Origin of the sequence: Hungatella hathewayi WAL-18680 (assembly GCF_000235505.1) — a bacterium.
GTDB classification, from domain to species: Bacteria; Bacillota; Clostridia; order Lachnospirales; family Lachnospiraceae; genus Hungatella_A; species Hungatella_A hathewayi_A.
Map to the genome: position 1 here is coordinate 1,154,912 of NZ_JH379027.1, position 99,158 is coordinate 1,254,069.

Annotated in this window: 98 protein-coding genes and 1 riboswitch (1 of these 99 cut by a window edge); of the genes, 85 read left to right on the forward strand and 13 right to left on the reverse strand. The window is 49.4% G+C overall.

What is annotated here, in order from left to right:
* Positions 1–438, reverse strand: the beginning of a protein-coding gene (locus HMPREF9473_RS05270; protein ID WP_006779029.1) for an argininosuccinate synthase. Its footprint begins 792 nt before the window's first position; the window shows 438 of its 1,230 coding nt (coding positions 1–438); its start codon is at positions 436–438; its stop codon lies beyond the left edge, outside the window.
* A 250-nt stretch (positions 439–688) separates the two neighbouring features.
* Between HMPREF9473_RS05270 and argC the strand changes: the two genes are divergently transcribed.
* The 13 genes from argC (at position 689) to HMPREF9473_RS05335 (ending at position 14,529) form a co-directional block, all read left to right on the forward strand.
* Positions 689–1,729 carry an N-acetyl-gamma-glutamyl-phosphate reductase gene (argC, locus tag HMPREF9473_RS05275; protein ID WP_006779030.1) on the forward strand — a complete coding sequence of 347 codons (1,041 nt, stop codon included), beginning with the start codon at positions 689–691 and terminating at the stop codon, positions 1,727–1,729.
* Between the two features lie 68 nt (positions 1,730–1,797).
* Complete coding sequence (locus HMPREF9473_RS05280) at positions 1,798–2,262, forward strand: GNAT family N-acetyltransferase (protein ID WP_006779031.1); 465 nt, start codon at positions 1,798–1,800, stop codon at positions 2,260–2,262.
* Between the two features lie 12 nt (positions 2,263–2,274).
* On the forward strand, positions 2,275–3,498 hold the full coding sequence (gene argJ, locus HMPREF9473_RS05285) for a bifunctional glutamate N-acetyltransferase/amino-acid acetyltransferase ArgJ (protein ID WP_006779032.1): 1,224 nt from the start codon (positions 2,275–2,277) through the stop codon (positions 3,496–3,498).
* A 27-nt stretch (positions 3,499–3,525) separates the two neighbouring features.
* Positions 3,526–4,422 carry an acetylglutamate kinase gene (argB, locus tag HMPREF9473_RS05290; protein WP_006779033.1) on the forward strand — a complete coding sequence of 299 codons (897 nt, stop codon included), beginning with the start codon at positions 3,526–3,528 and terminating at the stop codon, positions 4,420–4,422.
* Complete coding sequence (locus HMPREF9473_RS05295; protein WP_006779034.1) at positions 4,412–5,593, forward strand: aspartate aminotransferase family protein; 1,182 nt, start codon at positions 4,412–4,414, stop codon at positions 5,591–5,593. The genes argB and HMPREF9473_RS05295 overlap by 11 nt, the downstream gene beginning before the upstream one ends.
* Before the next feature lie 142 nt (positions 5,594–5,735).
* Complete coding sequence (locus HMPREF9473_RS05300; RefSeq protein ID WP_006779035.1) at positions 5,736–7,259, forward strand: flotillin family protein; 1,524 nt, start codon at positions 5,736–5,738, stop codon at positions 7,257–7,259.
* Positions 7,260–7,408: 149 nt separating this feature from the next.
* Positions 7,409–8,419, forward strand: a complete 1,011-nt coding sequence (locus HMPREF9473_RS05305) for a tRNA dihydrouridine synthase (RefSeq protein ID WP_006779036.1) — start codon at positions 7,409–7,411, stop codon at positions 8,417–8,419.
* Between the two features lie 12 nt (positions 8,420–8,431).
* Positions 8,432–8,764 (forward strand): MmcQ/YjbR family DNA-binding protein, encoded by a 333-nt coding sequence (locus HMPREF9473_RS05310; protein ID WP_006779037.1) that lies wholly within the window; start codon positions 8,432–8,434, stop codon positions 8,762–8,764.
* A 31-nt stretch (positions 8,765–8,795) separates the two neighbouring features.
* Positions 8,796–9,569: a mechanosensitive ion channel family protein gene (locus HMPREF9473_RS05315; protein WP_006779038.1), complete on the forward strand. Its 774-nt coding sequence runs from the start codon at positions 8,796–8,798 to the stop codon at positions 9,567–9,569.
* A gap of 11 nt (positions 9,570–9,580) precedes the next feature.
* On the forward strand, positions 9,581–11,332 hold the full coding sequence (locus tag HMPREF9473_RS05320; RefSeq protein WP_006779039.1) for a hypothetical protein: 1,752 nt from the start codon (positions 9,581–9,583) through the stop codon (positions 11,330–11,332).
* A 181-nt stretch (positions 11,333–11,513) separates the two neighbouring features.
* Positions 11,514–12,836, forward strand: coding sequence for an MATE family efflux transporter (locus tag HMPREF9473_RS05325; RefSeq protein ID WP_006779040.1), 1,323 nt, complete (start codon positions 11,514–11,516; stop codon positions 12,834–12,836).
* A 162-nt stretch (positions 12,837–12,998) separates the two neighbouring features.
* Positions 12,999–13,559: a DUF6323 family protein gene (locus tag HMPREF9473_RS05330; protein ID WP_006779041.1), complete on the forward strand. Its 561-nt coding sequence runs from the start codon at positions 12,999–13,001 to the stop codon at positions 13,557–13,559.
* 103 nt (positions 13,560–13,662) lie between these two features.
* Complete coding sequence (locus tag HMPREF9473_RS05335; RefSeq protein ID WP_006779042.1) at positions 13,663–14,529, forward strand: DUF6179 domain-containing protein; 867 nt, start codon at positions 13,663–13,665, stop codon at positions 14,527–14,529.
* Here the strand turns inward: HMPREF9473_RS05335 and asnB are convergent.
* From asnB to HMPREF9473_RS05350, 3 genes are all read right to left on the reverse strand, one after another.
* On the reverse strand, positions 14,526–16,379 hold the full coding sequence (gene asnB / locus HMPREF9473_RS05340; RefSeq protein ID WP_006779043.1) for an asparagine synthase (glutamine-hydrolyzing): 1,854 nt from the start codon (positions 16,377–16,379) through the stop codon (positions 14,526–14,528). The genes HMPREF9473_RS05335 and asnB overlap by 4 nt on opposite strands.
* A 146-nt stretch (positions 16,380–16,525) precedes the next feature.
* On the reverse strand, positions 16,526–17,899 hold the full coding sequence (locus HMPREF9473_RS05345) for a hypothetical protein (protein WP_006779044.1): 1,374 nt from the start codon (positions 17,897–17,899) through the stop codon (positions 16,526–16,528).
* A gap of 128 nt (positions 17,900–18,027) precedes the next feature.
* The gene (locus HMPREF9473_RS05350; protein WP_006779045.1) at positions 18,028–18,993 is read right to left on the reverse strand and encodes an AraC family transcriptional regulator; all 966 of its coding nucleotides are present in this window, start codon (positions 18,991–18,993) and stop codon (positions 18,028–18,030) included.
* A gap of 202 nt (positions 18,994–19,195) precedes the next feature.
* On the opposite strand from HMPREF9473_RS05350, the gene HMPREF9473_RS05355 reads away from it, so the two are divergent.
* From HMPREF9473_RS05355 to HMPREF9473_RS05445, 19 genes are all read left to right on the forward strand, one after another.
* On the forward strand, positions 19,196–20,128 hold the full coding sequence (locus HMPREF9473_RS05355) for an ABC transporter permease (RefSeq protein WP_034857997.1): 933 nt from the start codon (positions 19,196–19,198) through the stop codon (positions 20,126–20,128).
* Position 20,129: 1 nt separating this feature from the next.
* Entirely contained in the window at positions 20,130–21,623 is a 1,494-nt protein-coding gene (locus HMPREF9473_RS05360; protein WP_034858000.1) for a sugar ABC transporter ATP-binding protein, read from the forward strand.
* 35 nt (positions 21,624–21,658) lie between these two features.
* Positions 21,659–22,669 (forward strand): sugar ABC transporter substrate-binding protein, encoded by a 1,011-nt coding sequence (locus HMPREF9473_RS05365; protein WP_006779048.1) that lies wholly within the window; start codon positions 21,659–21,661, stop codon positions 22,667–22,669.
* Between the two features lie 14 nt (positions 22,670–22,683).
* The gene (locus HMPREF9473_RS05370) at positions 22,684–23,472 is read left to right on the forward strand and encodes an alpha/beta hydrolase (protein ID WP_006779049.1); all 789 of its coding nucleotides are present in this window, start codon (positions 22,684–22,686) and stop codon (positions 23,470–23,472) included.
* A gap of 151 nt (positions 23,473–23,623) precedes the next feature.
* The gene (locus HMPREF9473_RS05375) at positions 23,624–24,343 is read left to right on the forward strand and encodes a cyclodeaminase/cyclohydrolase family protein (RefSeq protein WP_006779050.1); all 720 of its coding nucleotides are present in this window, start codon (positions 23,624–23,626) and stop codon (positions 24,341–24,343) included.
* The gene (locus tag HMPREF9473_RS05380) at positions 24,340–25,170 is read left to right on the forward strand and encodes a bifunctional 5,10-methylenetetrahydrofolate dehydrogenase/5,10-methenyltetrahydrofolate cyclohydrolase (RefSeq protein ID WP_006779051.1); all 831 of its coding nucleotides are present in this window, start codon (positions 24,340–24,342) and stop codon (positions 25,168–25,170) included. Before HMPREF9473_RS05375 ends, HMPREF9473_RS05380 begins: the two co-directional genes overlap by 4 nt.
* 311 nt (positions 25,171–25,481) lie before the next feature.
* Positions 25,482–26,198: a FadR/GntR family transcriptional regulator gene (locus tag HMPREF9473_RS05385; protein ID WP_006779052.1), complete on the forward strand. Its 717-nt coding sequence runs from the start codon at positions 25,482–25,484 to the stop codon at positions 26,196–26,198.
* Between the two features lie 86 nt (positions 26,199–26,284).
* Positions 26,285–27,721 (forward strand): ABC transporter substrate-binding protein, encoded by a 1,437-nt coding sequence (locus tag HMPREF9473_RS05390; RefSeq protein ID WP_006779053.1) that lies wholly within the window; start codon positions 26,285–26,287, stop codon positions 27,719–27,721.
* Between the two features lie 141 nt (positions 27,722–27,862).
* The gene (locus tag HMPREF9473_RS05395; protein WP_242830778.1) at positions 27,863–28,753 is read left to right on the forward strand and encodes a carbohydrate ABC transporter permease; all 891 of its coding nucleotides are present in this window, start codon (positions 27,863–27,865) and stop codon (positions 28,751–28,753) included.
* A 30-nt stretch (positions 28,754–28,783) separates the two neighbouring features.
* The gene (locus HMPREF9473_RS05400; protein WP_006779055.1) at positions 28,784–29,611 is read left to right on the forward strand and encodes a carbohydrate ABC transporter permease; all 828 of its coding nucleotides are present in this window, start codon (positions 28,784–28,786) and stop codon (positions 29,609–29,611) included.
* A 23-nt stretch (positions 29,612–29,634) separates the two neighbouring features.
* Positions 29,635–32,202, forward strand: a complete 2,568-nt coding sequence (locus HMPREF9473_RS05405; RefSeq protein WP_006779056.1) for a glycoside hydrolase family 2 protein — start codon at positions 29,635–29,637, stop codon at positions 32,200–32,202.
* Between the two features lie 124 nt (positions 32,203–32,326).
* Positions 32,327–33,682 carry a GH1 family beta-glucosidase gene (locus HMPREF9473_RS05410; RefSeq protein WP_006779057.1) on the forward strand — a complete coding sequence of 452 codons (1,356 nt, stop codon included), beginning with the start codon at positions 32,327–32,329 and terminating at the stop codon, positions 33,680–33,682.
* Between the two features lie 20 nt (positions 33,683–33,702).
* The gene (gene garR, locus HMPREF9473_RS05415; protein ID WP_006779058.1) at positions 33,703–34,593 is read left to right on the forward strand and encodes a 2-hydroxy-3-oxopropionate reductase; all 891 of its coding nucleotides are present in this window, start codon (positions 33,703–33,705) and stop codon (positions 34,591–34,593) included.
* A gap of 272 nt (positions 34,594–34,865) precedes the next feature.
* A complete protein-coding gene (locus HMPREF9473_RS05420) occupies positions 34,866–36,251 on the forward strand; it encodes an MATE family efflux transporter (RefSeq protein WP_006779059.1) in 1,386 nt (461 codons plus the stop codon).
* 280 nt (positions 36,252–36,531) lie between these two features.
* Entirely contained in the window at positions 36,532–37,527 is a 996-nt protein-coding gene (locus HMPREF9473_RS05425; protein WP_006779060.1) for a LacI family DNA-binding transcriptional regulator, read from the forward strand.
* A gap of 300 nt (positions 37,528–37,827) precedes the next feature.
* A complete protein-coding gene (locus HMPREF9473_RS05430; protein WP_006779061.1) occupies positions 37,828–39,267 on the forward strand; it encodes an ADP-ribosylglycohydrolase family protein in 1,440 nt (479 codons plus the stop codon).
* A gap of 59 nt (positions 39,268–39,326) precedes the next feature.
* Positions 39,327–40,661 carry an APC family permease gene (locus HMPREF9473_RS05435; RefSeq protein WP_006779062.1) on the forward strand — a complete coding sequence of 445 codons (1,335 nt, stop codon included), beginning with the start codon at positions 39,327–39,329 and terminating at the stop codon, positions 40,659–40,661.
* Positions 40,662–41,636, forward strand: coding sequence for an alpha/beta hydrolase (locus tag HMPREF9473_RS05440; protein WP_006779063.1), 975 nt, complete (start codon positions 40,662–40,664; stop codon positions 41,634–41,636).
* Positions 41,637–41,652: 16 nt separating this feature from the next.
* Positions 41,653–42,528 (forward strand): ribokinase, encoded by an 876-nt coding sequence (locus HMPREF9473_RS05445; protein WP_006779064.1) that lies wholly within the window; start codon positions 41,653–41,655, stop codon positions 42,526–42,528.
* A 60-nt stretch (positions 42,529–42,588) separates the two neighbouring features.
* Here HMPREF9473_RS05445 and HMPREF9473_RS05450 read toward each other — a convergent pair whose 3' ends face one another.
* Positions 42,589–43,245, reverse strand: a complete 657-nt coding sequence (locus HMPREF9473_RS05450) for an energy-coupled thiamine transporter ThiT (RefSeq protein WP_006779065.1) — start codon at positions 43,243–43,245, stop codon at positions 42,589–42,591.
* A gap of 43 nt (positions 43,246–43,288) precedes the next feature.
* A riboswitch (TPP riboswitch) is annotated at positions 43,289–43,390 on the reverse strand.
* A gap of 132 nt (positions 43,391–43,522) precedes the next feature.
* Between HMPREF9473_RS05450 and HMPREF9473_RS05455 the strand changes: the two genes are divergently transcribed.
* On the forward strand, positions 43,523–43,954 hold the full coding sequence (locus tag HMPREF9473_RS05455; RefSeq protein WP_006779066.1) for a DMT family transporter: 432 nt from the start codon (positions 43,523–43,525) through the stop codon (positions 43,952–43,954).
* 67 nt (positions 43,955–44,021) lie between these two features.
* Here the strand turns inward: HMPREF9473_RS05455 and deoD are convergent, their stop codons facing one another.
* From deoD to HMPREF9473_RS05480, 5 genes are all read right to left on the reverse strand, one after another.
* Complete coding sequence (gene deoD, locus HMPREF9473_RS05460; RefSeq protein ID WP_006779067.1) at positions 44,022–44,744, reverse strand: purine-nucleoside phosphorylase; 723 nt, start codon at positions 44,742–44,744, stop codon at positions 44,022–44,024.
* Positions 44,745–44,778: 34 nt separating this feature from the next.
* Positions 44,779–45,624 carry a prolyl oligopeptidase family serine peptidase gene (locus HMPREF9473_RS05465; RefSeq protein ID WP_006779068.1) on the reverse strand — a complete coding sequence of 282 codons (846 nt, stop codon included), beginning with the start codon at positions 45,622–45,624 and terminating at the stop codon, positions 44,779–44,781.
* 21 nt (positions 45,625–45,645) lie between these two features.
* Positions 45,646–47,013 carry an MFS transporter gene (locus HMPREF9473_RS05470; RefSeq protein ID WP_006779069.1) on the reverse strand — a complete coding sequence of 456 codons (1,368 nt, stop codon included), beginning with the start codon at positions 47,011–47,013 and terminating at the stop codon, positions 45,646–45,648.
* A 23-nt stretch (positions 47,014–47,036) separates the two neighbouring features.
* Positions 47,037–47,762 carry a Crp/Fnr family transcriptional regulator gene (locus HMPREF9473_RS05475; protein ID WP_006779070.1) on the reverse strand — a complete coding sequence of 242 codons (726 nt, stop codon included), beginning with the start codon at positions 47,760–47,762 and terminating at the stop codon, positions 47,037–47,039.
* A gap of 63 nt (positions 47,763–47,825) precedes the next feature.
* Positions 47,826–49,310 (reverse strand): sulfatase, encoded by a 1,485-nt coding sequence (locus HMPREF9473_RS05480; protein ID WP_006779071.1) that lies wholly within the window; start codon positions 49,308–49,310, stop codon positions 47,826–47,828.
* Positions 49,311–49,521: 211 nt separating this feature from the next.
* Here HMPREF9473_RS05480 and HMPREF9473_RS05485 point away from each other — a divergent pair, with 211 nt between their 5' ends.
* From HMPREF9473_RS05485 to tnpA, 11 genes are all read left to right on the forward strand, one after another.
* On the forward strand, positions 49,522–50,226 hold the full coding sequence (locus HMPREF9473_RS05485; protein ID WP_006779072.1) for a helix-hairpin-helix domain-containing protein: 705 nt from the start codon (positions 49,522–49,524) through the stop codon (positions 50,224–50,226).
* A 47-nt stretch (positions 50,227–50,273) separates the two neighbouring features.
* The gene (locus HMPREF9473_RS05490; protein WP_006779073.1) at positions 50,274–50,972 is read left to right on the forward strand and encodes a response regulator transcription factor; all 699 of its coding nucleotides are present in this window, start codon (positions 50,274–50,276) and stop codon (positions 50,970–50,972) included.
* Between the two features lie 23 nt (positions 50,973–50,995).
* Positions 50,996–51,484, forward strand: a complete 489-nt coding sequence (locus HMPREF9473_RS05495; RefSeq protein WP_006779074.1) for a GNAT family N-acetyltransferase — start codon at positions 50,996–50,998, stop codon at positions 51,482–51,484.
* A gap of 45 nt (positions 51,485–51,529) precedes the next feature.
* Positions 51,530–53,380, forward strand: coding sequence for a DUF6320 domain-containing protein (locus HMPREF9473_RS05500; RefSeq protein WP_006779075.1), 1,851 nt, complete (start codon positions 51,530–51,532; stop codon positions 53,378–53,380).
* A 57-nt stretch (positions 53,381–53,437) separates the two neighbouring features.
* Positions 53,438–54,493, forward strand: a complete 1,056-nt coding sequence (locus HMPREF9473_RS05505) for an alpha/beta hydrolase (protein ID WP_006779076.1) — start codon at positions 53,438–53,440, stop codon at positions 54,491–54,493.
* Positions 54,494–54,512: 19 nt separating this feature from the next.
* Positions 54,513–54,992 (forward strand): 23S rRNA (pseudouridine(1915)-N(3))-methyltransferase RlmH, encoded by a 480-nt coding sequence (gene rlmH / locus HMPREF9473_RS05510; RefSeq protein WP_006779077.1) that lies wholly within the window; start codon positions 54,513–54,515, stop codon positions 54,990–54,992.
* Between the two features lie 267 nt (positions 54,993–55,259).
* Entirely contained in the window at positions 55,260–55,946 is a 687-nt protein-coding gene (locus tag HMPREF9473_RS05515; protein ID WP_006779079.1) for a helix-turn-helix domain-containing protein, read from the forward strand.
* Between the two features lie 106 nt (positions 55,947–56,052).
* The gene (locus tag HMPREF9473_RS05520; RefSeq protein ID WP_006779080.1) at positions 56,053–56,322 is read left to right on the forward strand and encodes a hypothetical protein; all 270 of its coding nucleotides are present in this window, start codon (positions 56,053–56,055) and stop codon (positions 56,320–56,322) included.
* A complete protein-coding gene (locus tag HMPREF9473_RS26720) occupies positions 56,300–56,476 on the forward strand; it encodes a DUF4160 domain-containing protein (protein ID WP_198138516.1) in 177 nt (58 codons plus the stop codon). The genes HMPREF9473_RS05520 and HMPREF9473_RS26720 overlap by 23 nt, the downstream gene beginning before the upstream one ends.
* A 79-nt stretch (positions 56,477–56,555) precedes the next feature.
* Positions 56,556–56,918 (forward strand): DnaJ domain-containing protein, encoded by a 363-nt coding sequence (locus HMPREF9473_RS05525; protein ID WP_006779081.1) that lies wholly within the window; start codon positions 56,556–56,558, stop codon positions 56,916–56,918.
* 225 nt (positions 56,919–57,143) lie between these two features.
* Entirely contained in the window at positions 57,144–57,617 is a 474-nt protein-coding gene (gene tnpA / locus HMPREF9473_RS05530) for an IS200/IS605 family transposase (RefSeq protein WP_006779082.1), read from the forward strand.
* A 204-nt stretch (positions 57,618–57,821) separates the two neighbouring features.
* On the opposite strand, the gene HMPREF9473_RS05535 is transcribed toward tnpA, so the two are convergent.
* On the reverse strand, positions 57,822–58,127 hold the full coding sequence (locus HMPREF9473_RS05535) for a helix-turn-helix domain-containing protein (RefSeq protein WP_242830828.1): 306 nt from the start codon (positions 58,125–58,127) through the stop codon (positions 57,822–57,824).
* A 216-nt stretch (positions 58,128–58,343) separates the two neighbouring features.
* On the opposite strand from HMPREF9473_RS05535, the gene HMPREF9473_RS28060 reads away from it, so the two are divergent.
* Positions 58,344–60,221: an N-acetylmuramoyl-L-alanine amidase family protein gene (locus HMPREF9473_RS28060; RefSeq protein ID WP_006779083.1), complete on the forward strand. Its 1,878-nt coding sequence runs from the start codon at positions 58,344–58,346 to the stop codon at positions 60,219–60,221.
* Between the two features lie 73 nt (positions 60,222–60,294).
* On the opposite strand, the gene HMPREF9473_RS05545 is transcribed toward HMPREF9473_RS28060, so the two are convergent.
* The gene (locus tag HMPREF9473_RS05545) at positions 60,295–61,173 is read right to left on the reverse strand and encodes a LysR family transcriptional regulator (protein WP_006779084.1); all 879 of its coding nucleotides are present in this window, start codon (positions 61,171–61,173) and stop codon (positions 60,295–60,297) included.
* A gap of 131 nt (positions 61,174–61,304) precedes the next feature.
* Here HMPREF9473_RS05545 and asrA point away from each other — a divergent pair, with 131 nt between their 5' ends.
* The 21 genes from asrA to HMPREF9473_RS05650 all read left to right on the forward strand — a co-directional run bounded on the left by asrA (position 61,305) and on the right by HMPREF9473_RS05650 (position 78,336).
* Positions 61,305–62,363 (forward strand): anaerobic sulfite reductase subunit AsrA, encoded by a 1,059-nt coding sequence (gene asrA, locus HMPREF9473_RS05550; protein WP_006779085.1) that lies wholly within the window; start codon positions 61,305–61,307, stop codon positions 62,361–62,363.
* Positions 62,353–63,153, forward strand: a complete 801-nt coding sequence (gene asrB / locus HMPREF9473_RS05555) for an anaerobic sulfite reductase subunit AsrB (RefSeq protein ID WP_006779086.1) — start codon at positions 62,353–62,355, stop codon at positions 63,151–63,153. The genes asrA and asrB overlap by 11 nt, the downstream gene beginning before the upstream one ends.
* Before the next feature lie 12 nt (positions 63,154–63,165).
* Positions 63,166–64,188 (forward strand): sulfite reductase subunit C, encoded by a 1,023-nt coding sequence (gene asrC / locus HMPREF9473_RS05560; RefSeq protein ID WP_006779087.1) that lies wholly within the window; start codon positions 63,166–63,168, stop codon positions 64,186–64,188.
* Positions 64,189–64,395: 207 nt separating this feature from the next.
* Positions 64,396–65,349: a hypothetical protein gene (locus HMPREF9473_RS05565; RefSeq protein WP_006779088.1), complete on the forward strand. Its 954-nt coding sequence runs from the start codon at positions 64,396–64,398 to the stop codon at positions 65,347–65,349.
* Between the two features lie 234 nt (positions 65,350–65,583).
* Positions 65,584–65,880, forward strand: coding sequence for a CD3324 family protein (locus HMPREF9473_RS05570; protein WP_006779089.1), 297 nt, complete (start codon positions 65,584–65,586; stop codon positions 65,878–65,880).
* Positions 65,881–66,029: 149 nt separating this feature from the next.
* The gene (locus HMPREF9473_RS05575) at positions 66,030–66,623 is read left to right on the forward strand and encodes a DUF1062 domain-containing protein (protein ID WP_006779090.1); all 594 of its coding nucleotides are present in this window, start codon (positions 66,030–66,032) and stop codon (positions 66,621–66,623) included.
* Positions 66,624–66,694: 71 nt separating this feature from the next.
* Entirely contained in the window at positions 66,695–68,020 is a 1,326-nt protein-coding gene (locus HMPREF9473_RS05580) for an esterase/lipase family protein (protein ID WP_006779091.1), read from the forward strand.
* Between the two features lie 120 nt (positions 68,021–68,140).
* Positions 68,141–68,656 carry an RNA polymerase sigma factor gene (locus HMPREF9473_RS05585; RefSeq protein WP_242830779.1) on the forward strand — a complete coding sequence of 172 codons (516 nt, stop codon included), beginning with the start codon at positions 68,141–68,143 and terminating at the stop codon, positions 68,654–68,656.
* Positions 68,646–69,602, forward strand: a complete 957-nt coding sequence (locus HMPREF9473_RS05590) for a DUF4179 domain-containing protein (protein ID WP_006779093.1) — start codon at positions 68,646–68,648, stop codon at positions 69,600–69,602. Before HMPREF9473_RS05585 ends, HMPREF9473_RS05590 begins: the two co-directional genes overlap by 11 nt.
* Positions 69,603–69,682: 80 nt before the next feature.
* Complete coding sequence (locus tag HMPREF9473_RS05595; protein ID WP_006779094.1) at positions 69,683–70,342, forward strand: pentapeptide repeat-containing protein; 660 nt, start codon at positions 69,683–69,685, stop codon at positions 70,340–70,342.
* Positions 70,343–70,502: 160 nt separating this feature from the next.
* Complete coding sequence (gene spoIIIAA / locus HMPREF9473_RS05600; protein WP_006779095.1) at positions 70,503–71,465, forward strand: stage III sporulation protein AA; 963 nt, start codon at positions 70,503–70,505, stop codon at positions 71,463–71,465.
* The gene (locus HMPREF9473_RS05605) at positions 71,462–71,983 is read left to right on the forward strand and encodes a stage III sporulation protein AB (RefSeq protein ID WP_006779096.1); all 522 of its coding nucleotides are present in this window, start codon (positions 71,462–71,464) and stop codon (positions 71,981–71,983) included. Before spoIIIAA ends, HMPREF9473_RS05605 begins: the two co-directional genes overlap by 4 nt.
* Before the next feature lie 12 nt (positions 71,984–71,995).
* On the forward strand, positions 71,996–72,190 hold the full coding sequence (spoIIIAC, locus tag HMPREF9473_RS05610; RefSeq protein WP_006779097.1) for a stage III sporulation protein AC: 195 nt from the start codon (positions 71,996–71,998) through the stop codon (positions 72,188–72,190).
* 11 nt (positions 72,191–72,201) lie between these two features.
* A complete protein-coding gene (gene spoIIIAD / locus HMPREF9473_RS05615) occupies positions 72,202–72,588 on the forward strand; it encodes a stage III sporulation protein AD (protein WP_006779098.1) in 387 nt (128 codons plus the stop codon).
* Positions 72,585–73,853 carry a stage III sporulation protein AE gene (locus HMPREF9473_RS05620; RefSeq protein ID WP_006779099.1) on the forward strand — a complete coding sequence of 423 codons (1,269 nt, stop codon included), beginning with the start codon at positions 72,585–72,587 and terminating at the stop codon, positions 73,851–73,853. Before spoIIIAD ends, HMPREF9473_RS05620 begins: the two co-directional genes overlap by 4 nt.
* Positions 73,854–73,883: 30 nt before the next feature.
* A complete protein-coding gene (locus tag HMPREF9473_RS05625; protein ID WP_006779100.1) occupies positions 73,884–74,558 on the forward strand; it encodes a stage III sporulation protein AF in 675 nt (224 codons plus the stop codon).
* A complete protein-coding gene (locus HMPREF9473_RS05630) occupies positions 74,512–75,144 on the forward strand; it encodes a stage III sporulation protein AF (protein ID WP_006779101.1) in 633 nt (210 codons plus the stop codon). Before HMPREF9473_RS05625 ends, HMPREF9473_RS05630 begins: the two co-directional genes overlap by 47 nt.
* Before the next feature lie 13 nt (positions 75,145–75,157).
* The gene (locus tag HMPREF9473_RS05635) at positions 75,158–75,955 is read left to right on the forward strand and encodes a SpoIIIAH-like family protein (protein WP_006779102.1); all 798 of its coding nucleotides are present in this window, start codon (positions 75,158–75,160) and stop codon (positions 75,953–75,955) included.
* Between the two features lie 119 nt (positions 75,956–76,074).
* Complete coding sequence (locus HMPREF9473_RS05640; RefSeq protein WP_034858821.1) at positions 76,075–76,452, forward strand: Asp23/Gls24 family envelope stress response protein; 378 nt, start codon at positions 76,075–76,077, stop codon at positions 76,450–76,452.
* 131 nt (positions 76,453–76,583) lie between these two features.
* Entirely contained in the window at positions 76,584–77,369 is a 786-nt protein-coding gene (locus HMPREF9473_RS05645; RefSeq protein WP_006779104.1) for an aspartate dehydrogenase domain-containing protein, read from the forward strand.
* A gap of 70 nt (positions 77,370–77,439) precedes the next feature.
* Entirely contained in the window at positions 77,440–78,336 is an 897-nt protein-coding gene (locus HMPREF9473_RS05650) for a D-isomer specific 2-hydroxyacid dehydrogenase family protein (RefSeq protein ID WP_006779105.1), read from the forward strand.
* Positions 78,337–78,409: 73 nt separating this feature from the next.
* On the opposite strand, the gene HMPREF9473_RS28065 is transcribed toward HMPREF9473_RS05650, so the two are convergent.
* Positions 78,410–79,276, reverse strand: a complete 867-nt coding sequence (locus tag HMPREF9473_RS28065) for a hypothetical protein (protein ID WP_006779106.1) — start codon at positions 79,274–79,276, stop codon at positions 78,410–78,412.
* A 525-nt stretch (positions 79,277–79,801) separates the two neighbouring features.
* On the opposite strand from HMPREF9473_RS28065, the gene nusB reads away from it, so the two are divergent.
* The 19 genes from nusB to HMPREF9473_RS05745 all read left to right on the forward strand — a co-directional run bounded on the left by nusB (position 79,802) and on the right by HMPREF9473_RS05745 (position 99,040).
* Positions 79,802–80,251, forward strand: a complete 450-nt coding sequence (nusB, locus tag HMPREF9473_RS05660) for a transcription antitermination factor NusB (protein ID WP_006779107.1) — start codon at positions 79,802–79,804, stop codon at positions 80,249–80,251.
* A 3-nt stretch (positions 80,252–80,254) separates the two neighbouring features.
* Positions 80,255–81,505, forward strand: coding sequence for an exodeoxyribonuclease VII large subunit (gene xseA / locus HMPREF9473_RS05665; RefSeq protein WP_006779108.1), 1,251 nt, complete (start codon positions 80,255–80,257; stop codon positions 81,503–81,505).
* Positions 81,506–81,579: 74 nt separating this feature from the next.
* Positions 81,580–81,825 (forward strand): exodeoxyribonuclease VII small subunit, encoded by a 246-nt coding sequence (gene xseB, locus HMPREF9473_RS05670; protein ID WP_006779109.1) that lies wholly within the window; start codon positions 81,580–81,582, stop codon positions 81,823–81,825.
* Positions 81,800–82,699 carry a polyprenyl synthetase family protein gene (locus tag HMPREF9473_RS05675; RefSeq protein WP_434059270.1) on the forward strand — a complete coding sequence of 300 codons (900 nt, stop codon included), beginning with the start codon at positions 81,800–81,802 and terminating at the stop codon, positions 82,697–82,699. The genes xseB and HMPREF9473_RS05675 overlap by 26 nt, the downstream gene beginning before the upstream one ends.
* Before the next feature lie 15 nt (positions 82,700–82,714).
* The gene (gene dxs, locus HMPREF9473_RS05680; RefSeq protein ID WP_006779111.1) at positions 82,715–84,610 is read left to right on the forward strand and encodes a 1-deoxy-D-xylulose-5-phosphate synthase; all 1,896 of its coding nucleotides are present in this window, start codon (positions 82,715–82,717) and stop codon (positions 84,608–84,610) included.
* Between the two features lie 63 nt (positions 84,611–84,673).
* Complete coding sequence (locus HMPREF9473_RS05685; RefSeq protein WP_006779112.1) at positions 84,674–85,477, forward strand: TlyA family RNA methyltransferase; 804 nt, start codon at positions 84,674–84,676, stop codon at positions 85,475–85,477.
* A gap of 80 nt (positions 85,478–85,557) precedes the next feature.
* A complete protein-coding gene (locus HMPREF9473_RS05690) occupies positions 85,558–86,415 on the forward strand; it encodes an NAD(+)/NADH kinase (protein WP_006779113.1) in 858 nt (285 codons plus the stop codon).
* Positions 86,416–86,432: 17 nt separating this feature from the next.
* Positions 86,433–86,882, forward strand: a complete 450-nt coding sequence (gene argR, locus HMPREF9473_RS05695; RefSeq protein ID WP_034858823.1) for an arginine repressor — start codon at positions 86,433–86,435, stop codon at positions 86,880–86,882.
* Positions 86,883–86,893: 11 nt separating this feature from the next.
* Positions 86,894–88,546 (forward strand): DNA repair protein RecN, encoded by a 1,653-nt coding sequence (recN, locus tag HMPREF9473_RS05700; protein ID WP_006779115.1) that lies wholly within the window; start codon positions 86,894–86,896, stop codon positions 88,544–88,546.
* Positions 88,547–88,562: 16 nt separating this feature from the next.
* Positions 88,563–89,330 carry a LytR/AlgR family response regulator transcription factor gene (locus tag HMPREF9473_RS05705; RefSeq protein ID WP_006779116.1) on the forward strand — a complete coding sequence of 256 codons (768 nt, stop codon included), beginning with the start codon at positions 88,563–88,565 and terminating at the stop codon, positions 89,328–89,330.
* Positions 89,266–90,615 (forward strand): sensor histidine kinase, encoded by a 1,350-nt coding sequence (locus tag HMPREF9473_RS05710; RefSeq protein WP_080568787.1) that lies wholly within the window; start codon positions 89,266–89,268, stop codon positions 90,613–90,615. Before HMPREF9473_RS05705 ends, HMPREF9473_RS05710 begins: the two co-directional genes overlap by 65 nt.
* A 119-nt stretch (positions 90,616–90,734) precedes the next feature.
* Complete coding sequence (locus HMPREF9473_RS26725) at positions 90,735–90,890, forward strand: cyclic lactone autoinducer peptide (RefSeq protein WP_006779118.1); 156 nt, start codon at positions 90,735–90,737, stop codon at positions 90,888–90,890.
* Positions 90,890–91,459, forward strand: coding sequence for an accessory gene regulator B family protein (locus HMPREF9473_RS05715; protein WP_006779119.1), 570 nt, complete (start codon positions 90,890–90,892; stop codon positions 91,457–91,459). Before HMPREF9473_RS26725 ends, HMPREF9473_RS05715 begins: the two co-directional genes overlap by 1 nt.
* A gap of 182 nt (positions 91,460–91,641) precedes the next feature.
* Positions 91,642–92,514 (forward strand): carbohydrate ABC transporter permease, encoded by an 873-nt coding sequence (locus HMPREF9473_RS05720; protein ID WP_006779120.1) that lies wholly within the window; start codon positions 91,642–91,644, stop codon positions 92,512–92,514.
* A complete protein-coding gene (locus HMPREF9473_RS05725) occupies positions 92,514–93,347 on the forward strand; it encodes a carbohydrate ABC transporter permease (protein ID WP_006779121.1) in 834 nt (277 codons plus the stop codon). The genes HMPREF9473_RS05720 and HMPREF9473_RS05725 overlap by 1 nt, the downstream gene beginning before the upstream one ends.
* A gap of 44 nt (positions 93,348–93,391) precedes the next feature.
* Positions 93,392–94,738, forward strand: coding sequence for an ABC transporter substrate-binding protein (locus HMPREF9473_RS05730; RefSeq protein WP_006779122.1), 1,347 nt, complete (start codon positions 93,392–93,394; stop codon positions 94,736–94,738).
* Between the two features lie 110 nt (positions 94,739–94,848).
* Positions 94,849–96,378 (forward strand): response regulator transcription factor, encoded by a 1,530-nt coding sequence (locus tag HMPREF9473_RS05735; RefSeq protein WP_006779123.1) that lies wholly within the window; start codon positions 94,849–94,851, stop codon positions 96,376–96,378.
* Positions 96,375–98,105 (forward strand): sensor histidine kinase, encoded by a 1,731-nt coding sequence (locus HMPREF9473_RS05740; protein WP_006779124.1) that lies wholly within the window; start codon positions 96,375–96,377, stop codon positions 98,103–98,105. Before HMPREF9473_RS05735 ends, HMPREF9473_RS05740 begins: the two co-directional genes overlap by 4 nt.
* Before the next feature lie 2 nt (positions 98,106–98,107).
* A complete protein-coding gene (locus tag HMPREF9473_RS05745) occupies positions 98,108–99,040 on the forward strand; it encodes a sulfatase family protein (RefSeq protein ID WP_006779125.1) in 933 nt (310 codons plus the stop codon).
* Positions 99,041–99,158: the final 118 nt, after the last annotated feature.

Consider the following 99,158-nt stretch of genomic DNA (forward strand, 5'->3'; position numbering starts at 1 on the left):
CATACGCCATGGAGCGATAATCTTGATATCCGGGGCCAGTGCCTTGATGCCCAGCTCGAAACGAATCTGGTCGTTGCCCTTGCCTGTCGCGCCGTGGCAGATGGCGGATGCGCCCTCCTTGCGGGCAATCTCAACGAGACGTTTGGCGATGGCGGGACGTGCCATGGAGGTTCCAAGTAAATACTTGTTCTCATACACGGCGCCTGCCTGTACGCATGGTACGATGTAGTTGTCGCAGAAATCGTCAACCAGGTTCTCTATGTATAATTTGGAAGCGCCGGATAATTTGGCTCTCTCATCCAGTCCATCCAGCTCATTGCCCTGACCACAGTCGATGCAGCAGCAGATAACCTCATAATCAAAATTCTCTTTCAACCACGGAATGATGGCGGTGGTGTCCAGTCCGCCGGAATACGCTAAAATCACTTTCTCTTTCATATGAATATCCTCCTGAAACGTGTTTATATTTTGTATGTTCCATTAATTGGCTTTCATAAATATACACCCATTTCCCGGAGAATGCAAGCAAAAAATGAATTTTTATAAAAAAATATTGCATATTATACAATTTGGATGTATAATTATGAATCATTAAAATAAAAACATATCCGGAAACGCTTTTCAAGTGATAAGAAAGTATCTATAATGAGGATATTCAGATGATTAAATATAAGGAGTGTGTAGGAATATGATAAAAGTTGGGATTATCGGTTCGACAGGTTATGCAGGCGGGGAACTGGCCAGACTGCTGCTTCAGAGAGAGGATATTGAGATAAAATGGTACGGCTCCAAAAGCTATGTGGACCAGAAATACGCTTCGATTTATCAAAATATGTTTCAGATCGTGGACGATGCCTGCATGGATGATAATATGAAGGAACTGGCAAACCAGGTGGACGTGATCTTCACGGCAACGCCTCAGGGCCTCTGCGCTTCCTTAATTGATGAGGAGATACTGTCCAAGGCGAAGGTGATAGATTTGAGCGCGGATTTCCGGATTAAGGATGTGAATGTCTATGAGGAATGGTATAAGATCAAACATCCCACCCCGGAGTACATAGAGGAGGCGGTCTACGGACTGCCGGAGATTAACCGGGAGAAGATTAAGACGGCGAGACTGATTGCCAACCCTGGCTGTTATCCCACCTGCTCCACACTGGCGATTTATCCGCTGGTGAAGGAGGGGCTGATTGACACCAACACCATCATCATCGACGCCAAGTCCGGCGTGTCCGGCGCCGGAAGAGGGGCGAAGGTGGATAATCTGTACTGCGAGGTCAACGAAAGCTGTAAGGCTTACGGTGTGGCGAGCCACAGACATACGCCGGAGATTGAGGAGCAGCTGTCCTACGCGGCCGGGAAGCCGGTGACACTCAGCTTCACCCCCCACCTGATTCCCATGAACCGGGGAATCCTGATAACCGCTTATGCCACTCTGGCAAAGACAGTGAGCTACGATGAGGTGAAAGCCATTTACGACAAGTATTACGCGGGAGAGCAGTTTGTCCGGGTGCTGGAAAAGGATGTGACCCCGCAGACCCGCTGGGTGGAGGGAAGCAACTTTGTGGACGTGAACTTCAAGATTGATACCAGAACAAACCGGATCGTGATGATGGGCGCCATGGACAATGTGGTAAAGGGCGCCGCCGGGCAGGCGGTTCAGAACATGAATCTGCGGTTCGGACTGCCGGAAAATACGGGACTGAAGCAGATTCCGCTGTTTCCGTAAGTGAAAAGCTTCACAATGAACCCGCAGATAGTACAGGCAGATACAGCGGGCAGGAAAGGGATGTAACGATGGCTGGAACCATGGGTGTGAACATCAGGAATATGACCCTGGATGATTATGATAAGGTATATGCCCTCTGGACGAGTATCCGGGGGTTTGGGATTCGGACTCTGGATGATTCCAGGGAAGGCGTGGAGCGCTTTTTAAAACGCAATCCCACCACCAGCGTGGTGGCGGAGCAGAACGGGCGGATTGTGGGAGTCATCCTGTGCGGCCACGACGGCCGGCGGGGCTGCTTCTACCATGTCTGTGTGGCGGCGGATTACCGGAAACACGGGATAGGACACCGGATGGCCCAGTATGCCATGATGGCGCTGAAGGATGAGGGCATCAACAAGGTCAGCCTGATCGCCTTCAAGGAGAATCAGGTGGGAAATGCGTTCTGGCAGGGCGTCGGCTGGACGGAGCGGGACGATTTGAATTACTATGACTATACGTTGAATGAAGAGAATATTACACAATTTATCGAGTAGGAGGAATGAGGTATGAAGGTAATCGAAGGCGGAGTCACAGCGGCGGCGGGATTTTTGTCCGCATCCACGGCGGCGGAGATTAAATATAAGAACAGACAGGATATGGCCATGATTTACAGCGAGACGCCATGCAAAGCGGCGGGAACATTTACCACCAATATCGTGAAGGCGGCCCCGGTTAAATGGGACCAGAATGTGGTGAAGAACAGCCCGTTTGCCCAGGCGGTGGTCATCAATGCGGGAATTGCCAATGCCTGTACCGGGGCGGAAGGGTATGGATACTGTAAGGACACGGCGGATGTGGCGGCGGAGGTTTTGAAGATTCCGGCCGACGCGGTGCTGGTGGCGTCCACAGGAGTCATCGGAATGCAGCTTCCCATGGACAGGATTACGGCGGGCGTGAAGGCCATGGCTCCGAAGCTGGATGGAAGTACGGAGAGCGGAACCGGCGCCGCCCAGGCGATTATGACCACGGACACGAAGAAGAAAGAGGTGGCCGTGCAGGTGGAGCTTGGCGGGAAGACCGTCACCATCGGCGGCATGTGCAAGGGCTCCGGCATGATTCACCCCAATATGTGTACCATGCTGGCGTTCGTGACGACGGACGCGGCCATCTCCAAAGAGCTGCTTCAGGAAGCTCTCAGCGAGGACATTCAGGATACCTACAATATGATATCGGTGGACGGCGACACCTCCACCAACGACACGGTGCTTCTGCTTGCCAACGGGATGTCGGGGAATCCGGAGATTACCGAGAAGAATGAAGATTACGAGACATTCAAGAAAGCGCTCAACTATGTAAATGAGACCCTGGCGAAGAAGATGGCCGGGGACGGCGAAGGCTGCACGGCCCTGTTTGAGGTGACGATTGTGGGGGCGGAGAGTAAGGAGCAGGCCAAAATCCTGGCCAAATCAGTTATCACCTCCAGCCTTACCAAGGCCGCTATCTTCGGCCACGATGCCAACTGGGGAAGAATCCTGTGCGCCATGGGATATTCCGGCGCCATCTTCGACCCGGAAAAGGTAGACTTATTCTTCCAGAGCGCCGCCGGGAAGATGCAGATTATTGAAAACGGCGTGGCGGTGGATTACAGCGAGGAGCAGGCCACCAAAATCCTGTCAGAGCCGGAGGTGACCGCCATCGCGGATGTGAAGATGGGCGATGCAACGGCGTCGGCCTGGGGCTGTGATTTGACCTTTGACTATGTGAAGATAAATGCGGATTACCGCTCATAGAATAGAAACCAGGGAGGAAAGAGTGTCATGGAGTTAGAGCAGAACATTATGGAAAAGGCGGAGGTGCTGATTGAGGCCCTGCCCTATATCCAGCGTTTTAACCGGAAGATTATCGTGGTAAAATACGGCGGCAGCGCTATGGTGGATGAGGAACTGAAAAAGCATGTGATTCAGGACGTGGTTCTGTTAAAGCTGGTTGGTTTCAAACCCATCATCGTGCACGGCGGCGGCAAGGAAATCAGCAAGTGGGTCAATAAAGTCGGCATGGAGCCAAACTTTGTGAACGGTCTCCGGGTGACGGATGAGCCGACCATGGAGATTGCCGAGATGGTGCTGAACAAAGTAAACAAGAGCCTGGTCCAGATGGTCAACGAGCTGGGAATCCCGGCGGTGGGCATCAGCGGCAAGGACGGCATGATGCTGAAATGTGATAAAAAATATTCCAGGGGGGAGGACATCGGCTTCGTCGGCGACATCAAAGAGGTGAACCCGAAAATCATCTACGATTTGCTGGAGAAGGACTTCCTGCCAATCATCTGCCCCATCGGCTATGACGACAATTATCTGAGCTACAATGTCAATGCCGACGACGCGGCCTGCGCCATCGCCACGGCGGTCCAGGCGGAGAAGCTGGCGTTTCTGACGGACGTGGAGGGCGTCTACCGCGATTTCGAGGATAAGGATTCCCTGATTTCGGAGATGACGGTGGAGGAAGCCCAGGAGTTCGTGTCCGGCGGCTCGTTAGGCGGCGGCATGCTGCCGAAACTGCAAAACTGCATCGACGCCATCAAGGAGGGCGTATCCAGGGTACATATTCTGGACGGCCGGATTCCCCACTGTCTGCTTCTGGAGATATTCACCAACAAAGGTATCGGGACGGCGATTATCAATGCGAGAGAGGAGAAATTCTACCATGGAAAATAAGATGATTGATAAGGCGGAAGGACTGTTTTACAAGACCTATAACCGGTTCCCGGTTGTGTTTGACCATGGGGAAGGCGTGAAGCTGTATGATACGGAAGGGACGGAGTATCTGGATTTCGGAGCGGGAATTGCAGTGATGGCCCTGGGCTATCATGACGCGGAGTACACGGGGGCGGTGCAGGAGCAGGTGGAGAAACTGCTTCACACCTCCAACTTGTTTTATAACCAACCGTCAGTGGACGCGGCGGAGAAACTGCTGGCGGTGTCCGGCATGGACCGGGTATTTTTTACCAACAGCGGTACGGAGGCCATCGAGGGAGCGCTGAAGATTGCCAAACGGTATGCCTATAACCGTGACGGCCACGGCGGCCATGAGATTATCGCCATGGAGCATTCCTTCCACGGCAGAAGTATCGGCGCCCTGTCCGTGACGGGCAATGACCATTATCAGGAGCCGTTCCGCCCACTGCTTCCGGGCGTGAAGTTTGCGGTGTTTAACGATTTGGACAGCGTGAAAGCGCTGGTCAATGAGAATACCTGTGCCATTATCATGGAGACGATACAGGGAGAGGGCGGCATTTACCCGGCTACGGAGGAGTTTCTGCGGGGAGTACGGGCGTTATGTGACGAGCATGATATGCTGCTCATTCTGGATGAGATTCAGTGCGGCATGGGCCGGAGCGGTTCCATGTTTGCCTGGCAGGAATACGGCGTGAAGCCGGACGTGATGACCGTGGCGAAAGCTCTTGGAAACGGCGTCCCCATAGGCGCTTTCCTGGCCTCCGGCAAAGCCGCCGCCGCCATGCAGCCCGGCGACCACGGCACCACCTACGGCGGCAATCCGCTGGTGTGCGCCGCCGCCAGCAAGGTGTTGGACATCTTTGAGGAGCGGGGCATTGTGGAGCATGTGCAGGAGGTGGGCGCTTATCTGTGGGAAAAGCTGGAGGAATTTGTGGATAAACACGACTGCGCCGTGGCCCATCGTGGAAAAGGTCTGATGCAGGGCCTGGAATTCAACTGTCCGGCAGCTCCTATTGTGAAGAAAGCGCTGCTGGAGCAGCACTTAGTACTAATCAGCGCCGGCAGTAATGTGATCCGGTTTGTGCCGCCGCTGATTATTGGGAAGCATGATGTGGATTTAATGATTGAAAAGTTAGAACAATCCGTATAGAATTCTGAAATTTAAACCATATTAAGAAAAAAGAAAGAATAAGGATAAAATCTGTTCAAAATGTCATGATACAATTCTCCCATATATTTAAATATATAAAAAATACAACGAGTGTGATGGCAAGTGAAAAGGAGGAAGTGACATGTTAGAATTTTTGGGTTCGTACTTGGGAGTGATTATTGGAATCATTGTGGTGATTCTGCTGCTGGTGATTCTGGCCAGTGGGTATGTAAAATCACCGCCGGATACGGCATTTATTATTTCCGGTCTCCGGAAGAAGACAATTATTGGAAAGGCCAGTATCAAGATTCCGTTTTTGGAGAGACTGGATAAGCTGAGCCTGAAGCTGATTCCCATTGATGTGAAGACCTCCACGGCGGTGCCGACGGCGGACTACATCAATATCCAGGTGGACGCGGCTGTCAATGTAAAAATCAGCAGCGACCCGGGAAGACTGGCTATGGCGGCGGAGAACTTCTTAAACCAGAATACGGAGTACATAGGCCGTGTGGCGAGGGAAGTGCTGGAAGGTAACATGCGTGAGATTGTGGGACGCATGAAGCTGGAGGAGATGGTCAGCGACCGCCAGAAGTTTGCGGAGCTGGTGAAAGAGAATGCCATGCCGGATTTGGCGGCCATGGGACTTGACATTATCAGTTTCAATGTGCAGAATTTCTCGGATAACAACGGAGTCATTGATGATTTGGGTATCGACAACATTTCCCAGATTAAGAAGAAAGCGGCCATTGCCAAGGCGGAGGCTGATAAGGAGATTGCGGTAGCCAAGGCGGAGGCGGACAGACAGGCCAACGATGCCAAGATTAACTCGGACCGTGAGATTGCTATCAAGAACAACGAGCTGGATATCCAGAAAGCGGAGTTGAAGAAGAACGCGGACGTGAAGCAGGCGGAAGCGGATGCGGCTTATCAGATTCAGGAAGAGCAGCAGAGAAAGACCATCGAGATCACCACGGCGGAAGCCAATATTGCGAAGCAGGAAAAAGAGATTATCATCAAACAGAGAATGGCCGAGGTGGCTGAGAAGGCATTGGATGCCGAGGTTCGAAAGAAAGCGGAGGCAGATAAATATGCCCGTCAGCAGAAGGCAGAGGCAGAGCTCTACGAGCGCCAGAAAAATGCCGAGGCGAAGAAGTTTGAGGTGCAGCAGGAAGCAGAAGCCCAGAAGTCCAGGGCTGAAGCGGAGCGGTTCACCAGAGAGCAGGAGGCCCAGGGTATCCGCATGGTAGGTGACGCGGAGGCGGAGGCCATCCGGGCGAAGGGTGTTGCGGAAGCGGAAGCCATGGAGAAGAAGGCGGAGGCGTACCAGAAGTACACCGGCGCGGCTGTGGCGGAGATGATGATTAAGGTATTGCCGGAAGTGGCTGGCAAGATTGCGGAGCCGCTGGCACAGATTGACAAGATTACTATTATCGGCGGCGGTTCCGACAACAGCGGCGTGGACAATGTGGCCGGCAATGTGACCACGGTGATGGCGAAGCTGTTTGAGTCCATGAAGGAGACCACCGGAATTGATCTTGGTGAGATTGTGAAGGCCAATACCTATGACGCGAAGGTGAACCGGAATATTCACGTGACAGGGGTATCGGAAGGTGATGTGATCGGTGGAGAGATTGTGAAAAATATCATTGAGGACAGCGCGCAGTAAGAATTTAACATGGAGGGAGCGGGGTAAAAACCGCTCCCATCTTTTGCTTTTTTGTGGGTGGTGTGATTGACCGGGGACGGGGAAGCGGATATAATGGTAGGAGCGGTTTAGAGACCGGATATTGGGATAGAAACGGACGGAAGAGAGTTATGAGATATTATGCTGCGCCGATGGAGGGGATTACGGGATTTGTGTTCCGGAATGCCCATCACCGGTATTTTTCGGGAGTGGATAAATACTACTCCCCATTTATTGCACCGAATCAGAACCGGAGCTTCAGCCTCAGAGAGCGGCGGGATATTCTACCGGAGAACAACGAGGGGGTGCGGCTGGTTCCGCAGATATTGACGAACCGGTCGGAGGATTTTGTGAAGGCGGCGCTGGATATGAAAGCGCTGGGATATGAGGAAGTGAATCTGAATCTGGGGTGTCCCTCCAAAACGGTGGTGACGAAAGGGCGCGGGTCCGGATTTCTGGCGGAGAGGGAGAAACTTTGCCAATTCCTGGATGAGATTTATACCAGGCTGGATATGAAAATATCGGTGAAAACCAGAATTGGCAGGGACAGCGAGGAGGAGTGGCCGGAGCTGTTGGAGCTTTATAACCGGTTTCCGATGGAGGAGCTGATTGTGCATCCGAGAATTCAGCAGGATTATTATAAGAACGTGCCCAGGTGGGAGGCCTTTGGGGGTGCGCTGGAGGGCAGCAGGAGTCCGGTGTGCTATAATGGGGATATTTTTACGGTGGGTGATTTTGAGAAGCTGACGGCGGCATTTCCGAAGGTGGAAGCGGTGATGCTGGGGCGCGGGCTGATTGCCAATCCGTGGCTGGCGGGGATGCTTGCCGGGGCGGGTGGAGAAGAAGGCAGAATGAATGAGAAGGCGGATGTAGCAGAAAGCCGGGCGGAAGCGGCTTGCAAGGAGCGCCTGCGGGCCTTTCACGATGAGATTTATGCCGGGTATGAAGGGTATCTGTCGGGGGACAGGGATGTGTTGTTTCGGATGAAGGAATTGTGGTTTTACCTGTCCTGCCTGTTTGAACATTCGGAACCTTACTTAAAGAAAATCCGCAAGTCCAGCCACGGCAGCGAGTACCGGGCTGTGGTGGACAGTCTGTTTTTGGAGCAGCCGCTGACAGTGCGGGCCGGATTTAAACCATAGGGGAGGAGCGGTATGGAGACAAGAAAAGAAGCGATTGCGTTCTGCAAAAAGCTGGCAGGGGTCTATGAGGATTATCCGTTTCACGATGACAACTGGACGGTGATGCGCCACCGGGATACGAAGAAGACGTTTGCCTACATTTTCGAGAAGGACGGCCACATCTGGATAAATGTGAAATGCGATACGGAGTGGCGGGACTTCTGGCGGGCGGCATTTCCGTCGGTGGTGCCGGGATTTCATCTGAATAAAACGTACTGGAATTCCATTATCCTGGACGGGAGCGTTCCGGAGAAGGACATCCGGCGGATGATTACGGAGAGTTATGATTTGACAAAGAAAAAATAAAATACAGGAGATAAAAGGGAGGAACAGGAGTATGAGAGGATTTACAGAAAGTGCGGCGGTTAACGTATTAATTATTTTGGTGATTATGATGGCTGTCACCGTGATATGCAAGAGTCTGCTGAATAGAATCAAGGTGAAAAACGGACGTATTCAGACGGTGATAACGATTCTGGAAAGTACGGTGCAGTATGTGACGGCCATTGTGGGGCTGATCTGGATTCTGCGGATTCTGGGTGTCAATGTGACCACGATTTTCGCCAGCGTCGGGATTGTGGCATTGATTGTAGGTTTCAGCGCGGAGAGCCTGATTGCGGACGTGATTACCGGCATTTTCATGATATTTGAAAATCAGTTTAATGTGGGAGACGTGGTGGAAATCGACGGGTACCGCGGAATGGTGGACCAGATTGGTATCCGCACGGTCAGTATCCGTGACGGCGGCGGCAATGTGAAGATTGTCAACAATTCCAATGTGAAGGATATCATCAACCTGTCTGCCGCTTATTCCAGTGCGGTCTGTGATTTCCGTATCTCCTATGAGGAGGAGCTGGAGAAGGTGGAAGCTGTTCTGAAGAAAATTCTGAAGGGTGCCTATGAGGCCCACAAGGATATCTTTGTAGAGGAGCCGGTGTATGCAGGGGTGCAGGAACTGGAGGAGGAAGCGGTGGTTCTCCGGGCGACGGTGGAAGTGGATGAGAAGAATATTTTCTCCGGCCGCCGGATACTGAACCGGGAGATACTGCTGGGGATGAAAAAGAATGGAATTCGTCTGGAAGTGAACAGGCAGGCCGCTAACATGCGCTGATGGAGGCTGCCATGAGAGAAAAGAGAGACAGGAATGAGGCGGGAGTCCGGGACCGTGAGGTTCATCAGAGCCGGGAATACAGTCAGGACACCGGCCGGGAGTATGGCCATTCGAGACAGAGATATGAGTACCGTTTTGAGGAGGATGAGAAGCGGAAGAAAAAGCGGAACAAGATGGCCCGCTATCTGCTGGGAACGGTATCAAGCGCGGCCCTCATCATCGGAGCGGCAGGGTATGAGAAGGCGCCGGCTGTTGTATTGACCGAGGAAGAGAAAGTGTTTCTGCGGGAAGTGCAGCAGGAATTTGACGAAAATGATCTGGATGGCGTGCTGGTGTCCCTGATTGGAAAAGAGATTACCTATGCGCCAAACGGGTGGATAGAGGTGGAGCTTGAGCATCATCTGGTTGATATTTACCAGGAAATTAGTGAAAAGGCCGCCTGGGAGCAGGAGGAGAGACTGGCAATTCTGATGGGAGACGACGTCAAGGTTGTGCCTGCAGGAAGTGGAACCGGATTCTGTCTGGACGGCGATACACTGTATTATGGGGAACTGCAAGAAGGACTGCCGGATGGGATGGGAATCTGCTACGATGTAGTTCACAGTTATTACGGCTATTCTCAGGGAGAATGGGCAGAGGGATATGCAAACGGCAGGATTGTATCCGGGGTGCCCTATTTCTATGGTGATGATGAAAAAGATTATGTTGGGGAATGGGAGACCCAGGTTGGAAATTACAAAGCCGGGCGCGCAGATGGGATGCTGGAACTTACCTTCGATTCTCTGGGGAATGATGAGGACATAAGTGGCGTTACGGAGACAAGAAATGCGGTCTGCGAGCTGAAGGATGGTCAGGTTGTCATGGATGACCGCTGGAAGAAAAACGATAGAGGGAGATATAATCTGCTGAACGAGGACGGAGTAAAGTATGCCGTCGATTATGAAGCTGAAGAATTAAGATGGTTTGGAGGTGTTACTTACGAGTGGCTTCCTGTAGAGATTGAGCTGCCTGAGGAAGTACGGGGGGAAGGCGATGCAGTGGAAGAGGAAGCAGAGAAGGATGAACCACAGTTTTCTTTCAATAAGAATGAAATTGCAGTGCTGGAACTGTTGGAGAGTGCGATGGAATTGGAAAATTCGAGAACAGCAGCCTCCATTGTGAGAAAGGAGGAGTTCATTCATTTAATGGAACGAATTGTGGCCGGGTACCGCCCAGGCAGATTCTTAAATGTGATGCCGGATGATGATGGTTATCATCTGGAATATGGGGCGGACGGAGAGGGCTTTTGTATAGGTCCTAATGTGTCGATTATCCATTTTGGAGAATTGAAAGACGGTGTCCCGAACGGTTATGGAGGCTCGCTGGATGTTTACAATGAAACGGAATATGCATATGTCTGCGGTGAATGGAAAGATGGACGTGTGAATGGGGATGCCGTAAATGTTTTCGAGCGAAATGACAATGATGGGCTGTATCGGGAAGAGTGGAGCGGTAATTTTACAGATAATATAGCGGATGGGGTGATTCATTTACAAAGTCATAGAAACCTTGGATATTATAGTTATTCCGGTCCAATCGAGATTGAATATGAGTATACCTGCGCGAATGGCGAGGTGGTGAGGGATGAATACTGGGAACTGTCGGAGGAGAATGATGGAATGATAAAATCATTTCCTATCACGGATGACTTTACGTACACGATTAATCAATACGATTGCCGGACGGAGACTGCATTGACTGGGCTGTGGACGCTGGACAATTAAACGGGTATGTTTTGGGAATAATCGGAGATTGACAGAGAGGCGTTTCCCATGTATAATCAGTTGAGAAAAAAGGATAATTAAGACAAGATTCTTATCGCCGGATAAGGATTCTGGCGTCAGACTTTCTATCGTAGGCCGTTGAAGATAGAAAGTTCTGGCGCTTTTCTTTTGGGAGGAAATTATGGAGCGTACCTTACATACATCTTACAGAAATGAATTTTTAAAATATGCGGCGTTGAACGTCCTTGGAATGCTGGGGTTGTCCTGCTATATTCTGGCGGATACGTTTTTTATCTCCAGGGGGATGGGGGCGAATGGGCTGACGGCCCTGAACCTGGCGATTCCGGTGTACAGCTTTATCCATGGCAGCGGTCTGATGCTGGGCATGGGTGGGGCGATAAAATATGCGATTTTCCGAAGCCAGGGAAGGACGGAGAAGACGGATGGGGTGTTTTCGGTTACGGTTAAGGCGGGAGTTCTGGCGGCGGTGGTGTTTCTGCTGCTGGGAGTGTTTGGCTCTGGGGCGTTGACGGGGATGCTGGGAGCGGACGCGGAAGTGTTTGACATGACAAATACGTATCTGCGGGTGATTCTGGTGTTTGCGCCTGCGTTTATCCTGAACGAAATTCTGCTGTGTTTTGTGAGAAATGACGGCGCTCCCCAGCTGGCCATGACGGCTATGGTGATGGGGAGTTTGTCCAATATTGTGCTGGATTACCTGTTTATATTTCCCATGAAGATGGGGATATTCGGCGCGGCGGTGGCTACGGGGGCGTCGCCGCTTATCAGTATGGGGATACTGTCGGGACACTGGCTGAAGAAGAGAAATGGATTTCGGTTCCGGTGGGGCGATAGGGCGTTTTCGATGCTGCCGTCCATACTTTCGCTGGGATTTCCGTCTCTGATTACGGAGCTGTCCTCCGGAGTGGTGATTATTGTGTTCAACGTGATTCTACTGGGACTTTTGGGAAATGTGGGAGTTGCCGCTTACGGGGTGATTGCCAATTTGTCGCTGGTGGTCATGGCGGTGTTTACCGGGATTGCCCAGGGAGTGCAGCCTATTATCAGCCAGGCTTACGGATATGGGGACAGAGGGAAAATGAAGTATGTGCTGGGATGCGCCATCTGGATGATGGGGCTGCTGGCAGGTGGTATCTATGTGGGAATCTTTTTTGGGGCGGACGCGGTGACAGCGGTGTTTAACAGTGAGAATAATTGGCAGCTGCAGCAGATTGCCAGGGATGGGCTGAAACTGTATTTTACGGCGGCGGGATTTGCCGGGTTTAATATTATTATCTCCATGTATTTCGCATCCACGGAGAGAGCCATACCGGCCCATGTGCTTTCCATGTTCCGGGGGCTGGTGGTGATTGTCCCTATGGCCTTTGTGTTGGCGAAACTGTGGGGAGTGACTGGGGTATGGCTGGCGTTTCCGGTGACGGAAGTTCTTATGGCGGTTTTGGGCTTGGGGATGTATTTGTGGTTTCAAAGAAAAGCCGGATAAATGAGATAGAAATAAAAAAAGATAGTGGGACAAATTATTTTTTGCCTCACTATCTTTTTTGTATCTTAACTATACCATAAAAATAGAATTTTTACAAGACTTGTAATGCATCCCCCAGTGGAGTAAAATGCCTAATTACCAGTAGAAACAGGAGGGAAAAGGATGCAGGATTTTTTTGAGTTGATTTTGGCGGAGAATCAGAAGACGGAGATTGCGCGGGTGCTGGATGGGAATGCCAAGACGGAGCGGTTTGGTCTGGCCCTGAGTCAGGAGGATGCGGCGGAACTGATGGCGGCCCGCCATGATTCCCTGAAACGGTATCACCGGGTGGAGTTTGGGGAGGGGATACTGCCGAAGCTTCAGTTTGCGTTCTGCGATTCCCAGTATGTGGAGCAGGAGCATTACCGGGAAACGCTGGAGCGGCTGCAGGATATCTTTTACCAGTTTAAGAATGAGATGATGGAGAAAATGACGGATGACGAGCTTATCTCCTACATGCGGAACCAGTTTGAGGGAAGCTGCTCCGGCTCCATGGACCGGCTGGAGACCGCCCTTCACCGTCTGGCTGGCGCCGTTCGCGGCGGATATGTGACGAAGGCCAGAAAAGGGGTGAAGGATGAGTACGATTTGCGGGAGCGGACGGATGAATTCGAGGAATTGTCGGAGGAGGAAGGCTGGTCCAGGGAACTGTACTGGGATGCGCTGAATGATTTGATGGATTGATTGGGAGTGGAGTGCTACATGAGAATGGAATGCCGCACGTGAAATAGCGCTACAACACTGATGTGGCTGATTGCGATAATTGAAAAGAAGAAGGAGATAACCTATGGAATATACCATGATGGAACTGCTGCCGGTAGTACAATACCTGTCGGAGCGTTATACCGGCAAGGAGTCCGGGTCCGTGACCTATGATATGGCAAACCAGCTGATGGAGGCCGTTCTATACTGTATCCGGGAGTTTGAACATGCTGGGCAGTGGGGGCAGACCGGGGCGGAACCGCGGTCCACGGCTCTGTACAACCAGGCGTCCCGGCCGGACGCCAGACAGGCCTACGATGAGGGATACCGCCTTGTCCTGGAGAAGGCGTCGCAAGCCAAAACTCTATATGACAACATCACCAAACGATTTCACTCCTACGGCTGCACGGCCTGTTTTGACACCGTGATAAAGGGCATGCCATCCTTTTTCCTGTACTACGATGCCCGTTTCAACCCCCAGAACCACATCCTGACCCTGGACTATCCGGTGCTCATTTCCCAGGAGCATTTAAACGGGGTGGACCGGATTATGGCCTATCTGCACTGCATTCAGGCCGAGCAGAAATTTCTGGGGAAATTTCCGGAACCGCTGGTGCGTCAGGCGCTTGCCTGGCAGCAGCCGGACTATGGGCAGATGTTTGAGAACCTGGCGGGGATGATGCTCCGTTACTGTCTCGGCCGCATGATGGCGGGCAAGCCTCTGGATGGCACCGGTTTTGAGCCATCCGATTATGAAACCGTGAAGCGCTCTGTGGCGGCCTGCGGCCGCCAGGAGTTGGAGGAGAATCTGGCAAAGCTTTTGGAAATTCTGATAAACCAGGGATACGGCGGCGACAGGCCGCTTTACCAGTACCTGTCGGCCCATATCCCCGATTTCGCATCCATGCTGTTACACGGAGCCGAGCATGACTGCATGGATGCCATGTTCTAACCAAGTATCTCTATCTGATATTCCTTCAGCCAGTAATTAATCTGCAGGACATAGGCCAGCATCTGCGGCCCGGCCATCAGCTGGCCGTACCAGGGCTTCCCATAGTCCGACGGGCAGGCCAGGAATTTCTCCACCTTTCTCCTGTCCAGAAAGGCCATCACCGGCGCCAGCGGGTCCTCTAAAAGTTCCCGCACCCGGTCGGCCAGCAGCAGTTCATAGTGGGTGTCATAGGTCTTGGGGTAGGGCGATTTACGGCGGTACAGGATTTCGTCCGGCACCAGTCCCTGGCCGGCATCCCGCAGAAGTCCTTTCACCACGCCCTCGTGGGCCTTCATTTCCCAGGGAACATTCCACAGATACTCCACAATCCGGTGGTCCGCAAAAGGTACCCGCGCCTCCAGCCCGGAATACATGCTGGTTCTGTCCATCCGGTTGAGCAGCGTCTGCATAAACCACTTAAGATTCAGATAGGATATCTCCCGCCGCCTCGCTTCCTCCGGCGAATCTCCGTCCAGTCTCGGCGTCTCCGCCACGGAGCGGGCATAGGTTTCCGCCACATAATCCTCCATATGAAGACTGTTCAGAAAATCGTCGGCCAGCAGCACCTTGCGCGCCTCCAAATCCATGGTCCACGGAAATGTCTCCGCCTCGAAGCACTCCTTCTTGTGAAACCAGGGATATCCCCCAAAGATTTCGTCCGCACATTCCCCGGTCAGCGCCACCTTGTTGTAGTCCTTCACCAGGGAGCAGAAATACAGCATGGAGGAATCCACGTCCGCCATAGGCGGCAAATCGTGGGCCCGGACGGAGTCGTAGAGCAAATCGGCCTGGCTCACATGGCTGCATTCCAGATAATGGTGGTCAGAGTCCAGAAACTCCACCATTTTCTCCACATAGGGTCTGTCCTGGGAGGGCTGGAACGCATTTGCCTTAAAATACTTCTCGTTATCCACGAAATCAAAGGAGAAGGTGGACAGCCGTTTTCCCTGCTTTTTCAGCTCCCTGGCGCACACCGCCGACACCAGACTGCTGTCCACGCCGCCGGAGAGAAAGGTGCAGATGGGAACGTCCGACACCATCTGGCGGCAGATGGCATCCTGCACCAGATGGGAGGTCTTCTCCACGGTCCTGTCATAGTCGTCCTCGTGGGGATGGCTGGTCAGCGACCAGTAGCAGGTATCGTGTTTCCCTTCCCCGTCAAACCGGAGAAAATGACCCGGCAGAACCTCCAGCACATGCTCAAAGGTCCCCTGGCCGTAGGTCTTGGCGGGCCCGATGCTGAACACCTCATTGAGCCCCCGCATGGTCAGCTGTGGCCGGAAGCCAGGGTAGGCGAACAGCCCCTTTAACTCCGAGGCAAACAGCATGGTTTCGTGAAAGTCAGCATAGTACAGCGGCTTCACACCCAGCCGGTCCCGGAAGAGATAGAGACATTTCCTCGCCCCATCCCAGATGGCCATGGCGAAAATGCCGTTGACCTGTTTTACAAACTCCGGCCCGAATTCCATGTAGGCGGTCAGCAGCACCTCCGTGTCGCTGGCGGTGGAGAAAGCCCATCCCCGGGACACCAGTTTATCTTTTAACTCCTTCGTATTGTAGGTCTCCCCGTTGTAGACGATGGCAAATTCCTTCCCTTCGCACCACCGGACGATGGGCTGGTGTCCGGTGGTTAAGTCAACGATAGAGAGCCGGGTATGGGCAAGGCCGCAGATGTCAGCCAGATACACACCGTTATCGTCCGGCCCCCTCCGCCGCTGAACCCGGCTCATGGACGAAAGCATTTCCTCATAATGGTCTTTTGATTCCAGGTAATTTTCTTTCGGATTGAAGAAACCAGCGATACCACACATATCCAAACCTCCTTGATTCCATGTGCAATTTCAAACTACACTTAAAACTTTACGGTGATGATACGGAAAAAATACATTGTTTTTTGCAGGGAGCAAACCCGGCTGCCGAAAAACCACGGGGACAAGCCGGGCCCGTGAACATTTCCCTACAAAATAAGACAGGCCACCAGGAAGGTACACAAAAACCCGATAAGGACAGGCGCCAGGTTCTTTCTGGCAAGCTCGATGGGGCTGATATTGCAGATAGCGGCCACCGGGATGATGCCCCAGGGGACGATAGTTCCACCTCCCACAAAGATGGCGGCGATCTGGCCCAGGGCGGCCAGCACCGGAACGGAAGCGTTGACTGCCGTGCCGAAGGTTCTGGCCAGGGCGCCGGTCAATGGGAGCCCGGAAAAGCCGGAGCCGTCCAGGCCGGTCAGTCCGCCCACAATCATCTGAATCATGGCGGTCATATATTTGTTCAGAGGCGCGTGCTGTGCCAGCCAGACGGCCCAGTCGTTCATAATGCCGTTTTCGTACCCCTTTCCGATGATTTCCGTGATGCCGGAGCTGCCCAAAAAGAAGAACGCTCCGATGATAATCACCGGGGCGAAAATGCGGATGGCGAAGAGGAAGCCGTCGGTCACGTAGTCGGTGATTTTCTCCAGAGACTGTCTTCCAAAGCCCATAATGGCGCCAAAGCACATGAGAAGAACCGCTGTTCCGGATACAATGCTGGTGGCGTCCCCGCCCTTCAAGTCAAAGGCCAGCATAAACACGATATCCGCCAGAAAGGCAAGCGGCGTGCAGACGGCCAGAACCACGGAGGCTTTGGTTGTCTTTGGCTTCTCCTTCTGACTGGCGGCAGCGCTGACCTTGAAGTCCGAATCGGCCAGTGTTTTCCGGTTGAGGAAAAATGCCGCCAGTACCGTGGTGACAGCCATGGTCAGAAAGACCGGCCGGCCCTCGCTCAACACCTGGGCGGTGGTAATGCCGGCGGAGCTGGCGGAGATAGCCGGTGCGCCCTGGATGACAAAGTCGTAGCTTAGGGCGATTCCATGCCCGAACAGATTCATAGCCATGGCCGCGGCCAGCGGTTTGAGCCCGGTCCGCACGGCAAAGGGGAGCATGATGGCGCCCACCAAAGCCACGGAGGGGGACGGCCACAAAAACAGGGAGAATAGCAGCATGGTAAAACCCAGAATCCACCAGGTAACGGGCGGATTTTTCATAATCTTTGCCATGGGCGTCATCAGCAGATAGTCACTGCCCAAATCGGAGAGACACTTGGACAGGGCGGTGACCAGCGCGATGGTGGCGATGATTTCCATAAACTGATTGGCGGCGTATAAAATGGAGGAAAATACCACCTGCACGCCTCCAATCACGCTGTGAAGCCCCACAGCGCCCAGTAAAAATAAAAAAGCGATACAGACAGCAGGAGTATCCTTCCGGCATATCATAACCGCCAATATCACAACAACCCCGGCAAGATAGAGATAGTGCAGGGGAGTAAGCATCGTAACAGTTTCCAGCATGTTCAGTCACTTCCTTTGAGAGAATATAATTTATATATATGTGAGAGTGGAGAAAGTGGAATGCCAGGATATCATATTTTCTCACATGACATCAAGGAAAAGAACAATAGGAAAGGGCCGCATCCTGCTTAAGATGGGTCCGGCCCTGTATCATGAAGAATGGCATCATGCTCTGGATTGACTAAATAGACGCCATTGTGGATTTTTAAGCTTTTGGCATATTCCCTGGGGTACATACCGGTATAGTTTTTAAATGCAGTGGAAAAGTAGTTTAAGTTGCAAAAGTTTAGCAAAGAGGCAATTTCTGTCAGGCTTAAATCTCTGGAGCGGATTAGTCCTTTCGCAGTTTCAATTTTCAACCGGTTAAAATAAGGGATAATAGAGCTTCCCGTATAAGCATGAAATGCGGTAGAAAGCGTAGTCTTGGCGCAGCCAAGATAGTTACAAAGCTGGGTAATGGTCACTTGCTCTGTCACGTGTTTCACTAGATAGTTGACAGCCTGCTGGGCCAATTCAGCCTGGCGGTTCCGGGAAAGCGCGCTTTCGGTTTCTTTTTGAGACTCCATATCCTTTAGTTCCTGAACTGCAGTCACACAAAGAAGAAGAAAGAGTTCGAGGTAATTGGTGAAAACCTGGTCGTACTCTGTGGGAGTGTTTTCCCGGCGGACCAGATAAAGGGAGTCTCTGGAATCCACCATAGCGGAGAATAACTTGGTCCCGTAGGTCAATGTTTGTGACAGCAGGTATCGCTGCTGCTCTTCCAGATGAAAAGTCTTGCCTGCCAGTGGAAGAAGCACTGGATTATCACAATAAAATGAAATAATGCACAGAGAGGTATCCTGTGTCAAATCGGCAATATGCCGGTGATATTCCATTGGGGGATGGAAGGTGATTTGGCCCTGAGCCAAAGGATAAAGAGTTTTACTGGTCTTGACCTGAAGGCACCCCCGGTCTACATATACAAATTCCCAAAAGTCGTGGGCTTCTCCCCTTGATACAAAATCCTGATTTAAATCACTGTAAAAAGCACTGACAACCTTCTGAATGTGTAAGGAATGGGTCAGGGTTTGTGCAATAAACTGTTTCTCATCCATGGAAAACCTCCTGTTTTTCTTATTATAGTAGAGTTGAACGATTATGTAAATACTGTGAACTAATTTATATAGAATGCATGAAAAAACAATGGTAGAATGTGAATGTCAGGGTAAAACAATCAAAATAAAGAAAAGAATGATTGTACAATTTTACAAGAAGAGAGTTTCGGAAAAGGAGGAGAAGGTAGTTTGAAAAAAACAATTGGGAACTTTTTCAAAAGAGTATTCCGCAGTGATTGCGATACTTGTGATGGGGGTCTTTTTCTCCCTGATGTCGCCTTATTTTTTGACAGGACAGAATTTAAAGAACATTTTGCTGCAATGTGCGGCTTTAGCCATCGTGGCAAGTGGCCAGGCCCTGATCGTAATCAGTGGAAATTTGGATTTGTCTCTTGGGCAATGTGTCTGCTTTAGCAGTGTAATAGGGGCGTATCTGATGCGGTTTGTGGGAGTGAATCCATGGGTGGCCATTTTTTGTGCCTTGATAGTGGGATGTATGGTAGGGTTGTGCAATGGCTTGTTAGTTGCTTATATTGGCCTGCCGGCTTTTATCGCTACACTGGGAACCCAGATGGTTTGTCAGAGCTTTTCCAAAATCATCACCAACGCAACCCCTATTGCCAGGCTGCCAAAGGAAATTGCATTTTTAGGCAGGGGATATTTGGGACCGATTCCTATATGCGTGCTGATTATGCTGGCCATCTACGCGGTCGTCCAGTTTGTGTCAACAAAAACAAGGCTGGGACGCAACATTTTCGCTATCGGCGGTGGAAGTGAAGCGGCGTACTTTGCCGGGATACCTACAAAACGGTATCTTTGCATCACCTATGTCATTGGTGGTCTGCTGGCAGCTGTAGGAGGTGTGCTGTTGATGTCTCGTCTGGATTCGGTCTCCATTTCAAATGGCAGCCAGTATGAGTTTGATTCCCTGATTGCATGCGTGATTGGCGGGTTGTCAACCACAGGGGGAAAAGGCAGAGTGGTAGGTGTTTTGTTTGGAACTATTTTTTTAATCATGTTCTTTAATGGGATGACGATGATGGATGTAGAGCCATTTTACCAAAACGCTATCAAGGGGGCAGTATTAATTATTGCCATCACGGCAGATGTGCTGCGGAATAAAAAGAAAAATTAGGATGGGGGTGGAAGCAGTGGAAGATATCATATTACAGGTGCGGGGAATCACGAAAGAGTTTCCGGGCGTCAAGGCCCTTGATGATGTGACGTTCTCTGTGAAACGGGGAACTATCCACGCCCTTATGGGAGAAAATGGAGCAGGAAAATCCACATTGATAAAAATTCTGGCGGGAATTTATGTAAACTATCAGGGAGAGGTGGAACTGGATGGCCAGATATTAAAGCTGAAAAGTCCGGCGGATGCCCAACGGCTGGGTATCAGTGTGGTTCATCAGGAGTTGAAGCTGTGTGAGACCTTGTCCATCACGGAAAATATCTTTCTGGGAAATCTGATTTACAAAAATGGCCTGGTGGATTGGAAAGAGATGCACCGGTTAGCCGGGGAAATGATAGGCAGTCTGGGAATGAATCTGAAGGTGGAGCAGCTGGTGGATACCCTGAGTGTGGCGCAAAAACAGATTGTGGAGATATGCAAAGCTGTCAATCATAACTGCAAACTGCTGATTATGGATGAACCATCGGCCACTTTGACAGAAAAAGAACTGGATGTCATGTTTGACATTATGGATAAGCTGGTAAAGTCCGGGGTGACTATCATTTATATTTCCCACCGTATGGAAGAAATTTTTCATCTGGCAGATGATATTACCGTTTTGCGGGACGGCCAATTTGTAAAGACCTTGAGGGCGACAGAATGTACCAGACCACAACTTATCAACCTGATGGTGGGGCGGACTGTAGAGCAGGAATATCCAAAAGAGCAGATTCCTCTTGGTGAGATTGTTTTGGAGGTGGAAAATCTGACACAGAAAGGACGGTTTGAGGATGTGTCTTTCACATTAAAAAAAGGGGAAATCCTTGGCTTTTCCGGTTTAGTGGGAGCCGGAAGGACGGAAGTTATGCTGGCGCTGCTGGGGCTTACCAGGCCGGATCGAGGGACGGTGCGGTTGAAAGGGAAGACGATAGTCAACCGGAATTTTCGGGATGCCATTGCCAGGGGATTTGGACTTATTCCGGAGGACAGAAAGAAGCAGGGGCTGGTTCAGATTGACAGTGTCAGTGAAAATATCTGTATGTCAAGTCTTGGAAAGATTATGCGTGGAGGCATTATCCAAAAGAAACTGGAGCGATGTATCGCCCTGAAGTATGTAGACATGCTTTCGGTGGCAACCCCGGATACAGATACGGAGGTTCAGTTTTTAAGCGGCGGTAACCAGCAGAAGGTGGTGATTTCCAAGTGGCTGCTGGCAGACAGCGAAATCATTATCATGGACGAACCTACCAGAGGCATTGACGTGGGAGCCAAAAGTGAGATTTACCGCCTGATGGGGAACTTGGTAAAACAGGGGAAATCTATTATTATGATAAGCTCGGAAATGCCTGAGATTATCGGGATGTGTGACCGGATTGTGGTGATGTATAAAGGCCATAAGGTAGGAGAGCTGGAAGGAAAAGAAGCAACGCAGGAACATATTATGGCGCTGTGCGTATAGGCAGCGAATGGCGAGGAGCAGGAAAGGAGATTGATATGAGAAAGAACGGTATGGCAGGAATCATGATAACGGCGGCTTTGGTTTTGGGGCTGTTGGCAGGTTGTGGACAAAAGGAGGCTGCTGGCAGCGCAGCCAAAGCAACAGATGCTGGAAGTGTGGCAAAAGCGGAGACTGGAGAAGCACAGGGGAAGAATTTGCGGATAGGCGTCTGTCTGTTTACAAAAAATGATGAATGGCTGGCGGAGATATCGGACCAGTTTGAGAGCCAGGGGACCAAAAAGGGATATGAAATAAGTGTCCAGGATGGCAATCAGGAAAATGAAAAACAGATGCAGCAAATTGAGAATTTTATTGCAAAGCAGTATGATGCCATTGTGGTGTCAGCGGCAGATGTGGAGGGGATATTGCCGGCAATTGACAAGTGTCAGGAGGCTGGGATTCCGGTGATTGCAATTGATACACCGATTGAACATGAATGGGTGTCTACCTGTATTTCCTGGGATAATTATGCCACAGGAAAAGCGCTTGGGGAGTATGCGGTTTCTTATATCCAGGAGCATTTGAAAGAGAAGGAGGAGGTACATGTGGTACTGATAAATGCGCCGGTCTATCCTCATCTGGCTGCCAGGGATGAGGGATTTAGAGAAGCTTTGAAGGCGGAGCCAAAGGCAAAAATTATTGTGGAGCAGGAATCTCCGGGAAGCCGTGAGATAGCAGCCAACATTATCAACAATAATATCGCTAAGGGGATAGATATGGTTTATGGCGTGGTTGACAATCATGCATGGGGAGCAGTGACAGCGCTTGAAGAAGCCCAGGCTGAAGCCTGCTGTGTACTTTCCTGTGGAGGTTATGGTGAGGAGCCGTTTACGGCGCTGGAGCAGGATCATCCGTATTACAAAGCGCTTATCGTTGTTCCGCCACAGAATGTGGTGACAGATTCCTTAGATGCTGTGGAAAAAATCCTGAACGGGGAGACCGTGGATAAGATTACCAATATTGAGTTTGGTTTAGCCAGTCACGAGACCGTGGAAAATTATAAATAAGAGGAGAATCTGCAATGTCATTTTTACACTTATCACTTACATCACAGATTCTGGGAACGAAGACGGATGTGAATATGCTTCTTCCTGACGGTATGGAAGACAGGAAGGTTCCGGAGGAGGGGTATCAGGTCCTCTATCTTCTTCATGGTTATATGGGGGATTACAGTGATTGGATACGGAATTCCTTAATTGAAAACTATACGGCGGGAAAGCAGCTTGTGGTGGTAATGCCGGATGGAGGGAAGAGTTTTTATACGGATATGGTGGCGGGAGACCGTTATTGGACGTATTTGTCGGAGGAACTGCCTAAACAGATGAGCGCCTATTTCAAGATTTCAGAGAGGCGGTGTGACCATTTTGCGATGGGATTGTCTATGGGAGCTTACGGGGCTCTGAAGCTGGGGCTGGCCCACTCTGACAGTTTTCAGGCTGTCGCCGGATTTTCTGGTGTAGTGGATGTGGCAAAGTTTTGGATGAGGCTGAAGGAGGAGGGGAATCTTATTCCGTTCTGTACGGTTTTGCCGGATTTTGAAGCTATTTTTGGGAAGATGGAGCAGATTAGGGGGACAGAAAATGATTTGTACCATCTGCTGGAGGGGGTGTGCAGGGAAGAATGTCCGGATATCCAGCTATACTGTGGCACAGAGGATTTTCTATTAGAGGACAACCAGAGGTTTTATCAGAGGATGGCAGATAAAAAACTTCCTTGCAGTCTTGAGGTTTTTGAAGGGGGACATGAATGGGAGTTTTGGGGTAAGGCGTTAAAGAAGGCATTTGAAGTATTTCCGTTTCGAAAGTATTGACTACTGGAATTGGCAGCTTTTTTCATTCCTTTTTAGTGATAGCGGTAATTTTCGTGGAAAAGATAGAGAGAACATGGTAAGATAGAGAAAGAAATGTTCCGGAAAAAGCGGAAAAACGTGTAATTGGACAGGGGTAAAGGAGGTTACCGACATGATAAAAGAGATGGGAATTCAGGAGTTTACCGACGCGCTGTCGTCGAAACAGCCAACTCCCGGCGGAGGCGGCGCGTCGGCGCTGGCCGGTGTGCTGGGGACGGCGCTGGGACTGATGGTGGGGAATCTGACCGTGGGCAAGAAGAAGTATGCAGATGTGGAGGAGGATGTGAAGGCGGCCATGGTTCGTCTGGAGCAGATGCAGGCGAGAATGATGGAACTGGCTGACGAGGACGCCAGAGTCTTTGCGCCGCTGGCAGCGTCCTACGGACTGCCGGCGGGGACCGAGGAGGAGAAGGCGCATAAGACTGAGGTGATGGAACGATGTCTTCTGGACGCGACCCTGGTGCCTATGGAGATTATGGAGCAGGGCTGTGACGCCATGGCGATTCTGGAGGAGTTAGAGAAAAAGGGCAGTGTGATGGCGGTCAGCGATGTGGGCGTGGCCGTTCAGTTTCTGCGGACAGCCATTACGGGCGCGATTATGAATGTCTATATCAACACGAAGTCCATGAAGGACAGGGAGCAGGCCGGACGTTTCAATGAGCAGGCGGCAGAAATGCTGGCGCGGGGAACGGAAGAGGCGGACCGAATCTATAACCGTATTCTGGAGCGGCTGGGCGGCAGCAATAGTGGCAAATACGGCAATAACAGTGATAACAGCGACAACGGCAGCAATCACGGTAATATCAGCAGGAACGGAGGGAGCGGCCAATGATAACATTAAAAGGAGCAGAGGTTTCTGTAAAGATCAAAGAACAGGTACAGGAGATTCTGGCGGGCCATGACGGTCCGGCGCCGAAGCTGGCTATCGTCCGGGTGGGGGAGAATCCCGACGACATGTCCTACGAGCGCGGCGCCATGAAGAAGATGGAGGCATTCGGCCTGCGGGTGCAGTCCTATGTATTTCCGGCGGACATGGAGGACGGGGCATTTAAGGAGGCGTTCAAGGCCATCAACGAGGATGAGGATGTGAACGGAATCCTGCTTCTGCGCCCCCTTCCCAAACAAATCTGCGAGAAGGACATCGAGAACATGATAGACCCCAGGAAGGATTTGGACGGCATTTCCCCGGCCAATATCGCCAAGGTATTCGCGGGGGATACGGAGGGCTTCGCCCCCTGCACGGCGGAGGCGGTCATCGAGGTGCTGAAGGCCAATGAGATTCCCATCTCCGGCAAAAAAGTGACCATCGTGGGCCGCAGCATGGTGGTAGGCAAGCCGTTATCGATGCTGATGTTAAAGGAAAATGCCACCGTCACCATCTGTCACACCCGCACCGCGGATTTGCCGTGTGAGTGCCGCCAGGCGGAGATTCTGGTGGCGGCGGCCGGCCGGGCGAAGATGTTAAACGGCGATTACGTGGGCCAGGATGCCATCGTGATTGACGTGGGAATCAATGTGGACGAGAACGGAAAGCTGTGCGGCGACGTGGACTTTGACACCATCACGGACAAAGCCTCCATGGCGACCCCGGTCCCCGGCGGCGTGGGAGCCGTGACGACAGCAGTGCTGGCAAAGCACCTGGCGCGGACCATCCGGTAAATCAGGAAACATAAAATCAAAGAAGGTTGTACCAATGTGGCAGTGTGCGCCACCGGTACCACCTTCTTTTTTGTTCGTCCATCCCCATTGCTTAGTAATAATAGATAAAGAACGATGTCGATATTTGTCGTTTGTCACGAAAATGTAGAAAGGATATTGACATATTTGGTTTGCAGATTATAATATCAGATATAAGACATCTGATGAGTTAATATCAGATAACTGATTACATAAAAGTTTATCAAAAAAAGTTATCACAGGTTGTCACAGAAGTATCCGGCAGCCGGATACCATACCAGGAGGTGAGGAGAATGAACGACGGCACGATATTTTCTTCGGTGCAGGACAGAGACAAGCTGTCGCATCTGGTGCTGAACAGCATCAAGGAAGCGGTAGTCCAGGGACGTTTGAAGCCGGGAGATAAGCTGCCGGGTCTGGCAGATATGGCGGAGGAGATGGGAGTTGGAATTTCTTCTGTCAGGGAGGCGATTAAGATGCTGGAAGCGCTGGAAGTGCTGGAGTCAAAACAGGGGAAAGGTGTTTATGTGTGCAGTGGACTGAGTCCGGGGGCCATCAACCCGCTCTCATTACAGTTGATTCTGATTCCGCAGTCGACGGAACATCTGGTACAGTTTCGGGAAATGTATGAGAGTGCATTTACCATGCTGGCCATGAAGAACGCCACGGAAGAGGATTTGGCAAGGATGGAGAAGATTGTGGTGGAGCTGGAGAAGAAGACGAAGACCCAGGGGGCCGATTCGGAGGATGAGATGGTATTTCACAGCTGTGTCCTTCAGTGTACCCACAACCCGTACGTCATCCGTACCGGGGAGGCCATGCTGGAAGTATTTCTGTCAACGATACCGACCTGCGGCGGGATGGCCGACGATTCCGGCATTGCCCGGGACCACAGAAAAATATACGAGTCCATCAAAAATCACGATGTGGACAGTTTGAATCAGGTTTTAAAAAAAAGTTTCGATGGCTGGGGGATACGGCTATCTGGTCAGGATTTTTACGAATCGTAATCAGGGATTTTACAGAACGTATAGAAAACGATGGGGTGTAGCAAACAGAGGATAGATTCGCACTATTTACGAGGAGGAGAAGGGAAATGAAATTAAGAAAGACAGCAGGAATTTTAGGACTGGCATTGTGTTTGACGGCTTGTTCCAGCCCGGCGGGGAACCAGGCGGATACAACCAGCGGTGGACAGACAACCGGTGCTGCCGTGGAGAGCAGCGGCAGTGGAAGCGGGGAAGCTGTCAGTGAGATGTCGGGGACATTGAAACTGACGGGACCGGGATTATTTACCACGGTGGGGGAAAACGGCGCGGTAGATTTGATTACCGGGGTGAAGAAACCGGGATATGAAGTTGTGGTGAAGCGCTGGAATGAACTGTATCCCAATGTGAAGCTGGAGATTGAGCCGATTCCGTGGGATAACTGGAAGGCCGTTATGCAGACCGCCGCGCTGAGCGGGGATGTGGATGTGCTGGTGCACGGGGCGTCGTTAGTTACTATCTCGGAGCCGATGACCGAATTCTTCAAGAAGAACCCGGAGGTGGAGGACTTAATCAGCATGCCTTCCGTCAGAAAGAACGAGCAGGACGCACCGATGACCGAGTATGTACCCTACGGCATTACCGTGACGGTAAACCCGGTGGTGATGGTGTTAGACAAACGGATTTTCGAGCACTACGGGGTGGAGTTGCCGGATTCTAACTGGACCTTTGACGACATTGTGACACTGGCGGAAAAGACCACCGGCAAGGACCCGGTGACGGGAGAGAATACATACGGCATCAGCCTGCTGAAGGCATCGGAGAGCAACAAGAACTGGCTGTGGGCGGCCAGAGGGTTTAACGCCAACATTTTCCAGTTCGGGGAGAAGATGAAGGACACCAAAGTGGATTTCACCATGGACAAAGCGGTTCAGACGATTGACTACCTTCAGGAGCTTGCCAAGTACACCAGCCCTGATTACATCGAGGGCCTTGACCTGGAGAAAGCCTACAAGGAGAACAACAATCTGGCCATGGTGTTAGCGGAGGAGTCATACAGCGTGTACAATCAGATTAAGACCGCCGGCCTGGCAGACGATTTTATGTTTTTACCGCTTCCCAAAATTGAGGATGGCGAGTTTAAGGGTATCACCGCCAGCCATATGGGCGACTGGAACATGTCAGTCTGCAACACCAGCAGCAACAAGGAGATGGCGGAGGAATTCCTGAAATTTATGGTAACCGACCCGGTGGTACAGCAGTGGCTGGCGGATACATACTGCATTCCCAACAACCTGGAGGGCTTAAAGCTGTTAGACGGGGCTATGGAACCGGCTTACTATGACGCGATCAATGAAATTGTGACCACCTGCCCGAAGGCATTCAGCGCTTCCATCAATGACTGCTGGGACAGCACTAACTTCGGTACCTTTGCAACGGACGTCACCTCAGCTTTAAACGAAGTGTTTGTCGGCAATATGGATGCGGAGAAGGCGACGAAGCAGGTACAGGCTAATCTTGATGAATTCTTAAAATCACTGCAATAACTGAGAGAGAGGAGCATATTTGCAGGAAATATGCTCCTTTCCTGTCTGACAGACCTGTGTGGGGAACTACACAGATATTCGTGAAATGAAACACAGAAAGGAATTTATATGCATAAGCAAACAAAGTTAACAAGACCTTTTGTGAAAAAGCAGTTGACCTGGTATTCCTTTATTATCGTCAGTATCATTACGCTGCTGGTTTTAAGTTATATTCCCATGATGACGACCATCAAGTACAGTTTCTATGATGTCTCGATGCTAGGATTTGGTGAAAAATTTAACGGGCTTACCAATTATAAACTGCTTTTAAATAACAATTCATTTTTAAAATCCCTGGCCAACACCTTCATTCTGGCGTTCATGGGGTTGCTGTCGATTCCGCTGGGATTTATTCTGGCGTCTTTGATTAACGGTATCGGGAAAGGCATCTGGCAGGGATTTTTCCGGGTTGGGTATTATTTTCCCAACATTATCACCGGCGTCAGCGTGATTCTGGTGTTCCAGGTGGTGTTAAAGACCAACCACGGTATGCTCAACAGCCTTCTGTCCTTTCTCACCGGACATGAGGTGGCGATTGGATGGCTGTCGGATTCTAAATATGCCCAGTTCGGCGCCACGATTCTGTATGTGTGGCAGAATCTGGGGTATTCCATGCTGATTAATCTGGCAAACCTCCAGTCGGTACCCCAGGAAATCTATGAGGCGGCGGAGGTGGATGGGGCCAACGGGCTCCAGCGCTGGTTTTACATTACCATTCCACAGATGAAGACCTGTTTTGCATTTTTATTCATTACGGGTATGATTAACGGTCTGGCAAGATTTACGGATTTGTTTATCATCGGTGGAAACAGTCCATCCGGACGTCCGGGTGGGACATTGCAGACAATTTTGATGTTTATATATCAGTTCAGTTTCGAGAGCCCGCAGTATGGAATCGCGTCGGCCGGTGCCATGATTCTGTTTGTGATTACCTTTATCGTGACGGCGGTGAATCTGCTGACAACCGGATTTTTCAAGAAGGAACAGGGCTGACATGCACGGAGAAGAAAGGATAGGTAGATTATGAAAGCAAAGAAGATCAGAAGAGCAGCCATCATTGTGGGGCTGACAATCTTTCTGCTGATAGAACTGGTGCCGTTGTTCTGGTGTATTTCGCTATCGTTTGACAGGGAAGCGCTGTCCAGTCTCCCCGCATTTTCCCTGATTCCGAAAACGCCGACGACGTTCAATTACAGTGTGGCGTTCCAGAGTATTCCGCTGGTCCGGTATTATCTCAATACCATATTTCTGACCACGGTGAATACGGTGATCGGTGTGTTTTTCGCGCTGATGTGCGGGTATGCGTTTGCCAAGGGGGACTTTGCCTTTAAGAAGTTCTGGTTTTTGTTTATGATGGCGGTTATGATGATTCCCTTTGAATCCAGGATGGTTCCGCTGTTTTTACAGTACAAGAAGTGGGGACTTGTGAATACTTATATTCCGCTGATTGTGGGGAATTTCGCCTATGTGTACGGTATATTTTTTGCAAAGCAGAATATTGAGGGGATTCCGGATTCTCTGAGGGAATCGGCTTATATTGATGGGGCTGGGGAGTGGAGGATATTCTGGCAGATTATCGTGCCGCTGTCCAAGCCGTTGATAGCGACGCTCAGCATTCTTCAGATTTTGAGCAACTGGAATTCTTATCTGTGGCCGTTAGTCATTATCAGGGACCAGTTAAAGCAGGTGATATCCGTGGGAGTCGCCATCTTCAATGCACAGCAGGATGCGATATTCTATGGGCCGAGAATGGCGGTTGCGGTAATCAGCGCCATTCCGCTGACGATTGCATTTTTGTTCCTGCAGAAGAATATTGTGCAGAGTATTGCGGTCAGTGGAATCAAGCAGTAGGACAGACAGTGGGAGGACGATAGATGAACCTATTTAAGATGGAATTGAAGGACTGGCGGGTGGGAGAGTATCCCGCAGGCGCGCCGGATGGGACGACGCCGGAGGTGCCGGAGGAGTGGATTTCGGCCAGTGTGCCAGGGTGCGTCCAGTATGATTTGGTGGAGCAGGGACGGCTTGACAATCCGTATGCAGGTACGAAAGGGGCGTTTGACGCGGCCTGGGTGGCGAAGAGTGACTGGCTGTATGAGACGGTGTTTGACCGGCCTGATGGGCTGGAGAAGATGGCCCACGTGATATTGAAACTGTGGGGGATTGACACATTCTCCGAGGTGTGGCTCAACGGCAGTCTGCTGGGGGAGACCGTCAATGCGTACCGGAGCTACGAGTTTTCCATCCTGCCGGAAATGCTTCTGGAGAGGGGAAACCGGCTTCAGATTCGGGTCAAAGCCCACGGGAGAATGGTGGAGGACAAGCTGGAGGCGGCGGAGTGCCTGACCTGCGGGAAAGAGACGGAAGGACTGCTGGGGAAAGCGCTGATCCGGCGGTACCAGAGGAGTTTCTATACGAATTCCAGTCTGCTGAATGTGGGGACCGGGGTTCTGGGAATCGGAATCAACCGGCCGGTGGAATTGTACGGCTATCCAGGAAGATATCTGACGGACGTGGCTTATACCACGCGGGAGATTGGGGACTGTGCGGAGGGAAGTATCTGCGTGTCGCTGAATCCGGCTGGGGAAGACGGAGCTGACCAGGCGGAGAAAACGGCTGAGGAGAAATGTGCTGTCCAGGCGGAGAACCTGGCTGGGGAGGAAGTCGTTGTCAAGGCTGAGATTCTGGACGGGGAGAAGACCTGCGTCTGGGAGACGGAGTATGTGGCCGGGGAAGAGACGACGGAGACCGCAGTGCGGATTGAGAACCCCAAACTCTGGTGGCCGAGAGGATACGGAGAACCGTATTTATACACGCTGAAAGTATCTGTGTGGGAGAATGGCGTTCAGACGGACGAGAAGATCATCCAGATTGGCATCCGGACGGTGAGACTGGTACAGAGAACGCCGTCGGGAAAGAAGACATTTTACATAGAAGTCAATGGACAGAAGATATTTGTGAAGGGCGAGAATTACATCCCCATGGATTACTTAAAGGTATATGGCAGCAGGGAGCAGTACGACAACCTGTTCCTTCTGACGGAGCAGCAGCTGGTCAACACCATCCGCATCTGGGGAGGCGGAGCCGTGGAGGACGAATCCTTCTTCCGTGAATGCGACAGGAGGGGAATTCTCATCTGGCACGATCTGTTCCTCCACAGCAATGTGTACCCGGATTACGATCCGGAGTTCGTGGAGAACTACAAGGAGGAGGTGAAGGGTGTCCTAAAGACCATCCGCTCCCATCCCTGCATCTGCCTGGTCTGCGGTGGAAATGAGCAGCAGGAGGGCTGGGATGAATGGGGCTGGAAGCAGGACAAGGAGCGCTTTTTCGGGGAAACGCTTCCGAGAGTCCACACACCCGTCCTGGTGGAAGAATTGTGTCCCGATATTCCCTATATCTACAATTCGCCTCATGGCGGCAGTCTGTGCCAGTCTCCGGCGGAGGGGGACAGCCATTGCTGGGGAAATTATTATAACTCGTTTAAGGACCCGCTGTTTGTGACGGAGACCTGCTGGACCACGGAGAGCTACTCCAGACCGGAGACGCTGGAATCGTGTATGGGCATGGATTTGACCGAGTATGAAGGAAAGGGCTGGGCGGATAAATGGAATCAATTTACCTCCCTGCCAACCTTTAACCGGAGACCGTTCAGCAGCTGGTTTGAGACGGACTCCCTGAGGGGTTATCTGCATGCGCTGGAGGTGGAGCAGGCCCGTGCGGATTATCACGCGCTGAGCCAGCTGCGGTTTACGGGGCCGTCCAACCATGGAATCATCTACTGGTCCTTCAATAAGGGGGGCCCGCTGTTCCAGTTTGGCTGTGTGGATTATGGCGGACGGCCAATGATGAGCTATTATGTGGTGAAACGGCTGTACCAGAGCGTTGCCATTTTCCCATACCGGGAATTTAAGGACGTCAGGGTGCTGTTATCCAATCATTTGACTTGTGAGGCGGAGGTCTGTGTGGAGGCATTTCACATGAACCGGGCTGGGGAGGTGCTGAACCAGTTCCGGGCGGAGACGGTGTGCCCGGCGGGGGAGACGGTGCTGGCCCTGCTGCTGGAAGGTCTCTATGAGCAGGTGCAGGAGCGGACGGAGGAAACCGTGTTTGTGAGAGCCATCATGGACGGTGTGGTAGTCTCGGAGGATTTGCTGCTGTTTGCACCTTACGGGGAGCTGCAGGTGGATTCCAGACCTATGGATGCCCGGATGGAGAAGACGGGAGAGCGGGAATGGGAGCTGACGGTTCACTCCGAAGGCATTGTGCAAATGGTGGAGATTGAGTGTGACAGGAAAATGGTCTGCGAGGACAACTATTTCCCGATGATGACGGGCGAAAGGAAGACTGTCAAGATGATACTGCTGGAGGAATGTGGTGGACGTCAGCCGGAGTTCCTTATCAGGAAGCTGGGGGAGAAAAACAGCATTAAGCTGCATTAAACAGTATCGAGCGGTATGAAACAGCATTAAGCTGCACAAAACATTGTCAGGCCGTGTGAAATGGCATTGAGTTGTACGAAACAGCATGTAACCGAATTATGTACATATAAAAAAAGGAGAGCATATGGGATTTTCAAACGATTTTGTATGGGGTGTTGCGACAAGCTCCTATCAGATAGAGGGAGCGGCATTTGAGGACGGAAAAGGGCTGTCCATCTGGGACACTTACAGTCATGAGCCTGGAAAGGTATTTGAGGGCCATCACGGCGATGTTGCCTGTGACCACTACCACCGGTACAAAGAGGATATCCGCCTGATGGCAGAGCTGGGAGTGAAGGCGTACCGTTTCTCGGTTTCCTGGCCCAGAGTGCTGCCGGAGGGAACCGGTGCGGTGAATGAGAAGGGAATTGCTTTTTACAGTGATTTGGTTGACGAGATGCTGAAATACGGGATTACCCCCTATCTGACTCTGTACCACTGGGATATGCCCTACGAACTGTACAAACGGGGCGGCTGGCTGAATCCGGACATGCCCCGCTGGTTTGCGGAGTACGCCGCGCTGATTGCGGAGCGTCTTGGCGACCGGGTGAAGAATTATATGACATTTAACGAGCCACAGGTATTCATCGGCCTTGCCTTTGTGGACGGCGTTCACGCGCCGGGACACCGCTATACCCGCCAGGAAACCCTGCTGATGGCCCATCATGTGATGCTGGCCCACGGTCTGGCGGCCCAGGCCATCCGGGGAAAGGTGGCGGACGCCAGAATCGGCTACGCGCCAACCTCCAATGTGCCGGTGCCGGTTACCATGGAGGAGCGGGATGTGGAGGCGGCCAGAAGAGCCTACTTCGAGATGCCGGAAAATGGAGACTGGTCCTGGAACACGGCCTGGTGGAGCGACCCTATTGTCCTCGGACATTACCCGGAGGACGGGGTGAAGATACTGGAGAAGGATATGCCGAAAATCGGCCAGGATGATATGAAGATTATTCATCAACCGCTGGATTTCTACGGCCAGAATATCTACCGTGGAGAGCCGGTGCGGGCTGGGGAGGACGGGAAAGCCATCCATGTTCCTTATCCGGAGGGAAGTCCCAAGACGGCCATCGGCTGGCATGTGAATTTTGACTGCCTCTACTGGGGAACTAGATTTTTGTATGAGCGTTATCAAAAACCGATTTTCATCACGGAAAATGGAATGTCCAGCCACGACTGGGTGCATCTGGACGGAAAGGTACATGACCCACAGCGGATTGATTATCTCCAGAGACATTTGCAGTGGCTGAAAAAGGCGGCAGAAGAAGGCGTGGATATTGCCGGGTATTTCCAGTGGAGTTTTATGGACAATTTCGAGTGGGCCAGAGGATATCATGACAGATTCGGAATTGTCTATGTGGATTACCAGACCCAGGAGCGGATACCGAAGGATTCCTTCTACTGGTATCAGCAGCTGATTCGGGAAAATGGTGAGAACTTGTAGGGGAAAGATGAGGTTGAGAGATGAAAATCGGATTTATCGGTTTGGGAATTATGGGTAAACCAATGGCAAAGAATTTATTGAAGGCTGGTTTTGAGCTGGTGGTCTGTGATGTAAATGAAGCCGCGGTTCAGGAGGTTGTCTCCTGCGGCGCGTCCAGAGCGGAAAACGGCGCCCAGGTGGCGGCCCAGTGTGAGGCCGTCATTACCATGGTGCCGAATTCTCCCCAGGTGAGGGCGGTGGCTCTCGGAAAAGGGGGGATCATCGAGGGGGCAAAGCCGGGAACGGTTCTGATTGACATGAGCTCCATCGACCCCACGGAGAGCCGGGCCATCGGCGCGGAGCTGGCAAAGAAGGGAATTGAGATGATGGACTGCCCCGTATCCGGCGGGGAGCCAAAGGCCATCGACGGCACCCTGTCCGTGATGTGCGGCGGCAAAAAAGAACTGTTTGACAAGTACTACGACATGCTGATGGTGATGGCCGGCTCCGTGGTCTACGTAGGAGAGCTTGGCTCCGGCAACGTGGCAAAGCTGGCGAATCAGATTGTGGTGGCGGTGAATATCGCGGCGGTGTCCGAGGCGCTGACCTTTGCAAAGAAGGCGGGGACAGACCCTGAACTGGTCTACCAGGCCATCCGAGGCGGTCTGGCCGGCTCCACGGTGATGGACGCCAAAGCGCCGATGATGCTGGACGGCAATTACCAGCCGGGCTTCCGCCTGGAACTGCATATCAAGGACCTAAATAACGCGTTAAACGCGGCTCATGCCGCCAGCGCACCGGTGCCGCTGACCGGACAGCTGATGGAGATGATGCAGAGCTTAAAGGCAGCTGGCTGTGAGCGGGAAGACCACTCGGCGCTCGTCAAGTATTATGAGAAAATTGCCGGCGAGACGGTTCGCAGGAACGATTAGTATTTACAGTTGACATTTGATGCAGATACTTTTATAATGTAAAGAACGGAAAAAAATCAGCAGTATTTTTCTTCGGGGACGGTGGAGACATTGTCCCCGAATTTTTGTACTTTTTTCATATCATAGGAAAGTACTCTATGATATGAAACCCTCCGGGGGATGCGCACTTCGCGCTAAAGTAGTATGGTTGCTGGAGCAACCGCGCTTCGGCGCGAGAGTCTGCCGAGGCAGACTCTTTATTACTAGTTTATTACAAAGGAGTAGGTGTATTTATGAATCAAATGACAGAACAAAAGGGAAATCCGTTGGGCTACGCGCCAATCGGGAAGCTGCTTGCAAAGTTCGCGCTGCCGGCTGTGGTATCCATGCTGGTCAACGCGGTTTACAACATCGTTGACCAGATTTTCATCGGCCAGGGCGTCGGTTATCTGGGAAACGCGGCGACCACGGTGGCGTTTCCGGTTGTGACGATTATTCTGGCGGTGTCCACGCTGCTGGGCGCCGGAGGAAGCGCTTATGCGGCGATTAAGCTGGGAGAGAAGCGGGAGGAAGAGGCGGAGCGGACGCTGGGCAACCTGTTCGTGCTGCTGACCGGCATCGGTATTCTGGTGGCGGTTCTGGGCCTGGTGTTCTTAGACCCGATGCTGCGGCTGTTTGGCGCTACGGACAGCGTGATGGAGTATTCCAGACAGTATACATCCATTATCCTGTTAGGAACCCCGTTCAATATGCTGGGTGTGGGACTTTCCAATATGGCGAGAACGGACGGAAGTCCCTCTCTTTCCATGTACAGTATTCTGGCGGGTGCCATCCTGAATACCATCCTGGACCCGATTTACATCTTCGTATTCCACTGGGGTGTGACCGGTGCGGCGATTGCCACCATTACCTCCCAGATTATCTCGGCCGTGGTGCTGATGGTGTATTTCCTGAAGAAGGGCAATATGCGGCTGAAGAAGAGAAACTTAAAGCTGGATGGCGTTATCTGTAAGAGTGTGGCGACGCTGGGCATTTCCAGTGGAATCACCCAGGTGGCTTCCACCATTTTACAGATTGTGCTGAATAACTCCCTGGTGTTCTACGGGGAGCAGAGCTATGTGGGCGGCGATGTAGCGCTGAGCGCCATGGGAATTGTGAACAAGATTGGTATGATTCTGGTATCCATCTGTATCGGCATCGGTATCGGTTCCCAGCCGATTCTCGGCTTCAACAAGGGGGCCCAAAAATTCGACCGTATCCGCCAGACTTATCTGCGGGCGGTGGGAATCGCCACGGTGGTGTCGGTGATTGGATGGGCCCTCTGCCAGCTGTTCCCGTATCAGATTCTGACCGTGTTTGGCAAGGCGGACGCCAACTTCACGGAGTTTGCGGCGAAGGCTCTGCGGGTTTACATGCTGGGTATCTTCACCGCCGGTTTCCAGGTAGTCTCCACCAGCTATTTCCAGGCGACAGGACAGCCTATGAAGGCGTCGATTCTGTCCATGTTAAGACAGTTGCTGGTGCTGATTCCCATGATTCTGATTCTGCCGCTGTTCTTCCAGTTAGACGGTATTTTGTATGCCGGACCGGTGGCGGATATCAGTTCCGCGGTGGTGGTTTCGTTCTTTGTTGTGTATGAGATGAAGAAATTGAACCGGGTGATTGGAGAGAGTAAATAAGATAGCATTTTGCATACGAAATTGGAGCGTTGTTCTATAGCTGGGTACCCGGCTATAGAGCAGCGCTCCATTTTATTTCCGTCACTTTAGATTTGTAAAAGTGCACAAAGTTTTCATACGATTTTTATACAAATAATCAGTAGACAAACCCTGCATGCGTTGATATTATAAGGACATCAAAGTTAGGTAAACGTTTACCTACAACGTTTACCTAAGAAATTTACCTAGATTCACGCATTTGCTATTAACATATGGACAGCAGAAAGGAGAAGATTAGAAGTTGAAAAAAGTAACGATGAAGGACATTGCCCGGGAGGCAGGTGTTTCTATCACTACCGTTTCCAAGATATTGAATAACGTGGACATGCATATCAGCGAGGCAACCAGGGAAAAGGTTATGGGTCTTGTTAAAGAGTACAACTACATCCCCAATCAGATTGCCAAAGGACTGCGCAGGAACAACAGCGATACCATAGGTGTTGTCACTTACGATATCTCAGATCCCTATGTATCTGAAATTGTGAGAGGAATTGAATCTGTCTGCAAGGCAAACCGTCTTGGCGTCATCATCTGCAATACAAGCCCGGAAAAAGAGAAGGAGCTGGAGGATCTTCAGTTTCTGGGGTCTAAGATGGTGGACGGAATTATTTTCCTTCGCTCTCTGTCCCCAAAGAATGAGGAATGGGTCTCCAACATTAAAACGCCCATCATTGTTGTAGACCGGGAATTATCCATGCATATCCCGGATATGGGGATGGTGGATTCCAGTTCCGTTGACGCAATCTATCAAGCGACACAATTACTGATCAGGGAAGGCTGCCGCAAAATATCCTACATCGGTCCGTCTCCCGAATTGCGTTCCAGCAACCGTATAGAGGGATATCGAAACGCCTTGAAGGACAACGGGATTACCCTTGATGAGCAATTCGTGTATCAGAAGGGCGCGTTTAACCCTGAGACCGGAATGCAAGGGGCTGCCAGTCTTTTTACCGGAGCAGGGATTGATGGTGTTGTGTGCGCCAATGACCTGATTGCATCAGGCGTGCTCCTGACGCTAAACAGGAAGGAGATTCGTGTTCCGAAAGACGTGAAAGTGATTGGAATTGATAATATCCCCATTTCACAGTATTTAATCCCGCCTCTCACAACCGTGGATTTGCACGGTTATCAGGTAGGCAATGAGTGTGCGGAAATGCTCATATCCAGAATCCGGGATGATATTCCCTTATCCCAAAAACTCATTGACTGTGAAATTGTGATGAGGGAGTCAGTTTAATCGATGAAACAAAAGATAATCAGGCTTTGTGAAAGAAGCCGGAAAGGAGAATATCGTGAGTTTGTTGTTAAAAAGGCACTCACTTTGGGGGCGGGGGCCATAACCGGACAATAAAAAGAAAAACCCCCAAGGATACATAATTACAGGTTCGCCAACCGCAAATACATATCAAAGGAGGTATCCAAAAATGGACAAATATAGTTTACCATAAATTGTGCAGTAATGTAAGTATAAAAGTATAACATGTAGTTTATTAACCGTTATGAATCATAAAGGAAATTCCAGAAGGGAAAATAGAATATGAAACATTTTATGGAAAATGATACGTTTGGACTGTATACTGCACGTGTGTATTATGACTGGCAGCAGGCGAGGGATGAAGGCCGTGATGTTGCCCATTTAAAGGAGGTTTGTCAGGCAATACAAAAAAGATTTTACGCTGACGACCGGCAGGTCACTCTCAATGATTACCAGCTTGCCTGCGCTCTGGAAGAACAGCTGCGGACAGCCCCGGTATTGGAACACAATAAGTATGTGGAGCCTTCAGATTACGAAGAAATTTTAAGAGAAAGACCTGACATTCACAGAGAAGCTTCCGCTATTTCAGATGAGGATGTGAAACGATGCATTCTCGGAGGATGGACCGGCAGAGTGGCCGGCTGTCTTCTGGGCAAGCCACTTGAATTTTGGAAGCGTGAAAACCTTAAAAATATGCTGGCCGAAACAAAAAATTATCCGGTTACCCGTTACGTATCCACACAGGATTTCACCCCGGAGATGGTTAAGAAATATAACATTGTGACAGGCACCCCATTAAACAACCAGCCATGGATTGATGAGCTGGAGGGTTACGCTCCCGTTGACGATGACACCAACTACACCGTACTGAACCTCAAGGTTATGGAGGTGTTCGGATATGATTTTGATCCCGGTGATGTGTTATATGCATGGCTCAACTGGCTTCCGGCGGGCGTGTGCTGCACAGCGGAGAGAGTAGCCTACAAAAATGCGGTGGAAGGCTTCTCAGCCCCCACAACCGCAACATTCCAGAACCCTTTCAGGGAGTGGGTAGGCGCTCAGATCAGAGCGGAGGTCTTTGGCTGGGTCAACCCCGGCAATCCTGAGGCAGCGGCCGAGGCGGCTTATAGGGATGCCTGTGTTTCCCACACAAGAAACGGAATCTATGGGGAAATGTTTGTTGCCGCTATGGTAGCCGCCGCTGCTCGTACCACAGATATACGAGAAATTATTCAGGCCGGGCTGGGAGAAATTCCCCAAAAATCACGGATGGCACTGGCGGTACAGTCTGTTCTTGAGGACTATGACAGCGGGATGACCTATGAGGACTCCCTGGAAAAATTACATAAGCTTCACGATGAAAACAATATCTTTGAATGGTGTCATGTGATACCAAACGAGAAAATCATCGTACTCTCCCTGCTGTATTCCGGCGGAGATTATTCACGGGCGATCGGAAATTGTGTACAGTTTGCGTTTGACACGGATTCCAATGCCGCTATAGTCGGTGCTGTGATGGGAACCTTGCTGGGGCCGGAGGGAATTGACGAAGCATGGACCAATCCAACCGGAGGTATGCTGGCCAGTTCCGTGCTGGATGAGCATATGAACAGCATAAGCCAATTGGTTGATCGAACCATGAAGATCATGAAACGGGAGATTGAGCCGGACCAGAGACTAAAACGCCGCTATGATTACAATGAGAGCTTCGACATAGAGTAGAGTTTGTTGAAACGAGGATACCCGCAAACTGTATTTTAAGAAAAGGAGAAGTTCACAATATGAGTACGAATAAAAACGAATTGAAACGTGAGATGGGGCTCTTTTCAGCAATATCTGTATTGGTGGGCACAGTGATTGGCTCCGGGATTTTTACAGTGCCCGGTAAAATAGCTGCCTCAGCCGGCTCCATCGGCCCCACTATTTTAGCCTGGTTAATTGCCGGTGCCGGCGCTGTATTATGCGCATTGGTATATGCGGAGCTGTCACCCGCTATGCCTAAGGCCGGTGGCTCCTACGTTTATATTGATGAGGCGTTTGGCCACTGTGCTTCCTTTGTCTATGGCTGGTCCATGATTTTTGGCCTCTTTCTTCCTGTTATGGCCATGATGGCATCCGCCTTTGCCAGCAATTTTGCAGTTCTGTTCCCAGGACTCAATTTGTCGGTTACGGGTGAGCGCCTGGTGGCAACCGCATTGATTTTAATCCTGGCCGGGGTGAATTTACTGGGGGTGAAAAACGGCTCAGCGGTACAAAATATTTTCACAGTGGCGAAGGTTACGGTACTTGTTGTCGCAAGTGTAGGCGGTTTATTTGCTTTAAAGCCGGAAAACTTCACGACTATGACAACGGAAACCGTAGAATGGGGGAATTCATTTGCCACAGCGGTACCTGCCCTGGCAGCGATGGGAGGCTATTACACCCTCTCCTATATGAGTGGTGAAATTAAGAATCCAAAACGCAACCTTCCGCTTGCAACCATCATCGGCATGGGGATTGTTATCATTATTAACATACTTCTCACTGTGGCCTGTGTTGGTTCTGTAGGGTTTGCAAATCTGGCAGGCTCCATGACTCCGGTCAGTGACACTGCACAGGTTGCATTTGGCAGTTTTGGCGCTGCATTAATCACTCTTGGGGCAACCGTGTCTATCTTTGGTTCCACCAACGGCACTCTGCTCAGTTTTCCGCGTGTGGCTTATGCGATGGCAGAAAACCGCATGATGTTTTCATTCTTTTCAAAACTGCATCCTAAATATAAAACTCCTTATATTACGATTTTGGTATATGCGGCAGGTGCGGTGATGTTTATATGGACAGGGAATTTTATGACATTTTTGATGATGAGCACGTTTGTCGGGTGTCTGAGTGAGGTTGCCGTGTGTCTCTCGCTGTTTGTTCTGCGCAAAAAACAGCCGGATATGGAACGTCCCTTTAAAATGTGGGGATATCCGGTTACCGCAATCCTTGCAACTGTCATTACCATGATACTTGCATGCAGTGTTTCTATCCAGGAAATAATTAGTGGAAGTCTCCTGATGCTGACTTCGATACCGGCATACTTCATTTTTTTATACACCCGCAACAGGAAGCAGTCGTCAACTGCTGATCAGTAAATGGGGTACAGAATGTGGAGAAAAAGTGGGCCAATCCTGCCCACAGAGGGGAAACGCGGTTTTTTTGATATTTCCTACGGAGAATCGGAAGCACAGAAGCTGGATATCTGGCTTCCGGAGGGAGAAGGGCCGTTTCCTGTGATTATCAGTATTCACGGCGGAGGCTTTGTGGCCTGCGGCAAGCGGCAAAAAGATATGACAGCTCCGATGCTGGAGGGGTTAAAGAAGGGATTTGCAGTGGCGGCTTTGAATTACAGACTGGCGGATGAGGCAGTCTTTCCGGAGCCGGTAAAGGACATCAAACAGGCAATCCGGTTTTTGAAAGCCAATGCGCCGATATACCGTCTGAAACCGGATCAGATGGCTGCCTGGGGCGGCAGCGCCGGTGGATATATGGCGCTGATGGCCTGCCTGTTTGCCGATGACCCGTATTACGATCAGGAACTTGACCCCAACCTGCATGTTTCTGCTCAAATTGCGGGAGGTGTCGCCTGGTATCCGCTCACCGATATGGCATCGTGTGATGAAGAACTGGCTGTCAATAGCGTTGTCAACCGTTACTTTCGCAAAGAGGTTACGGATGTCTGTGTGGAATATGAACCGGCGGTGCCGATGACTTTGGAATCAGAGTTTCCGTTTTATAACCGTGAGGGATGGCTCACCCGGTTCCTTGGATGTCCGGTGGATTCCGGTGATGAGACGGTGAGGAAGGCGAGTCCGCTTTACGCAGTCCACGATCACATGCCTCCGGTGCTGATTCAACATGGGAGCGGCGATGAAATTGTTCCCATGCAGCAGTCCATCCGATTTGCGCTTTACGCAAACACCTGTTGTGGAGAGGAGCGCGTAACGGTGGAAATACTGCCGAATGCAGTTCATTCCTCTGTTTTGTTTGAAACAAAGGAGAATTTAGAGCGGGTGTTTGCGTTTATATCAGACATATTGGAGATCAGGGAATCGGCAGCAGAACGATAAGAAGGAGGGAAAGGATTTGCGTATTTTGAATTTTGGATCATTGAATATTGACAGGGTGTATCAGGTGGAGCATTTTGTCCGGGAAGGAGAAACCATTTTAGCTGGGGAATATGTTTCTAATATCGGGGGAAAAGGACTGAATCAGTCCATTGCGCTGGCCAGGGCGGGCGCACATGTGATTCATGCAGGGGCGATCGGGCCAGATGGCACGGAACTGAAAATGGCCCTTGAAGCCGACGGAGTAGATACGGGTTATATCATGCAGGTGCCGGAAGCCAGCGGCCATGCGGTGATACAGATAGCGAATGGGGAAAACAGTATTATTGTATATGGCGGAGCCAATCGGACCATTGATCATGCCTGTGTCTGCAAGGTTCTGGATGAATTTGGGCCAGATGATCTTTTGTTGGTTCAAAATGAAATCTCCTGTGTCCCATACATCATGAAACAGGCAAAGGCGCGTGGAATGAAAGTCGCTATTAATGCATCTCCTATTACTGCAGAACTTTTGGAGTATCCACTGGAGCTGGCAGATTATATCATTGTAAATGAGCAGGAAGGAGGAGCACTGGCAGACAGTTCGGATGCCTCGTATGAAGAGATATTGAACAGTGTGGCAGAAAAATACCGGACAGCTGTTTTGCTGACAGCAGGAGATAAAGGAGCTTATTACCGGAGTGGCGAAGCGCAGTATTATCAGCCGGTTATAAAGGCAGATACAGTAGATACCACCGGGGCAGGGGATACCTTCTGCGGATATTTCCTGGCCGGATTAAGTGAAGGGATGGAACCCGGAGAGATCCTTAAAATGGCAGCTGCCGCCGCTGCAATCACAGTCAGCCGTCCAGGTGCATCGAAAAGCATACCGTGGAGGACTGAGATAATCATATAATCGAGTCCCTATTAGGAATCGCCAGTTCCGGCAAATGCTGGAGCTGGCGATTTTTGTGGTTTATTCCGTGGCGGCTCTCTTCACCTGTGCCAGCGCTTTGGATACCGGTGGGAGCATGATAAGGATGACCGTGAGGACGCCCTCCGCCAGTATGTAGGAGTAGTTATAGACAAACGGATAAATCGCGGTCAGGGACTGGGGGAAGTTGTCCGGCATGTAGTCCATCCAGTACAGATATCCGCCCAGGGCGTGGAAGGCGCCTCTTGCCAGGATTCCCAGAATATAACCTTTTAACAGGCCGTTCTTCGACTTGTGGAAGACTCCGGACAGTCCCAGGGCCGCGAAAGCCAGAATATAGTCACAGCAGACCTGGAAGAAGGAGAGGACAAATGGCTCCTGCAGAAACTGCAGAATTCCGTAGGCCAGTCCGGTGAGAATCCCCACCTTCAGTCCATACCAGTAACCAATCAGGCAGATAAACAGCATAGAAAACAGGGTGACGGAACCACCGAAGGGCAGACCGAAAAGTTTTAAATACGAGGTGATAAAAGCAAGTGCCATGGCGACGCCGCAGTATACCAGCTGTTTCGTGGACATTTTCTTCCCGGAAGAATCTCTGGTGATAAAGCTGGCGGCGAGAAATAATAGAACGGCGGCCAGCACGCACAGCGCGTAGCCTAAGGTGGTCAAACCACCATCTGGGGTAACAATAGACATAAAAAAATCCTCCTTTGTGATGCACAGGAGGGGACTACTAATAAAGTAAGTTTAAATGCTTCCTTACGCCGGCATTATCCGGTTCAAGTAGTGAGGGTTAGGCAGTTAACCTTTCTCAGCCGTGACGGCTCCCCTAGCGTGTCATTGTTTAATTTTTGTTTCCAGGTGAGTATAACGCAGAGTGGTTAAAATGTCAACACGATGTATAAAATTATCCGGATTCAGGAACTCTAACCAGTAGGAAATTGATTACCGGAAATTCCAGGAGGAAGAAATTATGTGGGGATTTATCATTGCGTTATTGTCGGGTGCGCTGATGAGTATTCAGGGCGTGTTTAATACGGAGGTGACGAAGCAGACCAGTATCTGGGTGTCGGCGGGATTTGTCCAGCTGACGGCATTTTTTACCTGCGTTATCATGTGGCTGGTCACCGGCCGGAACGAGGTTGGCGGACTGTTCCAGGTACAGCCCTGGTATATGCTGACAGGCGGTGTGATTGGCGCGCTGATTACCTACACTGTGATTAAGAGTGTGGGCACGTTAGGGCCCGCCAAGTCAGCGCTGATTATCGTGATTGCCCAGATTATCGTGGCTTACGGGATTGAGGTGTTTGGACTGTTTGGCGTGGACAAGGTTGGCTTTGAGTGGAAGAAAGCTCTGGGCGCCCTGGTGGCTATCGTTGGAATTGTGATATTCCGGTGGGAATAGAGATTATTTGAAGAGGCAGTATGGAAAACGTATCACTATTTTTTCCACACTGCCTCTTTTTAAATTATCACAAGACACTTTCCAAAGCAATTTGAATCATATTAGTAAAAGCATTTTGCCGTTCAACTGCTGAGGCGCTGTGGTCCGTCACAAAATTCTCCGAAATCGTCAGAATGCAGGCGGCTTTTTTATTTAATACCTTTGCATTGTGAAAGAGTGCAAAGCATTCATTTTCGATACAGGTGCATTGATGATTACGGTTTACTGTTTTAAAACGGGTTAAATTATCTTCACCGTAGAAAACATCACTGGAATATACTTTTGTTTTCTGAATCGGTATGGAAAGATTTTGTGCAGCTGATAAAATCTTTTGATTCAATAATTCATCAGGAAACATGATATCACTCAAATCTCCATTCTGTACACGGGCGTAGGTTGATTCGCTCCAGGCGCTTTCGGCGAGAACCACATCGTACATGGAAAGCTCCGGCACAAAAGCGCCTGCTGACCCGGTGCGGATGATAGACTCCACCCCGTATTGGGTATAGAGCTCATAGGAATAAATGCCGATAGATGCCATTCCCATCCCACTTGCCATAACCGAGATTTCTTTTCCTTTGTAATTTCCGGTATAACCAAGAGTGTTTCTCACATCATTGATTAATTTCGCATTTTCCAGAAAGTTTTCTGCAATTAATTTTGCTCTTAATGGGTCTCCTGGCATTAAGACGGTTTTTGCAATATCGCCTCTGAGGGCGCGATTATGTGGTGTTCCATGAAATTCGTTCATGAGATATCTCCTTTCAGACACAGACGTCAAGCGGTTAATTTAGATACTTATTTAGAAAATCTAATATTATTTCTTTTGTTTCTTCCTGCCAGAATTCATCGGAAGCATGTCCGGCGCCCTGGATAAGGTAAAAATCAGAAGGGATTTTGTGCTTTTGCAGCGCGTCGTACAAAAGCTGGCTTTGCTGGTAAGGTACCACAGAATCCTCTGTTCCGTGAAAAAGGAGAAATGGCGCTGTCTTTTCTGATATATGACAGATGGGATTAGACAATTGTAATGTCATCTCCATGGATTGCTCATTGGTACCTAAGAAGTTCTGAATCCGTCTATCTTTCCTCATAAGTGACAAATCAGCCGGACCGAATAAGTCGATGACAGCCTTCACACTGCTGTCAAATCCGGCCCATTCCGCTGTCTCAAATACCGCCTGCCCAGAGGTAGTTCCCAGCATAGCGGCGAGATAACCGCCGGCCGAACCGCCCATGACGGCTATTTTTTCAGAGTCCACTCCAAATTTGTCAGCATTGGCCCGCAGGAAGCGGACTGCCGTTTTGACATCCATCACAGATGCGGGGAATGTGCCTTCACCTCCCACACGATACTCAATCATGGCAACCTGGTAACCGTGTTTTACAAAATAAGCCATCTCCGGGGTGTAGAACAGGGAAGCACACGACTGAAAACCGCCTCCAATAATCCAGAGCAGTGTAGGCAATTTTTTATCGGTTTTCTGAGCGGCATCCGGGTGATGGGGCCTGAGCAGATGCATGTTCAGAGGGATTACGGACCTCTTAAATGAATGAAAAACCTGTGAATAAACAATATCTGGTATCAGAATCGTGGGAGAAGCCATTTTATTGATTTCAATACTTTTTTTCATAGTGACAGCCTCCTGACTGCGTTAATTTGCAATTCGTTTTTTCTTTAATTCCGCCCGTATCTCAAACATTTTATCTTCACTCAAATCATAAAAATGCATGGAAATCAAAGATGCGAGATGTCCAAGGGCCGGTACTCCAAATCGTAAGAAGACAATCGTACCAATAACAAATGATGTTTGCGGTTGATTAGCAATAAATCCGACAACTCCCAATAAAAAGCTGGCAATAAATCCACCGATGGCAGTTCCCATCTTAGTCATAAATGTAAAGACTGATGAAATAAAACCGTTGCTGCTCTGTCCGAATTTCCACTCCGCGTAATCAATGCAGTCAGGAAGGATAGCCCATGCGACGCTGCTGGAGAGGGCTGAAATGAATCCATAAGCGCCCATTAAAACGATAAGCGCGGTTGGTGTGGAGTAGGGATGAATCATTAACAGAAGCAGTGGCAGCATGGCCAGAAAACTACTGTACCAAAATGCTTTTTTCTTTCCCAGAACTTTACAGACAACCGGCATGATTAAGTTCACAACAACCCCTGTAATCGTCAGTGCGAAAGAGGTTGCTGGAACCAGATTCATGCGGTCCAATACGTATTTGAAAAAATAAATATTGGTTGCACCGACGACTGCATTGGATAACGTATCTGTGGAATAGGCAATTAACAGCATGAGAAACGGTTTATTTTTAGTTGCCAGCTGCATTTCCCCGATTAAATTCAGTTTTTCGTGTTTGGTGTCAGCGGTGATGGGTTTGTCATATGGCTTGGCGCCCCAAGCCACTATCCAGAATGTAATGGTGATTCCAACTCCAAGGAGTGCGGCATAGATTGCCCATCCCCTTTTTCCTCCACCCAGAGCGGCAATCAGGGGAAGCGAAAAGGTGGTAATAAACATTCTTCCGAACTGGACGCACAACCCTTTCCAGGAAATCATAACATTTCTTTTAGCAGGGTTGTCCGTATAGACAGGCACCAGAGCGAAAAAAGGAATACTGACAGCTGTCATGGCCAGAGAGTAAAAAATATATGTCGCGTAGATGAAAACGACTTTTTGGGCAGATGACAGGCTGGGGGAACTGAACATCAAAAATACCGTAAGACCGAGAACCGGTGCTCCAAATATCATCCAGGGCCGGTATCTTCCCCAATGTGACCGCGTTTTGTCAGCAAGTATTCCCATAACAGGGTCAGTAACCGCGTCAATAAATCTTGTAATCAGCATTAGCCCGGCTACGGTGACGGAACTGATGCCAAATATGTCCGTACAGAAAAATGTCAAGTATGATATTACCATAATGTTGGCAAAGCTAAATCCAAAACCACCTGATGCATATTTCAGTGAATCCAAAATAAAAGCCTTTTTGCTCCCTGTTTTCTCCTGTTCCATTATTTACCCCTCCAATTGGTTGTTTATGAAAGATTCCCCATGAGAATTTCGCATGACTGCCGGATAATAGCAATCTGCTCCTCGGTTACTATCATATTTCTCTTCTTAACAGTGACCAGTCCTTCCTGCTTTAATTCGTCGATGATACGATATAATGTCCGTATATTGACTCCTATTGCATCGGCAATAAACTCATTTTTTACATTCACAACGCAGGGCCCTTCGGCTGTCCTGTATTTCTCTCTGTATTCCAGTATGTAGAGCATCAGTTTTTCCTTTGCTGTGAAAAATATCATATGGTCCGAACGATTGGCTGCAGTGAATAAGCTGGCTTCCAGATTTTTAATGACCTCTATCCCCAATTCTCCGCTGTCGCGCACGCATTTCCAGAAATAATGTTTATCGAATTCTATGACTAGGCATGGTTCCAATGCGTAATGATTAGCAAAAAATAGTTCTTTTGGGTCGTTAATGCTTCTTAATCCAACAAACTGCGGGACCTCTTTTTTGGCGGCCAGATTGATTCGTCCTCCGTCGGAATTGCGCATCAGATAATAAGAGCCTTGCACAATATAGTAGATGTAGTTTATCGATTGTCCCGCCATCACAAAGTAAGTACCTTTCGGAATTACCCGGACAGTAATTTTTTCATTTAAAAATGGCTTAAATATATCGGGTGTCAAAGGACATCCCTGTTCCAGCTTTTCATTTACGGTTTTGACAAGTTCAAGAACTAAATTCTTTTCCATCTATGTTCTCCTAAGGATTGATTTTAGTGTACAGAACTATCATACCACCAAAGTCAGCAGAAGTCATACTTGCAATCCAAGCCGTTGATACTGTTCTTCCGGCGCGTCATTTTCCTTCATCATGCGAACCATTTCCCGTATCATCCTGTGTTCGATTTCAGGATGCTCAAGAGGGTGGTTCTGATGTGGGTCTTCCTTCAAATCAAAAAGCAGTGTTCCATATTTCATCAGTGACCTGGGCGGAAAACCAAGGGTTTTGATACCGTAGCCGCCACGGATTTTCAATACGGGACAACCCTTTGTAAAGCGGAAGCCCTGGTGTAATTCAGCTGTTTTCAGTTCGTCCACAGTGATAGCACCAGGATAACTGGTTGGTTCCACAATATAATTAAAAAGCTCCTGCTCCCGCTCAGGCAATGGGCATCTCATGTAGACGTACCGTCCGTCCGTGATATTTACATGGACACCGTGCTGGCCAAACAGTGCATAGTCTCTGATTTTGGCGTCCATCTCCAGGGTTTTGCGCAGAGGACGCCCTTCCATGTCTTTTGGAATAGGCTGCCCGAAAAACTCCAGAATGGTCGGCGCGATATCAATGGTCTGTACAAGCGACTGACGCCGTTCGCCTGCGATTCTGGTCCGAGGGTCCCAAATGAAGAGTGGTATATGGGCAATCTCATCATAATAGGGCATGACCATTTTCCCCCACCAGTTATGCTGAGTCAATAAGAATCCGTGGTCCGTATTTACAATCAGCATGGTATCCTTCCACATATCGTATTCATCCATGATATCCAGTATTTTTCCAAGATAGGTATCACACATAGTCAGAAGAGCCCGATATTCGTTTACACAATGCCGGGCCTGTTCCGGTGTTTCTGTTACCTCATGATATCCTGGCCAATCAAACATCGGCCCGTCATAATTATCCTCGTATGATTTTTTATACTTTTCAGGTGAGAAAAACGGTTCATGTGGGTCAAAGGTTTCCAACTGCAGATACCAACGGTCGGCTTGGTAATTATTCCGGATAAAGTCAAGTCCGTTGGAAAAATTTTGTGCGATAGACTGGTTCTTTTCCTCCTGCATGTAATAGCGGTTGATGTATTCCTGCCTTCCGCAAAAATCTTTTCGTCCCCCGATATGTTCCGGCACTGTCCACTCAACCATTCCTTTAAAGGGGTCGCCTTCCTGTCCCCTGACGAATTCGTAGGAATTGTACTGGTTGAGATAATTTCCTCCGCCTTCCTCCCAATAATGCCAGTGGTCGGTTGTCAGATGCGTATAGATACCGGCAGCCTTAAGCAGACTGGGCATGGAATCATCATAGGGTTCCAGGGGCCCCCAGCTTCTGTGAAGAAAGTTATAGCGGCCTGTGTGCAGTTCCCTTCTGGCTGGCATACAAGGAAGACTGCCGGCGTAGCATTGGTCGAATGTCACGCTTTTTTGGGCCAGCCGCTGGAAATTTGGCGCAATGATATGTTCATCCCCATAAGGCGGGAGCATTTGGCGGTTTAACGAGTCAAACATGACCATAATTGCTTTCATCGTTGATTCCTCCTTTCTGTTTTTTTGATACCATCATTGTAGAAAAAATAAATGGCCTCAACAATGGCATATGCCATGTTTTAATATACTTTTTAAGAAAAATAGTGCTTGTATTTGGGGAGGGATTTAGGTAGAATAAACGTATGGCTGAAAATGGTATTCTTTCCGAATGAGGAATCATGACATGATGGAATCACGGAGGAGGAAGACCATGGTAAAACAAAAGAATAATAGAAAGATTTACAAGATATGGATGACCGGTGTGTGTATGCTGGCGGCAGGTTTTTGTTACAGCTGCGGCAGAAAGGCGCCGGAGCCGGCGGGAAAGCAGGAGCCTTATCTGGAGACAGTAGGGGAGGCAGAGACCGGCGGTACGGTGGTAGGTGAGAGCAGGGATGCCAGTTTAGTGGACGGCGCCGGGAATGGTGACCAGGCTGTGACTGGCAGCTCTGTGGCAGAGAGTGCGGCTCTCTGTTATGTGCATATCTGTGGTCAGGTGGTGAACCCGGGCGTCTATGAGATAGAGGCGGGCAGCCGCATTTTCCAGGCGGTGGAAGCGGCCGGGGGACTGACGGACGAGGCGGACGGAGCATTTTTGAATATGGCGGAGATTATCCAGGATGGGATGAAGATTTCCGTGCCTTCCGTGGAGGAAGTGGAGAATGGGGCGGCAGTGCCAGGGAGCGGTTCCTACGGAGCCGTGGTGTCCGGTCAGGGACAGTCTGCGAAGGTGAATCTGAATACGGCCAGCAAGGAACAGTTGATGACCCTCAGGGGGATCGGGGAATCCAGGGCGGAGGATATTATCCGCTACCGGGAGGAGCACGGGGCTTTTGGGGCGATTGAGGAGATTATGGAGATATCAGGCATCAAGGATGCTGCTTTTCAGAAGATAAAGGATGATATCACCGTATAGGTGGAAGCAACCCAGTAGAGGCATATTGGGGAATGGAGAGGTGAAGGATGGCTAAGGTTTTAGTGGTAGACGACGAAAAACTCATTGTGAAGGGCATTAAATTCAGCCTGGAACAGGATGGGATGGATGTGGAGTGCGCATATGATGGCGAGGAGGCCATCAACCTTGCGAAGGAGAAGGAATTTGATGTGGTGCTTCTGGACGTGATGCTCCCGAAGTTTGACGGATACGAGGTCTGCCAGGCGATTCGGGAATTTTCGGAGGTTCCGATTATCATGCTGACCGCCAAGGGCAACGATATGGATAAGATTCTGGGGCTGGAATACGGCGCCGATGATTATATCACAAAACCGTTCAATATTCTGGAGGTGAAGGCGAGAATCAAGGCGATTCTGCGAAGAAACTCCAAGAGAAGCAAAAAGGCGGAGGAAGCGGACAAGCGGGTGATTGCGTCCGGCGGACTGAAACTTGACCGGGACAGCCGGAGAGTCTTCGTGGGGGATAAGGAGATTAACCTGACAGCCAAGGAATTCGATTTGCTGGAGCTTCTGGTGTGCAATCCCAACAAGGTGTACAGCAGGGAGGCCCTGTTATCCTACGTGTGGGGCAACAAGGCCAATGATTCCGGGGATGTGAGAACGGTGGACGTTCACGTGAGACGGCTTCGCGAGAAGATTGAGCCAAGTCCCAGCGCGCCTCAGTATGTGCATACCAAGTGGGGCGTGGGATATTATTTCCGGGCATAATAGACATCAGGGGAGACAAATAGATGGAATATGAAATCAGAAAAGTAAGGCCGGAGGATGTGGACGGAGCCGCGTATGTGGAGTCCGTCTGCTTTCCGGCCGCTGAGGCTGCTGGCCGGGATGCGTTGGAGAAAAGGATTCAGGCATTTCCGGACAGTTTTTTTGTTGCGGTAGATAACGGACGGATCATCGGATTTATCAACGGCGCGGTGACGGACAGCCGGGTGATTCAGGACGAGATGTACGAGGAGATTGGCCTGCACAATCCAGAGGGCGCTTACCAGAGCGTCTTCGGGCTGGATGTGCTGCCGGAGTATCAGCGGCGGGGGATTGCCGCGGATTTGATGAAGCATTTGATAGAGGAGGCGGGGAAATGCGGCCGGAAGGGCCTGATTCTCACCTGCAAGGACAGGCTGATACCCTTCTATGAGAAATTTGGATATCGGAATATGGGACTGTCAGAGTCGGTTCACGGCAATGCTGTGTGGTATGATATGATACTGGAGCTTTAGTTTCGGCGGTTCAATTTGGCAGATTTTAGAGAGAAGGGGAATGTTATGAAATTAAATCCTCAGGGCGGAAAATGGCGGAGACTTGACAATACGGCCAAGATATTTCCGGTTATCGCAAATGAACATTTAAGTAATGTATTTCGTATCTCCATGACATTGAATGAAGAGATTGTGCCGGAGGTGCTGCAGCAGGCGCTGGAAGAGGTGCTGCCATGGTTTCAGGGATTCCGGGTAAAGCTGCGCAGAGGCATTTTCTGGTATTATTTTGAGAGTAACCGGAGGACTCCGGAGATTGAGAAGGAGGCCACCTATCCCTGCAAATATATTGACCCTCACAGTAATCAGCTGTTTCTGTTTCGGGTATCCTATTATCAGAACCGGATTAACCTGGAGGTGTTCCATGCGGTGACGGACGGACTGGGGGCGGTGAACTTTATCAGGGAGCTTACCTACCGCTATCTCCAGCTGCTGGAGGGCGAGGGCGGGACTGCGCCGGCCGGGCCCAGTGATTCCTGCGTGACCGAGGTGGAAGACGGGTATTTAAAGAATTATAAGAAGGTGAAGAAGGCCAGATACAGCTCCAGGCGGGCGTTTCATATCCGGGAGGAGCTGCTGCCTTTGGATGAGGTCAATGTGCTCCATGGGTATGTGAAGCTGGCGCCCTTAAAGGCAGCGGGGAAGGAAAAGCACGTCAGCATTACCAAGTATCTGACGGCCTGCTTAATCTACGCCATCTATGAGGAGTATTTCCACGGGCAGATTATGACGGAGCATATCGGGGTGAATCTGCCGGTGAACCTGCGGGCGTTTTTTGATTCGGAGACCACGGCCAATTTCTTCGCGGTGTCCTGCATTGAGTTCCTGGCACAGAAGGAGGACGTGACCTTTGACGATGTGCTGGAGGTGGTCTGCCAGCAGATGGAAGAGAAGATTACGAAGGAGAAAATGGAGGAGACCATCTCCTACAATGTCTCCAACGAAAAGAAGTGGTATGTGAGGATTGCGCCGCTGCCGCTCAAATGGATTGCGGTAAATCTGATTTTCCGCCGCAACGACAGGAATCATACCATCACCCTGTCCAATATCGGACCGATCAAGGTGGATGAGGAGTACCGGGATGCCATCAGGCAGTGCCATCTGATTATCGGAGTGTCCAAACGGCAGCCCATCAAATGTGCGGTCTGTGCCTATGAGGAGGATGTGATTGTGTCATTTACCTCCGTCTATGAAGACACGAAGGTGCAGGACCGGTTTTTCAAGATTCTCCGGGACAACGGGATACCGGTGGAGGTGGAGAGCAACGGGGTAGCCGAGCAGGAAGTGGATAAGGGAATGTACCCGGAGGTTTCCTATGACGTGGATAAATGGAAGAAGATGACCAATCTGTTTTATGCGGTGCTGATTGCGGTGGCGGCCTGTCTTGGGGTGGTGAATTACCTCACCTACACCGGCTCCATGTGGTCGGTGATTGCCATCGCCTGTATGGCCTACGTGGGAATGACGGTCAGGTATTCCATTATGCGCCATGCCAATCTTGGCTCGAAAATGCTGATTCAGATACTGGGAGCCGGGGCGCTTGTGGTGGTGATTGACGTGATGACGGGATACAACGGCTGGTCGGTGGATTATGCCATACCGAGCATGATATTGTTTGCGGATATTGCCATTGTATTCTTGATTATCGTGAACCGGTTAAACTGGCAGAGTTATTTTATGTATCAGATTGCGGTCACGGTGTTCAGTTTTGTGCCGTTTATTCTGTGGGCGGCCGGATTTATTGACAGGCCGCTGATGGCGATTATCACGGTGATCATCTCGGTGCTGGTGCTGACGGTGACGGTGCTTTTAGGGGACCGGAGAGTGAAGAATGAATTGATTCGAAGATTTCATTTCTAATCTAAAGTGGAAATGCGAAAGACAGCTTGTTGTTGATCAATAGAATGGGAGTGCTGGATGCGGGATAAAAAGATAAGCGTGATGGGAAACCTGGTGCGCGATATGATACAGAATGTGATGGAGACTTCGCTGAAGGAACCCATACAGACGGGAGAGTTCAGGAAGAATCCGGTGGAGCCGGCCTGGGTCTGTCCGGCTGGTTATGAATACGAGATTATTGAGACTGAGAATTTTAAGATGGAGTATCTGCGCCCCGGCCAGGTGGTGACGGGGCGGGTGATTTTACAGCTTCATGGGGGCGGATATATCGGACCCATGAAGAACATTTACCGGAAGTTCGCGGTGGGATATTCCAAATTGAGCTACGGCGGGGACGTGCTGACCATCGATTACCGGGTGGCACCGGAGCATCCCTATCCGGCGGCGCTGGAGGACGCGGTATTTGCCTACCAGTGGCTGTTGGAGGAGAAGAAATACCGGGCCAGCCAGATTGTGGTAGCCGGGGACTCGGCGGGGGGCGGTCTGTCGCTGGCCCTGGGGCTATATTTGAGAGACCATCATATGCCCATGCCGGCAGGATTTATCCTCATGTCTCCCTGGGCGGATCTGACGTGCAGCGGAGAGAGCCACGAGACCAATTACGGCCGGGACCCGTTGTTTGGCAATTCCAGGGAGAGCATGCTCTACAACTCCTCCTACATCGGGGAGCACGAGGCCACGGAGCCCTATATCTCGCCGGTATTCGGGGAATTTGATGGATTCCCGCCGATGCTGATTCAGGTGGGGAGCTATGAGATGCTTCTCTCCGACAGCCAGATGGTGGCGAAGAAGGCAAAGAAGGCGGGCGTGAAGCATCGTCTCTCCATTTATGAGGGAATGTTCCACGATTTCCAGATGAGTCTGGGCCTGTTCCCGGAGAGCCGGGAGGCGTGGGAAGAGGTAAAGCGGTTCCTCCAGATTCTCTACGGAATCAAGCGGAAACCGGAAGGCCGCGTGGTAAAGCGGGTCCGCACACCCAGCCGGAAAGAGCAGCTGTTAGGCCGGCTGAAAGCCGGGTTAAAGACAGTGACGGAGATAGGCGCCGCCGGCGTGAAACCGGCATCAAAACAATGAGAATTTGTGGGATGAAAGCATGAAGATTACGGTAATTGCAGTTGGAAAGATAAAAGAAAAGTTTTTTGAGGATGCCATCGGGGAGTACAGCAAACGTCTCTCCCGCTACTGCAAACTCGAAATCCTCCAGGTCCCCGACGAGAAGACCCCAGACAACGCCAGCGAGACCGTGGAGACCCAGATAAAGGAAAAAGAGGGCGAACGCATCCTCTCCAAAATCCCGGAAGGCGCCTATGTGATAGCCCTGGCGATTGAGGGGAAGATGCTGGACTCCGAGGAGCTGGCGGAAAAGATAAACACCCTCGGCATCACCGGCACCAGCCAGATCGTCTTTATCATCGGAGGCTCCCTGGGCCTGTCCGGACAGGTGCTGGAGCGTGCCGATTACAAACTCAGCTTCTCCAGAATGACCTTCCCGCATCAACTGATGCGGGTGGTGCTTCTGGAGCAGGTTTACCGGGGGTATCGGATAATCATGGGGGCGCCGTATCATAAGTAATGTATATTATGTTTAATTTAGAACTCGATATAAAATTTTCATCCAACAAAATTGGATGTGAATTTTATATCGAGTTTTTTGTCTTTATGAAGAGATAATAGCACCTGTAAAAACTGAAAAATTCTTATGAAATTCTTGTAAATCAAAGGTAGATGGCGACATTTATACCACTTGAATATTGTCGTAGAGTAATGAATAACAAGATGGTAAAATAGAAGTGTGAGTAACTATTGTTTTTATTTCTAAGAAAAATGAAAGGAGTAGAAAATGAAGAAGAGGGTAAGAATTCAATGTAGAACAGATTTAAAGTTATTAAGGAACCTGTATGGTTTATCTAAAGAGACAGTTGCAGAGACTATATTTTGTTCAGTTAGAGGATTAGAGCGAATTGAAAAGGAGAATGCTACTACTAATGAAGAGACAGCCATACGTTTGTGTAAATTGTATGATATTGACTATGAAGGGCAATTTTATTATCCATCACCTATGGAAGAATATATAAGAGATATATATGCGGGAAAGTTCAATGTTAAATCCAGAGTAGTCAAAGATGGATATACATATTATTATTTATATGTATGGAGAGTTGCTTATTTTGAAGAACGTGTATTTGGAAAAGGATTATGGATTAGGAATTATGGTAAAAATAAAGAAATAAGGGTATTGCGAGAAATTGATATAAATGGTTTTTTAAATGTTAATACAAAAGTACCAGTTATTAATGAAGGGGAGGAGTGGAATAATTGGTATCATGCGTTGACAGTTGGGAAAATAAATAAAATTGTTATATCGCGAAAATGTATGGAGGAGTGTCTGCGTGATTGTCTGGAGGAACATATAGTATATAGAGATGAGATGTTTTATTTTGATGGAACCACAGATTTGATTTCGTTAGGAACAAAAAAGAATAAAATGAGAAGACGCGAAATTTTAGAAAGTAGCTGTGCTTTGTAAGCATATCAATTTTAGTACATGCAGAGGGCTATTTTGGCGTTAAACTTGAATTGTTAGATAGAATATTTTATAATGATAGCAAGAATTAATGAGGAGGTGGGCGGTTATGATGTATCCATATATGACTTTGTCAGATGAAACTGAGATTGTCCATTCTCAGATGATTGAAGAGGATGGAAAACAAAAAGTTATTGTACATTTCGAAAGACCCACAGAGAAGGGATTTGATTCGGCCAGATGCGAGTTGCCAGATTATAAATGGATTTTGAGAGAAGGTTATTCTGATGAAGAAATAGCAATGTTCGAACAGCTTTTGAGAAGTAATGCTCATTTACTATACAAATATGCTATTAATGGAGGAATACAGATTGCCTAGTTTATTTATAGTAAGCGGCTATAAGGTATACTTCTGGTCGAATGAGAATAATGAACCAATCCATGTTCATATAGCAAAAGGGAAACCAATATCCAACGGAACAAAATTGTGGTTGACTAAATCTGGAGTGCACAGTTTTTTTGATTTGTGCTGAATGGAAAAAATTCTTTGTTGTGGATGATATAAAATTTTATTGCTAAAGTTGATTTGGCTTAATCAAGGGGGATAATCCCATGAAAAAGAACGGCTATTACACACTCCTTCAAATCACCCCCGACGCTACCCCAGAGGAAATCGAAACAGCTTACCGGCGGGAGCGTAAAGCTTATGAGCTGGAGGGGCGGGCGTTCCGTGACTCGCGGTCCAGGGAGTTGGAGGAGGCTTACGAGGTGCTGGCGGATGAGGAACGGCGGAGAAGTTATGATGAGAATCAGAACCGGGCGGTTATGACTATGGAGGAACTGGAGCAGAAGGCTCAGGAGGGCCATGTGAAGACGAGGCTGGAATCTACGGTGGATGCGTTTATTGAGAATCCGTTGGAAATGCTGGTGCTGACTGTTTTGGCTATGCTTCTGGTGTTAGCTACCAGAAGTTGAAAAATGAGATTATAAGATTATGTAAACTGTTTGTGAAGACGCAAAGTGATGAAACCGCCTGTGGAAGATAATGGAAAATCTGCCACAGGCGGTTTTTATTGTATCACAGAAAAAAATAAACCCCCTGCTATGCAGGGGGAGGGAAGTTCTTCAGATGTAAGAGAACTCCTGTGCTAAAATAAATGTAGGTCTGCAAACCACAGATAAAAGCACAGGAGGTCCAGAATGGACAATAATAGTTTAGCCCATACAAAATGGGAATGCAAGTATCATATCGTATTTGCACCAAAATATAGAAGACAGGTAATCTATAAAGATATAAAAGCAGATGTGGGAGAAATATTGGGAAATTTGTGCCGTAGAAAGGGAATCGAAATATTGGAAGCGCAATGCATGCCAGACCATGTGCATATGCTGGTAAGAATTCCACCAAAATATTCCGTATCAGAAATAATGGGATACCTGAAGGGAAAGTCAAGCCTAATGATATTTGAGAAACATGCGAATTTAAAGTACAAATATGGGAACCGTCATTTCTGGTGCCGTGGATATTATGTAGATACGGTAGGAAAGAATACGGCAGCAATCAAAAGCTATATACAAAATCAAATAAAAGAGGATTTAGAATATGACCAGATGACGATGAATGAGTATATAGACCCGTTTACGGGTGAGCCGGTGAAGAAAAACAAGAAGTAGACCTCTTGGAGAGGTAGTAGGAAGTAAAAGCAAACCAGCAAGCCCCAAGGGGGCGAGGCCGGAGGAAGGAAGGAAGCACTGAAAAAGCCCTTTTAAGGGCAGCTGAAGATGTGGTGCAGTGGGCGGACCGTCAGTGCGCCTTCCGGGCGCAAGCAGGTAAAAGCCCCTTATAGGGGCAGGGCAAACCACCGGCTAAGCCGGTGGTTATGATTCTTGAAGTATGACATTTATAATTTCTAAAACGGCAGCTTTTTCATGGTCCTTTAATCGAAGCCATTTATTTAATAAAACTTGTTCGCCTTCACTAAGATTGCTTCGGTTATCTATCTGGAAAAATTCTGAGAGTGTGATTCCAAAAGTATTGCAGAGAGTCTCCAGTTTGTCGATAGGAGGGTAAAGCCCTTTCTGGTACCAGGTTGCAATAGTAGATTGAGGTATTCCGGATAGTTGAGCAAGGCGGTAAACGGACCAGTGTTTCAATTCTCTGAAGTAAGTAATTCTTGTAAGCACATCAAACAATGTTTATCCCTCCAATAGTATTTATATACGATATATTTTATTTCGATTTATCGATAGACAATAGGTTGAAAAAGACGTATAATATATATCGTAAATACGATATAGTCCACATGTGTGTATAGTATTTCCAAAAAGGAGAATTTAAACAATTTAAAACATAAATGTGGAACGAATATCGTAACGAATATCTTACAGGAGGTTAAAAGTGTGAAAAGGAAACTAAAGGGAATAGCAGGTATTGTGGTATGTTTGTTTCTATTGTGTTCTGTTCTAGTAGTTACAGCTTTTGCAGAAAAAGAAACAGAGAGGCAAAACAATGGAGTAGAGATTGCCACTCCATCGGAGCCGGAGGAAATAGAACTGCCAAGTAAGCCGGAGGATAATGGACAAAGTGAGGAGGAAGAGGAAACCGGGAAGCCAGAAGAAGTGGATGAAGAATTTACGGAAAAACAAGTAATTCTTGGGAATCGGATGGTCAGAGTGGCCAGCCCTTCTGATGCTATACCAGTGGAGGACGTCAAATGGGATGAAAATGAACGTGGATGGGCTACATGGAATAGCAGTCAATTAAGTGATGAAGAGTGGGAACTAGTGCGGGGCGTTGGCGTTTACATTTATAAAGACGGTGAATTGATAGGGGCAGGAACGTATGACAATCCTGAGGAGCGATGTAGAGCAGATGTTCGATATCATTTTAAAGAAGAAGGAACTTATACATTTAGAGCAATATATAAAATGGGAAATAATATAGAATTACCTGACTATGACGAATGGGAAGTAAGCGATGAAGATGAGTATACACTGCCAGCAAAGAAGATGCCCTCGCCAACAGGACTTCGGTGGAACTCGGATGGAAGTGTAGAGTGGGAAGCGGTACCAGGTGATGATACGATGTATGTATTGGAACTTTATAAGAAAAATACGGATACAGGTGAATATGAGTGTATAGAAAGGGGCGGCCTGTCAAGACGGACATCAACGGAACGCTTTATTCGGGATATGAAAAAAGGGGAAATATACAAATTCAAAGTGGTTGTTCTCGGAGATTTAGTAGAATATGCAAACAGTGATGCTTCCGAGTATAGCCCGGAATTTTATATGGGAAGTGTATCGGAGCAGGCCAATAATATTATTGGTGAGATGAACAAAGGTGATATTCGATCCAATATCGAAAATGCTAATCTCTCATCAGTAGAAAAAGGCAGCTTGAAATTGGCTGTTCAGGCAGATGTGGATGTTGCACAGAGTTACGCACAATTAGAAGAAAAGTATAAAAGTGCTGCTGAGAAACATGATTTAAACATCAGTACCGGAGAGAGCGGTGTCAACACAGACAAAGTTTCGGTGATTGGTGCAATTATGAATGGTGCAACAGGGATTAAATTTGATAAACCAAGACAGGAAGAATTGACCGACGTTGATGTTATCAATTATCGTAAGCGCACTGCGGTTAATATTTCACTAGAAGGTGGAGTATCCGGTGAAATGAAACTTCCGGTGCTGATTACTATGGCAGTACCAGATGGAATTGAACCGGAATATCTGACAATTATCCATATGAAGCATGACGGAACTAAGGAGATAATTCTTCCGCGTGTGAATGATGATGGCACGGTATCTTTTGCAGTGACTGATTTCAGTACATTCATTTTTGTGGACAGCACATCCAACAAACCAACGACCGGAGGCAGTTCCTCTTCGGGCAGTGTGAGAACTGGCACAAAGAAAAATCCGTTAGAGACAGCCGGAACCTGGATTTTGGATGAACATGGATGGTGGTTCAAGAAGTTAAATGGAACTTACCCGGTATCACAGTGGGTCATGAATGGAGGCCTTTGGTATCGCTTTGACGAAAAAGGTTATATGCTCACTGGATGGTTTACAGATATCGATGGAAAGAAGTACTATCTAAATCCTATTTCAGATGGAACTAGAGGAAGCATGAAGACAGGCTGGCAGTTAATTGATGGAAAATGGTACTATTTCAACAACATTTCGAATGGAACCAGAGGGGCTATGCTGACAGATACAACGACACCGGATAACTACCGGGTTGGAATGGATGGAGTCTGGGTAGAATCCTAGCAATAGGAACAGAGCTGTGGCAAAACTACTGAATACTAGTTTGCCGTAGCTCTTGTTTTGTTTAAATTCCTTCCTACCCATGACAATGAAAATTCTCCTCAATATCCGCAATCAGCTTCTGCAGCGCGCTGGATAAAAATTTATCTTTGTGATAAATAATTTTAAAACTCCGCATCAACGTCAAATCCTCAATTGCAATCTGCTTCACATCATTCTGATGGGTCAGCAGGGACTTGGAGAGGATGGAGACGCCCTGGCCGGCGGCTACAATGTTGATGATGGAATCGGAGCTGTGGCAGATCCATTTGGGGACGATGGGGATGCCCCGCTCTTCGATGATGTCGGTGAGGAATTCCCTTGTACCGGAGCCCTCTTCCCGGAGGACGAAGTCCTTGCCGGCTATCTCGGAGAGCTGGATGGAATCTCTGGAGGCGAAGGGATGGTTCTTTCCACAGATTAAGACCATCTCATCCTCGTGTACATCCTTTGATATGATATCCCTATGTTTCACCGTGCCTTCAATGACGGCGATATCCAGGGTTCCCTGGCAGATTTTCTCGGCGATGTTGGTGGAATTGTCGATGTAGACCCGGATGTTGATGTTGGGATTTTCCCGCTCAAACCGGGTGATGATGTTGCTGAGGAAGAAGCTGCCCACGGTCAGGGAGGCGCCTACCTGAATGTTCTGCTGGTAGGAGGCGTGGTGCAGGTACTGCTCCATTTCGCGGAAGGTGGACATGATGTGTCTGGCATAGCCGAGGAACTCCAGGCCGGTCTCCGTGATGTACAGCTTTTTGGACAGCCGCTCGAACAGCTTGACGTGGTATTCCTCCTCAATCTGGGTGATAGCGTGGCTGACCGTGGGCTGTGAGATATACAGCTCCTTCGCGGCGGCGCCCATCTGCCCGGTCTCTGCAACGGCGATGAAAATTTCCATATCACGGATGGTCATAAGCCTTCCCTCCCTCGTACATTTCCCGCATCCATAGATGATATACTATGAGTTTATGATAAGTTTAGCATTTTACGGATAGTAAGGCAAGCGATATAATAGAATTAAAAAACGGGAAGGAAGTAGTGGGAATGGAAAGTCCGAAAACCTACCAGCTGAAAGCGGCTGAGATGGATAAGCTGTTTGCTGATTTGGAAGAAAAGTATGTGATTTATGCCCCTGTCAGGATACCGGCCGGCGGAAGATATGCGGGAGATGACTCGGTGATGTACCGGCAGGTGCATACCTATGGTGAGATAGAGTTTGAGGAGAGGTCGACCTACGCCATGAAGGAGGTCATCACGCCGATTACCCAGACGCTGTTCTATTTTACGGAGGATGAGTTCCGGGAGAGTAAAATGGAGGAGACCAGGGATATGCTGGTGTTCGGAAGGGCCTGCGACATCAACGCCATGAAAATCCAGGACCAGATTTTCCTGGAAAATGGTGACGTGGAGGACGTGTTCTATCAGAGGAGAAGAGAGAAAGTGAAATTCGCCCTGATGGAATGCCAGGAGCAGTTTGACGGCTGTTTCTGCTGTTCTGTTGGCGCCAATGTTACGGACAATTATTCGATTGCAGTTTCCTTTGGCAGGGAGGAAGCTTATGTGGAGGTGAAAGAGGAGGCTTTTGGCAGTTATTTCGAGGGCTGTCAGGAGACAAACTATGAGATTACCTTCCCGGCGGAAAATGAACTCAAGGTGGATTTCCCGGTGATTGACAGCCTGGATATGGTGAACCTGTTGAAATGCCATCCCATGTGGGAGGAATTTGAGGCCAGATGTATCGCCTGCGGCGCCTGTACCGTGGCGTGCAGCACCTGTACCTGTTTTGAGACCACGGACATTGTCTATTCCCAGAACGGAAAAGTGGGCGAGCGAAGAAGAACCTGCTCCTCCTGTATGGTAGACGGGTTTGACACGGTGGCCGGCGGGGCCTGCTTTAGAAAGACCATTTCGGAGAAATACCGCTACAAGATTTTACATAAGGTGTACGGCCATGACGCCAGATTCCACACCGGCCCCATGTGCGTAGGCTGTGGAAGATGCAGCGCCAGATGTCCCCAGTTGATTGGATATCCGGAGACGTTAAACAAGCTGTCAAAAGCCATTGAGGACATCAGAAAGGGGGAGACCAATCATGCTGAATAATCCGGTGAAGCCAGAGGCGCACAAGATACTTGATATTCTGAAAGAGACGGAGGCGGAGTGGACGTTTCGTGTGGAAAATGAGATTCCTATCAAACACGGGCAGTTCATGCAGCTTTCCCTGCCAAAGATTGGGGAGGCCCCCATTTCCATCAGCGGGTTTGGGGATGGCTACGCGGACTTTACCATCAGAAAGGTGGGCAAGGTGACGGATGAGTTGTTCCAACTGAAAAAAGGAGACCAGATTTTCATCAGGGGTTGTTATGGAAATGGGTGGCCCACGGAGCAGCTGAAGGGAAAATCGGTGGTGATTGTAGCCGGAGGAACGGGCGTTTCGCCGGTGAAGAGTCTGATTCACCAGCTCTATGAGAATCCGGAGGATTTCGGGGAGGTTTACCTGATTCTGGGATTTAAGAACTCGGAGAGCATTCTGTTTACGGAGGAGCTGGAGCAGTGGAAGACGGCGGAGCATTTCCATGTGGTCTACACGCTGGATAACGAGGATTATCCGGGCTGGAAGAAGGGGCTTGTGACGGAATTTGTGAAGGATATTCCCTTTGATTCCTTTGGAGAGAATTATGAGTGTCTCGTGGTGGGACCTCCTGTCATGATGCGGTTTGCGGCGAAGAGTCTGATTGACAACCAGGTGCCGGAGGACAAAATCTGGATGTCCTTTGAGCGGAAAATGTCCTGCGCCATTGGAAAATGCGGGCATTGCAGAATTGACGAGACCTATGTCTGTCTGGACGGGCCTGTGTTCAATTACACCGTTGGCAAAAAACTGGTAGATTAGGAGGAAAAGCACGTGAGCGATATCAATATAGCAAAATTAAGAAATAACTGTTACCGTCAGTCCAAGGTTCCGGGGGAGTTTATGCTGCAGCTGCGGATGCCGGGGGCGGTGATTGATGCCAAGTGGCTGGAAGTGATTATGCATGTGTGCAATACCTGGGGCAACGGCACGTTCCATGTGGGAATGCGCCAGACGTTAAATGCGCCGGGAATCCGGGCGGAGTCTGTTCCGGAGGTAAATGAGTATATCCAGCCGTATCTGGAGGCAATCGAGTGTGAGATGTGCGGCGTGGATATGGACACGTCAAATGGGTATCCCTATATCGGGCCCAGAAATATTATGGCGTGTATCGGCGGCATTCACTGCATTAAGGGAAATGTGAACACCCAGGAGATGGCTCACAAGATTGAGAACATTATCTATCCCAATCCCTATCACATCAAAATCTCCATCGCCGGGTGTCCCAACGACTGCGCCAAAGGACATTTTCAGGATTTTGGTATTATCGGGTGTACGAAGCCGGTTTACGATATGGACCGGTGCATCGGGTGCGGGGCCTGTGTGAAGAAATGTAAGAGCGCCGCTACCAGAGTTCTCTCCCTGAATGACAAGGGGAAGATTGACAAGGACCCCTGCTGCTGCGTGGGCTGCGGGGAGTGCGTGACGGCCTGCCCAACCGGAGCCTGGAGACGGCCCAATAAGGAGTTTTACAAGATTATCATCGGCGGCCGGACCGGCAAGCAGTATCCCAGAATGGGGAAAATGTTTGCAAACTGGCTGACGGAGGACAGCGTGCTGGCGATTATGAGAAACTGGCCCAAGTTCTCAGAGTGGGTGCTGGGCGGCAAGCCGGTCTACATCCACGGCGGCCATCTGATCGACCGGGCTGGATACCAGAAGTTTAAGGAGTTTATGCTTCAGGGTGTGGAACTGAATCCGGAGGCATTTATCGCGGAGAACATCAACTGGGCCGAGACCGAGTACCGCAGCAACATCCATGTGAAGCCGCTGGACCAGCATGAGACGGTGTATTAAGAGTTCAATATTTTAAGAGGTGTTCATGCCCTGGAGAATGGAGTTTGTCAGTTTTCCAGGGCGTTTTTTGTATATTATCATCGTTTGTTGACAGCAATTGGTATTTGGTATATAGTGGAACCATAAAGGTACGTGAAACTAAAAACGAAATTATATGATTCCGGAAGCAGTTATAAAACAGCTTTGGGAGAAGGGGGAGGGGAACTATTGAATATTCCAGCAGTGGGGCGAAAAACAAATGAATATAACGCCAGAGCGTCAGAAGGCTATGGGAATCATAACGAGGATTTTTCTTCTTATTTGAATCAGGCAAATCAGGCCACATCCGCAAAAAGTGGAAAGCAAAATTCTACTAATTATCAATCCTCAACATTCATGTTTGATACTTGTTGGGATGACAAAACATTTGCGGACATGATAATGAAATTTAAAAAGGTTACAATTAGGACTGACAAGCCGATTAATTGGGGAACCACTGGTGAGCATCAGCTGACTGCAGATGAAATAGATACTCTGAAAAATAGATATGATGTGGCAAACTTAAGCGAGCAGGACTTTTATGATTTGATGGCAGACTTAAGCAATCTGAATGCGATAAAACCAGAGGATATTATTTCAGAGTATTATTCTAAAGGTGATGGTATGGAATGGTACAGCACTTTGGTAGAGATGAATTATCCGATTCTTGACAAATGGGGTAAAGTAAGTTATCTTGCAAGAATACATGAGAAAGCAGATTATTTTAAGGTCCATGGCGAAATGATAAACAGCGCTGAATTTATGAATTCAGATAAATTCCTTCTTGCCCAGAAACAAAACCCGCAGTATTTATCAGAGCTGAAAGCGAGTGTTCAAGAGCGCTACGAGGAAGCAAATCGGTATTTCCATGTGATAGCCCAGTTGGTGCGAGATCCTCGTGATTTGATGATGGATACAAAGGAAACTGATGAAATAAAAGATTCATTGTTATCTGAAAAAAAGGAAAAACTTAGTTTCCTTGAAACAGTGCAGGAGAGGGCAGATTATTACAAGGCATATAGCGAGATGTTAAATAACGCTGAATTTTTAAAGTTAAGTAAATCACTCTTTGCACCAAAGCCAAATCCGCAGCTTTTATTGGAGCTGGAGGCCAATGCTCAAGAGCGCTATGAAATGGCCTGAACCATTTAAGCGTTTGGCCTCAAAGTTATTTCTGCCTCAAAGTTGAGAAGACAATCAGCCCTTCCTGTGATATAATCATGACAGCACAAAGAGATGGCATCATGTGGGGGAGGGTTGATTTTTTTATGAAGAAATATGTTATGGCTGCATAGCACGGGCTTATGCAGTGAAATGATAAAGTAATTGTATAGCCTTTGCTATTCCGGACAAGAAAAATATGTTTGGGAGGCAGCGATGCGCTATCAGAAAGCAATGGAAATTCTGCCGGAGGAGCTGGTGGAATTGATACAGAACTATGTGGATGGGGAGTATGTGTATATTCCCAGGAAGCAGGAGAATAAGAAAAACTGGGGCGAAACCTCCAAGGTGCGTGAGGAGCTTCGGAACCGGAATCTTACTATTTACAGGGAATATACCATGGGCGCCGGCGTCAGAGAACTGGCGAAGCGGTATTACCTGTCGGAAAAAAGCATACAGAGAATCGTTCTTCAATTGAAGAAGGAGATAATGGAGAGCAGTACTTTGGATTAGTGGGTACTGCTCTTTTTGCTGCGCGTGTATGGGCAGAGATAGGAGCGGCCATAAACTTGCCATGAACTGCCACCCAGTTGATACAGAAGCGAGATTGAGGTTTCCGCGAGCCGTGGACTCATGATAGATTGGCTGCGGAGGGATTTATCATGAGCATAAGAATGAGACAGCAGTGGCAGATAAGTGGGGAGAGTCTCCCAGTCGTGTGGCGCAGGTGCCCCAAATGCGGACAGAAGACGGAGTTTGTCAACAGCGGAAAATTCAGAGTCAACGGCAACGGCCGGCTTTTGGATGTATGGCTGATTTACCGGTGCCGCCAGTGCAAGAGCACCTGGAATATGAGTATCTATGAGCGGGTGGCCCTGGATTCCATAGAGCGGAAGGAGTACGAGGGATTTCTGCAAAATGCACCGGAGCTTGCCAGAGCATACGGGACGAGCCGGGAGACCTTTATCCGAAACGGGGCGGAGGTGTTGGAGGCACCCGCGGGTTATACGGTAAAACGAGTGGAAATGCTGACGCCCTGCGCAGTGGATGGGACAGAAGAAATTGAGATAAAGATGAACGGCTCCCTGCGGCTGCGGGCCGATGCGCTGTTTGCCCAGCAGCTGATTCTGAGCAGAAACCAGGTGAAACAGCTGTTTGAGCGGCAGCAGATTTTCTGTGACGGAAAACCGGTGACGGCTGCCAGCCGGGTGAGAGACGGGCAGGTGTTTGTCAGCCGCCAGCTTTTTGAAATTTAATCACACAGAGGACTCATTGGAGTGTATAATAGGGGTATTACAGTCCGGATGAGAGGGGAGTGTGAAGGGGAATGAAATATTTGATAAGAGGCCTGGCTGCCTGCCTGATCTGGCTCACAGCCAATTGTCCACTGGTGCAGGCAGTTACCGGATGGAATGTGTGGATCATTCCGCTGCTTTTGCTTTTTTTGTTGATAAATGTAGTTCCATCGCTGGAAAACCGGAGAATGCCTCTCAGACGGCACCGGATTTGCGCGGATGGGTGCGAGCTGCTGATTCTGTTTCTGATATCCGGGAGCGCATCGGTGATATGGATGATTGGGCTGATTCCCAGATTTTTCATGGGGAGTACGGTGGTCTGGCTGCTCAATCTGGCGACAGTTATCGTAGTGGAGGCCATTGTCTTCTGGAATGGAATCATCCGGGTGTACGCCACGTCCGCCCAGATTGGACTGAAATGGCGGGTGATCGGGATTTTATGCGGCTGGCTGCCGGTGTTGAATCTGCTTGCATTATGGAAGATTATCGGGATTGCCTATGAGGAAGCCGGGTTTGAGAGCCATAAAATCCTGCATACGGCTTCCCTGGAGCACGAGGAGCGGTGCAGAACCAGGTATCCGCTGTTGATGGTTCATGGAGTGTTCTTCCGTGATTTCAAATACTTTAATTACTGGGGAAGAGTGCCGAAGGAGCTGGAGAAGAACGGGGCCGTGATATATTATGGAAATCATCAGTCGGCCGCTTCTGTGGTGGACAGCGGGGTGGAGCTGGCGGCCAGGATTCGGCAGATTGTGGAGGAGACCGGCTGTGAGAAGGTGAACATTATCGCCCACTCCAAGGGCGGTCTTGACTGCCGGTACGCTATCAGCTGTCTGGGTGTGGAGGAGCTGGTGGCGTCGCTGACCACGATTAATACGCCCCACAGAGGCTGTGTATTTGCGGACTATCTGTTAAATGTAATGCCGGTGGCGCTGAAGGAGAAAGTGGCGGACGCCTACAATGTGGCATTGAAAAAACTGGGGGATGAAAAGCCGGATTTTATTGCGGCGGTGTCAGACCTAACAGCTTCCGCCTGTACGGCCTTCAATGAGAAGGTGCCGGATATGGACGGCGTCTACTACCAGAGCGTGGGCTCCAAATTAAACCGGGCGTCGGACGGACGTTTTCCGCTGAATTTCTCCCACCAGCTGGTGAAATATTTTGACGGGCCCAATGACGGGCTTGTGGCTGAGAGTTCGTTTCCCTGGGGAGAGAATTTCACATTTCTGACCACACCCGGCAAGAGAGGCATTTCCCATGGGGATATGATTGATTTGAACCGGGAGAATATCCGGGAGTTCGATGTACGGGAGTTTTATGTAAACTTGGTGAGCGGGTTAAGGGAAAAAGGATTTTAGATGATGGATGGAACGGCGTGCCGGGGCGTATGGAAACGGCAGGCCGTTTTTTCTGTTAATAAAATATTTTAGATTTTTCTGTGATATTTTGTGGGTGTAAAAGATATTACAGGTGAAGGGATGAAATCTGAGATAAAGGAGCGTTGGGCGGAGATGTTGAGAGAGGAACTGGAGGAGACGGCAGAGCGGTATCGAGACTGCATTTTTGCAATCGCGTATCATTATATGAAAAACAGTTATGACGCGGACGATATCACACAGAATGTGCTGATAAAATATTACCACAATAAAAAGACGCTGGAATCGGAGGAACACAAGAAAAACTGGCTGATTCGTGTGACCATCAATGAATGTAAGAAAATGCTGATTTCGCCATGGCGCAGCCGCTCCCAGAATCTGGAGGACTATGCGAATTCTTTGAAATTTGAGGAGAAGGAACAGAGCGAGTTGTTTCTGGCGGTGATGGAACTGGCGCAAAAATACCGGGTGGTGGTTCACTTGTATTATTATGAGGATTATTCGACGAAAGAGATTGCGCAGCTTCTCGGCATCAGGGAGACAGCTGTGAGCACCAGGTTACTGAGGGCCAGGAACATGTTGAAGGAGAAGCTGCAGGAGGTGTGGAATGAAGAGTAACAGGGAGTTATATAAGGAAACATTTTCGAAACTGCATGCTTCCGGGCAGCCGGTGGAGCAGCTTGTTTTGGAGAGAAAACGGTATGGTGTCAGGAAGATGCGAAAGTCGGCAGTGGTATGTCTGGCAGCGCTGGGGATTGTGCTGGCGGCGGCAACGATGACATTTGCGATGACAGGGGCGGGGCCGGTGGAATTTTTTAAATCCTTTTTTCAGAATGCGGATAGCCAGGTGTCTGAGACTGTGAAGGGAAGTTATGTGGCGGTGGAAGACCAGAGTGTTGTGTATGGAAATGTGAGGATTGCGTTTGAAGAGTACAGTTATACGGAAGATACGCTACTGGCGAAGTTTCGGGTGACTCCCATGGAGGAACTGCAGGGGGGAGAGCTGGAGGCATTTGTCCGCCGCTTAAGATTCATGGCGGATGCGGCAGGCTCTTCTTTCGTGGATATGGAATCTGTGGAAGCTGACAGCGTGGTGATTGCGGTCAGGATGGGACTGGACTGGGCAGATGGGGAGGAGGATTTTGCGGTGAATATCATGGTAATGGAGCGGATGGATGGACAGCAGAATCTGGTAGTAACCTTTTCGGTTGAAAAACCGTCTTCCATGCCCCGCCTGGTGCTTGATACTCCGGAGATACCAAACTGTAAAAAGGTGGTTATTTCCAGCATCAATGTGAAACTGTATTTTGACAGCACAGTCAGCGAGCTGGAGAACAGCCCGGTACGAACCCTTTCCCTGCGAAAGAAAGACGGCGAACTGCTGACACTATTTGACAAAGGAGATGGGGAACTTGATGAGATCGTGGAGGAAATATCCTTTGGCTGGACCGAGGGGGAGGATGGCACGATGACCATCGGGTTCTCCAGGGTTTTGGACTTAGAAGATGTGAAAGCGGTTGTGATAAATGGGGAGGAATATGAGGTACCATTGACTGGCTTGTGAAAATGTGATATACAGGATGGGAGAATATGATTCAGAAATAGAATGATCAAAAGAAAAAGGTTTACTGGAGGATGACAGATATGGCAACGGGAATTATGCAGCCGTGGATGCCGCCGCAGTTGGAGGAGCTGGCGGGTGGAGTGGAAGTGTTGATGGAGTATAAGGAGCGGGAAGAGCGGCTGGAGGAGAAGCATATTGTGAAACTGGATGTGCTGGAGGAGGATTTGGAGGGGCTGTGTGTCTCGAAGGTGTTGTTTGAGAACTGCAGTTTTCAAGACTGCTCTTTTACCAAGGCGGAATTCACGGATGTTATCTTTCAGTCCTGCGATTTTTCCAACAGCAATTTCAGCGACGGGTATTTCAACCGCTGCCGTTTCCTCTCCTCCAAGGGGCTGGGAGCCAGATTCTGCGGGAGTGTGATTCAAAATGTGGTCATCAAGGACTGCAACTTAAACTATGTCAATTTCGATTCCTCCAAGCTGGAGAAAATCAGAATTGAGGAAACCCAGATGACAGGTGGCAACATTTCCCAGTGTAAATGTAAGGCCATCACCTGGACCAACGTAATACTTGAGAGCGCCAGCTTTTTCAAAACCCCCCTTCGCGGAATGGATTTTACCACCTGTAATTTAAGCGGCCTGTCTCTGTCCGATGAACTGACGGAGTTAAAGGGGGCCGTAGTTGATTTGTATCAGGCGGCGGAGCTGGCGAAGCGGCTGGGGCTGGTGATTAAGTCTTAACCTATGGATATTATAAAATATGGAGCGCCGGAAGAGGTAACATGTCTCTCCCGGCGCTCTTTTTTTGTGTCTGGAAATGCACCCGTCCAAAAAGAAAAATTAAATGGTATTTTTAGGATAAGCCTCTACATATATTGGAGAAAGAAGAGGAGGCGGGGATATGGAGAAGAAAGACGAGCTGGTGAAGATATTTTCAAAGGCAATCCGAAATGTGCTGGGGCGGCTGGATGTGGACTTTGAGGACGTGCAGGAGATTCGTCTGAGAGTGCTGGCGCCGCTTCTTGTGATTTATAAGAATACAGAGTATTACCTGACTCACAGCGGACGGCTCAGCGGGAAAGCGGAGGACGCTTATGTGGTGTCGCGGGAGGAAGTGCGGGAGACCATGGAGTATATCAGTCACTACTCCCTCTACGCTTATGAGGAGGAAATGAAGCAGGGCTTTATCACCATCCAGGGCGGGCACCGGATTGGAATTGCGGGGAAGACCATTGTGGACGACAAGGGAATCCGCTCCATGAAGTACGTGTCCTTCATCAATGTCCGCCTGTCCCACCAGGTGAAGGGCTGTGCCTCGGCGGTGCTGCCCTATCTGTATCATGGCGGAGACATTTTCCATACGCTGGTGATCTCGCCGCCGAGATGCGGGAAAACGACGCTGCTGCGGGACATGATCCGCCAGATATCCAACGGCACCGGAAAGGAGCCGGGGATGACGGTGGGGGTGATTGACGAGCGCTCGGAAATCGGGGCCTGCTATCAGGGGGTGCCACAGAATGAACTGGGTATCCGGACCGATATTCTGGACTGCTGTCCCAAAGCCAGAGGCATGATGATGCTGATACGGACCATGTCGCCGCGGGTGATTGCGGTGGACGAGATTGGAAGCCGGGAGGATTTGGAGGCCATGGAGTATGTGATGAACTGCGGCTGCAAGCTGATTGCCACGGTTCACGGTAATTCCGTGGAGGACATCAAACAGAAGCCGGTCCTTCGAAAACTGGTGCAGGAGCGGATATTTGAGCGGTACATCGTGCTGGACAATAAGGGGAAAATCGGACATGTGGCCCAGATTTATGATTCCAGGGGAACCCAGCTGTACCACCCGGAGGGCTGTCTATGATTGTGAAAATCATTGGCGGCATCTGCGTGATTGCGGCCACAAGCGGTCTGGGATTCTGGATGGCGGGGCAGTGGAAGGCCCATTTATTGGCGGTGGAACAGCTGCGGCGGATGATATTTATGCTGAAAGGCGAAATCATTTACGCCAACGCGCCGTTGGAGGAAGCATTTTACCATGTGGGGCGAAAGAATGATGGAGCGTTGGGGCGCTTTTTCGTGGCTGTCGCCAGACGAATCGAGATGCAGCAGGGGGAAGCCTTCTACGCCATGTGGAAGGAAGAGATAGACAAGCTGGGAAATGATTCCGGCCTGACAGGTAAGGACAGGCAGGAACTGGCCGGCTTCGGGGAGCACTTAGGGTATCTGGACTGCGACATGCAGGAGAGAACCATCCTGCTGTATTTGGAGCAGCTGGATATCGCCATTGATTATCTGCGGGAGCACCAGAGGGAGAAGAGCCATCTCTATACCAGCCTTGGGATTATGGCGGGGCTGTTTTTGGTGATTGTATTGTGTTAAGAGGAGGAAGGCATGGGTGTCAATTTAATCTTTAAGATAGCGGCGGTGGGGATACTGGTCTCCGTCATCTGCCAGGTGTTAAAGCACAGCGGGAGGGAGGAGCAGGCGTTCCTGACCAGTCTGGCAGGGTTGATTCTGGTGCTGTTCTGGATGGTGCCCTATATCTATGATTTGTTTGAGACGATTAAAAATCTGTTTGCATTGTAGGAGTGATTAGCATGACTGTCGTAACCATATCAATTATCGGTCTGGTGGCGGTGCTTCTGGCCGTCCAGCTGAAGGGGGTAAAGGGGGAGTATGGAGTTTATCTGGTGGTCAGCGCCGGTTTCCTGATTTTCTTTTACGGGGTGAGTAAGCTGGAGACCATCCTGGACACCATGGAGAAGGTGCAGGGATATATCAAGATTAACAGCGTGTACCTGGGAACTCTGATGAAAATGATTGGGATTACCTACATTGCGGAGTTTGCCTCCGGGGTGTGCAAGGATGCCGGGTACGGCTCTGTGGGGACGCAGATTGAAATCTTTGGAAAACTGTCCATACTGGCGGTGAGCATGCCCATCCTGCTGGCTTTGATGGAGACGCTCCAGGTGTTTCTGTCATGAGTGGGCGGGGATTATACGAAAATGTGCTGTTTGGGGCCGGGATTTGGCTTGGAGTGATCATGCTTTTGGCGGTGGGATTTTCCACGCCTGCATGGGCGGCTGAGGGGGGCGTGGCTTTGGCGGCTGCGGGTGCTGGTGTTTCCGGGACCGGCGCCAGGAGCGGACAGGCAGAGACTGAAGCCCTGGATGAGGGGGAATCTGTCCAGGGCGCCATGGATAACTTTGACTTCCAGGATATCCAGGACTTCATCAACCAGCAGAAGGGGGAGACCGGCTGGAATCTGTCTTTTCAGGAAGTGATGAAGGATTTGATGGCAGGCCATCTGGTCCAGGTGTTTGAGAAATTCCTGGGGGCGATTAAAAATACGCTGTTTGCGGAGATACATAACGGCGGTGTTCTCATGGGGCAGATTATTATTCTGGGGATATTTGGGGCGGTGTTCACCAACTTTTCCAGTGTCTTTAATGGGAGCCAGATTTCGGAGACCGGATTTTTTGTCACCTACCTGCTGTTGTTTACGTTTTTGACCACCAGCTTTTTCCAGAGCATCACCATAGCCAGCGATGTGGTGGGGAAGATACTGGACTTTATGAAGGTGTTGATGCCTACATTTTTTATGGCTGTGGCATTTGCCGGGGGGAGTGTGTCCTCGGTGGCCATGTATGAATTTACCCTCTGGATTATCACGGCCGCCCAGTGGCTCATAGGGAGCGGGCTGATACCGCTGGTCCGCGTCTATATGATACTGGTGCTGGCGAGCCATATTTCCAAGGAGGAAATCATTTCCAACCTGACGGAGCTGCTGGAGCAGATCATCGGCTGGGGACTTAAGACTTTGATTGGGGTGGTTCTGGGATTTCATGTGATTCAGGGGCTGGTGCTGCCCTATGTGGATTCCGTGAAGAATTCGGCGGTGCAGAAGCTGATAGGACTGATACCGGGAATCGGGCAGGGGGCGTCGGCCGTCACCCAGATGATACTGGGGTCCGGCGTTTTGATTAAGAATACCATGGGGATGGCCGCCGTGATTATTCTGCTGGTGATCGTGGCGGTTCCGGTGATGAAGCTGGCGGTGCTGATGGTTCTTTACCGCTGTGTGGCGGCGGTTCTGGAGCCGGTCTGCGATAAGCGGCTGGTATCCTGTGTGTCGGCGGCCGCCAAGGGGCATAAGCTGCTGTTAAACATGGTGATGGCCGCCGCGCTGCTGCTCATCATCACGGTGGCGGTGGTCTGCGCCGGGACCAATGTGAGTTATTATGCATAGCGGTTACTACAATATAGAAGGGGAGGAGCCATGTCCGCACTGTACAGCTGGGTAGGAAATATTGTATTTTATCTCATATTTATTACCGTGGTGGTTAATTTGCTGCCAAACAAAAAGTATGAGAAGTATTTAAAACTATTTTCCGGCATGGTGTTTATTCTGCTGGTCTTGAAACCACTGACCGGGGGCCTTCGGCTGGAGGATAAGATTGCCTACTATTTTGAGACCATTTCCCTGCAAAATGAATCGGAGGATTTGAGGAAGGAGCTGACCGGCATGGAGCAGCAGCGGCTGAGCCAGATGATAACCCAGTATGAGCGTGCGGTAGCAAATGATGTGGAGGCCATGGCGGTGGATATGGAATGTTACCCGGTCTACACGGATGTGACCATAGACGGAACCCAGGACAGCCCATCCTTCGGCTCCGTCACCCACATCCGCATGACGGTGACAAGAGAGCCGCCGGGGGAGGCGGATAGCGGCGGGATGGGGGGCAGTGGAGCAGGCAGTGAACCAGGCGCCGCCGCCCCGCGGGAACCTGTCAGGCCGGTGGAGCAGGTAAAACCGGTAGAGATTGGAGAAAAAACGGAGACGGCGGCGGAGGTCCCCGTGCCAGATGAAACATTAAACCGGTTAAGAAGGAAGGTGGAAGGATATTATGGACTTCAAACAATGGACGTCGAAATTCAACTGGAAGAACGGTAAAGACAAGTGGCTGATTCTGCTGGCCGTGGGACTCATCCTGCTGATACTGGCATTTCCTTCCGGGGACGGCAGCGGCGGATTCCTGGGCGGGGGAATGAAAAATGGCTCCGGCAAGACCAGCGAGAGTCTGGCAAAGCTGGCCGAAAACCCCGGTGACACGGCCGCGGAAGCCGCCGCCCAGGTGAGCAAAACCTACGAGCAGCAGATGGAAGCCAGGGTAAAGGAAATCCTGAGCCACGTGGAGGGCGTGGGCAAGGTGGACGTGATGATTGTGTTGAAATCATCGGAGGAGAAAGTGCTGCGGGTGGACACCAACTCCTCGGTCTCCACCACCCAGGAAACCGACAGCAGCGGGGGAAGCCGGAATGTGGAGAGCCAGGACATTTCCGAGGATACCATTCTGGCTGGAAGCGGCGACAGCCAGGCCCCCTTTGTGGAGAAGGAATTGAAGCCGGAGGTGGCCGGAGTGGTCATCAGCGCCGAGGGCGGAGGGAGCCAGAAAGTAAAAGCTGAAATTTCTGAGGCCATGGAAGCATTATTTGATATCCCGTCACATAAAATAAAAGTATTAAAGCGGGTGGAATAAAAGGAGTGTAGGCATGAAGCATATCAAAGACATGAAAAACGTCAATATGAAAAAACTGTTCCGCAGGAATCAGATAATCGTTACAACACTAGCTGTTATGATTGCGGCTGCGGGATATCTGAATTACGCGGGGAAGAAAGAACTGGCGGCAGGAGGCGGCGTGTACGAGGCTGGAGCCATGGATATTTCCGATGAGGATATTCTGGCGGAGAATCAGAATCTGCTAAGTGGACAGGAAAATCTCATGGAAATCCCAAGTCTGGACCAGGATTTGGAGGACATCGAGATGGCGGACGCCGAGACGCTGGCGGACAATGCCGGAATGCAGACGGACAACGGAGATGCGGGAGCGGCAGCAGGGGCTGGCGGCGAAGCTGCGGCCACAACGGAGACAGCCGTGCCAAGCGGTCTGGAAAATCCGGGGGAAGCCGTCCTGACCAGCGGCATGAGTGTCACGGATTACATAGCCGGCGTGCAGTTAAACCGGGAGCAGACACGTGCCAAGAACAAGGAGACGCTGTTAAACATCATCAACAACACTAATATTGAGGAAAATGCGAAACAGGCCGCCATTCAGAACATGATTGAGCTGACCGAGATCGCCGAGAAGGAAAATGCCGCCGAAACCCTTCTGATGGCCAAAGGCTTCTCCGACCCGGTTGTCAGCATTACCTCCGGCAAGGTGGACGTGGTAGTCAACGCCGCCAGCATCACCGACGCCCAGCGCGCCCAGATTGAGGACGTGGTGAAGCGGAAAGCCGAGGTTGGAGCGGAAAATATTATCATTACGCTGTTGAACTTAGAGGAGTAGGTAATAGCTGTTCTCATCGGTGGAACCTCCTGTAAAAATAACTTTGCAAATAAAAGTATTATTTGCTATAATAAGTCTATTATATAATAGAGACACAGGAGGTAATCGTTGTGGCAGAGATGGAAAACAGAAATACTCATAAAGTATATGAAAAAGATAAAATCGGCGAAGTTCAGATTGCAGACGAGGTGGTGGCGATCATCGCGGGTCTGGCGGCAACAGAAGTGGAAGGCGTGGATTCCATGGCGGGCAATATTACCAACGAGCTGGTAGGAAAGCTTGGCATGAAGAATTTATCCAAGGGCGTCAAGGTGGAAGTGACGGAAGAGCACGTATCCGTGGATTTGTCCCTGAATATGAAATATGGCTATAATATCCCGACCGTCAGCGAGAAGGTGCAGGATAAGGTGAAGACAGCCATTGAGAATATGACGGGGCTGGTGGTGCTGGATGTCAACATTAAGATTGCCGGCGTCAATATGGAAAGCGATAAATAAAATAAAAAGGCTCCTGCGTAGAGGAAATGCTGGCAGGGGTCTTTTTGCGTGATTAAAAATGTGAATGATAAACTGCCGGAATGGGCGGAGTTATCATGATAAAGAAACAATAAGAAGAAGGGGATTATAACATGAAAAAGTTAAGATTAGGAATTGTGGGAACCGGTTATTTGAGCCAGATTGTGGTGGATGCGTGGAAGAATGGACTGTTGGAGGAATATGAACTGGCAGGCGTATTCGGTCGGAATGAGGAGACCACGGGAAAGATGGCGGCGGATGCCGGGTGCAAAGCCTGTAAAGATGTGGACGAGCTTCTGGAATTAAAACCGGACTATATTGCGGAAGCGGCTTCCGTGGCCTGTGTGAAGGATATGGCAGTCAAGGTACTGTCAGCCGGGTGCAATCTGGTGGTGCTGTCCATCGGTGCATTTGCGGACAGCGAATTCCTGGAGCAGGTGAAGCAGACTGCAAGAGAGCATGGTACAAAGGTACATATCGCATCGGGGGCCGTGGGCGGCTTCGATGTACTGCAGACTGTATCCCTCATGGGCCAGGCCACTGCTGGCATTGAGACGAGGAAAGGACCGGCGTCGCTTCGGAATACCCCTCTGTATGAGGAGCATTTGATGACGGACACCGATTCCACTAATGTGTTTAACGGCAATGCGAAAGAGGCCATCGCCCTCCTTCCGACCAAGGTAAATGTAGCCGTTGCCACTTCCCTGGCCACAACCGGGCCGGAGCATACCTCCGTATCTATCCACAGTGTTCCGGGCATGGTGGGAGATGACCACAAAATTACCGCCGAAATTGAGGGAGTGAAAGCCGTGGTGGATATTTACTCCAGCACCAGCGCCATCGCCGGGTGGAGCGTAGTAGCGCTTCTTCGCAATCTGGTATCACCAATTGTGTTATAAGTATGAATAAGTGTGAATCGAAACATTATCAGCCAATCAGTCATTGGATTAAGAAAAGGGGGAACAATAAATGTTCAGGAAATTAGTGGCCATTGAGCCGGTCAGCCTTGTGGAATGGGGCGAGAAAGAGCTTCATCAGTATGCGGAAGAGGTGATTCAGTATGACGATATCCCGTCCGACGATGACGAGATTATCCGCAGAATCGGCGATGCCGACGGAGTTTTATTGAGCTACACCTCCAAAATCAACCAGTATGTCTTTGAGCATTGCCCCAACATCCGTTACGTGGGCATGTGCTGCAGTCTCTACTCCGAGGAGAGCGCCAACGTGGACATCGCCTATGCCAGAGCCCATGGGATCACCGTCTACGGAATCCGTGATTACGGCGACAGAGGTGTGGTGGAATTCGTGCTCTGCGAGCTGGTCCGCCTGCTTCACGGTTACGACCGTCCCATGTGGCAGGAACTTCCGGTGGAAATCACCGGCTTGAAAACCGGCATCATTGGCCTTGGCGTCTCCGGAGCCATGACGGCCGAGGCCCTTCAATATATGGGAGCCGATATTTCCTATTACAGCCGCAGCCGCAAGCCGGAATACGAATCCAAAGGCATGAGATACCGTGACCTCCCGGACCTGTTACAGACCTGCGATGTCATCCTGACCTGCCTCAACAAAAACGTGATTCTTCTTCACGAGGAGGAGTTTCGCCTGATGGGTGATGGAAAAATCTTCTTCAACACCTCCATCGGCCCCTCCTTCGATGCCGATGCCCTGATAAACTGGACAAACCGCGGCACCAACTATGTCGTCTGCGACACCGCCGGAGCCCTGGGCGAAGCAGCCCAAACCCTGCTCCCCCACCCCAACGTCATCTGCCCGAACGTCTCCGCCGGCCGCACAAAACAGGCCTTCGAACTCCTGACCCGGAAGGTGCTGGACAATATCAAAACATTTTTAAACCAATAAATCAAAAACGCCGGGAGCCTCTAGGTCTGACCACAGACCTGAGCCTCCCGGCGTAAATTCCTTGCAAATTTCTTTACAGATGATATTCTTTAAAAAGCAATTCCTGAAAATCCGGGTCTTCCAGTGAGCGTAAGAGATCAGCGTGGCGGTTATCCCTAAGAAGATGAGCAGTCAGCTGATTGACCCGCCGGGTACCGGTCTCAATTCCCTTTTCCAGGCCCTTCATCATTCCATCGGCCACCCCATCATTATATAGCATTTGTCCTAATCTGGTCATAAACAACACCTCCCTGACTTTCTTCAAATCGTCATCATTTAGAAACTTATTAGCCAGTGCATAGAGCACGGACAACATCTTGGCGCCTTCTTCCTTGTCCAGCTGTTCGCTTTCCTGAATCAGCTGGCTGCTTTGGATAATCCTGTCTTTTTGTGCCATGGTCCCGGACATCAGTGTGGCAAGCAGGAGTGGGACCAGGTCCTTCTTTCCCAGAGGCTGGCCCTGGGCCTTCTTTTCCATGACATCCTGAAATAATCGGTCCGCATCCTTATCCTTCAAACGGATAGGGATGACACGATAAGTATTGATGCCTGACTCCAACTGGGATAACATGTTCTTCACTTTCGAAGAGCAGACCACATAAGTCGTGACAGACACGTGATAAGTATAACTGGTCACGGCTTCATAGCACCGGAACCGTTGTAAGTCCTCTGCTGTCACACTGTCACTTTCAAACTCTAAATGAATCCATTTCCCCTCTCCTACCACATAATTGAAATCCTCATAAAAACTTTTCGCCTCCAGATAAACCTGCTCCGTAGGAGCGGCCACGGTGGCTTTTTCGCGGATGCCTAGAAAAGGGAAGAGTTCATCGGCGAAATACTGCGCGGCTGTTTTTAGAACCATATCTTCAACCGGCAGATGGCTGTGTGTTTCCTGCATATAGCCTCCAGTCCAGCTATATAAGAACCTATCTCCATTATAAAGTGTTTGACTGTGACAGACAATAGCTTCTGCTTGTTTTTTCTAAAAAGTAAAGAATCAGTTATTTGGGAATTCAGTCCGATGGGGACGAAGAAAACCAGATAGCCTGAAATGGCAGAACACCGGCACGATGACCGGGGAAGGTTGGCGATAGTCTCTTATAAAAAGCTATCGACTGTCAATGATATGATAACGATTGTTCTGTTACTATATCATGGCTTCCGGCCAAATGCAAGATGTTCCAATTAATTTTAGGCGGTTCAAAGGCAGGCAGGCCGCTTAAATCGTGCAGAACGAACGCTTGCCAGCAGAAACCGGATTTACAAGAATTCACCGGTATGATAAAATAGAAATGAACAAAAGTGGATAAAACTCTTGTAGAATGGGTGGGTTTCATATATAATAGACCCAAATGATTAAATATGCATAGAAATGAATCAGCCGCCAGATTTGTGGCTGTTGTCATATGGGAGGATTTAATAGATGACAAGGAGTCAACTGCGTGAACACTGTTTTAAGATGTTGTTCTGCGCTGATTTTTATCCGGCGGAGGAGAAGGAAGAGCAGTTGGAACGCTATTTTGAGGAGCCCAGTGAGGAAGGGGAAACTCCGGAAGGGGTGGAGGAGATTCTTCACAGCGTCGTCATGAGCGAAAAGCATGAGGAATTTTTGAAGAGCAAGACGGAAGACATCATGCGCAAGGTTCCGGAGCTGGACGCGAAGATTGATGAGGTGGCCCAGGGATGGAAGACCAAGCGGATGGGAAGAGTGGATTTGACGATTCTCCGCCTGGCGCTTTATGAGATGCTTTACGACGATGAGGTGCCAGAGAAGGTGGCCATCAACGAGGCGGTGGAGCTGGCTAAAAAGTTCGGAGGGAACGAGTCACCGGCGTTTATCAATGGTGTGCTGGCGAAGCTGGTGCAGGGTTAATCTATGGCAGGTGTATATTCCGTATCGCAGGTGAACTCCTATATCAAGAATATGTTTACGCAGGATTACCTGCTGAACCGTATTTCTGTCAAGGGAGAGATATCCAACTGCAAGTATCATTCATCAGGACATATTTATTTTACATTGAAAGACAAGTCAGGGACCTTATCGGCTGTGATGTTTGCCAGCCAGAGAAAAGGTCTCACTTTTACATTACAGGAAGGACAGCAGGTGGTGGTGTCCGGCTCCGTGGATGTCTACGAGCGGGACGGCAAATACCAGCTGTATGCCAGGGAAATCAAGCGGGACGGCAACGGCGATTTGTTTGAGCGTTACCAGAAGCTGCGGGATGAACTGGAAGAGATGGGGATGTTTGCCCCGGAGTACAAGCAGCCGATTCCGAAATATGCAAAAACCGTGGGAATCGTGACGGCCAGCACAGGCGCGGCCATCCGTGATATCATGAATATCTCGGCGAGGCGGAACCCATACGTCCAGCTGGTTCTCTACCCGGCCCTGGTGCAGGGAGAGCAGGCGAAATACAGCATTGTGCAGGGAATCAAAACGCTGGATAAGATGGGGCTGGATGTGATGATTGTGGGCCGCGGCGGCGGTTCCATCGAGGACTTATGGGCCTTTAACGAGGAAATGGTGGCGCGTGCCATCTTTGAGTGCCACACCCCGGTGATCTCGGCGGTGGGCCATGAGACCGATGTGACCATAGCTGATTATGTGGCGGATATGAGGGCGCCGACGCCTTCGGCGGCGGCCGAGCTGGCGGTGTTCGACTACCGGCAGTTTGAGGGCCAGGTGGCTATGTACCATCAGGCGCTTCTTCGAAGCATGGAGCGGAAGATGGAGCGGCGCAGATACTGGCTGGAACAGTATCGTCTGAAATTGAAAATGTACCACCCGGAGCGGCAGCTGCGTGACAGACGCCAGCGTCTGGTGGAACTGGAAGACAGAATGAAGACAATCATGGAGCGGAACATGATGCAGGAACGCCACCGTCTGGCTATCTTAAGCGGCCGGCTTCACGGCTTATCCCCGCTTCAGAAGATTGGAAAAGGATTCGGCTTCGTCACAGACGGAGACGGACGCCGGGTGGAGAGCGTGGAAACGCTTCACGCCGGAGATATGATGGAGGTCCGCCTGGCGGACGGCAAGGTCAGAAGTCAGGTTGTGGAGACAGAAGCGCTGGCCGTGGCAGCGGATAACGCTGAGGAAAGCGGCAAAGCTGGCGGCAGAAAATGATAGAAGAAAGTAACAGAAAAAGCAACAATGTGTCAGCCAAACCCGGCAACAATAGATAGAGGATAAGAGAACATATGGCAAGAACAAAGAAAGCAGACCAGGAAGCGGCACCCCAGGAGACCAAATCCATCGAGGAGACCTTCCGCGAATTGGAAGCGATTGTGGAACAGATGGAGAGCGGCGACAGCACCCTGGAAGAATCCTTTGCCTCCTACGAGGCGGGGATGAAGCTGGTGAAGGAGTGCAGCTTACGGCTTGATAAAGTAGAAAAACAGATCATGGTACTGGCTGAAGATGGAGGAGATTATGAATCCCAGTGAGCAGCTTGCATGTTATACCCGGGAAGTGGAGCAGGTGATCGAAGCCTGGCTTCCCAAAGAAGAGGGTTACCAGAAACATTTAATCGAAGCGATGAATTACAGTATGAAGGCGGGGGGCAAAAGACTCCGCCCGCTGTTTATGCGGGAAGTGTACCGTCTGTTTGGCGGGGAGGGCAGAGAGGTGGAGCCGTTTATGGCGGCCATCGAGATGATTCACACCTTCTCCCTGGTTCACGACGATCTGCCCTGCATGGACAACGACGAGTTCCGCAGAGGACTCCCCACCACCTGGGTGAAATACGGCTACGACATGGCGGTTCTGGCAGGCGATGCCCTGTTTATCCAGGCCATGGAGACGGCGTCAAAGGCATTTTCCATGACGGACCGGGCGGACATTGTGGGCCGCTGCATCCAGATTTTGTCCTCCAAGGCAGGTATTTATGGCATGATTGGCGGGCAGACTGTGGATGTGGAGCTGACCGGAAGTCCGCTTGACGCGGAGCAGCTGGATTTTATCTTCCGGCTCAAGACCGGCGCCCTTTTGGAGGCCCCCATGATGATAGGCGCCCTTTTAGGCGGCGCTGACGAGGCCCAGCTTAAGACGGTGGAGGAGATGGCGGCCGCCATCGGTATGGCCTTCCAGATACAGGACGATATTCTGGATGTGACCAGCAGCCAGGATGTCCTGGGCAAACCTGTCGGAAGCGACGAGAAGAACAACAAGACCACCTACGTCTCCCTGTACGGCTTGGAACAGGCCATGGCGGACGTGGAGCGCAGATCCAGTCAGGCCCTGGAGTGCCTGAAAACGTTACCGGGCAATCACGAATTTCTGGAACATTTGATTAGACTTCTGGTGACGAGAGAGAAATAGAGAGAAGAATGTATTATGATATTGGAAAAGATTAACGGGCCACAGGATATCAAGAAACTGGACAAGGCTGAAATCGAGCTTTTAGCCCAGGAAATCCGTGACTTTCTCATAGAAAAAATAAGCACGACCGGCGGTCATCTGGCGTCAAATCTGGGAGTAGTGGAGCTTACCATGGCCATGTACCTCACCTTTGACCTGCCCAAGGATAAAATCATCTGGGATGTCGGCCACCAGTCCTACACTCATAAGATTCTCAGCGGCAGAAAAGCGGAGTTTGATGAGCTGCGCCAGTACGGCGGCATGAGCGGTTTCCCGAAGACAAAGGAAAGCCCCTGCGATGCCTTCAACACCGGACACAGCTCTACTTCTATTTCCGCCGGCCTTGGCATGGCCCAGGGACGTGATTTGCAGGGGGACGATTACACCATCGTGTCCGTCATCGGAGACGGCGCCCTCACCGGCGGCATGGCCTATGAGGCGCTCAATAACGCGGCCAGACTGAAGAAGAATTTTATCATCGTGCTGAACGACAACAACATGTCCATCTCTGAAAATGTAGGCGGCATGTCCAAATATTTGAGCAGCATCCGTACCGGCACGGGCTACAATGATTTAAAGAAAAACATCACCAGCGCCCTGGAGAAAATACCGGTGCTGGGCGAAAAGGTCATCGACAAAATCAGCCGCACCAAACAGGGAATCAAGCAGCTGATTATTCCGGGAATGCTGTTTGAAAATATGGGTCTGGTGTACTTAGGACCGGTGGACGGCCACGACATCAAGCAGCTGTGCAAGGTGCTCCAGGAAGCGAAAAAACTGGACCATGCGGTGATTGTCCACGTCCTGACAAAGAAGGGCAAAGGCTATCTCCCGGCGGAGAAGAATCCCGCCCGGTTCCACGGCGTGGAGCCATTTGACATCGAAAGCGGGAAGAGCAAGAGTGAGAAAATGTACCCGTCCTACACGGATGTATTTTCAAAAGAGTTATGTAAACTAGCTGAGAAGGACCAGCGGATTGTGGCGGTGACTGCCGCCATGCCGGACGGTACCGGCTTAAAGCGGTTCGGCCAGTTATACCCAAATAGATTTTTTGATGTGGGAATTGCGGAGGAGCATGCAGTGACATCGGCTGCCGGCATGGCGGCTACGGGATTGAAACCGGTGGTGGCGGTGTACTCTTCCTTCTTACAGAGAGCTTACGACCAGATTGTGCATGACGTGTGCCTCCAGAATCTGCCGGTGGTATTTGCCGTTGACAGGGCTGGGCTTGTGGGGAGTGACGGGGAGACCCATCAGGGAATCTTTGATTTGTCCTACCTGACCTCCATACCCAACATGTGCGTGCTGGCGCCCAAGAATCTGTGGGAATTCCGCAGGGACTTAAGGTTCGCCATGGAATATGACGGTCCCATTGCCGTGCGCTATCCGAGAGGAGAAGCCTACCGGGGACTGAAAGAATTTGACAGCCCAATCGAGTACGGAAAGGGCGAGGTATTGTTTGAAGGGATTGATATGGCCCTGCTGGCCGTGGGAAGCATGGTGAGCACGGCGGAGCATGTCAGGGAGAAGCTGATGGCGGAGGATATCTCCTGCACCCTGGTCAACGGCCGGTTCATCAAGCCTATTGACACGGAGATGATAGACCGCATCGCGGCCACCCACGATTATGTGGTGACGATGGAGGAAAATGTGCTCCAGGGCGGCTACGGTCTTCAGGTGACGGCCTACATCCATGAGCATTATCCCCAGGTAAAGGTGTTAAATATCGCCCTGCCGGATGCCTACGTGGAGCACGGCAACGTGTCGATTCTGAGAGAAGATTTGGGAATCGACAGCGATTCCATTATAAAGACCATCAAAGCCCATTATCTGACAGAAACCGGGCAGAAGCTGCAAAAGCGGATCGTCTGATCATGTCGGAACCGGGTTACAAATGGTGAAACCGGTTTGAAAAAGTTTGAAAGAGGAAGATACATGAAAGAGAGACTGGATATCCTTCTGGTGAATCGGAATCTGGCGGAGTCCAGAGAAAAGGCGAAGGCCATCATCATGTCTGGCATTGTCTATGTGGACGGCCAGAAGGAGGACAAGGCGGGAACTACCTTTGACGAGGCGGTTTCCATCGAGGTCCGGGGCGCCACCTTAAAATACGTCAGCCGTGGCGGCTTAAAACTTGAGAAAGCCATGACCCATTTCGGCGTGACCCTTGACGGGAAAATCTGCATGGACGTAGGCTCGTCCACCGGCGGATTCACCGACTGCATGCTGCAAAACGGCGCGGTCAAGGTGTACGCCGTGGATGTGGGACATGGACAGCTGGCCTGGAAGCTCCGCAACGACGAGCGGGTGGTGTGTATGGAGAAGACCAACATCCGCTATGTGACGGAGGCTGATATTCCGGACAAAATCCAGTTTTCCTCTATCGATGTCTCCTTCATTTCCCTGACCAAGGTTCTGGCGCCGGTGAAAGCCCTGCTGGCGGACGACGGCCAGATTGTGTGCCTGATTAAGCCACAGTTTGAAGCCGGACGGGAAAAAGTGGGGAAAAAGGGCGTGGTGAGAGAGAAGAGCACCCATCTGGAGGTTATCGAGCAGGTCATAGCCTACGCGCAGAGTATCGGCTTTGGAATTTTGAATCTGGAGTTCTCCCCCATCAAGGGGCCGGAGGGCAACATCGAATATCTGCTGTATCTTCAGAACAATCCGGAGCGGTATCCGGCCGAGGCGGCGTCGGTGGATGCAAAGCGCATCGTCGACGAGGCTCACGGCACGTTGTAGGATGGAGACGTTTCACAGACAGGAACCCATTTGACAAAAAAAGGCATACGCCAGCCATCACAAACAAGGAGCCAGAACAGATGAAACAGTTTTATCTGATTACCAATCCTGATAAAGAGCATGTAGAAGAAGTGGCCCGGTCCATCTGCAGTTACCTGGAATCCAAGGGATGCGGCTGCGCCGTTCAGGGCGAGAACCCGGCGGAGGGACCCAGGCTTTACAAATACACGGATGCCAGCCAGATACCGGAGCGGACCGAGTGTGTCATCACCTTGGGAGGCGACGGCACCCTGATACAGGCGGCCAGAGATTTGGCGGGCAGACAGATACCCATCATCGGGGTAAATCTGGGGACGCTTGGCTATTTGACCCAGATCAGCAGGCAGGAAGATATCACCCAGATGCTCAACGATTTGATAAACGACCAGTACCGCATGGAACGCAGAATGATGCTGAAAGGCAGCGTTTACCGGGACGGAGAGAAAATTTACGAGGGCCTGGCTCTCAACGAGATTGTTCTCACAAGAAGGGAAATGCTCCGGGTACTGAAATTCAGAATCTATGTCAATGAAGACTGCTTAAACGAGTACACGGCGGACGGCATGATTGTGGCGACGCCCACCGGCTCCACGGCATACAACTTGTCGGCCGGCGGCCCCATCGTGGAACCGGCGGCGAGAATGACTATCTTAACGCCCATCTGCCCCCATGCCCTGAACATGCGGAGCATCGTATTTCCGGCGGAGGACAGAATCGAGATTGAGATGACCGGCAGCGACGACGGCGGCCAGGTGGTGGTCTACGACGGCGACGCCGTATGGGATGTGAAGCCCGGCGACAGAATCAAGATCGAAGAGGCAGAGACGGAGACGCTGCTGATTAAATTAAAGCACATCTCTTTTTTGGACAACCTGAGGGAAAAAATGACTGGCGTGTAACTGGAAGGAGAACGATGTTGAAAGTAGAAAGACACAGCAAAATCGTGGAACTGATAGGAAAATATGAGATCGAGACACAGGAAGAGCTGGCGGAGTATTTAAACCGCGCCGGATACCAGGTGACGCAGGCTACCGTGTCCAGGGATATCCGGGAGTTGAAGTTATCCAAGGTGCAGAGTGAGAATGGAAAACAGCATTATGTGGTACTTCAGAACCAGGATTCTTTCAGCGATAAATATATCCGCATCCTGAGAGACGGCTTTCTGTCCATGGATATGGCGCAGAATATTCTGGTGATCAAGACGGGATCGGGAATGGCGATGGCGGTTGCGGCGGCGCTGGATGCCATCCATTTTCATGAAATCGTGGGGTGTATCGCAGGGGACGACACGATCATGTGCGCGGTGCGCAGCGTGGATGACACGATTCTTGTGATGGACAAGATTCGCAAACTGGTTGTCGGTTAAGGAGGGAGAAAATGTTACTGGATTTACATGTGAAAAATCTGGCGCTGATTGAGAGGGCCGAGATATCCTTTGAGGAGGGGCTGAACATCCTGACGGGAGAAACCGGAGCGGGAAAGTCCATCATCATAGGCTCTGTCAACATGGCTCTGGGCGGCAAGGTCCCGAAGGATATCATCCGGCAGGGGGCGGAATATGCTTATGTGGAACTTATCTTTCGTGTGACGGAACCGGAGAAAATAGCTTTGCTCCAGGCAATGGATGTGGAACTGCCGGAGGACGGCACCCTTATTATATCCAAAAAAATCATGCCATCACGCAGTGTGAGCAAAATAAACGATATGACGGTCACAGCGGCAAAATTAAAAGAAATCACCAGCCTGTTAATTGACATTCATGGGCAGCATGAACACCAGTCTTTACTATACAAGTCAAAACATCTCCAGATTCTGGACGCCTATGCAAAATCACGGACCAACCCGATCAAGAACACAATCGCACAGACCTATCGAAGCTATCAGGAATTACAGGAGAGAATCAAATCGCTGTCCATGGACAGGGAGAGCCGGCTGCGGGAAGCCGATTTCTGCCGTTTTGAGATCGAGGAACTGGAAAATGCGGACCTTCGGGAAGGGGAGGAGGAGGAGCTGACGGTACTCTACCGCAAGTTCCAGCACGGCCAGAAGATCATGGAGGGACTGTCCGCCGCGGACCGGGCGCTGTCCTCCGAGAGCATCAGCGTGGCCTTAAAGGAGGTGGACCGGGTAGCGGAGTTTGACGAGGCCCTTGGCCCCATCCGCGACCAGCTCTACGATGCGGATTCCATTATCCGGGATATCATTCACGATGTCTCCTCCTACATAGACAGTTTTTCCTTCGATGAGGAAGAGTATGAGCGGATTGGGGAGCGGCTGGATGTCATTCACGGTCTTCAGGCCAAGTACGGCGACGACATTTCGGACATTATGGTCCAGCTGGAGGAGAAGAGAAAGCGGCTGGAGGAGCTGGAAAACCATGATATGATACTGGCGGAGCTTGAGTCGGAACTGGCCGAAACAGAGCGGATGCTGGAGGCGCAGAGTCAGGAATTGTCGACGGTGCGGCAGGAGGCCGCAGGTGTTCTGGTTGACAGAATCCGACAGGGGCTGGAGGATTTGAACTTCATTGACGTCCGGTTCGACATGAAATTTGAGAAGCTGGACCACTACACGTCAGGCGGATATGATGAGGCGGAATTCCTGATTTCCACCAACCCGGGAGAACCGGTGAGGCCGCTGGGCATGGTGGCATCGGGAGGCGAGCTGTCCCGAATCATGCTGGCGATTAAGGCCGTTCTGGCCGACACGGACGAAATACCGACCCTGATATTTGACGAGATCGACACGGGAATCAGCGGTAGAACCGCACAGAAAGTGTCGGAAAAGCTCTCCTATATTGGAAAGAGCCATCAGGTTATCTGTATTACCCACCTGCCTCAGATTGCGGCCATGGCGGATGCCCACTACGAGATTGTGAAATCGGCGGTGGATGGGCGGACGACCACCACAATCCGGCAGTTAGACTATGAGCAGATGATTCAGGAACTGGCAAGACTGTTGGGCGGCGCGGAGATCACGGACGCCGTGTACGACAATGCCAGGGAGATGAAAGAACTGGCCAAGCGTTAAAAAGGGAAAACTACAAATGATAAATGTGAATAATGGGGTTAATTATAAGATTGCGATATGCGATGACGATATGAATTACGTGGAGTATATCAAAAATCTGATTCGCGAATGTTTTATGGGAAAGCTGGAATTCTTTACGTACAATTCTGGGGAACGGCTGCTGCGGGACAGCGAAGTGATGCACGACGCGCTGTTTATCGACATGCAGTTAGGCGGGATTGACGGCACGGAGACAGCGAGAAAGCTGAGGGCCAGGAATCGGAACGCGGTACTGGTATTCTGCTCCGGCGTGGTCAATCCAACGCCGGAGTCCATCAAGGTGACGCCCTACCGGTTCCTGTTAAAACAATTTGATGATAAAACCATGCGTCGGGAAATTACGGAGATACTCGAAAAGATGGTCAGGTCCTACAAAGAGGAGTATATACTGACGAGAACCGAGGAAGGGTTAGCAAGAATTTATGTCAATGATATTGCATACATCTCCAAAGCGAAACGCGGAAGCAGCATCCATCTGCTGGAACCGGAGAAATATGAGGTGAAGGATGAGCTGCTGACGAACCTGCATGTTTCGGTATTATACGAGCAACTGCATAAATACGGTTTTGAATTCGCACATAACAGCTATCTGGTTAATTGCAGATGGGTAGTGCGGTTCGATAAGACTTATCTTGTGTTGGAAGGTGGCGGAGAACTAAACATCTCCAGGTCACATTATAATGAGTTTAAGAAGGGCTTTATTAAGTTCTGGGATAAGTATGGAGGTGGAGATGGTGTGGACTAAGTTGTTTGATTTGGGGATATGCTTCTTTGAAGGGTATATGTATTTTTTCTTCTTAAGTCACTTTTTGAAACGCAGATTTGATAAAAAATGGGTTTCTGTGGCAGTAGTAGGTATTTTGATGCTAGGTGTTTTCGGTATCAACCAGTTTGGAATTGCTGGCCTGAACTTAGTAGCTTCATTGACACTTTGTATGGTTTTATGTCAGATTTTATTTATATCGCCAGTAAAAAAGAAAGTATTTTATGTATTATTATGTTGTTTTATTGTATTATGCGGTGAGTTTGTCATGATGGTTATTTTCTATCCATATCTGGGAAATGAAACTATTGAATTAAGCAACGATCCGAAGAATCTGCTAATGTTGGTTTTATCATCAAAACTGTTAACTTTTATGGTTATAAGGATAATTTGCCATGTATCCGATAATGGAAAATCTATGTTTTTTCCATCTTTAGCACCGTATTTTTGCTGTTTTCCAATTGCGTGTCTGGTGGTTTATGTTGGAATAACGTATTCTAATATTAGCTTTTTGAATCCCAAATTTCCGACAGTTATATTGGAAATAGGATGCGTTTTATTATTGGCAGCTAATATCGTTTTATTTGTCGTTTATGACAGAATGATATTCATGATGAATCGGGTGAAAGAGTATGAACTTACAGATATAAAAAGTCGCCTTGAAAATCAACACTATTTACAGATAGAGGAAATAAATAGAAAACATTCGGAAATCATACACGATATGGGAAATTATTTGCAAACAATCGAAACGTTGGCTTTAGAGGAAAATAACGAGAAGATTGTAGATATCATTGATTCTTTGAATCGTCACATTGTAAAAGTCGGAGAAGAACATTATTGCAATCATCAGATTCTCAATGCAATTTTAAATGGGAAGAAACAAGAGGCATTGATTAAAAAGGTAGATTACAATGTCTATGTTGAATTGGGATTTGAAAAACCTGAAGTTGAGGATATTGATCTGATTAGTATCATGAGTAATTTGATTGATAACGCTATTGAAGCAGCAAATAAATGTCCAAATGGTTTTGTAGATGTTCAAATGTATAAGGCTAATGATGGAAGATTTACAACAATAAAAATTACAAATAATTATTTAGAACAGCCCGTTGAAAAAGATGGTGAATTTATTACCCGTAAACAGAATCCAACTATGCATGGGATTGGAATACGTAATGTGAAAAAGATTGTGGAACGCTATGGCGGATGGACTAATATTGAATATGGTGAGGGCGAATTCTGCGTAACCATCATGTTTGCATGACGAAAAGTTACAAATTTTTCCGTTTTTGATACAGATTTTTCCAAAAATGTAACTTTTGCAAGAATTTGGTGTATACTATCCTTGCGTCAAGAACGTATAGATTAAAGGGAGGTATTGTGATGAAGAAAGTATTAAATAAGATTATCAAATTATCACCAGTAGCTTTAGTTAACATGATGGCTATTATGCTTGTAGTTGAAAATGTAAACGTGGCATGTGCATGGTTTATGCATCAGCCAGAGGTACCAGAGTCTGCGAAGAAGTTTATTAAATAATGTTGTTCAATCTAACTGACAAGTTATTAGATAGTCAGATAAAAAATAATAAGATTGAAGAGAGTGACCGAGAACTGTATCAATATGGATACAACCTTTTAATACTTCAGTGTTTGAATTTCTCGGTTCTCGTACTAATTAGCCTACTATTCCATTGTCTGATATATATGGCACTATTTGCAGTCGTCTATATTCCTCTGCGAAGTTATGCGGGTGGTTATCACGCGTCGATCCCCATCGGATGCGCGATATTTTCTGCAATACTGGAACTGGTCATTGCAGCCACCCTGCGGTTTTCTCTGTTTAACTTTCTCCTGCCAGGGATGTTTGCGCTCACATTTGTGGCGCAAATCATCATCTGGTTAAATGCTCCTATCGAGGCGGTTCACAAACCACTGGGAGACGGGCAAAAACAGAAGTTCCGCAAGATAACCCGTACTATACTATTGATAGAGGCGGCTGTCCTGATAGTGCTGTGTATGAAAAACCATCATTCTCCAGCAGGCTTTGTAATCGGCATCAGTCATATTATACTCGCAATGATGATGCTCCTGCCCCAAAAAGAATAGGTTTTTAGTGAAAAAGCCCTGAGCGCGCAAATCAGGGCTTTTTTGCTGTCCAAAAATATTGGACACCGGTCATCGAAAAAACAACAAATAATACTCCCTAATCAAAAAATAATTGACTATCGAACCCCAGATAGAATCTTTATAATAAAGATATCACAAGCAATAAGCGGGGAGGATGCATCTTGAATAAGAAGAGGTTGACATTTAACAATTTTTATTTTTATCTGGTTCTGATTGCTCCGATTCTAATTGTATATGTGTTGTTTTTTGTAATTCCGGTGGTATCCAGCATGTTGTTTAGTCTGACCAATTTTAATGGAGTCAACTTGAACTTCAAATGGGTAGGGTTTAATAACTATGATGTGCTGATCCATGACAGGGTATTTAAGAAAGCTATGGTAAATACCTTCTGGTTCGCACTTGGCGCCACGATTTTTCAAAATTTATTTGCCATTGTATTTGCTATGGCACTAAATACAAAACTAAAATCGAAAAACCTTTTAAGGTCGCTGCTGTTTGCGCCCTGTATGCTTTCACCAATTGTGGTGGCGTTTATCTGGCAGTTTATCTATATGCCGGATGGTCTGTTGAACAAATTGCTGGGAACGGATATCATCTGGCTTGGCAATAAAAAAACGGCGCTGCTGTGTACCATTATCGCCCATGTGTGGATGTGGATAGGGTATTCGTCCACTATTTATATGTCTAATTTACAGAGCATTTCCAATGATATACTGGAAGCGGCCGCTATTGATGGGGCGGGTTCCTGGCAGAAGTTCAGGACCATCATTCTGCCTATGCTGGCTCCGGCCACCACCATCAATGTGACACTGGCATTTACCCAGTCGCTGAAGGTATTTGACATTGTCTATGCTATGACGGGAGGGGGCCCTCTCAATTCCACGGAAACGGTGGGCACATCTGTGGTGGCCAATATGAACCGGGGACTGCATGGATATGCTTCAGCTCAAACCGTAATTCTGGCTATCGTTATCGTATTGTTCGGTCAATTGTTGATTGGATACTTAAAGAAACGTGAGGAGGCGATTTACTGATGGCTAAGAGAAAAAAGTTTGGTGTGCTCTTTGAGTTTCTTATGATTGCTGTGGGTATCCTGATGTTTTATCCGGTCATCATGATGATGATTGTATCCTTAAAGGATGATGTGCTGCTGGCCAGCGAGCCTTTAAGTTTAAAGACCAGTTTTGCATTTGAAAATTATAAAACAGCCATCGACGGGATGGGGTATTGGAGGGCGCTTATGAACTCCACTATCCTGACGGTCAGCAGTGCGCTACTGACGGCATTCTTTGGAGCCTGTGGCGCTTATGCAATCACCCGGGTAAAAAGAGGGAGGAAACTTTTTATCGCCCTGAATATTTTGTTTCTTGTGGGTCTTGCGCTGCCGGAGCAGGTGGCTATGGTGCCTCTGGTTTTGTGGATGCAGAAACTGGGCGTGGGCAATACGCTGTTTGGGCTGATTCTGGCTTTTATCGGGGCCAATGCCGCTTATGGGATATTTTTCTTCAGCGGTTTTGTAAATACGGTGCCGGTTACTCTTGAGGAAGCTGCTTTTATTGACGGCGCCGGAAGGATGAAGACATTTTTAACCATAGTGCTGCCACTGTTGAAGCCACCCATGGTTACGCTTTTGATTGTGATAGCGCTTCGGGTTTGGAATAATTTTATGTACCCGCTTTTGCTGCTTCAGGGCAAAAATTCCAGGACACTGCCGCTTACCGTGTTTTTCTTTAAGGGTGATTTGTCTATCCAGTGGAATATCCTGTTTGCAGCTACCACGCTGGTGATTCTGCCGCTTTTGATTGTATACTTTCTGTTACAGAAACAGATTATATCGGGTATGCTGAGCGGCTCGGTAAAAGGTTGATGTTATAGTTTCTATACATATAAAAATAAAAGGAGGAAACAGTTATGAAACAGAAGTTAGCTATGCTTTTAGCTGCCGGTATGGTGGTGACATCTCTGGCAGGATGCGCAGGTAAAACAGAGGAAACGGCGACAGCGACTACGGGAACGGACCAGCCGGTTACAAAGGCAGCGACTGAGCAGACTAGCCAGGCAGAAAAAACGGAGACAGTGGAACTTAAGGTATTTGGATTCAAAACGGGAGCGGAGGAAGGCGCGATTCCGGAGCTGATTGAAACATTCAACGCGGAGAATCCTGATATCAACGTAGTATATGAAGGGATCAGCAATGCCGGCGGCTATCAGGACGTACTGACTGCAAGACTGGCGTCAGGTCAGGGGGATGATATTTTCTTTGCCAATCCTGATTATCTGCCGAGACTTCAGGAGGCAGGTTATACGGAAGATTTAACAGATATGCCTGTGGTAGGAAAATACAGCACGCTGGTAAAAGATTTGCTGACCATCAACGGTTCTGTTCCCGGTCTGGGGATGGAAGTGGCCGTATTTGGTCTTTATACCAACACAGATTTGCTGAAAGAAGTGGGGATTGAAAAGTCACCGTCTAATTACGGGGAATTCCTGGCGGCCTGTGAAGCCTTAAAGAATGCAGGAAAAACACCGATTGTAACAGGAGCAAAGGATGGAACTGGCGTAAGTGTCTTCTCAGTGGCAAAGAGTCTGGATGCTGTTTACCGGGCAGATGATAAATTAGACCAGATTGCCAAAATCAACAAAGGGGAGTTGGAATTTGGCCAGGTGATGGAACCAGGATTTACACTGGTGGAAGAGCTGATTGATAAAGGTTATCTGGATGGCGGCAAGGCGCTGGTATATGCGGCAGGCCAGGACGATATTGCAGAATTCGCAAAAGGTGATGTTGGCTTTATGCCGGGAGGAAACTGGTTTATATCGGGCATTCAGAAAGCGGCTCCTGATATGAACTATACCTTTGGCGGAATTCCGGTACAGGAAGAGGATTCTCTGATTTTAATCAATGCAGGTGTCCGCGTATGTATCAACAGTGCAAGTGAGAAAAAGGATGCGGCAAGAAAGTTTGTGGAATATTTCACAAGCGTTGACAGTATGAATGCCTACGTTGCAAGCCAGAGCAGCTTTAACCCGCGAACCGATGGAACCAGCACGGAAAGTGATATTGTGGCTCCGGCAGCAGAACGCCTGGCGGCCGAGCGTATGCTTCCATGGGTGGACTCTGCTTTTGATAACACGGTTGTGAATCCTTGGGCAGATGCCAAGACATTTACCGCTAATATTGCTGGCGGCGCTTCCGTGGGGGATGTGGTAGCAGATTTAAATACTCAGGTAGAGAATAATTTAAAATTAAAGCAATAGGGGAGAGCCGCTGTTGCTCTGGGTGACAGAGCAACAGCGGTTTTTTAGCGGGTATAGATATCTGCTCTCCCAGGATTTATAATATCTATATAAGGCAAGGGGGAAATGATATGTATCATGTTTTAATTGTAGATGATGAATACTGGGTAGGAAGATGGTTGAAGGAATTATTAGAAAAAAGCCCTTTTGAGCTGGGGATGATAGAGGTGTGCCAGGAGGTGGAGGCCGCCCTTTTCATTTTGAAGCAGAAGCCGGTCGATATCCTGATTACAGATATCAATATGCCGGTACTGACAGGACTTGAGCTGATTAAATATACAAAAGAATCTGGGCGTAAGGTTCCAAAGGCCATTGTTATTTCCGGTTATGATGAGTTTGAGTATGCAAGGCAGGCGATTGAGCTGGAGGTGCTGGCTTATTTAATCAAGCCCCTTGAGCGGGAAGCAGTGTACGGCGCGGTGAAGAAGGCCATTGACAGTTTGGAGCTGGAACACCGCCAAATCGAAAATGCCCAGACCGGCTATCATGCCATGGTGGAGAATATCCTGCTGGAGTTGTTCTGCCATCCCCAGAATATGCCAAAGGAACGTCTGGCGGAGATTATTGCAAAAAGGAATCTAAATGGACATTATTATGTACTGGGGATGATTCAGAATGCAGGTCTGGAGATATCCATGCTCGTGAAAGAACATCTCCAGGATAAGCTGGAGAAGGCCTGCAGAAGCCGCCATGTGTTTCTGGTACGCCGGGATGTACATACCTGGATTTTTCTGGTCGTGGGAATTGAAAATCCTTCCGGATTTTATATTGAGCAGAATGTTCTGCTCGGCATTTTAAATGGATATTTGTGGGGAGTCAGCCGGCCTAGAACGGACTTTATGGAGCTGGAGGAGGCGGTACTGGAAGCGAGGGATGATATCTGGCAGCAGCACAAGAGGGAATCGGCGCCGGAGCCGGTGATGCTGGAATCTGAGATGAAACGTACGTTTCTGGACGCCATGGAGGCCAGGGATAAGGAGAAGATTAAACAGTGCTCTTGTGAGCAGGAGGAAGCATTTTTAAAAAGTTCCTATGATATTACCAGCTGTCTGAATTTTTATTTTATATTGACCGGAGAAATTTTGGAGCTGTTGACGGATTCTTACCGGCAGACCAGGGAGCAGACGCTGTTGGAGCTGATTGAGGAAGGATATGATTTCTGTGTGCGTATCAGGGGATTTTACAGTATCCGGCCCATATGCCGGAAATTTCTGGAATACAGTCTGAAGGTGGTTGACTGCTTAAAGGATGCCGGCCCGATGACGGTCAGCGCCATTGTACTGAAAGTGCAGAGGATGATGAGGGAACAGTATGCGTCCAATCTGAGTCTGGGAGCCATAGCGGATGAATTCTCCATCAATCCCAGCTATTTCAGCAAGAAATTCAAGGATGAAACCGGGGTTAATTTTGTGGATTATCTGTCCGGAGTGAGAATTGAGCAGGCCAAAGCCCTGCTTAAAAATACGGATTTTTCGGTTGCGAAAATTAGTGACCAGGTGGGATTTCATGATGCCAGATATTTTAGCAAGGTGTTTGTTTCGATTGTAGGAATGAAGCCGACAGAATACAGGGCGGAATGCAGGGAGGACGAAACGATATGATGAAGTGGTTTGGCAGCAGGATATACCGGAAAATTTTTGCCAGCTTTTTAGTTGTATCTCTGGTTCCGCTGTGCATTGTATATTTTTATATTAATTTCAGGTATTCGGAGCGTCTGGAGCAGGATGCGGTCAGTATGAACCGGCTGGCGGAGCAGAATGCAGGAATCAGACTGTCAGATTCTCTGACAAAAATAGAATATATCTCCAATCTGTTTTTCAACAGCAGCACCCAGGAAATCCTAAAAAGGCCGGACGATACACTGAGCCTTTACAATGCCAGGATAGCGCTGGAGCAGATTGTGCGGGTGAATCTGGATTTATTCAAGATTATGAATCAGGTGGACCAGGTAACGTTTGTGAAACAGAACGGGATCAGCTTTGATATCATCAATTCCACCAAAAAGGGGATGCCTGTAAGTTTTACAAAACCGGCGGACGGTTTATTAAACAACTATAAAAATCACGGAATTTATAACCAGTCCATGCTGGAGGAACTTCCCGACAATAAGCTGGTCTATGTGCGGCGTATCATGGATGTGGATGTTCTCACCCAGGAATTGGGTTATCTGTTCGTAGTGTTTGATAAGAATATGCTGGATGGGATTTTTGGAGGGCTGGAAGAAGTCATACAGACAAGAATCATGGTAGAAAATACGGCGGGGCAGGTACTGTACAGCAATACGGAGGAGACAATGCCAGTGGACGGTGACTGGATTACCTGGAACTACGGAATTGATAATTTTAGACTTGTGGTGACATTTTACGATGAACTTCAGAATATCAATGCCAATATTCAGGCTCTGGACAGAATTACGGAGGCGGTGATTATCCTAAGTATGGCGGTGATTCTGGCAGCATCCGTCATGCTGGCGAAGACGATCGTGACGCCTGTACTGGACCTTCACAAAAATCTGATACACGTCCGCAACGGTGATTTTAAGGTGCGTGTTCCGGCGGAGACAAAGGATGAATTGGGGGATATGGGCCGTGCGTTTAACGATATGGCAGGGGAAATTGACCGGCTGGTGAATCAGGTTTACACGATTCAGCTTAAGGAGAAGGAGGCGGCCATTGCGGCTCTCCAGGCCCAGATTAATCCCCATTTTCTATATAACACGCTGGATATGATTAAAAGCATGGCGGATATCTATGATGCCAGCCAGGTGGGAGAGGTCATCGTAGCTCTGTCGGGAGTGTTCCGATATGCCACACGAACCAGCCATCTCATCGTGACGGTCCAGGATGAGCTTGTGAATCTGCAAAATTATATGAAAATTATCGATGCCAGGTTTGGCGGGAAAATCATCAGCAGGGTGGAAGTTCCGGACGAACTTCTGAAGGAGCAGATGATAAAAATTTGTCTGCAGCCGCTGGTGGAGAACTGTATCTCTCACGGGATGGCAAGGGGAGGCAAGGGAAAAGAAATCAGGGTTTCTATTGGGAGAGATTCGGAGAATGTGGTGGTCCGGGTAGCGGATGACGGTGTGGGGATTGCCCCGGAGCGCCTTCGGGAAATCCGGGAAAACCTGGCGCAGCCAATCAGAGAAAATACCAGCCATGGAATAGGGGGCGTGGGACTGAAAAATATTCATGACCGGATACGGCTTTATTATGGGGAAGAATATGGAGTAACCATAGAAAGTGAAGAAGGTGTGGGAACTGTTGTCACAGTCTGCTACCCCTTCAATGTGCATTTGGACTTAACTGAAAAGGGAGAGGAGAAATAGAAATGGAAAAACCAAATATTTTATTCATCATGACGGATGAACAGCGTTTTGATGGGGTAGGATACCGGAATAGAGAGGTGGCAACGCCCAATTTAGATAAATTGCAGAAGGACAGCGTGGATTTTACCAGGGCTTACACCTCCAATCCATCCTGCATTCCTGCAAGGGCGGCTATTTTTACCGGCCGGTATCCTTCCCAGTGCGGTGCGCCGGGATATATGACGGCATTGCCGGAACGGGAGACTACATTTATGAGTCTGCTTCAGGAGGGAGGATATCATACTGCGGTAGTAGGAAAACAGCATTTCTGGAATTCCAGGATTGTCAGGGGATATGATTATGAAGACATTGTAGATGAGCATGAACCGCCGGAGGTGATCAGTCCGGAGATGGGGGAGGACTATTTTGGACTGCCGGCCAATAAAACCACGGCTCCAACGGTATCCAGCTATGTGAAATATCTGTATGACCACGGATTTCGCAGAGGAAGAGAACTGTACCGCCAGGTGAATGAAAAGGGAATCTATGAATTTTTTGGAGATGAAAAGTTTTATGTGGACACCTATATTGGAAACAGGGGATTGGAGTGGCTGGAGAAGCGGCGTCCGGAACATCAGCCCTGGTTTCTGACTTTGTCATTCCCAGGTCCTCATATGCCTTTTGACGGACTTGGGCTGCCGGATTCGTCGGTATATGAGGCGGAGGACTTGAGCGTGCCGGATACAACGGTGGCAGATTTATTTGGGAAGCCGCCTCATTATCTGGACATTGTGAAAAAATACGGACAGGTGGACCTGGCCGGACACGGCTCACCGGACGGATTTACCCAGGATGAGATACGGTTGATGAAAAAGGCTTATTATTCCAATATTACACTGATAGACAGAAAAATCGGAGAAGTGATAAAAAAACTACAAGGAACTTCAGCTTTATGATAACACAATGATTATATTCACGTCGGACCATGGCGATTTTATGGGGGAGTTTTGGTAGTAGCCAGCAAGGCACAGTATCCCTCCGAGGCGCTTATGCGGATTCCATTTTATTAAAACC

Coding starts and splice junctions, on each gene's coding strand:
- argC (WP_006779030.1), top strand. CDS start 689: ATGATAAAAGTTGGGATTATCGGTTCGACAGGTTATGCAGGCGGGGAA.
- HMPREF9473_RS05280 (WP_006779031.1), top strand. CDS start 1,798: ATGGCTGGAACCATGGGTGTGAACATCAGGAATATGACCCTGGATGAT.
- argJ (WP_006779032.1), top strand. CDS start 2,275: ATGAAGGTAATCGAAGGCGGAGTCACAGCGGCGGCGGGATTTTTGTCC.
- argB (WP_006779033.1), top strand. CDS start 3,526: ATGGAGTTAGAGCAGAACATTATGGAAAAGGCGGAGGTGCTGATTGAG.
- HMPREF9473_RS05295 (WP_006779034.1), top strand. CDS start 4,412: ATGGAAAATAAGATGATTGATAAGGCGGAAGGACTGTTTTACAAGACC.
- HMPREF9473_RS05300 (WP_006779035.1), top strand. CDS start 5,736: ATGTTAGAATTTTTGGGTTCGTACTTGGGAGTGATTATTGGAATCATT.
- HMPREF9473_RS05305 (WP_006779036.1), top strand. CDS start 7,409: ATGAGATATTATGCTGCGCCGATGGAGGGGATTACGGGATTTGTGTTC.
- HMPREF9473_RS05310 (WP_006779037.1), top strand. CDS start 8,432: ATGGAGACAAGAAAAGAAGCGATTGCGTTCTGCAAAAAGCTGGCAGGG.
- HMPREF9473_RS05315 (WP_006779038.1), top strand. CDS start 8,796: ATGAGAGGATTTACAGAAAGTGCGGCGGTTAACGTATTAATTATTTTG.
- HMPREF9473_RS05320 (WP_006779039.1), top strand. CDS start 9,581: ATGAGAGAAAAGAGAGACAGGAATGAGGCGGGAGTCCGGGACCGTGAG.
- HMPREF9473_RS05325 (WP_006779040.1), top strand. CDS start 11,514: ATGGAGCGTACCTTACATACATCTTACAGAAATGAATTTTTAAAATAT.
- HMPREF9473_RS05330 (WP_006779041.1), top strand. CDS start 12,999: ATGCAGGATTTTTTTGAGTTGATTTTGGCGGAGAATCAGAAGACGGAG.
- HMPREF9473_RS05335 (WP_006779042.1), top strand. CDS start 13,663: ATGGAATATACCATGATGGAACTGCTGCCGGTAGTACAATACCTGTCG.
- asnB (WP_006779043.1), bottom strand. CDS start 16,379: ATGTGTGGTATCGCTGGTTTCTTCAATCCGAAAGAAAATTACCTGGAA.
- HMPREF9473_RS05345 (WP_006779044.1), bottom strand. CDS start 17,899: ATGCTGGAAACTGTTACGATGCTTACTCCCCTGCACTATCTCTATCTT.
- HMPREF9473_RS05350 (WP_006779045.1), bottom strand. CDS start 18,993: ATGGATGAGAAACAGTTTATTGCACAAACCCTGACCCATTCCTTACAC.
- HMPREF9473_RS05360 (WP_034858000.1), top strand. CDS start 20,130: ATGGGGGTGGAAGCAGTGGAAGATATCATATTACAGGTGCGGGGAATC.
- HMPREF9473_RS05365 (WP_006779048.1), top strand. CDS start 21,659: ATGAGAAAGAACGGTATGGCAGGAATCATGATAACGGCGGCTTTGGTT.
- HMPREF9473_RS05370 (WP_006779049.1), top strand. CDS start 22,684: ATGTCATTTTTACACTTATCACTTACATCACAGATTCTGGGAACGAAG.
- HMPREF9473_RS05375 (WP_006779050.1), top strand. CDS start 23,624: ATGATAAAAGAGATGGGAATTCAGGAGTTTACCGACGCGCTGTCGTCG.
- HMPREF9473_RS05380 (WP_006779051.1), top strand. CDS start 24,340: ATGATAACATTAAAAGGAGCAGAGGTTTCTGTAAAGATCAAAGAACAG.
- HMPREF9473_RS05385 (WP_006779052.1), top strand. CDS start 25,482: ATGAACGACGGCACGATATTTTCTTCGGTGCAGGACAGAGACAAGCTG.
- HMPREF9473_RS05390 (WP_006779053.1), top strand. CDS start 26,285: ATGAAATTAAGAAAGACAGCAGGAATTTTAGGACTGGCATTGTGTTTG.
- HMPREF9473_RS05400 (WP_006779055.1), top strand. CDS start 28,784: ATGAAAGCAAAGAAGATCAGAAGAGCAGCCATCATTGTGGGGCTGACA.
- HMPREF9473_RS05405 (WP_006779056.1), top strand. CDS start 29,635: ATGAACCTATTTAAGATGGAATTGAAGGACTGGCGGGTGGGAGAGTAT.
- HMPREF9473_RS05410 (WP_006779057.1), top strand. CDS start 32,327: ATGGGATTTTCAAACGATTTTGTATGGGGTGTTGCGACAAGCTCCTAT.
- garR (WP_006779058.1), top strand. CDS start 33,703: ATGAAAATCGGATTTATCGGTTTGGGAATTATGGGTAAACCAATGGCA.
- HMPREF9473_RS05420 (WP_006779059.1), top strand. CDS start 34,866: ATGAATCAAATGACAGAACAAAAGGGAAATCCGTTGGGCTACGCGCCA.
- HMPREF9473_RS05430 (WP_006779061.1), top strand. CDS start 37,828: ATGAAACATTTTATGGAAAATGATACGTTTGGACTGTATACTGCACGT.
- HMPREF9473_RS05435 (WP_006779062.1), top strand. CDS start 39,327: ATGAGTACGAATAAAAACGAATTGAAACGTGAGATGGGGCTCTTTTCA.
- HMPREF9473_RS05440 (WP_006779063.1), top strand. CDS start 40,662: ATGGGGTACAGAATGTGGAGAAAAAGTGGGCCAATCCTGCCCACAGAG.
- HMPREF9473_RS05450 (WP_006779065.1), bottom strand. CDS start 43,245: ATGTCTATTGTTACCCCAGATGGTGGTTTGACCACCTTAGGCTACGCG.
- HMPREF9473_RS05455 (WP_006779066.1), top strand. CDS start 43,523: ATGTGGGGATTTATCATTGCGTTATTGTCGGGTGCGCTGATGAGTATT.
- deoD (WP_006779067.1), bottom strand. CDS start 44,744: ATGAACGAATTTCATGGAACACCACATAATCGCGCCCTCAGAGGCGAT.
- HMPREF9473_RS05465 (WP_006779068.1), bottom strand. CDS start 45,624: ATGAAAAAAAGTATTGAAATCAATAAAATGGCTTCTCCCACGATTCTG.
- HMPREF9473_RS05470 (WP_006779069.1), bottom strand. CDS start 47,013: ATGGAACAGGAGAAAACAGGGAGCAAAAAGGCTTTTATTTTGGATTCA.
- HMPREF9473_RS05475 (WP_006779070.1), bottom strand. CDS start 47,762: ATGGAAAAGAATTTAGTTCTTGAACTTGTCAAAACCGTAAATGAAAAG.
- HMPREF9473_RS05480 (WP_006779071.1), bottom strand. CDS start 49,310: ATGAAAGCAATTATGGTCATGTTTGACTCGTTAAACCGCCAAATGCTC.
- HMPREF9473_RS05485 (WP_006779072.1), top strand. CDS start 49,522: ATGGTAAAACAAAAGAATAATAGAAAGATTTACAAGATATGGATGACC.
- HMPREF9473_RS05490 (WP_006779073.1), top strand. CDS start 50,274: ATGGCTAAGGTTTTAGTGGTAGACGACGAAAAACTCATTGTGAAGGGC.
- HMPREF9473_RS05495 (WP_006779074.1), top strand. CDS start 50,996: ATGGAATATGAAATCAGAAAAGTAAGGCCGGAGGATGTGGACGGAGCC.
- HMPREF9473_RS05500 (WP_006779075.1), top strand. CDS start 51,530: ATGAAATTAAATCCTCAGGGCGGAAAATGGCGGAGACTTGACAATACG.
- HMPREF9473_RS05505 (WP_006779076.1), top strand. CDS start 53,438: ATGCGGGATAAAAAGATAAGCGTGATGGGAAACCTGGTGCGCGATATG.
- rlmH (WP_006779077.1), top strand. CDS start 54,513: ATGAAGATTACGGTAATTGCAGTTGGAAAGATAAAAGAAAAGTTTTTT.
- HMPREF9473_RS05515 (WP_006779079.1), top strand. CDS start 55,260: ATGAAGAAGAGGGTAAGAATTCAATGTAGAACAGATTTAAAGTTATTA.
- HMPREF9473_RS05520 (WP_006779080.1), top strand. CDS start 56,053: ATGATGTATCCATATATGACTTTGTCAGATGAAACTGAGATTGTCCAT.
- HMPREF9473_RS26720 (WP_198138516.1), top strand. CDS start 56,300: ATGGAGGAATACAGATTGCCTAGTTTATTTATAGTAAGCGGCTATAAG.
- HMPREF9473_RS05525 (WP_006779081.1), top strand. CDS start 56,556: ATGAAAAAGAACGGCTATTACACACTCCTTCAAATCACCCCCGACGCT.
- tnpA (WP_006779082.1), top strand. CDS start 57,144: ATGGACAATAATAGTTTAGCCCATACAAAATGGGAATGCAAGTATCAT.
- HMPREF9473_RS05545 (WP_006779084.1), bottom strand. CDS start 61,173: ATGACCATCCGTGATATGGAAATTTTCATCGCCGTTGCAGAGACCGGG.
- asrA (WP_006779085.1), top strand. CDS start 61,305: ATGGAAAGTCCGAAAACCTACCAGCTGAAAGCGGCTGAGATGGATAAG.
- asrB (WP_006779086.1), top strand. CDS start 62,353: ATGCTGAATAATCCGGTGAAGCCAGAGGCGCACAAGATACTTGATATT.
- HMPREF9473_RS05570 (WP_006779089.1), top strand. CDS start 65,584: ATGCGCTATCAGAAAGCAATGGAAATTCTGCCGGAGGAGCTGGTGGAA.
- HMPREF9473_RS05575 (WP_006779090.1), top strand. CDS start 66,030: ATGAGCATAAGAATGAGACAGCAGTGGCAGATAAGTGGGGAGAGTCTC.
- HMPREF9473_RS05580 (WP_006779091.1), top strand. CDS start 66,695: ATGAAATATTTGATAAGAGGCCTGGCTGCCTGCCTGATCTGGCTCACA.
- HMPREF9473_RS05585 (WP_242830779.1), top strand. CDS start 68,141: ATGAAATCTGAGATAAAGGAGCGTTGGGCGGAGATGTTGAGAGAGGAA.
- HMPREF9473_RS05590 (WP_006779093.1), top strand. CDS start 68,646: ATGAAGAGTAACAGGGAGTTATATAAGGAAACATTTTCGAAACTGCAT.
- HMPREF9473_RS05595 (WP_006779094.1), top strand. CDS start 69,683: ATGGCAACGGGAATTATGCAGCCGTGGATGCCGCCGCAGTTGGAGGAG.
- spoIIIAA (WP_006779095.1), top strand. CDS start 70,503: ATGGAGAAGAAAGACGAGCTGGTGAAGATATTTTCAAAGGCAATCCGA.
- HMPREF9473_RS05605 (WP_006779096.1), top strand. CDS start 71,462: ATGATTGTGAAAATCATTGGCGGCATCTGCGTGATTGCGGCCACAAGC.
- spoIIIAC (WP_006779097.1), top strand. CDS start 71,996: ATGGGTGTCAATTTAATCTTTAAGATAGCGGCGGTGGGGATACTGGTC.
- spoIIIAD (WP_006779098.1), top strand. CDS start 72,202: ATGACTGTCGTAACCATATCAATTATCGGTCTGGTGGCGGTGCTTCTG.
- HMPREF9473_RS05620 (WP_006779099.1), top strand. CDS start 72,585: ATGAGTGGGCGGGGATTATACGAAAATGTGCTGTTTGGGGCCGGGATT.
- HMPREF9473_RS05625 (WP_006779100.1), top strand. CDS start 73,884: ATGTCCGCACTGTACAGCTGGGTAGGAAATATTGTATTTTATCTCATA.
- HMPREF9473_RS05630 (WP_006779101.1), top strand. CDS start 74,512: ATGGACTTCAAACAATGGACGTCGAAATTCAACTGGAAGAACGGTAAA.
- HMPREF9473_RS05635 (WP_006779102.1), top strand. CDS start 75,158: ATGAAGCATATCAAAGACATGAAAAACGTCAATATGAAAAAACTGTTC.
- HMPREF9473_RS05640 (WP_034858821.1), top strand. CDS start 76,075: ATGGAAAACAGAAATACTCATAAAGTATATGAAAAAGATAAAATCGGC.
- HMPREF9473_RS05645 (WP_006779104.1), top strand. CDS start 76,584: ATGAAAAAGTTAAGATTAGGAATTGTGGGAACCGGTTATTTGAGCCAG.
- HMPREF9473_RS05650 (WP_006779105.1), top strand. CDS start 77,440: ATGTTCAGGAAATTAGTGGCCATTGAGCCGGTCAGCCTTGTGGAATGG.
- HMPREF9473_RS28065 (WP_006779106.1), bottom strand. CDS start 79,276: ATGCAGGAAACACACAGCCATCTGCCGGTTGAAGATATGGTTCTAAAA.
- nusB (WP_006779107.1), top strand. CDS start 79,802: ATGACAAGGAGTCAACTGCGTGAACACTGTTTTAAGATGTTGTTCTGC.
- xseA (WP_006779108.1), top strand. CDS start 80,255: ATGGCAGGTGTATATTCCGTATCGCAGGTGAACTCCTATATCAAGAAT.
- xseB (WP_006779109.1), top strand. CDS start 81,580: ATGGCAAGAACAAAGAAAGCAGACCAGGAAGCGGCACCCCAGGAGACC.
- HMPREF9473_RS05675 (WP_434059270.1), top strand. CDS start 81,800: ATGGAGGAGATTATGAATCCCAGTGAGCAGCTTGCATGTTATACCCGG.
- dxs (WP_006779111.1), top strand. CDS start 82,715: ATGATATTGGAAAAGATTAACGGGCCACAGGATATCAAGAAACTGGAC.
- HMPREF9473_RS05685 (WP_006779112.1), top strand. CDS start 84,674: ATGAAAGAGAGACTGGATATCCTTCTGGTGAATCGGAATCTGGCGGAG.
- HMPREF9473_RS05690 (WP_006779113.1), top strand. CDS start 85,558: ATGAAACAGTTTTATCTGATTACCAATCCTGATAAAGAGCATGTAGAA.
- recN (WP_006779115.1), top strand. CDS start 86,894: ATGTTACTGGATTTACATGTGAAAAATCTGGCGCTGATTGAGAGGGCC.
- HMPREF9473_RS05705 (WP_006779116.1), top strand. CDS start 88,563: ATGATAAATGTGAATAATGGGGTTAATTATAAGATTGCGATATGCGAT.
- HMPREF9473_RS05710 (WP_080568787.1), top strand. CDS start 89,266: ATGAGTTTAAGAAGGGCTTTATTAAGTTCTGGGATAAGTATGGAGGTG.
- HMPREF9473_RS26725 (WP_006779118.1), top strand. CDS start 90,735: ATGAAGAAAGTATTAAATAAGATTATCAAATTATCACCAGTAGCTTTA.
- HMPREF9473_RS05715 (WP_006779119.1), top strand. CDS start 90,890: ATGTTGTTCAATCTAACTGACAAGTTATTAGATAGTCAGATAAAAAAT.
- HMPREF9473_RS05725 (WP_006779121.1), top strand. CDS start 92,514: ATGGCTAAGAGAAAAAAGTTTGGTGTGCTCTTTGAGTTTCTTATGATT.
- HMPREF9473_RS05730 (WP_006779122.1), top strand. CDS start 93,392: ATGAAACAGAAGTTAGCTATGCTTTTAGCTGCCGGTATGGTGGTGACA.
- HMPREF9473_RS05735 (WP_006779123.1), top strand. CDS start 94,849: ATGTATCATGTTTTAATTGTAGATGATGAATACTGGGTAGGAAGATGG.
- HMPREF9473_RS05740 (WP_006779124.1), top strand. CDS start 96,375: ATGATGAAGTGGTTTGGCAGCAGGATATACCGGAAAATTTTTGCCAGC.
- HMPREF9473_RS05745 (WP_006779125.1), top strand. CDS start 98,108: ATGGAAAAACCAAATATTTTATTCATCATGACGGATGAACAGCGTTTT.